This is a genomic window from Bradyrhizobium sp. 192, assembly GCF_023100965.1.
Lineage (GTDB): Bacteria > Pseudomonadota > Alphaproteobacteria > Rhizobiales > Xanthobacteraceae > Bradyrhizobium > Bradyrhizobium symbiodeficiens.
In genome coordinates, this window is sequence record NZ_CP064690.1 from 2,573,836 (window position 1) to 2,687,903 (window position 114,068).

The window sequence follows — 114,068 nt, forward strand, 5'->3', positions numbered from 1 at the left end:
ATCCGGGCGTGTTGAAGTATTTCCGCGAGATCGGGGTGGTGAAATAGCGAGTGGCGAGTTGCGAATAGCGAATGGACGCAATCCATTCGCTACTCCCTATTCGCCACTCGCCAATCTCACTTCTTCACCAGCGGGCACGCCTGGTCCGGCGGCCCGAACGCCTTGTCGCCGGAGATCGTGGTGAGGATCTTGTAATAGTCCCACGGATACTTGCTCTCCTCCGGCGTCTTCACCTGCACCAGCCAGAGGTCGTGCACCATCAGATTGTCCTCGCGAAGCTTACCGTTGCGGGCGAAGAAATCCTCGATCGGCTTCTCGCGCATCTTGGCGGCGACCTTGAGCGGATCGTCGGTGCCGGCGTCCTTGATGGCGTTGAGATAGTGCATCACGCTCGAATAGACGCCGGCCTGCCACATCGACGGCATCTTGTTCAGCTTTGCGAAATAGCGCTTCGACCATGCGCGGGTCTTGTCGTCCATGTCCCAGTAGAACGAGGTCGTCAGCAGCAGGCCTTGCGCGGCCTGCAGGCCGAGGCCGTGGATGTCGGTGATCAGTGCCAGCAGCGCCGCCATCTGCTGGCCGCCCTTGAACACGCCGAACTCCGAGCCGGTCTTGATCTCGTTCATGTTGTTGGGCGGACCTGCGGCAATGCCGATGATCTTGGCCTTGGAGGCCTGCGCCTGCAGCACGAAGGAGGAGAGGTCAGGCGTCGCCAGCGGCGGCCGCACCGAGCCCAGCACCTTGCCGCCATTGGCGTTGACGACCGCGGAAGCGTCGCGCTCCAGCGAATGGCCGAAGGCGTAATCGTCGGTGATGAAGAACCAGCTGTCGCCGCCGCGCTTGACCACCGCGTCCGCGGTGCCGACCGCGAGCGCGCGGGTGTCGAACACCCACTGGATCGCATAGGGCGAACAGAACTTGCCGTGGAAATCCGCGGTGCCGGTGGAGTGGGTGATGAACAGCCGCTTCTTCTCGTTGGCGATGTTCTGCACCGCGAGCCCGACCGCCGAGACCGGCACGTCGACGATCAGATCGACCTGCTCGACGTCGTACCAGCGCCGCGCGAGCGAGGCGCCGATGTCGGCCTTGAGCTGGTGGTCGCCGACCACGATGCTGATCGGCTTGCCGAGGACGGTGCCGCCGAAATCGTCGATCGCCATCTGCGCGGCCGTCACCGAGCCCTGGCCGGTCGGCGCGGAGGCCGGGCCGTTCATGTCGGTGAGCACGCCGATCTTGACGATGTCGTCGGAAAGCTGCGCCGACGCCGCGCCGGATAGCAGCGCCGCCGTCAAGGCGGCCGCGACCGGCAGTCCAAATCTGATTGGATTCACGCTTGTCCTCCCCTGATCCGGCGCGTTGGCCGGTGTTGCCCCGAGTGTGCCCCCGGCTGAATTGGTTTCTTTTGCAACTATTTTGGGGCGGGCGTCAATGTCAGGCTGCGAAGCGGATCTGTCCTGCGGGGGAGGGATCGTAGCCGGTCAGCTCCTCGGCGCGCTGGCGCAGCCGCCGTTCGTTCAGGAATCCGATCAAGGCCCGCATGGCGGGGCGGAAATAGCTGCGCTGCCGCATCGCGAGGTCGAAACTCTCCCAGACCAGCGGCACGAAATCGAGGCCGGCCGAACGCGCCGCGGCGCGCGTCGCGATGCCGCAATCGGCCTGGCCGGCGCGGACCAGTTCGGCGAGATCCGGTCCGGTCAGGGCCGGCGTCTCGACCCGGCGCAAATCCCGCGTCGAGGCGCCGGCGCGCTTCAGGAGCAGGTCGAGCAGCATCTGCGCGCCCGTGCCCTGCTGCCGCATCGCCATCCGGGCGCCGAGCGCGAGCACGTCCGTCAGGCCGTTCAGGTGCCTGGGATTGCCTTGCGGCAGCACGAGTCCCTGCTCGCGGCGCACGAATGCGACCAGCACCGCATCGTGCAAATCCGGAGCGGCGCGCAGCGCTTCGACACTGGCATCCCCGGTGAGATCGTCGGAAGCATCCAGGCTGTGAAAGTGTATCGCCGCTGCCATCACCTCGTTGCGCTGCAAGCGCTCGAGCCCGCGCACGCTGCCCTCGCTCATCGATCCCAGGCCCGAGCCGGATTCGCGCAAGGCCCAATCCAGCAGCTCGTCCTGGCTGCCGCCCACGACCGGCGGCGGCTCCGCGATCAGCATGCCGGCCGGACGCGCGAGACCCGAGAGTACCCAGAGGTCGAGTTCGTGCCGCGGGAAGAGCCACTTCCCGGTCACCTTGGTGCAGGGGATCGCGCCGGTGGTGACGAGTTCGTAGAGCTTGCGTTCGCCGAGCCGAAGATAGTCGGCGGCTTCGCTGGTCGTCAGGAATTCCATCCTGCATTCCTATGCAAATTCTTGCTTCTTTTTGACGTTCGACGCAGGTGGAATTCTGCATTTCAATTCCCGTCCGCGGGACCATGCCTGATCATCTCGCTGCTTTGCAACACATCCCGGCGCGCGATCTCCGCTTTGGTGAACGATCTTGAATCGCTTGCGCGGTGCGCAGGATGCCTCGCAACGTTGCCGCTATTTCCCGGGTGATGTGCGCAAAAAGCAGGCGCGTCACGAGTGCGGCGCAATCGGCCGTCATCATGATCGGGTCATAGATAGGAACCTGACCATGGGCCGCTTGTTCGTCGTATTCGCGCTCCTCTGCGGCCTCGCCGCCGGCGTCGCGGCCTCGTCTGCGGAGGACCGCAGCATCGTGCTCGCCACGACCACCGCGACACAGGAGTCGGGCCTGCTCGACTATCTGCTGCCGATCTTCCGCGACAAGACCGGCATCGAGGTGACCGTGATCGCACGGCGCGCCGACGCAGTGCTCGACGGGCCGCGAAGGGGCGAGGCCGACGTCGTGCTGATGCATGCGCGGCCTCAGGAGGAGAAATTCGTCGCCGACGGGTTTGGCGTGAAGCGTTTTGACGTCATGTACAACGACTATGTGCTGATCGGGCCGAAGAGCGATCCCGCCGGCGTCAAGGGCAAGGACATCGCGACGGCGCTGAAGGCGATCGAGGCCAAGGGCGCCCCGTTCGTGACGCGCGGCGATCGCTCGGGCACCCACGCCGCGGAGCTGGCGCTCTGGATCGTCGCCGGCATCGACATCGCGGCCGCCAAGGGCGCCTGGTACCGCGAGGTGGGGCAGGGCATAGCCTCGGCCCTCGACGCCGCGCGCGCCGCGAATGGCTATGTGCTGTCGGATCGCGGCAGCTGGATTGCCTTCAGGGATCGCGGCGATCTCGACATCGTCGTCGAAGGTGACCGGCGGCTGCTCAATCAGTACGGCGTGATGCTGGTGAACCCCGAGAAGTTTCCGGACGTGAAGAAGGATCTCGCGCAGACCTTCATCGACTGGCTGACCTCGCCGGAGGGGCAGACGGCGATCGCCGGCTACAAGGTCGACGGGCAGCAGCTGTTCTTTCCGAATTCGGACAGGTCGGGCGGTTGAGGCCAACATTGCCGGCGGTTGCCAAACCGGGCGATGCATGGTCCACCATGGCGCATGACCCAGCGCCTTCCGCCATCGCTGACATCGCTCGACACCGCGCTCGCCGCGTTGCTGAGCGGGCTTGAGCCGCTTGCACCGGTACAGTTGCCGCTGATCGAAGCGGCCGGCTGCATCGCTACGGGTACGCCGCTGCTGGCGGCCCATCCGCCGCACGACATTGCCGCCGCGGACGGCTGGGCGCTCCGTGCCAACGATCTCGTCGGCGCAACCTCTTATTCGCCGCTGCCTTTGACGAAAGCGCCCGCATGGGTCGAGTCCGGCGACGCGATGCCCGACGGCTGTGATTGTGTGCTCGATGCCGACGCGGTCGATGCATCCGGTCCGCTCGTGCAGGTGCTGGCGGAGGGCGTGCCGGGGCAGGGCGTCAGGCGTGGCGGCAGCGAAATCGTGGAGCGCATGCCGGCCGGCACCGAGGGCCTTCCGGTCGGCGCAGCCGATCTGCTGCTTGCGCGCATGAACGGTTTGGACAAGCTCTCCGTGCGCCGGCCCCGGCTGCGCATCGTCAACGTGCCCGGTGCAACGGCAACGATGCTCATGATCGCCGGGATCGCGCGCGCTGCGGGACTGGATGTGCAGACGTCCGAGGCCGCGGCGCGTGATGCGGTGTCGATTACCGGTGCGCTCGATATGTCCTCTTGCGATCTGATCCTGACGGTCGGCGGCAGCGGCGTTGGCCGCGCCGATGCGGCCGTCTCGGCGCTGGCCCAGCACGGTCATGTGATCGCGCACGGCGTTGCGCTTCAGCCCGGGCGGACTGCCGCCGTCGCGAAGCTCGGAAAGGTTCCCGTCGTCGCCTTGCCGGGCTCGCCGGATCATGCGCTGGCAGCGTGGCTGGCGCTCGTGCTTCCGCTGATCGACCGACTATCGGCGCGCCGGCCGCGCCGGCAGGTGAGCCTGCCGCTTGCGCGAAAGATCGCATCCAGTGTCGGCATCGCCGAGATCGCTTTGCTGGCGAGGGAACAACGTGCGTGGATGCCGCTCGCCGTGGGTGAATGGCCACTCCAGGCCATTGCCCGTGCCGATGCATGGCTGCTCATTCCCGCCAGCGACGAGGGATTTGCGGCGGGTGAGCCGGTCGATGCCTATCTGATGCGGGAATGGTAAGGGTTTTGATATGTCGATGAACCCGCAATCGCAAATCCGCAGCGCGCTCGAACAAGAGCAGTTCCTCAAGATCCTCTCGCGCGAGGAGGCCTTGGCGCGCTTCGAGGCCGCGTTGTTCCCGCGCGCCGCTCCGAGCGAAAAGCGCAAGCTCGCCGATGCGCTCGGCGTGGCGCTTGCCGAGGACATCACCGCGCCGATCGACGTTCCCCCGTTCGATCGCTCCAATGTCGACGGTTTTGCCGTGCGCTCGGCCGACCTTGCGGCGGCAGGCGAAGGCGCCCCTCGGCGCCTCACGCTGAACGGCGAGACCATCCACTGCGGCATTGCGCCGAGGATGCAAGTGGCGGCGGGAACCGCGACGCCGATCGCCACCGGCGGTCCCTTGCCGCGTGGGGCCGACGCGGTCGTCATGGTCGAGCACACCCAGCCCGCTGGATCCGATGCGATCGATGTGCGCCGTGCCGTCTCGCCCGGGCAATTCGTATCCTACGCCGGATCTGACATCGCGCGCGGCGAAGCGCTGCTGCGCGCCGGCACCATCATCGGCTCGCGCGAGATCGGCATGCTGGCCGCGTGCGGCATTGCCGAGGTGAACGTCGCGCGCAAGCCGCGGGTGGCGGTGATCTCCACTGGCGACGAACTGGTCCAGCCCGGCGAGGCGCTCGCGCCGGCCGAAATCTACGACACCAATGGCGCCATCGTCGCGGCTGCGATCGACGAGAACGGCGGCGAGGCAGTCTTTCTCGGCGCCATTCCAGACGATGAGGCGAAACTCGAATCCGCAATGCGCAGTGCGCTCGCCGAGGCCGACATGCTGGTGCTGTCCGGCGGTACCTCGAAAGGCGCCGGCGATCTGTCCCATCGCATCATCGGCCGGCTCGGCCAGCCCGGCATCGTCGCGCACGGCATCGCGCTCAAGCCCGGCAAGCCGCTGTGCCTTGCGGTGTGCGACGGCAAGCCGGTGGTGATCCTGCCGGGCTTTCCGACTTCGGCAATGTTCACCTTCCACGACATGATCGTGCCGGTGCTGCGCAAGCTGGCCGGCTTGCCGCCGCGCTCCGATGCAAAGGTGAGCGCGACCGTGCCGGTGCGCATTGCCTCCGAGCTCGGCCGCACCGAATTCGTCATGGTCTCGCTGGTCGAGGGCCGCGACGGTCTGATTGCCTATCCCTCCGGCAAGGGCTCTGGTGCGATCACGTCCTTTGCGCAGGCCGACGGCTTTTTGCGGATCGATGCGCTCGCCGACCAGATGCCGGCCGGGACCGAAGCCGAGGTGACGCTGTTCACGCCGCATGTGCGCGTGCCCGATCTCGTCATCGTCGGCAGTCACTGCACCGGCCTCGATCTCGTCACTGCACGGCTCGCGCATGCGGGCCTTAACGTGCGTTCGATCGCCGTTGGCAGCCTCGGCGGGTTGGCAGCCGCCAAGCGCGGTGAATGCGATCTCGCGCCGATCCACCTGTTCGACGACAAGAGCGAAACCTACAATTCGCCCTATCTCGTCGAAGGGCTCGAGCTCGTGCCCGGCTGGCGGCGGATGCAGGGCATCGTCTTCCGCAAGGGCGACAGGCGTTTCGAGGGCCTTGATGCGAAACAGGCCGTCGCGGCGGCGCTCGCTGATCCCGCCTGCATCATGGTCAACCGCAACCAGGGCGCCGGCACCCGCATCCTGATCGACCGCTTGCTCGGCGGCGCGCGCCCGGAAGGCTATTGGAACCAGCCGCGCTCGCACAACGCGGTCGCCGCCGCCGTCGCGCAGCACCGCGCCGACTGGGGCATGACCATTGCGCCCGTCGCCCATGCGGCCGGCCTTGGCTTCATTCCGCTCGCAGAGGAGCATTATGATTTCGCGCTGGTGACCGCGCGCAAAGTGCGGCCGGCGGTGCAGGACTTTCTCGACGCACTCGGCTCGAATGACGTGCGCGCGGCGCTCGAGCGAGCGGGTTTCCGGCCCGCGTAATGACGTTGCGGGAGACCTCGCGCGCCAACATCAGGACCGACACGGGCGGGGTCCGTGGATACGGGGCTCCTGGTGCCGCTGGCGGGCCTGAGCGGCGCGCTCCCGTGCCTGGTCCGGCTCAGGACGTCATGAACTTGGATGGCCGCCGTTACGACCAAGGAGTATGAGCCAAGTCATGACCGCGCCGACGCCCTTCAACTTTCGCAAGCTTGCTACACTCATCGCGTCGGCCGGAACGCTGTTCTGGCTCTACACCTTCTATCACATCTCGAATGTCCCGCAGGGAGACCGCAGCGGCTTTCAATGGCTTGCGGTGTTTCCGCTAGGCATGGTCTTCGGGGCGTTCTTCCTGCCGGCCTGGCTGCTGGTTGCGATCGGCCGTCTGCCGCGATTCACTACTGCCCTAGGCATATGCGGCTTGATCGCCTTCGCGATCATCTGGGCGCAGCTTCTCAACGAATTTCCCAAATCGTAAAGCCGCTAGGGCGCATCATCCAGCGCCGCCAGCCGCTCGGCCTCGGCAACGTCCTCGACCGTGTTGGCATTGAAGAACGGATCGAGCGGCTCGACCGGCCAATTCACCGTCGCGAGCGGATAGCGCGCGGTCCAGCGGTCGATCTTGCGAAGGTCTTCGACGACCAGCGCATGCCTGAGCTCGTCGCGCAAGGCAACGCGCCACAGGCCGATCACGGGATGCGACTGCTCGCCTGATGCGGCGACCGCGAGCTGCGCGTTCTCGCGTTCGCGTGCATCGTGCAGGCGCGCGGCGAGATCGCGCGGAAGAAACGGGCAGTCGCCTGCGGCGCTGAGCACCCACTCGATCTCCGGTCGGTTCGCCGCGGTCCAGTCGAGCGCGGCGAGGATGCCAGCGAGCGGGCCGGGAAAGCCGGGCACGTCGTCGGCGACAACCTGCAGGCCGAAGGATGCGAAGCGCGCGGGATCGCCATTGGCGTTGAGGATCAGCCCGCCGCATTGAGGTTTCAACCGCGCGATCACGCGTTCCAAAATGGTGCGGCCGCCGATGGTGCGCATCGGCTTGTCGCCGCCGCCCATGCGCCGCGCCAGGCCGCCGGCGAGTAGCACGCCTTGCGTCAGCGGAATTTCAGTCGTCACCAGCTTCACCCTTGCGCTTGTGCTTCGCCGACTCTTCCTCGACGTAAGCGAGGTCCTGGTCGTAGACGATGCGCTCCTCGCCCGCGAGCGCGATGAAGCGCTTGCCGCGGGTGCGCCCGACCAGCGTCAGCCCGACTTGTCTTGCGAGATCGACGCCCCAGGCGGTGAAGCCGGAGCGCGACACCAGGATCGGAATTCCCATGCGGACCGTTTTGATCACCATCTCCGAGGTGAGCCGCCCCGTGGTGTAGAGGATCTTGTCGGCGGGATCGACGCCGTGGCGGTACATCCAGCCGGCGATCTTGTCGACGGCGTTGTGGCGGCCGACGTCCTCGGTGTAGCAGAGCGGCGTGCCTTCCTTGCACAGCACGCAGCCGTGGATCGCGCCGGCCTCGAGATAGAGCGAGGGCATGGTGTTGATGGTCTGCGTCATCTGGTACAGCCAGGATGTGCGCAGCTCCGCCTTCGGCAGCGCGACACTCTCGACGGCCTCCAGCAGGTCCCCGAAGGCGGTGCCCTGCGCGCAGCCCGAGGTCTGCGTACGCTTCTTCAGCTTGGCTTCGAAATTGGTGTGATGTGTGGTGCGTACCACGACCACCTGGAGGTCGTCGTCGTATTCGACCTCGGTGACAGCGTCATTATATTTCAGCATGTTCTGGTTCAGCAGATAGCCGAGCGCCAGATATTCGGGGTAGTCGCCGATCGTCATCATGGTGACGATCTCCTGGGAATTCAAATAGAGCGTCAGCGGCCGCTCCATCGGCACCTTGATCTCGACCTTGGTGCCGGTCTGGTCGGTGCCGGTCACGCTCCGGGTCAGGCGCGGGTCATCCGGATTGGGGATGATTGGGGGCACCAGGGTTTTGTCGATTTTCATCATGGCCGCGAGGTTAGCATGACATTCGGGTCAAGCCGATATAAGCATGCTCACGACGTTGAGAAAGCGGTTCCGGCCGCGTGACGAGGCCGGCGGAGATCGTGTTACGATGAAAGTCATCGGCCTTGCAGGCTGGAGCGGAGCGGGCAAGACCACGCTGTTGACCCGGCTGATCCCGCACTTCAAAGCGCAGGGCCTGCGCGTCTCGGTCATCAAGCATGCGCATCATCAGTTCGACGTCGACGTGCCCGGCAAGGATTCCTGGCGCCATCGCGAGGCCGGCGCGGCCGAGGTGCTGGTGGCGTCGTCAAACCGCTGGGCTCTGATGCACGAATTGCGCGGGTCGGCGGAGCCGCGGCTGCCGGAACTCCTGGGCAAGCTGTCCGCGGTCGATCTCGTCGTGGTCGAGGGCTTCAAGCGCGAGCCGCATCGCAAGATCGAGGTGCATCGCGCGGCGAACGGCAAGCCGTTGCTGTTTCCCGACGATCCCGGGATCGCCGGGATCGCGGCCGACACCGCCATTGACACTGGGCTGCCGACTGTCCATCTCGATGATATCGCGGCGGCCGCGGCGCTGCTGCTGCGCGCGGCGATGCCGGTCGAGGAAGCGGTCGCGAAAAGCGCTGCGATGCGCTGACGAGGCACCATGGCGCAACTGTCGGACGATTGCTTTGCCTTCGGCGGCCCGATGATGTCGGTCGACGAGGCCGTTGGCCTGATCACGACGCGCGTCAACGCGATCGCCGATATCGAGACAGTGGCGCTGGTCGAGGCGGACGGGCGGGTGCTGGCGCGCGATGTCGCAGCGCCGCTGCCGCTGCCGCCCTTCACCAACTCGGCCGTCGACGGCTACGCCGTGCGCAACGCCGACATTCCGCAAGCTGCGGAGCGGGCATTCCCGCTCGATGGCCGCATCCAGGCCGGCGGCCTTGCACAGGCGCCGATCAAGCCTGGCCACACTGCGCGAATCTTCACGGGCGCGCCGATGCCGCCGGATGCCGAAGCCGTCTTCATGCAGGAGGACGTCCGCATCGATGATTCCGGAAAGATCGTGCTGCCGTCGGGGCTGAAGCCCGGCGCCAATGTCCGCCCTGCAGGCGAGGACATCCCGAATGGGCACGTCGCGTTGCGCGCCGGGCAGCGGCTGCGGCCGCAGCATGTCGCGCTTGCCGCTGCCTTCGGTCTTGTCGGCCTCGACGTCGTCAGACGGATCCGCGTTGCGGTGTTCTCGACCGGCGACGAGTTGGCCTCGCCGGGCGAGCCGCGCGCGGCCCCGCAACTGTTCGATTCCAACCGCTTCATGCTCATGACGATGCTGCGCCGGCTCGGCTGCGAGGTCAGCGATCTCGGCATCATGCGCGACGAGCGGACTTCGCTCGCGGATGGCTTGAAGCAGGTTGCCGGCTCTCATGACCTGATCCTCACGACCGGCGGCGTCTCGACCGGCGAGGAGGACCACGTCAAGGCGGCGGTCGAGAGCATCGGTTCGCTGGTGCTGTGGCGGATGGCGATCAAGCCCGGTCGGCCCGTGGCGATGGGGATCATCGACGGCACGCCGCTGATCGGATTGCCGGGCAATCCCGTCGCGAGCTTCGTCACCTTCGTCCATGTGGTGCGGCCGACGGTGCTTGCGCTGGCGGGTGGGCTGCCCGAGCCGTTGTTGCCGATCCCAGTGCGCGCCGCGTTTTCCTACACGAAGAAGAGCGGCCGCCGCGAATATGTGCGAGTCTCCCTGCGGCGCGCGCAGGACGGCCGGCTCGAGGCCGTCAAGTTTCCGCGCGAGGGGGCGGGGCTTCTGTCCTCGCTGGTCGAGACCGACGGCCTCGTCGAACTCGGAGAGAGCATCACGCATGTCGAGCCGGGGCAGGACGTAGGCTTTTTGTCCTACGCCGATCTGCTGTAGAGACTTGCGTTGACCCCACCGCCTCGTCCCGCCATGTTGCCTCCATGACCAGAACGACGCTCGACCTCACCGGACTGAAATGCCCGCTGCCCGCCCTGAAGACACGCAAGGCGCTCAAGCCGTTGCAGCCGGGCGATCAGCTTGAGGTCCATTGCACCGATCCCTTGTCGGTGATTGACATTCCGAACCTGATCCGCGAGACGGGCGACAAGGTCGAGATCACCGAGCGCAACGAAGCGCGAATCGTGTTCCTGGTCGAAAAGAGCGACGCCTCGTAGAAAGGCGAATGTTCACGGCGACGACGTTTGACTATGTTGCGCCTGCGGGGAAACGGCCGGAACTTCGCTGCAATGCGAAAAGCGCCGCTGAGTGCAGTGGAATGAGCTCAAACCTAGACTCTCAAACCTAAGACATCGGGCATGACTTTCTCAACATCGAGGGCAAGCGTTGCCGCAAGTCCTGCGGTGGGACGCGAGCCGGCCGTCAAGGCCGGCAAGACGGCTGCGGGGCCGGAGTTCGGGGCGCTGGCGCAGGCCTCGATCCTGATCGTCGACGACGAGCCGGGCATGCGCAATTTTCTGGTGCGCACGCTTGGACCGCGCTGCAAGCTGGTGGACGAGGCGGCCGATACCGACCAGGCCTCGCGCAAGCTCGATTCCAACCGCTATGACGTCGTCATTCTCGACAACATCATGCCCGGCAAGAACGGCGTCGATTGGCTCGCCGAGCAGCGCGCCGTCGGCTTTTTCGCCGACGCCATCCTAATCACCGCCTATGCCGACCTCGACACCGCGATCCAGGCCCTGCGCGCTGGCGCGGCCGATTTCGTGCTCAAGCCGTTCCGCTCCAACCAGATCCTCAACGCCGTGGCCCGGTGCCTCGACCGTGTCCGCCTCCAGCGCGAGAACTATGTCCTGCGCTACGCCCTGCGTGCCTCGTCCGACCGCACCTTCCTGCGCGACAATCTGATCGGGCAGTCGGCAGCGACCTTGCGCGTGCGCGAGACCATCGCCCGCGTCGCGCGCCTGCCGACCTCGGTTCTTCTCACCGGCGCATCCGGCACCGGCAAGGAAGTGGCAGCACGCTCGATCCACTCGCTGTCCGACCGCGCCGACAAGCCCTTTGTGCCCGTGAATTGCGCGGCGATTCCACCGGAGATGATCGAGGCCGAGCTGTTCGGACACATCAAGGGCGCCTTCACCGGCGCCGATTCGGGGCGTGAGGGCCTGTTCCTGTACGCGCATGGCGGCACGCTGTTCCTCGACGAGATCGGGGAGCTGCCGCTGCCGATGCAGAGCAAGCTGCTCCGCGTGCTCGAAGACCGCCGCGTCCGTCCGGTTGGCTCCGAGCGTGAAGTTCCGGTCGACCTGCGTTTCATCTTCGCAACCAATGCCGAGCTTCAGAAGGAGGTCGAGAAGGGGCGCTTCCGCGCCGATCTGTTCTACCGCCTCAACGTGATGCAGATTCACCTGCCGCTCCTGAAGGATCGCGGCGATGACGTGCAGGAGCTTGCCGCCATCTTCATGAGCAAGCTGTCGGCTCAGCTCGGCATGCCGCCGGTGCCGATCGACGCCTCGGTGCGGGCGGCGCTCGCAAGCTATGACTGGCCCGGCAACGTGCGCGAGCTGCGCAATTTGATCGAGCGCACGCTGATCCTCGGCGCCTTCCCCGACGACTTTGCCGGCCCCCGCAACGACGGTCAGTCGGCGCCTGCCGACAGTCTCGCGGAGCTCGAGCGCCGTCACATCCTCGGTGTGCTGAAGGAGGTCAATGGCAATCGCGAGGAGGCGGCCCGGCGCCTCGGTGTGTCGCGCAAGACCATCGATCGCAAATGCGCGCTATGGGATGTCTGATGGTGCCCGCCGCAACGACGAGCTCGTGCGGGGACGCTCCGTCCGCTTCCGGTTGCTCGCGATCGCCTTGCTGCCGATGCTGGTCATCCTGCCGCTCCTGCTCGGCGTTGCGATCTATCGCTGGAACGCGAAATTCGACGCGGCCCTGATCTCCAAGGTCAATGGCGATCTCACCATCGCCCACCAATATCTCGCCCGCATCCTGGAAAAGACCGGCGTCCAGGTCCGGGCGCTCGGCCTGTCGGCCCGCTTCCACGAGGTGCTGGGGCCGGATGCGCGCGGCTCGCTGCGGGAGCTGCTCGACGAGACCCGCAAGGAGATCGGGCTCGATTTCCTGTATCTGACCAACGATCGCGGCGACGTCCTGGCCTCATCGCCGCCGCTGCAGCGTCAACCGAGACATGACTGGCCGATCGTCATGTCGGCGCTGTCGGGCAAGGTCGCTGCGACGGGTGTCGACATTTTCGGCAATGACGAGCTCGCCGCAATTTCGCCGGCCCTGGCCGAGCGGGCGCGATTGGACCTGGTGCCGACCCCGAACGCGGTGCCGACCGACCGCAGCACGGAGACGCGCGGCATGGTCGTGCATGCGGCGAGCCGGGCGATGCTGCCCGACGGTGGCGCCGCCGCGCTGGTCGGCGGCACGCTGCTCAACCAGAATCTCGAATTCATCGACACGATCAACGATCTCGTCTACCGCGCGGCGAGCCTGCCGGAGGGCAGCCAGGGCACCGCGACGCTGTTCCTGGACGATGTGCGGATATCGACCAACGTCCGTCTGTTCGAGGGACGTCGCGCGCTCGGCACGCGCGTGTCGGCGGCGGTGCGCTCGGCCGTGCTGGGCGAGGGTCGCACCTGGCTCGACAGCGCTTTCGTCGTCAATGACTGGTACATCTCCGCCTACGAGCCGCTGGTCGACAGTTATGGCAAGCGGGTCGGCATGCTCTATGTCGGCTTCCTGGAGAAGCCGTTCAGCGAAGCGAAATACCAGACGTTGGCGATCATCATCGCGGCCTTCATCGCGATCACCGCTGCGACCGTACCGATCTTCCTGCGCTGGGCGACCTCCATCTTCATGCCGCTGGAGCGCGTCACGGCGACGATCGGCGAGGTGGAGCGCGGGAACCTCTCCGCCCGCACCAAGATGCCGGTGTTGGGCGACGAGATCGGCCGCGTCGCGGTTCATCTCGACAACCTGCTCGACCAGATCCAGGAACGCGACCGACAGCTCCGGGAATGGAACGAGGAGCTGAACGTTCGCGTGCTGGAGCGCACCCGCGACCTCGAGCACGCCAATCTCAAGCTCGAGGCAACCACCAAGCAGCTCATCATGTCCGAGAAGCTGGCCGCGATCGGCGAGATCACCGCTGGCGTCGCGCACGAGATCAACAATCCGATCGCGGTGATGCAGGGCAATCTCGACGTCGTCCGCAGCGTGTTCGGGGCCGACGCCGACAAGGCGAAGGTCGAGTTTCGCCTGCTCGACGAGCAGATTCACCGCATCAGCCAGATCGTGACCAAGCTGTTGCAGTTTGCAAGGCCGGAGGAGTATGCCGGCTATGTCGAGCGCCATGCGCCCGCGAGCGTCATCTCCGACTGTCTGCCGCTGGTGCAGCATCTTCTGAACAAGACGGAGATCGCCGTGGTCAGGGACAACCGCGCCAGCCGGCTCGTGCTGATGAACCGGAACGAGCTGCAGCAGGTGCTGGTCAATCTCATCGTCAACGCGATCCACGCCATGCCGGACGGCGGAACCCTGACGCTCCGCTCCTTCGATGCCGATCGCGACGGCCATCAAGGCGTCGCAATAGAGGTCACTGATACTGGCATTGGCATGAGTACTGAGGTGATCGAAAAGATATTCGATCCCTTCTACACCACGAAACGGCGGCAAGGTACCGGGCTGGGCCTCTCCATCAGCCAGACCCTGATCAAGCGCCAGGGCGGACAGATCACGGCGGAAAGCAGCGTGGGTTCCGGAAGCACCTTCACGATGTGGCTGCCGGAAGCGACCTGACTGGACATTCTGTCCCGGAATTCAGGACATTTTGTCCGACGCGGCACGTTGCGCTGCGGGAAGTCGTTGAATCATCACGACGCGACTTCTGGCACGCGCGTTGCTCATATCGAGACAGGGTGTTGAGGGGGGATGAGGCGCGATAGCCGTAACTGCAACGCTGTTGGCAGGCGAAGGGACATCGCCCGCGACCAGTTGCTTGCTCGGCGCACAAGAGGCGGTGCGCGCCACACGATTCCACTTCGGCATGAATGAAGACCGACCTGTCATGCGCGGCTGCCAAGCACGCGTATGAACGGTCTCAAACTGATGTGCCGGCAAGGCCGCGCTTGGGGAGGTAATGCTTATGACGACTGCCGATACCGTTCTTGCACCGGTTGGTGCCTCCGGCTTCCTCGATCGTGAACGAACGATCGCGAAGGCCGGGTTCAATCGCTGGCTGGTGCCGCCGGCGGCGCTGTGCATTCATCTCTGCATCGGCATGGCCTACGGCTTCTCGGTGTTCTGGCTGCCGCTGTCGCGCTCGATCGGCATCACGCAGAGCAAGGCCTGCCCCGACATCTCCCTGTGGCAGGAGCTGTTCACCACTACCTGCGACTGGAAGGTCGCAAGCCTCGGCTGGATGTACACGCTGTTCTTCGTCCTGCTCGGCGTCTCCGCCGCGATCTGGGGCGGCTGGCTCGAGCGTGCCGGCCCGCGCAAGGCAGGTTTCGTTGCCGCGCTTTGCTGGGGCGGCGGGCTCCTGATCGGCGCCTTCGGCGTCTACGTCCATCAACTCTGGATCATGTGGCTTGGCGCCGGCGTCATCGGCGGCGTCGGGCTCGGCCTCGGCTATATCTCGCCGGTGTCGACGCTGATCAAATGGTTCCCCGATCGCCGCGGCATGGCGACGGGCATGGCCATCATGGGCTTTGGCGGTGGTGCGATGATCGGTGCGCCGCTCGCCAATCTGCTGATCAACTACTTCAAGTCCGCAACGAACGTCGGCGTCTGGCAGACCTTCGTCGTGATGGGAGTGATCTATTTCATCTTCATGACGATCGGTGCCTTTTCCTATCGGGTGACGCCGCCCGGCTGGCAGCCCGATGGCTGGACGCCGCCCAGCGAGAAGAAGTCGATGATCACCGAGCACCATGTGCACCTCAACAACGCGCACAAGACGCCGCAATTCTGGCTGATCTGGTGGGTGCTCTGCTTGAATGTCTCGGCGGGTATCGGTGTGATCGGCATGGCCTCGCCCATGCTGCAGGAAATCTTCGCCGGCAAGTTGATCGGGCATCCGGAACTGACGTTCAGCCAGCTTTCGGTCGAACAGAAGGCATCGATCGCGGCGATCGCCGCCGGCTTCGCTGGCTTGCTGTCGCTGTTCAATATCGGCGGCCGGTTCTTCTGGGCGTCGATGTCGGACCTCATGGGGCGCAAGAACACCTACTACACGTTCTTCATCCTCGGCATCGCGCTCTACGCGCTCGCACCGACTTTCGCGGCGATGGGCTCGAAGCTGCTGTTCGTGCTCGGATTCGGCATCATCCTGTCGATGTACGGCGGAGGCTTCGCAACGGTGCCGGCCTATCTTGCCGACATGTTCGGAACCCAGTTCGTCGGCGCCATCCATGGCCGGTTGCTGACGGCATGGTCGACCGCCGGCATCATCGGTCCGGTCGTGGTCAATTACATCCGCGAGTTCCAGCTCGCGGCCGGCGTGCCGCGCGATCAGCTCTACAACACGACGATGTACATCCTGTGCGCCATGCTGATTGCCGGTTTGATCTGCAATTACATGATCAAGCCGGTCGATCCGAAGTGGAACATGAGCCACGAGGAGGTGGCGCGCCTGCAGGCGGCCAGTGCGAAGACTGAGGCGTCGGTCCAGCACGGTTCGTTCGGCATCGGCAAGGGCGGTCTGGACGCCAATGCGGCGCTGTTTTGGGCCTTCGTCGGCGTGCCGCTGGCTTGGGGCGTCTGGAAGACGCTGGAGAGCGCGGTCAAGATTTTCTGATCGCGCGTTCATCGCGGCGGGAGTGCACCATGTGCGCTCCCGCCGCCCATTTCGATTGTTTCAAAACTACCCTTGGGGGAATTCGATGGTTCGTAAGCTCGTTTGTGTCGCCGCCGTGCTGCTCGCCACCGGCGCCCTACAATCCGCGTCCGCGCAGACCGCCGCGGCACCGGCTGTAACGCCGCCCGCCGCGACCGAGGCCAAGCCCGGCAAGGTGAAGCTGACCGCGCAGAAGCTGAAAGACATGAAGGCCAAGTGGAGCGCCAACAAGTCGAAGCTCAAGGAGTGCCGCAAGGACGTGAAGTCCAAGGGCCTCGCGGGCGACGATCGCTGGTTCTATATTGAGGAGTGCATGGGCAAAAGCTGACCCGTCAGCACCAGGGCATCGAGGGTCACTGTCGCCTCCGAGCCGGAACTCGATGCGATTTCGCTATCGCAGCATAGGAAGCCTTTATTGATCTTCAGGCCAATTCAGGCTTCGTTCTATCAGTTGGACGCTGGACGAACGCAAAGCCGTATCCGGGGCGGCGGCCCAAGGGTGTCCTTGGGCCGCGCCTAACTGCTTCCTCAAGCATGATAATCTGCTTGGCATCTGGCATACCAGAAGTTAGAGTTGGAGGCGTTCTAAAGACGAGATCGAGACGAATCGATGAGCAACGACGTGCATAAGGTCCGCCCGTTCGAGCATCCCGGTGAGGGACGCAAGCGAGCCAAGGCTACGCCCAAGGGGCGGCAGGTCGATCCCACCGCCGCGCATGAGATCGAGCAATTGCTCGGCGACAAGCCCCGGCGGCGCGATCTCCTGATCGAATATCTGCACCTGATCCAGGACAAATATCACCAAATATCGGCCGCGCATCTGGCCGCGCTTGCCGATGAGATGAAACTCGCCTTTGCCGAGGTGTTCGAGACCGCGACTTTCTACGCGCATTTCGACATCGTGAAGGAAGGCGAGCCTGATATCGCCCCGCTCACGATCCGCGTCTGCGATTCTCTCACTTGTGCGATGCTCGGCGGTGAGAAGCTGCTCGAGGATCTGCAGAGCGCATCGGGTCCCGGCATCCGCGTGGTGCGCGCGCCCTGTGTCGGCCGCTGCGACACTGCGCCCGCCGCGGAAGTCGGCCACAACTTCGTCGATCATGCGACCGTCGCCAGCGTGATGACGGCGGCCAAGGCCGGCGACACCCACGCGCACCTGCCAAAATATGTCGACTACGACGCCTATGTCGCTGGCGGCGGCTACAAGCTCCTCAATCGCGTGCGCTCGGGCGAACTGTCGAAAGACGATCTCCTGAAGGGGCTCGACGACGCATCGCTGCGCGGCCTCGGCGGCGCCGGCTTCCCGACGGGGCGCAAATGGCGCGCCGTGCTCGGTGAGCCCGGCCCGCGGCTGATGGCGATCAACGGCGACGAGGGCGAGCCCGGCACCTTCAAGGACCGCGTCTATCTCGAAAGCGATCCGCATCGCTTCATCGAGGGCATGCTGATCGGCGCTTATGTGGTGCAGGCCTCCGATGTCTACATCTACCTGCGCGACGAATATCCGGCCTCGCGCGAGATCCTGGAGCTTGAGATCGCAAAGCTGCCGCCGGGCGGCCCGACGCTGCACATGCGCCGCGGCGCCGGCGCTTACATCTGCGGCGAGGAATCCTCGCTGCTCGAAAGCATCGAGGGCAAGCGCGGCCTGCCCCGGCACAAGCCGCCTTATCCGTTCCAGGTCGGCCTGTTCGGCCTGCCGACGCTGATCAACAACATCGAAACGCTGTGGTGGGTGCGCGACATCGTCGAGAAGGGTGCCGACTGGTGGAAAGGCAATGGCCGCCACGAGCGTCATGGCCTGCGCAGCTTCTCGGTCTCGGGTCGCGTGAAAAACCCCGGAATGAAGCTGGCGCCCGCGGGCATCACCGTGCGCGAGCTGATCGACGAATATTGCGGCGGCATGGCCGACGGCCATCAATTCTACGCCTACCTGCCGGGCGGCGCGTCCGGTGGTATCCTGCCGGCGTCGATGGACGACATCCCGCTCGATTTCGGCACGCTGGAAAAATACGGCTGCTTCATCGGTTCGGCCGCGATCGTGATCCTGTCCCAGAAGGACAGCGTGCGCGCAGCGGCCCTGAACCTGATGAAGTTCTTCGAGGACGAAAGCTGCGGCCAGTGCACGCCGTGCCGGGTCGGAACCCAGAAGGCGGCACAGCTGATGCAGCAGCCGGTCTGGAACCGCGCGCTTCTGGAAGAATTGAGCCAGGCGATGCGCGATGCTTCGATCTGCGGGCTCGGACAGGCGGCATCGAATCCGCTGGCCACCGTGATCAAATATTTCCCTGACGAGTTCAAGGAAGCGGCGGAATGACCAAGATTACGTTCGAGCTCGACGGCAAGCAGGTCGAGGCCAATCCCGGCGAGACGATCTGGCAAGTCGCAAAACGCGGGGGACGCGAGATTCCGCATCTCTGCTATTCACCCGCGCCGGATTATCGGCCCGACGGCAATTGCCGCGCCTGCATGGTCGAGATCGAGGGTGAGCGCGTGCTTGCCGCGTCCTGCAAGCGCACGCCCTCCGTCGGCATGAAGGTCAAGACCGAGAGCGCCCGCGCCGTCTCGGCGCAGAAGATGGTGATGGAGCTGCTGGTCGCCGATCAGCCGGCGCGCGAGACCAGCCACGATCCGGATTCCAAGTTCTGGCACTGGGCCGAGACCACAGGCGTTACCGAGAGCCGCTTTCCCGCTGCCGAGCGTTGGGCAACCGACGCCAGCCATCCGGCGATGCGCGTCAATCTCGATGCCTGCATCCAGTGCGGCCTGTGCGTGCGCGCCTGCCGCGAGGTCCAGGTCAACGACGTCATCGGCATGGCATATCGCAGCCATGGCTCGAAGATCGTGTTCGACTTCGACGATCCCATGGGCGAGTCCACCTGTGTCGCGTGCGGCGAATGCGTTCAGGCCTGCCCGACCGGCGCGTTGATGCCGGCCGTGATGCTCGACGACAAGCAGACCCGCGTCACCTATGCCGACAGGAAGGTGGATTCGCTCTGCCCGTTCTGCGGCGTCGGCTGTCAGGTCACCTACGAGGTCAAGGACGAGAAGGTGATCTACGCGGAGGGCCGTGACGGCCCCGCCAATCATAACCGTCTTTGCGTCAAGGGCCGCTTCGGCTTCGACTACATCCACCATCCGCATCGCCTCACAAAGCCGCTGGTGCGGCTGCCGAACGCGAAGAAGGATGCCAACGATCAGGTCGATCCCGCCAATCCCTTTACCCATTTCCGTGAAGCGAGCTGGGAAGAAGCGCTCGACATCGCGGCCAAGGGCCTCGTCAAGATTCGCGACGAGAAGGGCGTGAAGGCGCTGGCCGGATTCGGTTCGGCCAAGGGCTCGAACGAGGAGGCCTATCTGTTCCAGAAGCTGGTGCGTACCGGCTTCGGCTCCAACAACGTCGATCACTGCACCCGTCTGTGCCATGCCTCCTCGGTGGCGGCGCTGTTCGAAGGCTTGAGCTCGGGCGCGGTGTCGGCGCCGTTCTCGGCCGCAATGGACGCCGAGGTCATCATCGTGATCGGCGCCAACCCGACTGTGAACCATCCGGTCGCCGCGACCTTCATCAAGAACGCGGTGAAGCAGAACGGCGCCAAGCTGTTCGTGATGGATCCGCGCCGGCAGTCGCTGTCGCGTCACGCCACCAGGCATCTGCAGTTCAAGCCCGGCTCGGACGTCGCCATGCTGAACGCGATGATCCACACGATCATCACCGAAGGGCTGACCGACGACCAGTACATCGCCGGCTACACCGAGGGCTTCGAGGATCTCAAGGAGAAGATCAAGGAGTTCACGCCGGAGAAGATGGAGGCGATCTGCGGCATTCCGGCACAAACTCTCCGCGAAGTGGCGCGGACCTATGCGCGCGCGAAATCGTCGATCATCTTCTGGGGCATGGGCATCAGCCAGCATGTCCACGGCACCGACAATGCGCGCTGTCTGATTGCGCTGGCGCTGATCACCGGCCAGGTCGGCCGTCCCGGCACCGGCCTGCATCCGCTGCGCGGCCAGAACAACGTGCAAGGCGCCTCCGATGCCGGCCTGATTCCGATGTTCCTGCCGGATTACCAGCCGGTCGGCCGCGATGATCTGCGCGGCGCTTTCGAAAAGCTCTGGCAGCAGGATCTCGATCCCGTCCGCGGCCTGACCGTGGTCGAGATCATGAACGCGATCCACGCCGGCGAGATCACGGGCATGTATATCGAGGGCGAGAATCCCGCGATGTCCGACCCCGACCTGCAGCATGCGCGCCAGGCGCTCGCCATGCTCGATCATCTCGTGGTGCAGGATCTCTTCGTCACCGAGACCGCTTTCCACGCCGACGTGATCCTGCCGGCCTCGGCGTTCGCTGAGAAGGAAGGCTCCTTCACCAACACCGATCGCCGCGTGCAGCTCGCGCGCCAGGTGATCAAGCCGCCGGGCGATGCGCGGCAGGATCTCTGGATCATCCAGGAGATCGGCAAGCGCATGGGCCTGCCCTGGGACTATGCCGGTCCCGGCGACGTCTTCACCGAGATGGCGCAGTTGATGCCGTCGCTGAAGAACATTACCTGGGAGCGGCTGGTGCGCGAAGGCGCCGTCACATATCCAGTCGACGGCCCCGACGTGCCCGGCAACGAGATCATCTTCACCACGGGTTTTCCTACTGCGAGCGGCCGCGGCAAGATCGTGCCGGCTCACGTCATCCCGCCGGACGAGATTCCCGATGCCGAATATCCGATGGTGCTGTCGACCGGCCGCGTGCTGGAGCACTGGCACACCGGTTCGATGACGCGCCGCGCGCAGGTGCTCGACCAGATCGAGCCCGAGGCCGTCGCCTTCATGTCGCCGAAGGACATGCACAGGAAGAGGCTTGCGCCCGGCGATTTCATTCGCCTGGAGACCCGCCGCGGCGCGGTCGAGGTCAAGGTACGCTCCGACCGCGACGTGCCGGAGAACATGGTGTTCATGCCGTTCTGCTACGCGGAGGCTGCGGCGAACCTGCTGACCAACCCGGCACTCGATCCCTTCGGCAAGATCCCGGAATTCAAATTCTGCGCGGCCAGGGCCGAACGCGCGGAGATGCGGGACGCGGCGGAGTAGCACTCCTCTCGGCGGTTGGTGGCACACTGTCGCCGACCCACCGCAGTCGTCCCGGCGAAGGCTGAGTGTGTGGTGGGCATGGGGGCCTACATCGTCGTTGCTTGCGCTTCTCATAATGTCGGCGCAGAGATACGCGCATGTCCAAGGTCACCCCCGCCACCCGCGCGCTCACGGCTGCCGGTATTGCCTTCACCGTCCAAGCCTACGACTACGATCCTGACGCCGAGAGCATCGGCCTTCAGGCGGCCGCCGCGCTCGGCGAAGACCCGGCACGTGTTCTCAAGACGCTGATGGCGCAAGTCGACGGTAAGCCGGTCTGCGTCGTCGTGCCGTCCGACCAGGAAGTGTCGATGAAGAAGCTCGCCGCAGCCGTGAGCGGTAAGTCGGCGCAGATGATGAAGCCGCCGGAGGCGGAGCGCCTCACGGGCTACAAGGTCGGCGGCATCAGCCCGTTCGGGCAGCGCAAGCCGGTGCGCACCGTGATCGAGCAGAGTGCGCTTGCGCATGATCTGGTCTATCTCAATGGCGGCCAGCGGGGATTGCAGGTGCGCCTCAAGCCAGCCGATGTGCAGCGCGTGTTGAAGGCGATCGTGGCCGACGTGCTTGCCTGACGGCGATCGATAAAGATCCACGATTGCGCCTTTGTAGCTGCCTGGCCCAGGCAGGGGGGACTTGAGTTCACGTGCGAGGCCTGTATAGAACTATCATCAAAATAGAATGACGTTCTGCTAGATAGAACTATCGATCACGGGGATGAAGCGATGTCATCTGAGCGCGGCGGCCAAAGCACTGATGCGCCGATTGCCTGCTCGGGCCGAGCACGCAGCCGTTCCACGTCACAATCCGCGCCGGGCAGATCGTGGATATGGCGCGGGCACCTGTGTTGATGCGATCCTGGCGCTTCGCCTATCGCGCCACGCCTGCCGCGTTCGCCGCCTATTGGCAGCCACTCCCGCCAGCGGGGTGGCATGATCTGCTGGCGTTGACCAAGCGCGGAGAGGCGACGCTCGAAGGCGAGATCCATCCCTTCATGACCCATCTTCAGTATTTCAAGGATCTGCTCGCATTGCCGCGTCGTAACGGCTTCGGAGGCGTGTCATGACCGGTGGCTTCATCGAGCCCATCGTCGGCCGCTACGTGCATGTCGAGATCGAGGGGGAGATCAACCGGATCTATTTCGAGGAGAACGGCAGCGGCATGCCGCTGGTTTGCCTGCATACCGCTGGCGCCGATGCGCGGCAATGGCGTCATTTGCTTGTCGATGAGGAGTTCACCAGGAACTATCGCATCATCGCTTTCGACATGCCCTGGCACGGCAAGTCCAATCCGCCGGACAGTCAATATGATAGCGAATACCGGCTGACCACCGCGAGCTACACCACGACAATCCGCGCGTTCTGCAACGCGTTGGGATTGGATCGGCCTGTTGTGATGGGTTGTTCGATCGGCGGGCGCATCGTACTCAATCTCGCCATTGAACATGCGCGCGAATTCCGTGCCCTGATAGGTATCGAGGCCGCGGACTTTCAGCAGCCCTGGTACGACACGGCGTGGCTGAACCGGCCCGACGTTCATGGCGGAGAAGTCTGCGCTGCCTTGGTTTCGGGCTTGATCGCGCCAAACGGCCCGGAGGCCGGGCGCAATGAGACGCTGTGGGGCTACAAGCAGGGTGGCCCCGGCATCTTCAAGGGCGACCTGTATTTCTACAGGGTCGACGGCGATCTGCGCGGACGGACGGGTAGCATCGACGTCAACCAGTGTCCGCTCTATCTCCTCACCGGCGAATACGATTTCTCCTGCACGCCGGAGGATACGCTGCGTACCGCCGCCGGCATTCCTGGCGCAAGAGCAACCATCATGGAGCGGCTCGGCCATTTTCCGATGAGCGAAAACCCAGATCAGTTCCGTCGCTACATCGCGCCGGTGCTGCAAGACATTCTTGACGAGCAAAAGTTGTAAACGGGAGGCTTATGTTATGAAGTTGAGCTGGATGATGGCGGCCGTTCTGGCCGCGCAGACGGGTGCCGCTCTCGCGGCTGACAATACGATCAGGATCGGCGTGCTCAACGACCAGTCCGGCGTGTTCGCGGACAATGGCGGCCGCGGATCGGTAGCAGCGGCAAAGCTCGCTGCGGAGGACTTCGGCAACGAGCTGCTCGGCAAGAAGATCGAGATCATCTCGGCCGACCACCAGAACAAGCCGGATATCGCTTCGGCCACCGCGCGAAAATGGTTTGACAATGAAGGCGTCGATATGATCGCAGATGGTGCGGCGTCGTCGGCCGGCTTTGCCATCCTCGAAGTGGCCAAGCAGAAGAACAAGATCTTCGTCATCTCCGGCCCCGGCTCATCCGATTTCACCGGGAAATCCTGCTCCCCGGTTAGCTTCCATTTCAACTACGACACCTACGCGCTGTCGAAGCTGACCAGCGACGCCATCACGCGCGCCGGCGGAAAGTCCTGGTATTTTGTAACCGCCGACTACGCCTTCGGCCACGCGCTGCAGCGAGATGCCACCAAGTTCATTGAGGCCGCGGGCGGCAAGGTGATCGGATCGGCCGCGCATCCGCTCGGGACCGCCGACTTCGCCTCGTTCCTGCTGCAGGCGCAGGCCTCGAAGGCCGACGTCGTTGGTCTCGCGACATCAGGCGCGGACGTGCAGACCGCGATCAAGCAGGCGGGTGAATTCGGCGTCGTCGAGGGCGGGCAGAAGCTCGCCGGCCTGCTCGTCTTCATCACCGACGTGAATTCGCTTGGCCTGAAAGTCACTCAGGGTCTGCAGGTAACGACCTCGTTCTACTGGGACCTCGACGAGCAAACCCGGGCCTGGTCCAAGCGCTACGCTGGCTTGATGGACGGCAAGGTCGCCAGCATGGTGCAAGCCGGCGTCTATAGCGGCGTCCATCACTACCTCGCCGCAGTGAAGGCCGCCGGCACCACGGATGCGACGGCCGTCGCCGCCAAGATGCACGAGCTGAAGGTCAACGACATGTACAACAAGGATGTCGCGATCCGCCCGGACGGGCGCGTGCTGCACACCATGTACCTGGTCCAGGTGAAGAAGCCGGAGGAGTCCAAGTACAAGTTCGACTATTACCGGATCGTCAGCTCCAAGCCGGGCGAAGAGGTGTTTCGGCCGATGAGCGAAGGCGGCTGCCCGCTGGTCAAGTAACTGCGTCGGCCGGGCGGGATTGCACCCGCCCGGCTTGAGGATTTCCTCGGAGAGTACGGAATGTCTGATTCAATTGGATTCATCGGTCTCGGCGTCATGGGCGAGCCGATCTGTCGCAACCTGGTGCGCAAGAGCGGACGAACAGTGCTGGCCTTCGACCTTGCCAAGGAGCCCTTGGCGCGGATCGCGGCTGATGGTGCGACCGCGGCGCCGTCGATCGGGGATGTCGTTGGTGGTAGCGAGACTATCTTCTTGTGTCTGCCCAGCGCCAGGCACGTGATGTCCGTGTTCGAGAGCATCTTGCCGAAGATCAGGCGCGGTCAGGCCGTGATCGATCTCGGCACCTCCGATGTCGGCCAGACCCGGTCGTGCGCCAAGCAGCTCGCCGACAAGGGCGCGCTCTGGATCGATGCGCCGATCGCACGCACGCGTCAGGCGGCCCAGGACGGCACGCTCAGCGTCATGGTCGGCGCGACGCCCGAACAGTTCGCTCGGGTCGAGCCGCTGATCCGGCATTTCGCCACCGATGTCACGCTTTGTGGCGGGACCGGCGCAGGGCAGGTGACGAAGATCCTCAACAACATGGTGCTGTTCGAGACGGTCAACGCGCTGGCGGAGGCCGTCGCCCTCGCCAAACATAATGGTGTCGAGCCGAAGCTGCTGCTGGAGACGCTGTCCAAGGGTTCGGCGGACAGCTTCGCCCTGCGCAACCACGGCATGAAGGCGATCGTCGCCAAGGAATTTCCACTGCGGGCCTTCTCGACCGAGTATGCCATGAAGGATCTCTCCTACGCGCTGGAGCTGGGCGCGCAGGCCGGGCTGAACCTGCGCGGAGCGGCGCTGATGCGCGAGATCTTCCAGGAGACGATCGACAAGGGCATGGCGGATGCGTATTTTCCCGTCATCGCAAAGCTCATCGATCCCTCCGGATTTCCTCAATAGGAGACGACATGCCTTCGCCCGGCGTCGCAGCCGTCGATCGTGCTCTCAGCATTCTGGCCGCCTTCGAGGACGCGCCGGAGCCGATGACGCTGGCCGAGCTCGCCCGGCGCACCAAGATGTACAAGAGCACGTTGCTGCGGCTGATGACGTCGCTGCAGGAATTCGGCTATCTCGTCCAGCTCGCCGACGGTCGCTACCATCTTGGCCCGACCCCGTTCCGGCTGGGTGCGGTCTACCAGCGCAGCAACAATCTGCACGATCGGGTGATGCCGCTGCTGCGGCAGCTCGTGGCCGACGGGACCGAAAGCCCTTCGTTCCACGTGCGGCATGATGCCAGGCGCCGTCTGTGCGTCTTTCGCGTTGATTCCCGGCATTCGACGCTCGACCGGGTCGAGGCTGGCGCCCTGCTTCCGCTCGACCGGGGGGCGGCCGGTCGCATCATTCTGGCCTTCGACGGCGAGGAAGGCGAGGCCTATGACGAGATCCGCGAGGGATGCATCGCCGTGTCGTTCGGCGAGCGCGACCCGGATTGCGCCGGGCTTGCCTGTCCGGTGTTCGGTCCGGGCGGGAAATGTGTTGGTGCGCTGTCGCTCTCGGGGCCAAAGCCGCGCTTCACGCGGGACACTATCAAGGCGATGTCATCGCTGCTGTTGAAGACCGCTATCCGCCTGACGCGTACGCTGGGCGGTCCGACCGATCTGCTCGACGGTGCCGTTGCAGCCTCGGTCGATGATGCGCGTCCCGCGCGACGGGCGAGGCGATGAGCAGTTCTACTGCTTCTGCAACAGCTTCAGACGGCAGCGCAGCGCTTCGCGAATATGCGCGCGGGCGAGCTGCTCGGCCTTGTTGCCGTCGCGCGCGGCGATGGCCTCGATGATGGCCTCATGCTCGCGGTGGCTGGTCGACGGGCGCCCCGTCACGGTGAAGGTGGTGGGGCCGAGCAAGGCGATCCAGTCCTGCAATTCGCGAGAGGCGCTGTCGAGATAGCGGTTGCGCGCGGCGCGGCAGATGGCTTCGTGGAAGGCGCGGTTGAGCCGAGCCATCTCGGCCGTATCTGTCTTCGATGCCTCGACAAAAGCCTGCTCGATGTCGCGGAGCGCATCGATCTCCGTCGCCGAGGCGTGCTCGGCGGCCAAGCGTGCCGCGGCGCCTTCCATGATCTCGCGCATGGCGTAGAGCTCGAGCACCTCCGATATGTCGAGGTTGCGCACGATCACCCCGCGGCCGCCGGCGGGCTCGACGAAGCCGCGTGCCGCGAGCCGGCCCAGCGCTTCGCGGACCGGTGTGCGGCTGACGTTCAGCCGTTGCGCGACCTCTTCCTCGCGAAGGCGGTCGCCGGCGCGGTAGCTGCCGGCCTGAAGCGCCTCGCAGAGCGAGCGGAACACGGCTTCGCCGAGCGCGACGCCGCCGCCGCGCGCGATCGATCCGCGTGTCTTTGCCGGACGCCTCGCCATGATTCCTCGAAGCCAGGCGCATCCTGCCCATGCAGAGATGACGCTTGCAGGGCTCCTGTATATCTTTGTATACAAAAGTACGCAATGGCGGTGAGGTTGACCGGAGCCGCCGGCGGATAGAATGTCTCCACATCGTCGCATCGGGCAGACGGCATGAGCAGCAAATACGACGTGCTGGTGATCGGCGGCGGCAATGCGGCGCTGTGCGCAGCGATCGCGGCGCGGCGCGGCGGTGCCTCGGTGTTGGTGCTCGAGGGGGCGCCAAAGTTCTATCGTGGCGGCAATACCCGCCACACCCGCAACATGCGCTGCGCCCACGACGCTGCGACCGAAATCCTGACCGGTCCCTATACCGAGGAGGAGTTCTGGGAAGACCTTCTGCGCGTCACCGGCGGTCAGACCGACGAGGTGCTCGCGCGCCACATGATCCACGAATCCAAGGACATCCTGAACTGGATCGTGGAGCAGGGCGTTCGCTGGCAACCCTCGCTCGGCGGCACGCTGAGCCTCGGCCGAACCAATTCCTTCTTTCTCGGCGGTGGCCGCGCGATGCTGAACGCGCTGTATCTGACCGCCGAGCGGCTCGGCGTCGATGTCGAATACGATGCCGAGGTCACCGACCTCGTGATCGAGGACGGCATGTTCCTCGCCGCGCGCCTGAAACGGCCGATCAGGGGCGAGACCGAGATCCGCGCGACCTCCCTGGTCGCAGCCGCCGGCGGGTTCGAGGCCAACATCGAATGGCTCAAGCAATATTGGGGCGATGCGGCCGATAATTTCTTGATTCGCGGCACGCCCTATAATCGCGGTTCGATCCTGAAGATGCTGCTCGACAAGGGCGTGCAGGAGGTCGGCGATCCCACCCAGTGCCATGCGGTCGCGATCGACGCCCGCGCGCCGAAATTCGACGGCGGGATCATCACGCGCCACGACTCCGTCGTGTTCGGCATCGTCGTGAACAAGCACGCGCAGCGCTTCTATGATGAGGGCGAGGATATCTGGCCGAAGCGCTACGCGATCTGGGGCCGGCTGGTCGCGGCGCAGCCCGACCAGATCGCCTACATCATTTTCGATTCCACCGTCGTCACGAGCTTCATGCCGACGCTGTTCCCGCCGATTGCCGGGCAGACGATCGGGGAACTTGCCGGCAAGCTCGAGCTCGATCCGGCCGCGTTGGAGAAGACCCTCACCGAATTCAACGCGGCGGTGCGGCCCGGGACTTTCGACCACACCATCCTGGACGACTGCGTCACCGAGGGCATCACGCCGCCAAAAACGCACTGGGCGCGCAAAATCGAGACGCCGCCTTATCTCGCTTATCCGGTGCGGCCCGGCATCACCTTCACCTATCTCGGCACGCGCGTTAACAAAGAGGCCCGGATGCAGATGGCTGAAGGCAAGCCGTCGGCCAACATGTTCGCGGCCGGCGAGATCATGGCCGGCAACGTGCTCGGCAAGGGTTATGCCGCCGGCATGGGCATGACCATCGGCAGCGTGTTCGGGCGGATCGCAGGACGGGAAGCGGCGAAACATGCACGGAACTAAGATTTTGGACGAAGCCGATCGTCTGATGACGGTCTGCAATTCCTGCCGTTACTGCGAGGGGCTGTGCGCGGTATTTCCGGCGATGGAGATGCGCCGCGCCTTCTCGGACGGCGACCTCAACTATCTCGCCAATCTCTGCCATGGCTGCGGCGCCTGCTATGTCGACTGCCAGTTCTCGCCGCCACATGAGTTCAACGTCAATGTCCCCAAGACGCTCGCGATCGCGCGTTCCGAGTCCTATGCCGCCTATGCCTGGCCGGGTGCGCTGTCCGGCGCCTTCGCCCGCAATGGCCTCGTCATCAGCATCGTCGCCGCGCTCAGCATGGCCGCCTTCATCCTCGGCTTTGCCGCACTCAATGACCGCGGCGTGCTGTTCGGCGTTCACACCGGGCCCGGCGCCTTCTACAAGCTGATGCCGCACAACGCGATGGCGGCGTTGTTCAGTGCCGCTTTCCTTTATGCCGTCCTCGCGCTGGTCATGAGCGTGCGCGCCCTCTGGCGCGACATCGGTCCGCCCATCGATGGACGCGCCGATGGCGGCTCGATCTTCCAGGCCATCCGCGATGCGGGCGAGCTCCGCTATCTCCATGGCGGCGGCGTCGGCTGCTACAACGAGGACGACAAGCCGACCGACCGGCGCAAATTCTATCACCACCTGACCTTCTACGGATTCCTGCTGTGCTTTGCCGCGACCTCGGTGGCGACGCTGTATCACTATCTGCTTGCGCGCGAGGCGCCGTATCCGTGGTGGGACCTGCCGGTGGTGCTGGGCACACTCGGCGGAATCGGTCTGATCATCGGTCCGGTCGGCCTGTTCTTGGCTAAGATGAAACGTGATCCGGCGCTGCTCGACGAGAACCGCTACGGCATGGATGTCGGCTTCATCGCCATGCTGTTCCTGACCGGCCTCACCGGCATGGCGCTTCTGGTCTTGCGCGAGACCGCCGCGATGGGGCCGCTGCTGGCGCTGCATCTCGGCGCGGTGTTCGCGCTGTTCGTCACCATGCCCTACGGCAAGTTCGTGCATGGCATCTATCGCTTCGCTGCGCTCGTGCGCTATGCGCAGGAGCGAAGGACCGCGGCGTGACCCGTTAATTCCGTCGCCCGGAGCGCCCGCTCCAGCCTGGTCAGGGACGCCGAGGTCCGCGCGATGCCGTGAAGCAGAACCACTCCCGGGCATCGCGCGTCGCCTGATTGAGGCGCCTCGTGCATCTCGTTTACGCCACCTCGCGCTCGGGCCCTGACGCCTGCTCGCGGGCCATCGTCGTTGCCGTGACGTAGTCGGTCTTGCCGGTGCCGAGCAGCGGCACTTTGTCGACCACCATGATCGCCGCGGGAACGGTCAGCTCGGAGGCGCCGATCGTCTTGGCCTGGCCCTGCATTGCGCTGCGCTCGGCGTTCTTCTCCGTCGTCAGCAGCACGATGCGCTCGCCCTTGCGCGGATCGGGGATCGACACCGCGACCGATGCGGCTTGCGGCCACAGTGTGGTCGCGATGGCTTCGACCGCCGACAGTGACACCATTTCGCCCGCGATCTTGGCAAAGCGCTTGGCGCGGCCCTTGATGGTGATGAAGCCGGCGGGGTCGATCGCCACGATGTCGCCGGTGTCGTGCCAGCCCTCCGGGAGCACTTCGAGCACGCCGGGATTTTCCGCCCTGAGGTAGCCGAGCATCACGTTTGGTCCGCGTACCGAGAGCCGTCCACCCTCCTCGATGCCGGGGACCGCATCGAGGCGGCTTTCCATCAGCGGCGACAGGCGGCCGACGGTGCCGGGACGATTAGCCATCGGCGTGTTCATCGCCAGCACCGGCGCGGTCTCGGTGACGCCATAGCCTTCGAGGATGCGAATGCCGTAGCGTTCCATGAAGACCTGCCGCGTGCGGTCCTTGACCGCCTCGGCGCCGGCGATCACGAGGCGCAGGGTGCGGAAGTCGTAGGCATGCGCCGAGCGCGCATAGCCGGTGAGGAACGTGTCGGTGCCGAACAGGATCGTCGCGCCGGTCTGGTAGATCAGCTCGGGCACGATCCGGTAGTGCAGCGGCGAGGGATACATGTAGATCGGAATGCCCGCGAGCATCGGCATCATCATGCCGCCCGTGAGCCCGAACGAGTGGAACACCGGCAGCACGTTGAACACCTTGTCATTGGCGTTGGCATCGACCCGCGCCAAAGCCTGCGCCGCGTTGGCGAGGATGTTGCGGTGGGACAGCACCACGCCCTTGGGCGTTCCTTCCGAACCCGACGTGAACAGGACCACGGCCGGATCGCTGGCCTGGCGGACGACGCGCGGCGTCGTGCCGGCGAGCAGGCCCTTGATCTTGTCGGCGGTGCCGATCGAGGCACGGACGTCCTCGAGATAGACGACCCGGGCTTCTCCGGAGATCGCAGCGATCAGCTTGTCGAGCTTGCCCTTCTCGATGAAGGCCTTCGAGGTCAGCACGGTCTTGACCTGCGCAGCCTTCATGGCGGCGAGCACGTTGACGGGGCCGGCCGAGAAGTTGAGCATCGCCGGGACCCGGCCGATGTTCTGCAGCGCCATGAAGACCACGGCGACGCCCGCGGAATTCGGCAGCAGCACGCCGATATTCTCGCCGACGGTGGTGCCGGTCTCCAGCTTCCGACTCAGGACCCGCGCGCCGAGGATCAGCTTGCGATAGGTCAGCTTGGTGCCGAGCGCGTCCTCGATGATGACCTTGCCGGTGTCGCGATCGCGATAGGCGTGCCCGAGCGCCTCGAACAGCGAGTGATCGAGCATGGCGTTCTTGACGAGCGCGTCGATCATCACGTCCTGAAGTGCGGCCCCGGCGGCATTGCGGCGCGCCTTGCCCTTCAGCGCCTCGTCGACAGGAAGCTTGACCGGCGGAAGGATGGTGACCGTCACGCGCGGAAACCACGAGCGCTTGACCTGGCTGGCGTTGAGATAGCTGAGATGCGAGCGCTGCGCGCCCTCGATGCGGACCGGCACCACCACGGCATCGGCCTTGTCCGCGATCATCGCGGTGCCGTCATAGACCTTCATCAGCGAGCCCGAGACGGTGATGCGTCCCTCCGGGAAGATCACAACCGGCTCGCCGGCGGCGACCAGCTTGATCAGGTCGCGCGCGGCCAGCGGCTTGGTCGGGTCCATGGTGTAGTGCTTGACGACGCGCAGGAAAAGCTTCGCCCACCAGGCTTTGGCGATGCCGGTGTCGACTGCGAAGCTCGCGTCGATCGGCAGCACGGCGTGCAGCAGCGGGCCGTCGATCAGGCTGACATGGTTGGGCGCGATCAGCATCCGCGTGCCCGGAGGCGGCAGGTTTTCCAGCCCGCGAACCTCGGTCCGGAACAATGCGCGGAACAATAATCCGCCGAAGTCGCGGACGCCTTCCTTGCCCCACTTGGTCAGCACGAACCACACCGCGCCGAAGCTGGCGACGCCGAGGCCGAAGAAGATCCAGCCGATATGAAGGCCGGCCGCCTGCAGCAGCGCGACGAACAGCGAGCCGACAACCATGATGGCCGCCTGCAGCACGTTGCCGGCGGCGATGATGCGGGCGCGCTCGGATGGCGCCGACCAGGCCTGGACCGCGGCGAAGGAGGGAACGACGAACAGGCCGCCGCCGAACGCGAAGGCGACGAAGTCGACCAGCATGCGCAGGCCCGCGAACGAGGTCGCGAAGTCGGCCGCGGCGATGTCCTGGCCCTTGGCGGTGACGCCGATGGCCCAGGCGAGATCGAGGCCGGCGAACCCCATGATGATGGCACCGATCGGCACCAGCGCGAGGTTCGGGCGAACGTGGCTGAGGCTGGCCGCGAACAGCGAGCCGATGGCGATGCCGATCGCGAAGATCGCAAGGCACAGCGTCACCACGCCTTCGGTGCCGCCGATGACATCCTTGACCAGCGCCGGCAGCAGCGACAGCACGATCGCGCCGACCAGCCAGAACCAGGAGACGATCACGGTGCCGTCCCACAGCCGGTGGTCGGCGTGCAGGGTCTTGAGAAGGCTCACCGTCGAGGTCCAGGGATTGGCATCGACGGGCAGGTCGGGCGCGGACGGTGTCGTCTGCGGAATGCGGGAAGCGAACGCCCAGGACAGCAGGGCCAGCACGACCACGGTCGATGCGACCCAGCCCATATGCGCGGATCCCGCGACGAACTGGCCGCCGGCGACGGTGCCGAGCAGGATCGCCATGAAGGTCGCGCCTTCCACCAGCGCGTTGCCGGTCGCGAGCTCGCCGAGCTCGAGCTGATCCGGAAGCATGGAGTATTTCACGGGCCCGAACAGCGCGGCGATGACGCCGAACAGCGCGAGCGCTGCGAACAGCAACGGCACCGAGTGCAGGAAGAACCCGGCGGCCGCAAAAGCCGCGGCGAAGATCTCGGCGAATTTGAGTCGCCTTGCGACGACGGATTTGACGTATTTGTCGGCGAGTTGGCCGCCGAGCCCCGACAGGATAAAATAGGGGAAGATGAAGACCGCGCCTGCCACCGTCACCAGCGCGTCGCCGTGGCCGGTTGCAGCGCTGTAAAGCAGAATGATGACGAGCGCGTTCTTGAGCACGTTGTCATTGAGCGCCGAGAAGAATTGCGCCCAGAACAGCGGCGCAAAGCGGCGTGACGACATCAATTCCCTGATCATGATCAGTCCTGTTTTGGAAAGGCAGCCTGAAGTGCTTGCAGAGTGGGTGAAACGTCACGACCGGAAGGATGGGGATCGGACGATTGCAGGGTGACGATGGTCGGCGCCTGCTCTGTCCCCTCGGTCCCTCCGATCTTGTTGGTATCCAAGTGGCCTCGGTAGGTTCGCAAATATCTGGTCGCGACTGCAGTTCGGGCGGCGGAAAGGTGGCGTCTGTTGGGGTATCGCGTGGGGCGATGAGGAAAAGTTGAACCGCATCGCCGAAGGTGACGAAATCGGATGCCGATGTCGGGGCATGGTAAGTCCTTCCTTGCAACCCGATCTTGCATTCGAATCGACCGGAACGTGCCGGCTGCGCGCGCTTCAGGTGAGATGGGCGAGGTGGCGAAAGGGCGACAAGCGGCCAAGAACGCTGAGCTTGCGGCCTTCGAGACGTGCGCGGTCGCGGCTGGCCCGCCACGTCCGGAAGGTCGCGCGGCGTTCGGCAAGCACGCCGGCAATGTCGCAGGCATTTGCGATGCGATCGATCGGCCTCATGGCGAACCGCAGCAGGGCCCGGACAGGGCCGGTCACGAGAACGATGGCGTCATCGACGAAGGTGGCGGCGATATCAACAGCGAGGGTTTGCATTTTGCAGGTCTCCGGGTTAAATTGAACATTGTTCACATGAGTAGCTTGAAAATGAACAATGTTCAAGAAGAATCGCTGCGAGATCAGAAAAAAAATCGGAGGCGGCTCCAGATCTTGGAGATCGCGCGGGGTATTATTGCGTCTAAAGGATTGAGATCGTTGAAGGTTCGGGATGTCGCGGAGGCGGCCGGCTGTTCCGTCGGCAGCGTCTATAACGAGTTCGGCGACTTCGACGGGGTGATCCTGACCGTCAATCGGGAGACTGTTCAGGCCCTGACGGCCCGGCTTCGCGGGGTTCCGGCCGATGAGCCTGTGCGCCAGCTCTACGGGCTTGCCGAGACCTATCTCGAGTTCTTCGCGGAGCACGCCAATCTGCTGCGCTCGCTGTTCGAACACCGGATGGAGGACGACCGTCCTTATCCCGACGACATCCTGCAGATGGTGATGGATGCTTTCGCGCTGATGCATCCACCCCTGGTCCGGCTGCTACCGGATGCCGATGACGTCAAGATCGCGCTGTTGTCGCGCACCCTGTTTTCAGCCGTGCATGGAATCATCTCGCTCGGTCTGGAGGAGCGCATGGTGGCCGTGCCGCCCCAGATGCTGCGTCAGCAGGTTGAACAATTCCTCGACGCGCATCTGGTGGGTCTCGGGATCGTGCCGCCGCGGTGACGGCGGAGAGCGTCAGGCGCGCGCGATCTCGCGCGGCCGGGCTGCGACGACGACGACATCAGCTCTTCCGCCGTCGACCTGGACGCGGTTGCGCCCTTTCTCCTTGGCGCGATAGCAGGCGGCATCCGCGCGCCGCATCGTGCCTTCGAGCGTGGTGTTGGTGTCGGCGATGCAGGTGACGCCGATGCTGGCGGTCACTGCAAAACAGCGATCGTCCCAGGCGAAGTTGAACAGCTCCAGCGATCGCCGCAGCCGTTCGGCGATGTCGAGCGCGTTCGCAGGCGAGCACTGCGGGAGGATCAGGCCGAATTCGTCGCCGCCGAGCCGGGCCACCAGGTCGCGCGGATGCCGGTCCTGTAGCAGGAGGTGCGAGACCTGGCAGAGCAGGCGGTCGCCGGCGAGGTGCCCGCAGCTGTCGTTGACGTTCTTGAACTGGTCGAGGTCGAGCAGAATCAGGCCCAGCGAACCCGCCGCGGCAACGTCCAGTTCGCTTTGCAGGCGCGCCTCGAAGGCGCGGCGGTTGGACAGGCCGGTCAGCCAGTCGTGCGATGCCTGCCACACCAGGCGTTCCTTCTCGGCATCCAGGGCATCTTCGAAGGCTTGCCGCTGCAGCACCAATCGCCTGGTGTGCCAGATCAGGAGCAGGATCAGCGTCGCGGCGGTGACGATGTTGATGCCGGTCAGCGTCAGCTTGATGGCGCGGGAGCCTTCGCCAAGCACGGTGGAGAACCGGTTGGCATGGACCGTGAATTGGGTGTTGAGCTCGGAGAGCCGCGACGACAGGAACTGCAGCCGGTTTGCGTCTTGAACAGCACCATTCTCCAGCTCGGACCGTATGACCTCACCGAAGACGCTGAGCTCGAGCAGCATGGGATCGGTGGCAGCCCACTCGCGGATCGCATCCTGAAGGAAGCTGACGCCATTGAAGTAGCGAAACAGCCAGATCAATCCCGGGACGTCATCGGGATGGTTGCCGCCTTGCAGGAAGCCGATGCGGGCTGTCTCGACGTCGACCGGATCGCGCTCGAGCGCCCAGCGCGCGAACTCGTCGCCGATGGGAACGGCAAGCGAGGCCTGATATTGCGTGAACTGGCTGGCGTCGCCCGAATGCAGATAGAGATTGAGGAAATAGACGGCGTTCTTCTGCGAGCGCGACCACATCGCTTCGCCCGCGACATAGGCGCGAACCGACGACATCACCTCGAGGCTGAATCCCGCGATCGTCGCCTGGAGCACGACGACCGTCACGAACGGCGAGACGAGCTTGATGACGTGAAGGAAGCTGCTTCCCTTCATCGACGTCGCTGTTCTGCGAAACACCTGCATTCCCCAAATTCGCGCAACGACCCCAACGGAGCGCCGCGCCTGCAACGCGAAGTAGAGGGGATGGTTGCTTAACTCGGCCTGAAAGAGGTGGGGGACCGCATCGCAGGGTGAAGACGCCGTGAAGCGCATGCGCGCAGATCGTTGCAAATGCCGGCTAACCGGAACCTGCGAAACATTGACGAGCCAGTGCCTCGCATTCGTCCCGCGCGGTTCACTTGATTGATAGAGTTGGGGCTCGTGCTAGACCAGCACCGGCTTGCGGACGCGGCCGGCGTCGCCGAACACGCGCAGGTAACGCTCGATCTCCGAGGGCATGCCGGTCGCCTTCTCCGGATTGTCGGAAAGCTTGACGGCCGGATGGCCGTCCACCGACGACACCTTGCAGACCAGCGAGATCGGATCGAGATTGAACGAGCCATCCGGCGTGCAGCCGACGAAGTCGTTGGTGAGGTTGGTGCCCCAGCCGAACGAGAGCCGCACCCGGCCGGCGAAGTGGTGATAGGTCTCCTCGATCGAGCCGACATCCATGGCATCCGAAAAGACGAGCAGCTTGTCCCTCGGATTACGGCCGTTCTTCTCCCACCAGGCGATGATCTCCTCGCCGGCCTGGATCGGCGGCGCGCTGTCGGGGCGGAAGCCGGTCCAGTCCGCGACCCATTCCGGGGCATCGCGCAGGAAGGCCTTGGTGCCGAAGGCGTCGGGCAGCGCGATCAGCAGATTGCCGCCATAGGTCTGGCGCCACTGGTCGAGGACGCGGTAGGGCGCCCAACGCAATTCCTCGTCGTCCCTGGCGAGCGCGGCCGCGACCATCGGCAGCTCGTGCGCATTGGTGCCGATGGCTTCGAGATCATTGTCCATCGCGAGCAGCACGTTCGAGGTGCCGATGAAGGACGGACCCAGGCCCTCCTTCACCGCCTCCACGCACCAGCGCTGCCAGAGGAAGCCGTGACGGCGGCGGGTGCCGAAGTCGGACAGGCGCAGACTTTCCAGCTTGCGCAGCCGCTCCACCTTGGTCCACAGCTTGGCCTTGGCGCGGGCATAGAGCACGTCGAGCTCGAAGCGCCCGCGGCCCTTTATCGCCGCGCGCGAGCGCAACTCGTTGAGGATCGCGAGCGCCGGAATCTCCCACATCGTGGTGTGGGTCCACGGCCCGTGGAAATGCAGCTCGTACTGGCCTTCGACCTTGCGCAGCTCGTATTCGGGCAGGCGGAATTCGGCCAGCCAGCGGATGAAGTCCGCCGAGAACATGTGGGTCTTGCCGTAGAAGGTGTTACCCGCCAGCCAGATCAGCTCCTTTTTGGTGAAGCGGATGGTGCGGGCGTGGTCGAGCTGGGCGCGTAGCTCGCCCTCGTCGATGATCTCGGCGAGCCGCACATGGCGCGAGCGGTTGATGACCGAGAAGGTCACCTGCTGGTTCGGGTAGGTTTCCCGAATCATTTGCAACATCAATAGTTTGTAGAAATCGGTATCAAGCAGGCTGCGGATGATGGGATCCAGCCGCCAGCTGTGATTGTAGGTCCGGCTCGCAATATCGGTGACTGTCATGGGAGGATTTTAGCGCGGCTCAGCTTGCGCAACCAGTGGGTTTGGCGAGGGGCAGGCTTCCCAGAGGCGGAGGCTCAGCCGCCCGCGGCTGTCGCTGCAACAAATTCCAGCTGGCTCCTCACCCAACGATGAGCCGGATCCTTCTGATAGCGCTGGTGCCAGACCATAAACATCGGCAGCTCGGCCAGCGTTCGCGTGCGTGACGCCAGTGGAATCCGGGTCTGCGCGAAGCCGCGCATGACCCCGTCCGCAAGCAGGCTCGGCATGCTCGCCAGCATTTGCGAGCCGCGCAGAAAGGACGGCACGCCGGAAAAGCTCGGCACCGAGATCGCGATGTCGCGGTGAAGACCGTTGGCCGCCAGCCGGCGGTCGAAGTCGAGCCGCTCGTTGTCAGTATAGACGACGGTGATGTGGCGCGCGGCGAGATAGGCGCTGCGGCTGGCCGGCGCGGTACGCGCCTTGGCATCGAAGTAACAGACGTAATGATCCCTCAGCAGGCGCTTCTGCACGATGTCGATGCCGGACGGCGGCAGTGGCGTGATCAGAAGATCGCAGCGGTTCTCGCGCAGCATGGCGGGCGAGGGCGACTGCGAGGGGATCACGCGCAGGTTCAGGCTCTTCACCTGGCCGGCGACATGATCGAAGAACCGGGGCAGCAGCAGGTCGCGCTGGAAGTCATTGGCCGCGATCGTCAGCGAAAGCTGCGCGTTTGGCGGCTCGAAGCTGACGCCGCCGGCAAAGCTTCGCATCTCGTCGATCAGCGCGCGCGCCTTTGCGGCCAATGCTTGCGCATGCGCGGTTGCGACGATGCCGCGGCCTGATTTGGCGAACAGCGGATCGCCCGCGATCCGCCGCAGCTTGTTCAGGGCATGGCTGACGGCGGACTGCGTCAGGCCGAGCCGGGTGGCGGCCGCCGTGACCGAGCCTTCTTCCAGCACGGCGAGGAACAGTTCGAGAGCGTGGCCGTCGAGGGCCAAATGATCGATTTCTTTCATGAAATACATTATTACCGATCTATTTATCTGTGGAATAGACGGGCCCATTATCTCCCGATAAGCCGCGCGTCCGGACCCGGGCGCCCCAGGGAGAAACACGATGAATGCCCAGGCGCCAGCCTTGCGGGATCCCCGCCTCAACCGCCCCGAGCCCCTTGCGCCGCCGCTCGGCGACGGCGGCTTCTTCCAGCGGGATCGTTCGATTCATCCGCCGGCGCATGCGCCGGGCTACAAATCCTCGGTGCTGCGCTCGCCGCGCCAGTCGCTGCTGTCGCTGGAGGGGTCGGTCTCCGAAATCACGGGACCGGTGTTCGGCCACAACGATCTCGGCCCGCTCGACAATGATCTGATCCGCAACTACGCCAAGGACGGCGATCCCGTCGGCGAGCGCATCATCGTGCACGGCCGCGTGCTGGACGAAACCGGTCGCGGCGTGCCGAACACGTTGGTCGAGTTCTGGCAGGCCAATGCCGGCGGCCGCTACCGGCACAAGAAGGACACCTACCTGGCGCCGATCGACCCGAATTTCGGCGGCTGCGGCCGCGCGCTGACCGACGACACCGGCTATTATTATTTCCGTACCGTGAAGCCGGGGCCCTATCCCTGGCGCAACTATGTCAACAGCTGGCGTCCCGCCCATATCCACTTCTCGGTGTTCGGTTCGGGCTTTGCACAGCGGCTGATCACGCAGATGTATTTCGAGGGCGATCCCCTGATCCCGATCTGTCCGATCCTGACGACCATCCCGGACAAGGATGCACTCGACCGCCTCGTGGCGCCGCTCGACCTCAACGCGTCGGCGCCGTTCGACTCGCTGGCTTACCGCTTCGACATCGTGCTGCGCGGCCAGCGCTCCACTTATTTTGAAAATCGCACCGCGGGGAACTGAGCAAATGCCGCAACCGCTCAACTATCTCAAGGAAACCGCTTCGCAGACCGCCGGGCCCTATGTTCATATCGGTCTGATCCCGGCAATGGCCGGCTTCGACATCTTCGAGAAGAATTTCTCGAATGTCCTGACAACGCCGAGCACCGAAGGCGAGCGCATCACGCTGGAGGGCAAGATACTCGACGGTACCGGGACGCCGTTGCGCGACGTGCTGCTGGAGATCTGGCAGGCCAATGCGGCCGGCCGCTACAACCATCCGGCCGATCGCTCGGCCGGCGCGCTGGAGCAGGAGTTTCGCGGCTGGGGCCGCGCCGGCTCAGACTTCGAGAGCGGGCTCGTCACCTTCGAGACCATCAAGCCCGGTGCCATCACCGACAGAGCGGGCCGGACATGCGCGCCCCATATCAATGTCTGGATCGTCGCGCGCGGCATCAACATCGGCCTCAACACGCGGCTCTATTTCTCGGATGAAGGGGCCGCCAACGCCGCCGACCCCGTGCTCAATTTGATCGAACAGCCGGTCCGGCGCCAGACGCTGGTCGCCAAGCGCAGCGAGCGCGGCGGCAAGGTCGTGTATTCCTTCACGATCAATCTGCAGGGGCCGGAGGAGACGGTGTTCTTCGACGTGTGAGGCTTCACGTCTCGTCGCCATGGAGCTGCGCGCGAAAGGCGCGCGGTGAGACCCCCGTGGCTGCGGCGTAGACCCGGCTGAAATAGGCGGGGTCCTCGAAGCCGAGCGCGTAGGCGATCGTCGAGACCGGCAGATTGGTGTAGACGAGGTTGCGTCGCGCCTCGCGGATCAGCCGGTTGAGGATCAGATGCGAGGCGGTATCACCGGTCGCCGCCCGTGTGATCCGGTTGAGATGCGTCGGGGTCACCGCCAGCGCCTCGGCATAGTCCGCGACGCTCCAGCGTTCCAAATGATGCTGCTCCAGCAGCGCCTCGAAGCGGCGGAACAGGCTGGATTCGACGGTGCCGTTGCCGCCGCTCTCGCTCGTGAGCGCGCGCGCCACCAGCCCGATCATGGCCGACGACAACGCCCGCAGCACATGCGCGCGGCCGAAATCGCGCGCGGCATGTTCGGCGAAGATCTGCTTCATGGTGGTGCGGATCTGCGGCGTACCGCGCACCACGGCCGAGCGGGCCAGCGCGCCGCGCAGGCCCTCGGCGGAGAGCAGCGCCTCGTCCAGAATCTCCGCGGCGATGGTCAGCACCCAGCCTTGCGTATCGGGCACGAAGCGGAAGCCGTGCACGTGGCCGACAGGCACATTGACGATCTGCATCGGCTTCAACGGCACCACCCGCCCGTCGAGCGTCGCCTCGCCGCCGCCGCGCTCGATCAGCAGCACCTGGTGCAGCCTAGCATGACGGTGCACGGCGAGGGTCCAGTCGTGCAGCACCGAGCGCGACGCGATGGTCTCGCAATGCACGACGTCGGGCAAGTCGCCGGACTCGCCGAACAAATTGTAGATACGGATCGCCGGGGCTGCGCCTCTCATGTTCGAATAGTACAAGACAATGGCGAAACCCTCCATCGGTCCGTGGCGCCAAATCTGCAAAAAAGTGCCGACGGGAGGACGCATAAATGAAGGTTCAGGTCTGTATCATCGGCGGCGGGCCGTCGGGGCTGCTGTTGTCCCAGCTGTTGCACCTCAAGGGCATCGACACGGTCGTGCTGGAGAAATACAGCCGCGACCATGTGCTCGCCCGGATCCGCGCCGGCGTGCTCGAGCACGGCTTTGCCGAGTTGATGCGCGAAGCGCAGTGCGGCGAGCGGATGGACCGCGAGGGCGAGATCCACACCGGTTTCGAGATCGCCCATGACGGCGTGCTGTCCAAGATCGATCTGCACAAGCATTCCGGCGGCAGTTCGGTGCTGGTCTACGGCCAGACCGAGCTGACGCGTGATCTCTACGAGGCACGGGACCGCCTCGGCGGCAAGGTCGTGCACGATGCGCAGGACGTGACGCCGCATGATCTGACCTCGGACCGTCCCTACGTGACCTATCGATCGAACGGAGAGATTGTCCGCGTCGATTGCGACTACATCGTCGGCGCCGACGGTTTTCACGGCGTCAGTCGCAAGTCGATCCCGAAGGACGTGCTGCGCGAATATGAGAAGGTCTATCCGTTCGGCTGGCTGGGGGTGCTGTCGCGCACCAAGCCGGTGTCGCCGGAGCTGATTTATGTGAAGCACGAGCGCGGCTTTGCGCTCTGCTCGCTGCGCTCGCAGGTGCTCAGCCGCTACTACGTTCAGGTGCCGCTGACCGACAAGGTCGAGGATTGGAGCGACGACGCGTTCTGGGCCGAGCTGAAGCGCCGCCTGCCGGACGAGGTCGCCGGCCGTCTGATCACGGGGCCCTCAATCGAAAAGAGCATCGCGCCGCTGCGCAGCTTCGTTGCCGAGCCGATGAGCTATGGCCGGCTGTTCCTCGCCGGCGATGCGGCTCACATCGTGCCGCCGACCGGCGCGCGCGGGCTCAACAGCGCCGCGTCCGACATCTACTATCTCTACCACGCGATGCTCGCGCATTATCAGCGCGGTGACGATTCCGGCCTCGCTGGCTATTCCGCCAAGGCACTGGCGCGGATCTGGAAGGCGCAGCGTTTTTCCTGGTGGATGACGATGCTCCTGCACCGCTTCCCCGACCGGCTCGACTACGAAGACCGGCTTCAGCAGACCGAGCTGGACTATCTGCTCTCGTCCGAGACGGCGCAGCGGCTGCTCGCGGAGAATTACGTGGGGCTGCCGTTTTAGGTGCGCGCCGCCTCTGGCGCTGACGTCGCTACTTCCCTTCCAGCGTATTGACCGGGGTCCAATCCGGTGGCGGTGGATTCGCGGTGAATGCTGTAGCGCGCCTGGCGAACAGCGCTGACGCCGGATCGGCCTTTGCCACCTGCCCGAACGCATCGGCCGCCTTCGCGAAATCACGCGCGCGCCAGCAGGCGAGCCCTTCCGCATAGGCTGCGGTCACCTTCGCCTGTTCGGCACTCTCCGCGCTCTTCTCGGCCCGCGGCTCGAACACCTTGATGGCTTCACCGCGCCCGAGAACCCTGATCGCATCCAGCTCGCGCCAGGCAAAGGCGTCGCCGCTCTGCGTCATGGTCGTCTCCGAGGCCATGATCGCGGTGCCGTAATATTTGTTGGCGCCTTCGAGCCGCGAGGCGACGTTCACGGTGTCGCTCATCACGGTATAGTTGAAGCGGCGGCGCGAACCGATGTTGCCGACCACGGCCTCGCCGCTGTTCAGCCCGATGCGGTGCGACAGGCCGTGGCCGACGAATGCGGGATTGTCCGCATTGAGCTCCGCGAGCTTCTCGTGGCACTCCAGCGCGGCGCGAACCGCGTTGCAGGCGTGTGCGGGATCGTCGGCCGGCGCGCCGAACATCGCAACGATGGAATCGCCGATATATTTGTCGACATAGCCGCCATGAGCTTCGATGATGTCGGTCATGGCGGACAGATATTCGTTCATCAGCGTCACCAGCTCGCCCGGTGTCATGGTTTCGGCAATGGATGAGAAACCGCTGAGGTCGGAGAAAAACATGGTGACGTTGCGCATCTCGCCGCCGAGCACCGGCATCTTGCCGGAGGCGACCATGGTCTCGATCACCTCGGGCGCGAGGTAAAGGGCAAAGCTCTTGCGCAGGAAGCGCTCGTCGCGATCGGCCAGCACGAAGCGATAGCCGATCATGATCGCAAGCGCAGCAAGGCTGGCGAGTGCCGGCTCCGTCAACGGCAACGCCAAGGCATGGACGAACGCACTGACGGCTATGGCCGTGTAGGCGAGGGTGAGGCCGAACCAGGCCATCAGCGCGCCGCTCGGCGCGAGCAGGCAGGCCGCGCAGGCGATGATCGCCGCGAACGCGATCGTGAGAACGGCTCGCATCGGAAAGCCGAGTTCGGTTACGGCGTCATGCTCCATCAGGTTTCGGACTGCAGTGGCGTGGACGAACACGCCGGCGACGTCGCTGCGGGCTTTCTGCGGCGTGCTTGCCGGTGCCGGCAGTGCGCATCGTGCGGCCTGCGCTCCATCATAGCCGCCGGACAGGCGCATCGAGGTGAGCTTGCGATCCTCGAAATTCAGGGCCGTACCAAGCAGCACGACCTTGCCGTTGAAAGCGCGGCGAAAAAAGTCGCGATCACCCTTTTCGATGCAGGCGCGCAGATCGACGAAGGAGAAGGTCGGGATGTCGCGTCCCAGCCCTCGGAAGTTGAGCGTCATTGTATTCGGAACGGCACTCGGGATCGCATAGCCGGACAATTCGGTCGCGCCGGAGGGCGCAATCTCGGGCTTTGCGGCGGTCGCGCGTGCAGCGAGCTCGACCGCCATCGCGGGCACCGGCCGCCTCTCGATGGCAAAGCTCAGGGGCATTCGTCGGATGACGTCGTCGGGGTCGGTGTGGACATTGAGCGCCCGCACGGTGTTGCGCACGGCCACTTGCTGGGCGCGATAGGGCACTTCCGGATGGTCGTTGCTCAGGATTTCGCCGAGCACCAATTTGCCGCTGTCGGAGATTTGCCGCAGCGCGATCAGATAGTCCCGGTCGAAGCCTTTCATGCGGCTGCCGAGCGCGGCGTCGCCGAAGGGGATCTCCGATTGCTCGATCGAGCTCGGAAAGATGACGTCGAAGCCGATCACCTTGGCGCCGCCTTCGGTGATGCTGCCGAGCACCCGGCCGATCTCGCGCGTCCAGGTCTGCGTCGGTGATCCCTTGAATGGTGGTGTGTCGTAGGTTTCACTGTCGATCGCCACGACGACGACCGGCGATGTCGCGGGATCGCGGCTGTCGCCGAGAAACTTCCAGCGCATCGCCGTGAGGATGTCGAGCGAAAGGCCTTGCAGGGTCTGCAGCGGCGGCGACGTGAAGATCGCGCCGGTGAGGAGCGCAATCAGGATCGCCGCAACGATGTCCCGTCCCCCAATCCGCCGCATCGCTCCGTCGCAGACCGCTATTCGAGCCGCAGCAGGCGGCCGATGATCGGGGTCGGCGAGGCGGTGGCGCTGGCGTCGACCTGGAAGGTGTAACGCTTGGTTCCGAGGCTTGCGAGATAGCTGCCGCCAGGGGTCAGCGACTTCCCGGCCTTGGCAAAGTCATAGAACTTGCCGCGGATCATGATGTCGTTCTTGAGCGGCACGCTGATCGTGGGTTCCTTGCCGTCCGTGCGCTCGATCACCAGCGTGCTGCCGCTCTTGGCCTGGATTAGGGGCGCGACGCCGTAGATCGTCGGCAGCTTGGACGGAGCGGCCTTGGCGTCGGACCGCATGGTCCGGAACGTGGTCGCCGCACTCTGGTTCGCCTCGCGTTCGGAAAGCTGCGCCGCCTTGGCGTCACAGGGCACCTTGGCGCGTTGCACGTCGCCGAGCTGCACCGTGCTCTGCTCGGCGCCGACCAGCACGACGCCCTCGCTGATGGTCTCGCGCAGGCAGGATTTGAGATAGCTGAGCGTAATGCTGGCCTTGGGCCCGAGCTTGATGATCTTGCCCGCAGCAACATAATCCATGAACTCGACGCCATCGACCTTGCCTTGCACATCCTCGACGATGGCGGCGGGCGTCTCTGCCAAGGCAGGGGCCGCAGTACAGAACGCGCCGACAACAGCGCCGATCAGGCTTCTCATTGGTATTCTCATTCAATTCGACCGATACTTTGCTGGTCCCCGTCCCGGTGCGATTTTTAGCATCGGGGCGCCCAGGCAAGTGTGACCAGAATCACTCTTTGAGTATTGGTGTACTCTAGCAGGAAGTGGTTCAAACCGCCCATCGCCGACAGAGGAGGGTGCCAAGCTGTTGGCCGGACGACGAAATCAGCTGGCCGTGACAGCCTCGGGCGAGCGGCCCTCGACCAGAGACTCCCGGATCGGAGCGAGCGGAGCCTCGGCCCTTTGAAATGGCGTCGCCCGCTCGCCGGCGGCGATCCCGACCACCTCGTCCCAGCGCGACAAGAAGGCCTCGACGCAGGCCGGATCGAACTGCCTGCCCTTGTTCTCGACCAGATAGCTGCGAGCCACCTCGATCGGCATCGGCTCTTTATATGGTCGTCGCGTCGTCAGCGCGTCGAAGACGTCGGCGACCGCGACCACGCGCGCGGCGACCGGAATCTCGTCCGCCTTCAGACCGTTTGGATAGCCCGCACCGTCCCAGCGTTCGTGATGGCCTGCAGCAATTTGCGCACCGAGCTGGATCAGCTCGCAACCGGAGTCCGCCAGGATCCGTTCGCCGATCGTTGCATGGGTGCGGATCACCGCCATCTCGTCGTCGGTCAGCCTGCCGGGCTTGAGCAGAATGTTGTCGGGAATGGCGACCTTGCCGACGTCATGCAGGGGCGCGGCCAGATAAATGTCGCGGCAAAGCCGGGCTGGCAGGCCGAGCTGCTCGGCGATGACGCGGCTATACCTGGCAACCCGCAGCGTGTGCTCGCCGGTGTCGTTGTCACGGTATTCCACCGCGAGCGCGAGCCGCAGGATGATCTCCTCCTCGCGTTCGCCGAGCTTTCGCGTCGCAGCTGCGACTTCACTGGCCAAATGCGCCGCACGATCGTTGAGCTTGCGCACGGCTGCACCGAGTTGAATCAAATTCCGCAGGCGCACCGTCATCTCGAGGCTCTGCGGCTGCTTGGGCAGGAAATCGGTTGCACCGGCCTGCAGCGCTTCCATCTTGACGTCATCCGTCTGCTGTGAGGTGACCATCGCGATTGGAATGTCCGCGCAGCCCGGCAGGGACCGGAAAACACGGATGAAGCTGATGCCGTCCATATGCGGCATTTCATAATCGACCAGCACGAGGTCGAACACGCGCTCCCGCGCGCAAGCCAGCGCTTCCACGGGATCGAGGAAGGCGGTGGCCTCGACCAGGCCTTCTGCCTCGATATGACGTTTCAGGTAGTTGAGGACGGACCGGCTGTCGTCAACCAGAAGCGCTTGGGTCAGCATCGGCGGCCGGGGCTCTCTTCGCTGGCAAAGACACGAACCCAAGCCATAACCCGAGCAAATTTAACGCGAAGCAAATGCGCCTGACGGGGCCGGACGCACCGCGGATATGCGCTCCGCGCATGAAAGCCGTTAGCAGGCTGTGCACGCTTGCACGCGGCCGCGCGAATTCCGCAAGAATGTGACCCGTAGTTGTACGGATGCCCGCGTTAGGGGTTTGCTCACCCGATTCGCGTCAAACGGGTAGTGGAATTTTAGCAAAGGCGGGTCAGCGATGGCGCTCAATCCCACGGAGCCGAAGTGGTCGTTGCGGCTGCCCGCCGATTGCAGCATCGCGGCCATTCGCAATGTCTATGAGCTCATTCGCGAGGCGTTCGGCCGCCAGGAGCGGCTCGAGATCGACTGTTCGAGCGTCGACAAGGCCGACGTGACCTCGATCCAGCTTCTGCTGTCGACGGCCAAGACGGGGCAGGCCCAGGGCCGCCCGGTGGTGCTGACCTCTTTCTCACAGTCTCTTCGCAACACCCTGCGCCGAGCCGGCTTCACCAGCGAGGCGATGATCGATCAGCATTTCCCGCAAAAGAAAGATGGCGTCTAATGGCCACGATTCTGACTGTCGACGATTCGCCTAGCATCCGGCAGATGATCAAGGTCGTGCTCGAGCCGGCCGGTCACAATGTGATCGAGGCCGGTGACGGGGCGCAAGGGCTCGCCAAGGCCCAGGCCGGTAAACTCGACCTCGTCATCACCGATCTCAACATGCCCGTCATGAACGGGCTGGAACTGATCCGGGCACTGCGCAAGCTACCGAGCGCGGTCGGCATGCCCATCGTGTTCCTGACGACCGAATCCAATGACACGGTGAAGCAGGAAGCCAAGAGCGCCGGCGCGACCGGCTGGATCACCAAACCGTTCAAGCCTGAGCAACTGCTTGCCGTGGTCGGCAAATTGGTGCGCGCATGAGCGCGATGGACCCGACCGAGATCTTTCGTCAGGAAGCCAGCGAGCTCTTCGAAGTTCTTGAAGGGGCCTTGCTCGACCTCGGCCAGCGTCCCGACGACCGCGAACTGGTCGATTCCGCCTTCCGCGCCCTGCATACGATCAAGGGGTCGGGCGCCATGTTCGGCTTCGACAAGGTCGCCTCCTTCACCCACGAATTCGAGACTGCCTTCGACCGCGTCCGCAAGGGCGAGATCAAGCCGACGCACGAGCTGATCTCGGTCGCGCTCGCCGCCAAGGACTACATCCGCGCGTTGATTGAAGATCCCCAGTCGACCGACGACATCATCGGCGAGGCCATCCTCGACGACCTCAAGCGATTCGTGTTCCCCGACCAGGCCGCAGCACTCGTCGCCGAGATCGTGGTGGCGCCGCCGCTCGCCCCGGCTGAGAGCAAGCAGGCCGGCTGGCACCTTTATTTGGAATTCGAATCCCATATCCTGCGCAACGGCTCGAACCCGCTCGACCTGCTGGAAGATCTCTGCAAGCTCGGGCCCTGCTTCGTCGTGCCTGTCACAGACGGCATCCCGTTCCTCGACGAGATGGAGCCGGAAGACTGCTATCTGAAATGGGACGTCAAGCTGCACGCCGCTTGCGACAAGGATGCGATCGACGACGTCTTCATGTTCGTGTCGGACGAGATGAAGCTGACGCTCTCGCCGCTGGAGCAAGTCGAAGCGCCCGCGCCCGCACCGCTGTTCCAGTTGCTCGACGAGGAACTGGCCCCGGTGGCCGACATGCCCGCGCCGCTGGTCGCGGCCGCCGTCGCGCGCGTCGCCGAGCAGCCCGTCACAAGGGCTGAGCCGAAATCCGAACCAAAGCCTGAACCGAAGCTCGAGGCCAAGCGCGACGATCGCGGCATCGCCACCGTCCGCGTCCAGGCAGAGCGCCTCGACGAGCTGATGGACCGCGTCGGCGAGCTCGTCATCGCGCAAGCGCGTCTGACCCAGCTCGCATCCTCCGGCTCCGATCTCTCGATCAAGATGATCGCCGAGGAAATCGAGCGCCTTGCCTCCTCTCTGCGTGACACCACGATGGGCGCGCGCATGGTGCCGATCGGCTCGCTGTTCGGGCGCTTCCGCCGCCTGATCCACGATCTGTCGCGTGATCTGTCGAAGCCGGTCGAATTCGTCACCACCGGCGAGGATACCGAGCTCGACAAGACCATGATCGAGTGCCTGGCCGATCCGCTGGTGCATCTGATCCGCAACGCCATCGATCACGGCATCGAGGATACCGCGACCCGTTCGGCCAACGGCAAGATCGAGCAGGGCCGGATCGAGCTCGCCGCCGTCCATTCCGGCGCGCAGGTGCTCGTCACGGTGAAGGACAATGGCGGCGGCCTCAACACCGCCCGCATTCGTGCGAAAGCGGAAGAGCAGGGGCTGATCGCGGCGGGCGCCGTGCTGACCGATCATGAGATCCATCAGTTCCTGTTCCATCCCGGCTTCTCGACCGCGCAGACCATCTCGGCGCTGTCAGGCCGCGGCGTCGGCATGGACGTGGTCAAGCGCACCATCGAGAACATGCGTGGCTCGATCGACCTCTCGACGAAGTCCGGCCAAGGCACCACAGTGACGCTGCGCCTGCCGCTGACGCTGGCGATCATCGAAGGTCTTTTGATCCGCGTCGGCGAAGGCCGCTACATCATTCCGCTGTCCGCAGTCGAGGAATGCATCGAGCTGACCGCCGAGGACGAGTGTTCCCGTGGCCGCAATTTCCTCAACGTGCGCGGCAATCTCGTGCCATTCCTCCGGCTGCGCGAGATCATGAGCGCATCGGGCACGCCCGACCGGCACCAGAAGACGATCATCATCTCGACCGGCGACACCCACGTCGGTCTCGTCGCCGATCAGATCATCGGCAACCACCAGACCGTGATCAAGTCGCTCTCCAAGCTGCATTCGGACGTCACGATGTTCTCCGGCGCGACCATCCTGGGTGATGGCACGGCGGCATTGATCCTCGACGTCGCGCAGCTCGTCGCGTTGGCGCAGTCGAAGGTCGAGAAGCAGCATATCAGCGAGGCTGCGTGATGAACGATGGTTTGGCTGGCGAACGGCAAGCCGATCCGATGCAGGTCGTGATGATCGGCCTCGGCGAGGAGAAATTTGCTCTCGATGCAGGTCTGGTGCGCGAGATCATTGATCCTGTTCCCGTGACGAAGGTGGCGGGCGCGCGGGCCTTCGTTCCCAGCGTGATCAACGTGCGCGGCAACGTCATTCCGCTCGCCGACCTGCGCATCCGCTTCGGCATGCCGCAGCTCGATGACACGGCCGAGACGCGCATCGTCGTGATCGAGCTCGATCTCGACGGCGAGCCGGTCCTGGTCGGCGTCACCGCCGACAAGGTCTACGAGGTCACCGAGATCTCGCAGACTGACGTGCAGCAGACGCCGCGCGTCGGCATGCACTGGAAGCCGGAGTTCATTCGCTTCATCGCGAAGTGGCGTGAAGAGTTCGTCATCGTTCCCAACATGGAACGCATCCTGAATTGAAACGAGGGTCTCGGGCGGGACCTGGTCTTTAGGGGCTGAAGATGAGATTTACGGTCAAGGCAAAGCTAGCCGTCGCGTTCGGCGTGGTCCTGCTGCTCTCGATGGCGGCGGGCGGCCTCGCCTATGTGAAGCTCAGCGAGATGATCGACACCGCCGACAATCTGGTGTCCCGCGCCGGCCGAATGGAGCATGCGGCGGAGATCGAGAAGGGAATCCTGATCCAGGTTCGGTCCGAGAAGAATCTGCTTCTGGCGCCCGATAGCGAAGCGGATGGCTTCGTCGCCGAGATCGCAAAGCAGCGTGAGGCGCTTCTCAAGCTGAAAGAGGAGATTCACGCAGCAGCCTCCCCGGAAGGCAAGAAGCTGATCGAGAATTTCGGGGCCGCCTACGCCCGGATGAATGCCGTTCAGGATGACGCGCTCAAGATCGCCCGGACGAACAGGCCGAAAGCCGTCGAGCAGTCTGCAATCGAGGTTCGCAAAGCGGTCCGCGAGGCGATGGACGCCGCCAACGTCTATGTCAACAACGTCAAAAAGAACATGGCTGACCGGGCCGCCTTGGCGCATGAGGACGGCAATCGCGCCCACGTCATGCTGGTCTCGGCGGTGGTCGCATCGCTCGTCATCGGCCTGATCGCTGCGATCTGGATCTCCCTCAGCATCTCCCGCGGGCTCGGCCGTGCGGTCGGCCTCGCCGGCGCCGTGGCGGCCGGTGATCTTACCCAAACAATCAAGATCTCCAGCAATGACGAGATCGGCGATCTCGTCAAATCGCTGAACACGATGGTGGGGAAAGTTCGCCAGGTCGTTGAGGAGGCTCTCACCGCGGCGAGCAACGTTTCCGCCGGCAGCCAGGAACTCTCGGCCAGCGCCGAGCAGCTTTCGCAAGGCGCGACCGAGCAGGCCTCGTCCGCCGAGGAAGCCTCGTCCTCGATGGAGGAGATGGCTTCAAACGTGAAGCAGAACGCGGACAACGCCAACCAAACCGAGAAGATCGCCGCGCGATCGGCCCAGGACGCCGAAGCCAGCGGCGTCGCCGTCGGTCGCGCCGTCCAGGCAATGCAAACCATTGCCGAGAAGATCACCATCGTCCAGGAGATCGCCCGTCAGACCGACCTGCTGGCCCTCAACGCGGCGGTCGAGGCCGCCCGTGCCGGCGAGCATGGCAAGGGTTTCGCAGTAGTCGCCTCCGAAGTGCGCAAGCTCGCCGAACGAAGCCAGGCCGCGGCCGCCGACATCGGCACGCTGTCGACGGAAACGGTGAAGGTCGCTCAGGAAGCCGGCGACATGCTGTCCAAGCTCGTGCCGGACATCAAGAAGACGGCGGAGCTGGTGCAGGAGATCACTGCGGCCTGCCGCGAGCAGGACGTCGGCTCGGCCCAGATCAACCAGGCGATCCAGCAGCTCGACAAGGTCGGACAGCAGAACGCCAGCGCGTCCGAACAGGTGTCCTCGACGTCGGAGGAACTCGCCTCGCAGGCTGAGCAGCTGCAGTCCACCATCTCGTTCTTCCGGATCGAGGATGCGCGCAAGGAGAAGGCGGCGGCCGAGCCGATCGACCGCGCCGTCGGTCAACTCCGGGCCAAGGCTGCGCACATGGCGGCCGCCGATCGCGGCACCAAGAAGCCGGCGCCTGCCCGCAAGCCGGCTCGTGCGATGAAGGTCGCCGGTGGCGGCGGCTTCGCCTTCGACATGAATGACGGCGAAGACGATCGCGACGCCGAGTTCCAGCGCTGATCAACCGGTCCGGCCTCGTGCCGGACCGCACTCATTTCCAAATCATCGGAATCCGGACTGCATCATGGCCGCAACTTCGCAATATCTGACGCTCGGGCTTGCCGGCGAGACGTTCGGAATCAGCATTAGAAACGTCCGCGAAATTCTCGACATGCGGCCGATCTCCCGGCTTCCACACGCACCGGACTTCCTGCTCGGCATGATCGACGTGCGCGGCAGCGGTTATCCGATCGTCGATCTCAGGAAGAAGCTCGGCCTGCCGAGCGTGGCCGCCACGGAAGCCACCCGCATCATCATCCTCGACGTGCCGATGAAAGACCGCCTGGTTGGCGTCGGCTTCGTCGCCGACTGCGTCTTCGAGGTCACCGACATCGACGAGCAGGCCATTGAGCCGATCCCCGAGGTCGGTGGCAGATGGCAATCGGACTATGCCGCCGGCATCGGCCGCAAGGGCGATAAGTTCGTCGTGATCTTCGATCTCGCCAAGCTGATGGCGAACGACGAGATTCCGGAAGAGCGCGGTGCGCCCCGCGCCGCCTGAGTTTGTCTGAGTAATGCGTGGTCAAGCCCAAGCACTCCAATTCGAACCAACGAGACTGAAAATGAGATTCACCGTAAAAGCCAAGCTTGCCAGCGCGTTCGGCGCAGTCATTGTTCTCTCGATGATTACCGGAGGGGTCGCCTACAACAGCCTCTCCACGCTGGCTGAGCAGCAGGAGCGCATCGTCGGTCAGGCCTATCGCACCAAGCTGGCCGCCGACGTCATGAGTGCTATCCAAGCGCAACAACGCGCCGAAAGCCGGATGATCCAGGCGGTCACGGACAAGGACACCCAAGCCAATTACAACGCGATGCTGTCGCGTCGCGAGAAGATGCTCAAGCTCAATAGCGAGCTCTACGGCAAAGCGAGCGAGAACGGCCGGCGCATGCTTGATCAGGCGGCCGGTCCGATCAAGCGCATGAACGAATCGGAGGATCAAGCCGGCAAGTTTGCTTTGCTGAACTCCAACAACAGGGCTGCGCAGCTGTGGAAGTCCGAAGGGCAGGCTGCGGTCAAGGATATCGATGTGATTTTGGATGCCGCCCCCGCGGAGTCGGGCGGCAACGGTTCCGAGAGCCAGCGTACAGCCACTGCATTGCTGACGGCCCGCAGTGAGATCGCGCGGCTCGCGCGTTCGATCGTTTTGACCTATTCGGCGACGACCACGCAAGAAGCCGACGCTGACGTGAAGGAGACCACGCAGCGGCTGGCGGGTCTCAAAGCGGCCGTGGCCCAAGCAAATCTTCCAAGCATAGCCAGCGCCATTAGCGCTCAACTGGATCGCCTGACGAAGGTCGTGGACAACGTTACACGTCTGGCTCTCGAGGCCGGCAACATGAAGGCGGCGGCCGTCGCCGGCGGTGAAGGCCGCAAGGCCTTCAACGAGGCTCTCGAGGCCATCGAGCAATACGTTCAGCGGAACGAGAAGCAGATGGCCGAGGTCGCGGAGGAGGGCGCCAAGAACGCTGCCTTTGCGAAGATGTTGTTGATCAGCATGATTTGCATCGCGCTTTTGATCGCGGTCGCCTCTGCGACCTGGATTGCGCTCAATATCAGCCGTGGACTTGCCCGTGCGGTTGGTCTCGCCAACGCAGTGGCCGTCGGTGACCTCAGCCAGAACATTGACGTGTCGAGCAATGACGAGGTCGGCGATCTCGTGAAATCTCTCAACGCGATGACTGCAAATCTGAACGCTACGGCTGCTGTCGCCAACGAGATTGCACATGGCAACCTTATGGTCGAAGCCAAGCCGCTGTCGGACAAGGACACGCTCGGTCTCGCGCTCGAACGCATGGTGGAGAAGCTTCGCCAGATCGTGTCGGAAGCCCTGACCGCGGCGCAGAACGTCTCCGCCGGCAGCCAGGAACTCTCGGCGAGCGCCGAGCAGCTTTCGCAGGGTGCGACCGAACAGGCTTCGTCGGCCGAGGAGGCCTCTTCCTCGATGGAGGAGATGGCTTCTAACGTGAAGCAGAATGCCGACAACGCCAATCAGACCGAGAAGATCGCCGCGCAGTCGGCGAAGGATGCGGAAGCCTCCGGCGCAGCCGTGGGTCGCGCCGTCAACGCGATGCAGACCATCGCCGAGAAGATCACGATCGTGCAGGAGATCGCGCGCCAGACCGATCTGCTCGCGCTCAACGCCGCGGTCGAGGCCGCCCGCGCCGGCGAGCACGGCAAGGGCTTTGCGGTGGTCGCCTCCGAAGTGCGCAAGCTCGCCGAGCGCAGCCAGGCCGCCGCGGCCGAGATCGGCACGCTCTCGATCGACACCGTCAAGGTGGCGCAGGAGGCTGGCGCGATGCTCTCCAAGCTCGTCCCTGACATCAAGAGGACCGCCGAGCTGGTCGAGGAGATCACCGCGGCCTGCCGCGAGCAGGACGTCGGCTCGGCCCAGATCAACCAGGCGATCCAGCAGCTCGACAAGGTCGGCCAGCAGAACGCCAGCGCCTCCGAGCAGGTGTCCTCGACCTCGGAGGAGCTCGCCTCGCAGGCCGAGCAGCTCCAGTCCACCATCGCCTATTTCCGCATCGAGCAGGGCGGAAAGGGACAGGCCGCCCCGATCGACCGGGCGGTGAACCAGTTGCGGGCCAAGGCGGCGACCATGGCGGCCGTCGAGCGGCCGGCCAAGAAGCCGGCGGCCAAGCCTGCCCGTGCCGTGAAGGTTGCCGGTGGCGGCGGCTTCGCCTTCGACATGAACGACGGCGAGGACGACCGCGACGCTGATTTCCAGCGCTAAACGGGTTCGACGGATCGGCCCCGTCGAGGGGCCGGTCCGCTTCAGGTTGCGTGTGTGATTGCAGGATTTTCAGCATGGCCAGGATGGCCCGACCTTCAGTGCGGACGGCCCTTTTCGAACGGAGCGTGCAGTCATGATGCCCGCGCTGCAGGATTCGGCCGTGCATCTGTCGGACCGTCACTTCCGGACCATCGCCGAATTGATCGAGGGGCAAGTCGGCATCAAGCTGCCGCAGGGCAAGCGGCTGATGCTGGAGGGGCGGCTGCACAAGCGCGTGCGCGCGCTGAATTTCTCCGATCTCAACGAGTATGTCGATAACCTGTTCGAGGCGGATCATTTCGACAACGAACTCACCCATCTCATCGATGTGGTGACGACCAACAAGACCGATTTTTTCCGCGAGCCGCAGCACTTCGCCTTCATGCGCGACGTCGCGATTCCCGGCCTGCTGAAATCACATGGACGGAAGAACGCGAACCTGAAGATCTGGAGCTCGGCGAGCTCCACCGGCATGGAGGCCTACACCACCGCGATGGTGCTTGACGACATGACGCGGAACGGCTCGCGCTTCCAGTACCGCATTCTCGGGACCGACATCTCGACTGCGGTGCTGCGCCTCGCCAAGACCGCGATCTACACCCGCGATGTTTTGGGCCCCGTGCCCGAGAATTTCGTGAATCGATATTTCCTGTCGTCGCGGGACAAGTCGCGCGGAGAGGTGCGGGTCGTACCCGAGTTGCGGCGCGCGACACATTTCATGAGGATGAACCTCATGGACAAGTCCTACCCGGTCGACCGCGACGTCGACATCATTTTCTGCCGCAATGTCTTGATTTATTTCGAACGGGAGACGCAGCGCAAGGTGGTCGAGCAATTGTGCGGCCATTTGCGGCCCGGCGGTTACCTGCTGGTCGGGCATTCGGAATCGATGATCCACAGTGCAGTACCGGGTCTGAAGCAAGTTCAGCCAACCATTTTCCAGGTCTAGCCGGAGCGCCGCCTAAAATGCCGAAGCAGAAAGTTCGCGTGCTGATCGTGGACGATTCGGCGTCGGTGCGCCAAATCCTTCTGACGATCCTGTCCGAAGACCCAGATATCGAGGTGATGGGAACGGCCTCGGATCCGTTCGTGGCAGCGCGCCGTCTGCAGGACGAGATTCCCGACGTCATGATCCTCGACCTCGAAATGCCGCGCATGGACGGCATGACGTTCCTGCGCAAGATCATGGCGCAGCGGCCGATCCCGGTGATAATCTGCTCCTCGCTGACCGAGGAGGGCTCGAACGTGATGTTCGAGGCGTTCGAGGCCGGCGCGGTCGACATCGTGCCCAAGCCGAAGATCGACACACGTCAGGCGCTGCTCGAATGCTCGGCGCGGCTGCGCGAGGCAGTGAAGTCGGCTGCGCGCGCGCGGGTGCGGCCGCGTGCGGAACGTCGGGCCATCGAGAAGAAGCTGACGGCCGATGCCATCATCCCGCCGCCGGTGCAGGGCAAGGTCCGGCCGACCACGGAGCGCATCGTTTGCATCGGTGCGTCGACCGGCGGGACCGAAGCGCTCAACGACGTCCTCGAGATGTTGCCGGCGCATTGTCCGCCGATCGTCATCGTCCAGCACATGCCGGCAGGCTTCACCGCGGCCTTTGCCAGGCGTCTCGACGGCGTCTGCCAGATCAGGGTCAAGGAAGCCGAGGACGGCGAGCCGGTGCTGCCGGGCTGCGCCTATATCGCGCCCGGCGCCCGCCACATGCTGCTCCAGCGCATCGGTCTGCGCTACCAGATCGCGATCAAGGACGGCCCGCCGGTGTCGCGGCATCGCCCCTCCGTCGACGTGTTGTTCCGCTCCGCGGCCCAGCATGCCGGCGCCAACGCGCTCGGCGTCATCATGACGGGCATGGGCGACGACGGCGCGCGCGGGATGCTGGAAATGCGCAAGCTCGGCGCATCGACGCGGGCGCAGGACGAAGAGAGCTGTGTGGTGTTCGGCATGCCCAAGGAAGCCATCGCCCATGGCGGTGTCGAAAAGGTGGTTTCGCTGCATCACATTCCGCGAGAGATCATGCTCTGGTATCAGGCCGGGCACGCCGCGGTGGCAGGCTGATGGCCATGTCGCCCGTTTCGGCCAACACGCTCACCGAGGCGACCGCCGCGATCGAGGACGTCTCCTCGCGCATCGAGGACGTCTTCGCGCGCGTCGGCCACGAACTCGGACGCGGCCATCTCATCTTCAAGGAGCTGAACCAGGGCCTCGCGACGCTTTCCGGTGAGCTCTCCGGCGCCGAGATCGAGGGCGCAGCAACGGCGCTGCAAGAGATCGCCGCGCGGCTGAGCGAGCTGGCGCAGGCGTTGCCGGCGGAGAGCGCGCTGCTGGAGACGATCGGAAAGAGCACGGCAGAGGCGTCCTCGCTGCTCAAGCCGCTGTTCAAGCATATCGGGATGATCACCATCATCGCGCGGAGCGCGCGGATCGAGGCGGCCTCGCTCGACGGCGACCGCGAGGGCTTTCTCGCCTTCACCCAGGAAGCTTATGATCTCGGCAGGGCCGTGCAGCGCTCGATCGAAGGCTGCGCGCGGGACCAGCAGCGCCTGTCCGAGGCGGTTGCCACCGCGTCCGGCCGGCAGAAGGAATTCGAGAGCCGGTACCGGGCCCAACTGGTGTCGGAGAGCGCCGAACTTGGCGCGGCCTATTCAAGATTACGCGACCAGCGCAGCAACAGCAGCCATCTGGCCGACCGTGCCAGTTCCAGCACCAGGAAGATCGCCGACGCGGTCGGCAGCGCCATCATCTCGCTGCAGGCGGGCGACAGCACGCGTCAGCGTCTCGAGCACGTGTCCCACGGTCTCGGCCTTGCGTCGGAATCTGCGCCCAGCCTCGTTCCCGCGCCTGCGACGAGCGACGACGGCGTGCGTGCGATCTGCCGGTTGCAGGCGGCCCAGCTCAGGGATGCCCAGCGCGAGTTCGGCGGCGACGTCGGCCAGATCGTCGGCGCGCTAACGGCCATCCTGCACGATGCGGGCAGCGTCGTCGGCCACGGCCGCACGCTGTTCGGCGGCGAGGATGGCGGCTCGTCGTCGTTCCTGACGCGGATCAAGCAGACGCTGGCGCACGCATCGACCCTGATCGCGACCTGCGAGAGCGCGGGCCGCTCGGTCGACGAGGCTCTCGCGATCGTCGAGGACACGCTGGCGAAATTTCGCCAGGCGATTGCCGGGCTTGCCGAGGCGACCGTCGACATCACGCTGATCGGAATGAATGCCGGCCTCAAGGCGAGCCATCTCGGCAGCCGCGGCAGCGCCTTCGTCGTCATCGCCAACGAGCTCAAGGCGACCGCGGACCAGGTCTCCGCGGGCGCCGGGCGCCTGCGGCCCGTGCTCGACGCTATCGAGGGCTCGGCCAATGAGCTGAGGGAGCTGCGCGTGCAGGGTGACCCCACGCAGCTTGCCAAGCTCGAGCCGCAAATCCTGCAGGCGCTGCGCGAGGTCGAGGCGGGCAATGAACGGCTCGGCAAGCTGATGAGCCGGCTCGTGGACGAAGGCGCGGAATTCGAGCGGCTGATGAATTCGGCCCAGGGTCAGATGACCAGCCTCGGCGAAAGCTCCGCAGCCTTGCCTGCGGTCGCCACGCGGCTCGAGACTGCGAGCGCGGGCGCGCAGCGGCTACAGCCGGAACTGCAGGATCAGGCGATCCTCGACGATCTCTTCGCGCGCTACACGATGGAGCGTGAGCGGGACGTTCATCGCGAATTTCTGCAAGCGCTCGGACTGGCATCGATCGCGGCCACGCGCCGGGTCGAGGCGGTCGAGACCGCGGATGACGGCATAGAATTGTTTTGACGGCGCCGCCGTGTGCTGCGGTGGCAATTTGAAGGGTTGGCTTTGCAGGGCGCTAACCGTGGCGGCATGCTCGCCGCGTCGGTCATTGTCGCGCCCCAGAGTTGGTTGCAAATACCATTGAATATCACGACGGGTGTTTCCATGATGCGAGACGGCAAATACGCGGCCTGGTTCAGGACCTCGCGCGGCCAGGGCACAGGTATCGTGCATCTTGCGGACGGACGGATTTCGGGCAGCGACAGCTTCTTCACCTATGGCGGCTCCTATCAGTTCGACGACGACCAGCGCTTCACCGCCGTCCTGACCACGCGGCGCTATGCGGAGGGGCCGCCGACCGTGTTCGGGCTGGACGAGGTCGAAGTCAGCCTCTCGGGCGTGTGCAGCGGTGCGATGGCGACCTGCTCCGGAACCGCGAGTCAAGCGCCCGACGTAATGTTCGAGGTGACGCTGATCTACAGCCAGGAAGAAGCGCCGGCGACGGAGGCTCGATGCGCCGTCGTGAAGCTCAATGACAAATTGCCCAAGGGCCTCGACAGCCGTTCGCGGCCGCGCCAGTTTCCTGCGCCTTCCAGGCCTCCCGCATCTTAGTCTTGCGTTGACGCTACCGCAGCGAAGCGCGCTGCGACCGCGTCGCGGCAACGGTGCATTCAGGTGCGGAACGTTATGATGAGGCTGCAATAAAGGACGGACGAGACATGCCTCAGATCTGGATGACATACGACGAACTCGGTGCGCTCTGCGGATGCAGCGCATTGGAAGCCAGGGAGAGGGCGGTTCATTCGTCGCTCGATCGCCGCAAGAGCCGCGACGGCGCAACGCGCGTCAAGCTCGATCAGCCGCTGACGGCCAGGTTCTTTGCGTCCGTCCGTGATGCGGATGTCGATCTCGATGGCGCCATCGCCGCGCTCCAGAGCACGCACAGGCAAATGGCCGAACTCCTGACACCGACTGGGTTCCGCGAGCGCGGGGCAGCCTGAGCGCTGCGCCTTATATGGCCGGGCTCGCCGCCGCGCGGCGCCCGTCGATCTCCGCTGTCTTTTCGGATCAGGCATAGTCCAGCCTCCGGCTTTCAAGCCGGGGGCCGGGGTTTCAACCGTAACAGGCCATAGAGCCATACGGCCGCAAACCCGGTCGGCGAATTGCGCGGGCAGATGATGAAGTAGGGGGAGGTCGCCGGAGGCGCTGAAGAAGTTGTCAGCGCCGTGAGTCTCAGGCTGGCGGCCGAGGCAAGAAGGCGAGGATCGTCTGGGCGAGGATGACGCCGAATGTTCCTCCCGCCGCCTTTTGCAGCACGTCCAGGAAGCCCGGATCACGATCGGGGGTCAGCGCTTGCAGAACTTCGAGCCCCATTGCGACGGCCACGACCAGCGAGCAGGCCAGAGCGAGTCGGCCGGGCAACAGGAAGGCCAGCAGGAAGCCCAACAGGCCGTAGGCGCTGAATCGCTCGATGACGACGATCCAGTAGGCCTCGCTATGTCCCATTAGCGCGGGCCTTCCCGCCAGCCTTGCCAAGGTGGCATAGGCGATGAGGGCGAGGCAGATTCCCGCGGCTGCGATGAGGTGATTTCGACGCATGGCCCACCGTAGCCGTTTGAGGGCCATTCCGCTTCGAAAGACGAGAACATCGTTAAAAACGCCTCGCCGTTCTTCCGCGGGATCGGACTGCCAGGAACCAGGCGCCATCGCCGGCCGGAAAGCCGTCCAGCGAAGGCGGTCAGGCCACCAGCACGTCGCCGGCCAGCGCTGCGGATGCGGAGTGGCGGCGTGAATCGACCAGCTCGCTGAATTTCGCAAACGGCAGCGGTGCGGCGGCGAGATAGCCCTGTCCTTCTTCGACGCCGGACGCGATCAGGGCGCGCCGCTGCTCCTCCGTCTCGATGCCTTCGGCAACGACCGTCATCCGGAAGTCCTTGGCGAGCGCGACCAACATTTCGACGATCGTCGTGGTCGATGCATCGACGGTGATGGTGTCGACGAAGAACTTGTCGATCTTGATCGTGTTGGCGCCGAGCCCCTTCAGCCGTGATAACCCGCTATGGCCAACGCCGACGTCGTCGATCGCGACGCGGAAGCCGCGGTCACGCAGCTCGGCAACGACGGCCGCGGCGTGCGCGAGATCGTCGAGCTCGTCGCGTTCGGTGACCTCGACCACGATCTGGCGTGCCGACACACGAGCCGCCAGAACCGTGCGACGCAGCGTCTCGACGAAGCCGGCACTCAGCAGGTGCTTGGGCACGACATTCACGGACATCTTGAAGGTCTTGTCCGCCTTCAGCACGCCCTCAAGGTCGGCGAGCGCCGATTTCAGGATCTGCCAGGTCATCACCTGGATGCGCCCGCTGGATTCGGCCAGCGGAATGAAGTTCATCGGCGGCACCACCGAGCCGTCCCGACGAACCCAGCGCGCCAGAACCTCGCAGCCCGTGATCCGGCCCGTCCCGAGGTCGAAGATGGGTTGATAGTATGGCTTGAATTCGCCGGCTGCGAGGCCGCGATCGAGATCGGCGACCGGCCCTTCCATCCGGCGGCTGCGTGCCAGCAGGATGCCGAACATTGCACCAAGTGCCAGGGCGACTGCGAGTGCTGGCCAATACGCCTCGCTGTTCCAGCTCGAAAGCACCGCGTGCTCGAGCCGGATCGTGGCGTGCAGCGGGAGGCGCGTGGAATGCCTGTCGAAGCTCATTGGTTCGACCAGGGGCCTGTCGGCATCGAGCCGGAATTCGCAGAGCTTCTCGCCATTGCTCAAGGCGAGGATCACTTCGCTGTGCGCGCGCAGCTCGGCGGGCATGAGATCGAACAGGCCCGCGTTGACGCCGACGCTGGCGACCAGCGCGGAGTTGCGATTGACGTCCCTGAGCACGCCCAATGCGTCGCCGCCGAACTGCTCCACACGGAATAGCGAGAGCTTCCTGTCGTGCGAGGGCAGCATGTCGCGACGATCCGCCCAGCCCTTGTCGAACTCGAGCGTCTCGGAATAGGCAGAACAGATCACCGATCCGTCCGGGTTGGCGAGACGGACGTCCTTGATCGCCGAGCGTTGGTAGACGTGGAGCCGGATGGCTTGCAGCGCTGCCGGCGCGCAGCTGGCAAGATCGCGCTTGGCGAGCTCGTCCAGGCTGGCCGCGGCAAATCGACCGCAAATTCGGATCGGCGCAGAACGACCTCGGTCAGCTCGCTCAGCTGGTGCGCCTGCTGGTGGCGAATGACGCCGTGCCTCTCCTGTCGTTGGTCGTCGGAGGCTCCGCGGCCTTTGCGCAGGGGACCAAAGACCAGCCAGCGGGCAGTCAGCCCACCACCCGCAGCGGCACGGCGACGAATTCCGGTTCGGGCAGCATGGGTGGAGCTTTCAAGAGGACGGGGACACCCAACTACGGAACGAGCCCCGGGATGGGGTCCCAGAAGAAGACGCGCAACTAGGTCTGAACGGCCGGGCGGACTGAAGGCAGGACGCTTGGCCGCGTTCACCGGGGGCCGGCCGAGACGGCCTCTGGAATAGGTGTCCTGGATCTTTCGGTGCGGGGCGCGGCGGGCTCGCGGGTGGCCCGCAGCCGGAGCACCACGATAGCAATGTTGATCGCCAGCCAAATCAACATTGCGGAAATGGCAAAATGGACCATTGCCAGACCTCACTGCGCAGTCTGTATAGCATCCAAGGGTTTCTTTGGTTCCGTCCTACTATGCGAAGAGCTGCACAGGGTTCGGGATGAAGTGTTGCCGCGATGGCGGACATAGCTGCCCTCCGCGACGAACTGTTCCAGGACTAGCCCTTCTTTCCCGTCTTCGGCTTCAGCGAAAGACCAAGCCGCAATGCCATGCGCTTGATCGCATCAGGCGAGCGTCCGAGAACTTTCGCCGCCTCTTCCAACGAAGCCGAAGACTTGGCCAGCTCCATGAGTCGGCGGTCTTCTTTGAACGACCAGGGCTTGCGCGCCATAACCGAAATGATCCTCTTGTCGACACAACGACAAAGCCGCCAAGCGACCCATGTTCGCTCGACGGCTTTGCTTGGGTAGGGCCGGGCTTGGGGGAGCCCGGTGTGAGGATGGATATGCGATCGGTGAGACTTCGCAACAAACAACGCGGATTAAGCTAACTCCTCAACCTTACCGCGATGAAATCGCCGCGCGACGCTCCGTATAACCACGGTGTTTCGTCGGCGAATCCGTGCGCGCACCCTGACGGCCGTTCTCGGCCGCGCGGTCAACGTTGAAGCGCCAAATGAACGAGGATTCATGGTGTCGGCCTGTTGCGTTCGGCTAAAAAGAACTGGAGCATCTTCCACGCGCTCTGTGCCCTCGCGTGCCGACCAATCTTAAAGCACCACGTTGCACGAACTTCATCTTCGTCTGACGGAACTTTCGGCGGCACCGCTCTTGAAGTCGAGCGAAAAGATGAACTGAGCGCGGGAGGAGCGTTCCGGCAGACGTCGGAACATTCAAATGTTAGCTGCCTGGTTTTGATTTCGATTTTCTCAGCGGGCTTCTACTGCGGCTATGGTGCGCGGGCGTGGCGCTCGCGGAAGCGATCGGCACGATATCGTCTTTATGCACCCTATACCCCGCATCGATGGAAGCCGGTCGAACCCAGCGGCCGTCCTAGTCGCAGGACTGCGCGCGTACAGCCCCAGCCGAATGGCGGTCGCGGCGAAGTCGAGATATCCATGTGCGGTTGGGTTAGCTTGTCGCCGGCCTTGCACAGGGGCATCGTGTTCTGATCGGTCTTTCGCTGGAAGAGATGGCGGAATTCGAGGCGCTGAATCTTGCACCGAAGGAGACGGTGCAAATCGTCGCCGAAACCCGCGCAGGCAGGGGAGCGGCCGCGGTTGACGACGTTCGGTGGCTCGAGCTCTATTCCAGGCACGAAGAAGCCTGGCGAGTCTGGATCGTCCAAAGCCAGTCGGGGCGGACGCAGGATTTAGGCGTTGTTAACTATGCCTGACCGATGGTAGCGGCTTAGATCTCGAATGTTGGGATGGCCCAAATGTTTCAGCTGTTCCTGAGAGCGCGTGCACACAGTCTTCTCGGCTCCCGCCGCGAGGACAAGGGTTTCAAGGCCCGCTCCGTCGAGCGCGATGCGGAGACCGACCGTGCCCGGATCGGTACGGTCCTGGCGGCGATCGAAACGGCATTGCAGGAAGCGGAGAGGGAGCAGGCCGGGCTTAACCGGCGTGTCGATGACGCGCTTGCACGTGCATCCGTCACCTTCGGAAACGGCACCGACGAGTATCTCGAGCGGGAGGCGCTCGACAATCATCACCAGGATCTCTTCGCGGCCGACATCTCCAACGGCCAGCGCCGGCTCAAGGAACTGGCGAGCAGCATTGCCCACTTGAAGTTCGTCAAGACCGCAATGCTGACGCGTTTTCCGGATTTCAAGCCGCCCCAGCTCAACAGCTGATATTGGGGATCTTGGTCCGCGCTCTGCCTGCTTCGGGACGCCCGCAATTGGCGAGTCCTCAGGATGAGGACCGGGTGCGTTGCGTCAATTTCAACAAGCACACAAATGCCGCTTAGCCTCATCCTGAGAAGGCGCGTAAGCGCCGTCTCGAAGGACGAGGCGTGCGCTCAGCCCGCACTCAAAAGTCATATGCGATTGCCCTGCCGCGCATAGGCGGACCACGCGACAATTCGGCGCCGCTTTGCCGTTTGGCCCCTCGATCCTTTTTGCTATGGTTTCGGCAAGCGTTCATGTTTGAAGGAGCAACGACGTGCCGGTCAGGAAGATGCGAAGATTGGTTGGATTGGCATGCGTGTTGACACTGGCTGCGCCGGCGACGGCGTCCGCCATCACCGTCGAAGTGGCGCGTGCATGCGACGCGGCGGTGGCCAAGGCCTTTCCGCCCAGGCAGATCGGCAACCCCGCGGCCGGGAGCGCCAAGGGAACGGCCAAGGATAAGCGCGAATATCTCCAAAAATGCGTCGCGAACAACGGCAAGGTCGACGACGCTCCGGCGGAGGCGTCCAAGGACAGCAAGCCCAGCAAGTAGCCGTCGGCCGTCGATCTAGCGCGGGGGCGGGCAGGGAGAATAGAACGCGCCGTTTGCTGCGTTGATGCGTTCGACGCATTGGTTCGGATCGGTGATCGTCCCGGCCACGGTGAAATCGTAGCCCATGCCTTTGACGACAACGACGTAGCGGCCGGGCGACAGCGTGAAGCCGTCCTGCTCCGGCTGCAGCAGCAGCATCCTTGGCTGATCCTCGACCGGCCCGACCTTGTACGGGTAGGACATGCTGCGAATGACCCAGGAATCGCCCGCGCTGACCATGGCCGCCTTGCCGGAGGCATCAACGCCCATTGACCGCGACACCTTGGCGACGACGCGCACTTCGGTCACGCTTGCATCTATGCTTCCGTCGGGTCTGAACACGACGAATCTGACATCTCCGCTTGTCAGGGTCGCTGCGCTCGGCGTGTTGATGGCTGCCGAGATTGCGACGCGGCGGTCCGGAATCTTTCCGGGGACCGGCTTCAGCTCCTGAAGCTGCCCCTCGTTCAGTGCGTAAACGCCGAAGGTCGTCGGCAACGGCATCGAGGGTTGCTGCGCGGCTGGCGCCGGCTCCTTTGCGCTGTGGGGCAACCGTTCAACTGTCCCGGTCTCCAACGGGGGCGCCGTGGCGGCCGGCCGTGGCTCGGGGTTGGTCGGCACTCGCTCGGATGGTTGCGCCAATTGTGACAGGGCGGCCATTTGTGTCTTCACGCGCGGCCAAAAGGTCACTGCGGCGCCGGCGCTGGCAATCAGCGAGAGAATGACGGCCAGTCGAACCAGAAAGGTGAAGGTACCGCTCCGTTTGGGCTGATCGAGCGATTGCGGCGGGGCCACGGGACGGCGCGATGCTCCCGCATCTTTTGCAGGCGGCTGTGCAGCCGAAACCGGTGACGACGGAATGGGCGGGGGAGTGGGACTTTCGACCGGCGGAGGCGGCGAAGCGGCGATTGCTGCGGCGGCCTTTGGTGGCTCCGGCGCGGCGGTACGCGCGAAGGAACGTTCGACCGCCTTGATGGCGCGTTCGAGGACTTGCTGAAGCTCGCGCGATTCCCGTTCGTCCGCGTGCGTGAATTGCTCCATGAGCTTGACGCGCGCCAGCTCATAGACGATCTCCCGCATCTGCTGGGGATCGTCGGATACGGCGCGAATTCGGCTCGACAGGAGACGGATAAACCCGGCTTTGATCTGTTGCGTCGAGGGGGCGTTGGCCGCAGTTTCACCGGAGTCGGTCATCAAGGCCGATCAAGTAGCCCGGATAAGGCCATTTCGCTAGGTTTTTCCGCTTGAGACCTCGCGACCGAAGCTGCTTTCCTGGTCTGGCGGCGAGGCAGCTCGTGTCTTTCGAAGATGCTTGCTTTTAGGGGAAAACCTGTGACATTCCGCGGAGCTTCTCTTCTCTGGTGTTCGACCATGCGCGGCGCTCTGACAGTCCTCTCGGTTTTGACCTTCCTGACTTCGCCTGCCGTTGCGCAGGGGGTCAAGGATCGGGCCAACACCACGAGCTCCAGCATCATCACGACGCCGACCAAGAAGGCGCAGACCAATCAGACGGCCTCGCGGCCCACCGCCGTTCGGAACCTCTCAGGCAGCCTGCCCGCAGGAAAGTCGGCGCAGGGCGTATGGCGAAATGGCAAGCTGGTTGCCGTCCCCCGCTAAGCTTCACCCAACGAACCGTGAAGGAACGGTGATCGCCTCCCTGACGTTCATGCTCGGGAGATATCGCATGAAACGACCAGTTCTGATCGCATTTGCGTTGCTCGTGCCCGCCGCCGCCTGGGCCCAGGGCGTCAACGACCCTTCGACGCCCAACCGCAACGTGACCATTGTCAATCCGTCGCAGCCTGCGCCACCCAATGCGACGCGCAACATCCCGAGCCGGATCGAGCCGCCCGTGACGACCGGCGGCGGACGCGCCCGACCCTATTACGGGAACAGAACCCGCGGCAGCGGGTCGAGCCGCCGCTAGCGCGCAATCGGCGCTTCGCTTCAGCTATTGCGGGTTGACCTCGACCTCCAGGGTCGACGTCCCTGCATCATGCCGGTTCTTGCCCGAGATCAGCAGCGTGAACTTGTCGACGCTGCGCGTCTGGTTCTCGGACGAATAGCGGAAGCCGGAGCCGACCACGGCCAATTGTCCTCGTGACGGGCCGCTCACGACCGAGACGTTGAAAATCTGCATGTAGGACCACCGCAGCCCCTGGATGCACTCTGCGCCGGGCGCGATCGACATCGTCCATTTCACCGTGTCGTGCGACAGAGCGAACGGCGTCCGCTCCTTGATGCAGAGCGGGCTGGCATGCGCCGCGAGGGCAGAGGCAGCGAAAGCCGCGAGGGCAGCACCCAACAGCAATAATGGTCTTGCAAGCATGCGCGGCAGCTCCAGATTGCCGGACGATAGCAACAATGATCTAACGAGGTCTTAGAACGCTCGTCGTCCGTAGCCGATCGTCCGACGTGGAACTCAGGTTCACCGATCATCCGTGGGCCGACTCGGAACTAGGCCGTTAAGACTTGCTCGACGCAGCAGGTTGAAATTTGGAAAGCCGTAAGTCATTGATTTTGTTGGGGTTGCCTACTGTGCATGGGATTGTTTTTCGATTCTTGAGGGTTGCCCCTGAGGTTCGCGATGCAGGTGTTTGATCATGGCCCGCTGGGTATCATCCCGCCGCCGCTGGAAAGTTGCTGGACCTGAGCGTCATTCCGTTGACGCGAAAGCGGACATTCCCGGCCAGATAAAGGTAATCCGAGGTGCTGCTGCCGGCCGTCCGGATCTCGACATAGGTCAGCGTGATCGAGCCGATCGCTCGGGGTCACCTGGGTGATGTTGACCGAACGAGCTCCAGGGAAGAGCTGCTGGTCGAGCCCGTAAAAGATCTTTTCCCGCTCGGACCACAGCACGAAGTGACCGCCGGTCTTCTGATCGACTGCCTCGTATTGAGTATGGATGACTTGCGGATATTCGATCTGGCCGGCTTTTGCCGAGCCGAAGCAGATGATCGAAATCAGCAAAGCAATGATGCGAACCACAGATCAAATCCTCAAGCCAAAGAGAGAATCTTGCCCGCGAATTCGCTTCCTTGCGATTGGCAAAGATATAGACTGAAAGCTGCGACCTGCGTTTCCGGCCGATCGTCGCTCCGTGATGTGTCCTTGGAGTTATCAGCGTGCGAGCCGCTCGACGTGACCATTTGAGGGATGGCGGATGGCGGCTGGGGTCGCGGGCTGGAGCCATCGTGACCATTGCCGGTGCGCTCGGTCTCGGTTTCGCCAATCCGTCCTCTTGTCTCGCTCAGAGCGAACCCGAGCCTTCGCTCCGCGACTATCTTCCGCCAAGCGAGCCGGAGGTGTCGCGCGACGAATGGCGGCGGCGGATCGAGGACGCGCGGCGCCGGGCCAAGGACGCCTCGCGCGAGCGGCGGGAGCATCCCGAGCTCTACAAGCCGATTCCCGAGGATCCGGACCTCGTCGCGACCGAACGCCTTCTCCGCGACGACAGCCTGCAGCGGGGCGACATCGTCACGACCAAGAAGGGCATGTTCGTCTACCAGGGGCGATCCGATCAGCCGCGTCGCGATCAGGACTTCGTGCCGGTCAACCCGAAATCGGTGCGCTGAAGCTCAGTACCGCCGCAGGATCTCGTTGAATTTGGGATCGGTGATCTTCGTGGCCTCGAGCAGCAGCGACTTGCCTTGCGGCGTTGCCTCCACATATGCCGCGATCAGCAGCGGCTCGTAACGGGAGCGATTGGCCAGCGCCGACCGGATATCGGATTGCGCCAGCAGCTTGATCTCCTCGTCCGATGCTGCCGCGCTCGAGGTCACGGTCCGGACGCGCGAGAAGGCGACGTCGATCGGCACCGATCCGGTCAGATAGGACATCTTCACGGCGGGCGTTGCCGTTTCGCCGGCCTGGGCCTGCAGCGTGCCGAGCGTGAGCCAAAGTGCCGGTCTGATCGGCGAGACCTTCAAGGCAGAGGCGATGGCGGCTTGCGCCGCCGTGTTCTCGCTGGCTCCGCCGGGCGCATCGGCCGAAGGACGGTGCAGCACATCGGCGGCCCGCGCTGCCGCGTAGTTCGCCAGCAGCTCGCCATCCAGCGAAAACGACGCCAAGACGCCGCCGGCCGCCAGTTTGGCCTTTTCAGGCGGTCTCTCGCCCGAGAACAAATCGCTCGCGCGAAAGTTCGGTCGGATGAGATCGCCGTAGAACGCCATGCCGGCATGAAGCGCCAGCACGATCGCGGTGCAGATGCCGATGGCGCGAAGCAGGAACATGCGGTTCATGGTGAAATCGACGAGGCCTGTGAGGGCGAAAGCGAAGGCGGGATCGACGTTCGGCAAGGGCCCTTAGATTGCCATCAGACTATCGCCTTGGATCGTCAGCAGCGTCAAGTTTCCGGTCGCATAGGCGCCAGTGTCGATGTTGATGCGGTTCGGGCGAATATCGGGCACGCTGACCGGCGTGTGACCGTGGACGATATATTTGCCAAAGCGCTCCTCGGACGCGAGGAATTCCTCGCGGATCCAGAGCAGGTCCTCATCCTTCTGGCGCTCGAGCGGGACGCCCGGCTTGACGCCGGCATGGACGAAGAAGAAGTCGCCGCAGCTAAAGGACGAGGGCAATTGCTGGAGAAAGGCGAGGTGCTCGGGCGGAAGCGCGCGCTTCAGTCCTTCGATCAGCTCGACCTGTTGCTCCGCGGACGGATTCATGGTCGGCGTGATGCCGTAGGAGACCAGCGTCAGCAGGCCGCCATAGTGGCGCCACTCCTGCAGGCGGGCGGGGTCCTTGAGGACCTCGAGCAGGAAGATCTCGTGGTTGCCCTTCAGACAAACCGTCTCGTGTGTTTTCGAGCGTTCGATCAACAGATCGAGAACGGCGCGCGAGTCCGGGCCGCGGTCGACATAGTCGCCGAGAAAGACCTGGATGGCCCGTTCGGGGGCCGAGCGGGCCAGATCGACGTCGATGACGGTTAACAGCGATTGAAGCAGATCGGCGCGCCCGTGCACGTCGCCGATGGCATAGACGCGAACGCCGTCGGGAAGCCGAGGCTTGGTCTTCTTTCGAAAGCGTGAGGAAAGGCCCATCAGGTCGGTCGAATCGCTTCCAGCGTCACGAGCGGAACGTCGTGTCCGCTCTTAGCAGAACAAGTCCCGCATCGGTATTCTTAATTGTTTCCGACCAACTCGCCCGCATTTTGATTAAAGGATCGCGCGGCCTTTGAGCCGTATTTCAAGACGTCTCGCGTAGCGTCTCCCCAACAAGAACGGGGAGCGCGACATGCGCAAAGTTGTTAAGTTCCTTGCGGCCGTGGCCGCCATCGTCGTTGCTGCAGGGGTGCAGCAGCGCGCAGAAGCCGCTTTCGTGGGGGCGCCCTTGGGGCTGCGCGGCGCCATCCAGTACATCAAGTTCGACCAGCCGACGCTGGCGCCGATGGCGTTCACGCTGTTTTGCCTGAAGTACAAGGACGAGTGCAGACCGCGGCCGCAGCAGATCGTCTTCCGTGGCGGACGCCTGAAGCTCACGGCCCAACGCCTGGCGCAGATGCAAGAGGTCAACCAGCGGGTCAACAGCGCGATCCGTCCCGAACCCAACTTGGAAGGGCTGCGCGGCGAAAAGTGGCTACTGCATCCCGCGAGCGGCGACTGCAACGACTACGCCGTGACAAAGCGCCACGATCTGATCGCCAAGGGCTTCCCGGCGCGTTCGGTGCTGCTCAGCGAAGTCGTGACCTCCTGGGGCGAGCATCATCTCGTGGTCGTGGTGCGGACCTTCTCAGGCGATCTCGTGCTGGACAATCTCTCCGGCCACATCATGCCCTGGTCGAAGAAGCCCTATCGCTGGGTCCGCATTCAATCGCCCAAGAATCCGAACTACTGGGCCTCGCTCGGCGACCGCTCGGTCTGATGGATGACCCGGGCTCTATCGCGATGAGGATTGGCTGATGCTCTGCGACAGCCCCAATCCCACGATCACTGAAAGACACAGGATTGCTGCGGGCCGCAGCAGTCCTGGCCCTGCGAAGCTCTGAACCAGCGCAAAGAGAAGGCAGGCCGCGGCTGCCGCGGGAAAGAACGAGTCGCGTCCACGCTGCAGAGCGCCGAAGAACAGGCGGACCAAAGCGATCAGGCTCACGGCTATCATGGCAGCCAAGCCAATCCATCCCATCCCCGCAAAGACGGCCATGGCCGCCGAGGGCGCGGTCAAGACAGCTCCAGCATCGCTCTGATAGATCCTGCCCACCGCAGCAAAGGTCCCGGCACCAGCGCCGAACCATCGCGTGTCGGCCAACATGCGCTCGAGGGCCGCCTTGGTCTCGGCTCCCGTTTCCGGGACGAGCCGCATCAGGAACGGTCCGGAGCTCTTCTCGAAGAGGAAGGTGAGCACGATCGCCGCGCCGATCAGAGCTGCCACGGACAATGCGCACGCGGCCAATGGTGACAGGTCCAATCTGCGGATGACGAGGATCAGCAGCATCAGCACAACGCCAAAAGCCGCCGCGATTGCGCTGTTCGTTCCGGAAAACCCTAAGATCGCGGCGGCGCTGACCAAAGCTCCGACCAGGCCGCAAAGGCCGATCCCGACCGAGCAAAGCACCGAATGATGCGTTTCGGCCCGTTCAGCGGCGAGCTGCATGACGGCCAGATTGAGCATGAGGCCAAGGCCCGCCAAGGTCGTCGTGAGGTCATGGGGAACGTCTGCAGCAAGCGCCGGCAATATCCGATGTAAGTCGAGAATCAAGGCTGAGACCGCGGCTACGCCGCTCAGCACAAGGAGGATCAGCTGGGCATGGCTGCGGTTGCGCACGACTAGGATGGTGACGCCGAGCAACGAGATCGCCGCAAGCGCCAGCAGCAGCGCGTTCACGGTCAAGCCGATATCGGCTGTGATCGGCCCGAGCGGCAGACCGCCGAGGACGTCGTGAGCGCTCGTCCAGATCGGATGCGCCCAGTTGAGTGGAAGAGGGACGAGTTGGGCGGCGATACACAGCGGAATGGCGGTCTGGATCCACCGGCCCCACGCGGTCGCTCGAACATAGTGATCGTAGCCGGCCTTGCGCGTGCTCGAGGCGGCCGCCAGCAAGCTCAGTGCTGCGGCCATCGTCGAGAGCTGTGCCCCGAACTTGACCCCGGCGATTTCGAGAGCGGAAGCGGAAACGATGGAAACGATGAGGGCAAAATAAGCGAAGGACAAACGGCGCTCGAAGGGAATCCTGAAACGATCTGGTCACCATACAAGCGAACGGCGGGTTTTCAAGCAGAGGACCTCGCAGGCAACCAGCCTGGCTTTCGCGCAGCCCCACGAGGGGGCTGGTGGCAGCAGCCCGGCGTCATCAGCGCACAGACTTGACCGGGCGGGCGAATACGCGCCCGGCACGCGCGGCAGCAAGGCCAAAGCGGGCCCCTGACCCGAAGAGATAGCCGCTCTGCAAGGCAATGGCTGCGAACACCATGCCTTTCAGGCTCTCGACCACCGAGAGATCGACCATCAGGCCGACCGGGACGGCGGCGAGCAACATCACGAAGATCAACGGCAGGAGCACCAGGACGCGAAAGCGCTGTCCCAGCACGGCACCGACGAGAAAGCTGAAAATCAAAAGCGCGGTCATCCGAAACACCTCTCCGTGCTCCGGACGCTAGGTTCCCCTCCCTAAAAGGACCCTTAAGTCGTATGGCTAAATTTGGCCTATTGTCCGCAATTTGCCAGCAGCGAATGATAGGCCTCCCGCAGCCCGCTCAGGGCGACCAGGCCCTTGATCTCGCTGTCGCTTTCCCTGACCACCACCGACAGCGAGGCCGTTGTCTGCCACCTGCCGGCGGCAAAGGCCGAGACTTCGTCCGGCAGCAGCACCGCGGCGCCTGCGGCCGCCATGCTGGAATCAAAGGTCAAGCTGCCGCCCCCGCTTGCGGCGATGGTGACCTTGGGATGGCTCCGTGGCGGAAAGGGCCGGATCAAGGCCACCAGCACGTCAATCTTGCCCTCTGGCGAACAGCGGACGATCAGGCCGGCAAAATCGGGGTCGGATTGGGTGGTGTCCGCGGTCTTCGTGATGGCCGCGAAGCTTTCGCCGTCCTTGGCCCCCGGGGTCCGGGTGAATTTCCAGACGGAGGAGGGGGCCGGTTGGGCGACCGCGACACGCGGCGCTTCGCGACACGAGGATTCTGCGCTGCTAGGGCAGCTGGCGGCAGGGCTCCACGGCCGACTAGCGGCGCCGAGGAGGGAACCTGCCAACAGCGGGATCAGAAGGAGGCCGGGCACGGGGGAGTCCTATCCTGAATGGACCAGCTCTAGCAAAGGCGGCGACGCGCCGCCCGACATGCTGAGGCCTCAAGTTGCGCATTTGCCCGCCCGCCGGGCACAGGAAATACAACAAATGGTCACAAAGGGTTAAACCAAGCCCCCAAGAGTGGCTTGTAAGCAACAGTAGCCGACGGATCGCTCCGTTAACCTCCCGGAACGCTTGTCGCCCCACCCCCTAGGCCGTACCAACTTACGTGAATTGGGACTATCGGGCGCGATTCATGTCAGCTATTGCCAAGACCTATATCTTGAAGCCTGCGTTTCTGGCGGTCGCTTTGGCGCTCGGGGCCTGTTCGACCAATCCCGGCTCGGGTCCACTGACGGACGACGTCAACAACAAGATCCAGACTGAGAACGCGCCGGCCTACGAGCTGGTGCCGCTCAATCCGGCTACGGTGAACATCCTGCACACCCATGAGCCCAAGGGGCTCGCCGGCGTGTTCACCGATCGCCGTCCGCCCGCCAGCATCGTGTTCGGCATCGGCGACGTGGTCAGCGTTACCATCTTCGAAGCCGCGGCAGGCGGTCTGTTCATCCCGGCGGAAGCCGGCGTCCGTCCGGGTAACTTCGTGACCATCCCGGATCAGGCGGTCGACAATGACGGCTTCATCACCGTTCCCTATGCCGGCCAGATCAAAGCCGCAGGCCTTACAGCGGTCCAGATCCAGCGCTCGATCATCGAGAAGATCGGCAACCGCGCCATCGAGCCGCAGGCGGTCGTTGCGATGTCCTCGCAGCGTACCCAGCTCATCAGCGTGCTCGGCGAAGTCAATTCGCCGGCGCGTTATCCCGCGAGCGCTGCGGGTGCAAAGGACAAAGTGCTCGACGCGATCACCCGCGCCGGCGGCATCAAGGGCCAGGGCTTCGAGACCTGGGTCATGCTGGAGCGTGGCGGCAAGCGAGCCACCGTGCCGTTCGAAAATCTCGTGATGGCGCCCGAGAACAACGTCTATGTTCGTCCCGACGACAGCATCTACGTCTACCGCGAGCAGCAGAAGTTCATGGCGTTCGGCGGCAGCGGACAGAGCGGCGAGTTCAACTTCGATGCCTGGCGCATCAACCTCGGCGAAGCGGTCGGCAAGGCCGGCGGTCTATTGGATGGCCAGGCCGATCCGGCTGCGGTGTATCTCTATCGCCGCGAGCCGCGCGAGGTCGCTGCCCAGCTCGGCATCGACGTGAGCAAGTACACGTCAGAGACGGTCCCGGTCATCTTCAACGTGAACTTCCGCGATCCGGGCGGCTTCTTCCTCGCCACCAAGGTCATGATGAAGAACCAGGACATCATCTACGTCTCGAACTCGCGCAACGTCGAAGTCGCCAAGTTCCTGAACTACCTGCGTGTGGTCATGGCGACCGGCAGCGATGCCGTTAACCTCTCCAACGATGCCCTGATCTTCCGCAACAACATCAAGCTGGCGCCGTAAGACGCCAACTTGATCGACCAAAACCGATGGCACCGGGCCTTTGTCCCGGTGCCATTTTCGTTTAGCAATCGAAGCGGCTCTGCAGGGGCTACGAGTTCGGGATTTGGATCAAGGCGCCGACGAACAAGGCGTGCCGGTCATCGGTCCACCCCGCAGTGTTGCAAGGGGCTTCATGCGGTTTCGAACATTCTGGCGTCTTCTGGCGCTCGTTCCTCTCGCCTTCGGGCTTGCACCGATCGGAAAGGCTCTCGGCGCTGCCGCGGAGCTGGGCGTCCGCCATCGGATCGACGTGGTGGTCTCTGCCGAGCCTGATGCTCCGATCCTGTCGCGCCTGAGGGGAGCCAAGGGCGAGCTGTCCTTGACCGTTCGTCTTTCGGCGAACTCCAAGGAGAGCAAGTTCTTCGGCATGCTGCGCCCGTCTTTTCCTGATATCGTCGTTCCCGCTGCCGCCGGCAAACCGCTGGTGCAACAGACCAAGCTCTGGGAGGAGGATGTCTGCCATCAGCGCCGCGGCCTGCCGAAGGTCACCGTGACCCAGCTTGGCGGGCACTTTGCGGACGGCGAGGGGCGGATCGAGATCTCCGCCCTCAACCGGCACATCGGCCTTATGGTCCCCCCCGACGAACTAACCCCCGGAATAAAACTCGATCCCGGGAGCGATAGCCTCGGGGCATTCTATGCCTTCCGGGCGCAGACCCGGAACAGCCGCCTGAATGTGGATCTTAGGATCTACTCGATCGATTGCCCTCTTTAGTTCAGGCAAGGAGCGATCGGCCTCGGCAAGTGGGCTGGTGCTTCCCGATCTGATCTGCACCCGATGCGCTATCGCGCTGCGTGCGTGTCGTACCAACCCGCTGGAGGAAAGTCCGGGAAGCGGTAATCCTTTCGCCCGGCCGCGCGCACCAGCGCGGCCTGAATCCCGCCGAGCATGCGGAATACGCTCTTTCGCCCCTGGAAGATGCCTGCGTCTCCCGCCAGCGCATAGCCGCGGAAGATCCCCTTGTAGACCTCGAGCGCTTCGAACATGTCCATCCACCGCCCGGGCAATTCGTTGCCGAACAGCCCACTGCTGCCTTGTTCGAATTTGTGCGGCTGGTAACAGCCTTCGGTCGCCGGCTGAGGCGGCTCCTGCAGGGAGACGAGGCTCTGATCCACGATCTTGTATTTGGAATAACCCAAGTTCCTGAGCAGTTCGAACTCCCTCACGAGATCACTCCAATTCTTCTTCTCGGACTCGATCGACACAAATCGCGGGGGGGCGGAAATGTTCTCGAGTGATGACAATGCGTCGAGATCGTTCCCTTCGATATCGATTTTGCAATATCTGGGAATGCCGTGGTCGCGCATGATATCGGCCAGCCGCTCGGCTTTAACCGTTATCTTTTGCACGCTCGTTGCGCCCAGCATCTGGTTTCGCTTGACCCACTCGAGATTTGCCGTTCCCCAGACCGAGTGCTCGGTGTTGACGTAGAAGTCGATATTCCCCGGCGTCTTGGCGACGGCCAGGTTGAGGATCTTCAGTTGCCCTGTGGCAACCTGCTGGGAAAACTGCTGGCCAAGTGCGGTACAGAATTCTGGTACAGCTTCGATGGCAACGACCTTGAATCCCTTTTTGAGATAGAACCCGGTGTCTTCACCCTTATGGGCGCCGAGATCGTAAATGAGGTTTTCGTCAATCATGGTCTTCGTACTCGTGTCCAGGGCGTGATGTGCGTCGCGCGCAATGCGTTTCTAGCGGTGGAAAGACAAGATGTTGGTTGGTTGAATTGATCCGGCAATCAAATCCGTCACTGCAGCCATGTTTCCGGCAAGCCTGCCTCGATAATCGATCATCGGGTGCTCGCGAAGCGAACGAAGCGCGTTGGACGCGAGCGCTCGCGTCCAAAAATATGCGCATTTCCCGAGGGTAATTGTTCCTTTGCGCGCAAGGTAGACCGGATTAGCGAGCTGCGAGTAGCCATATTTGTAGCCACTGACCCGTCCAGACTTCGACCCGAGATGCACACCGATCAAGTTTGAAGCTCGATAGATGTCCGAGAATTTCCTGATCTGTCCGGAAAAATCCGTATCCTCCAGCCAGCCATAGAGCGGAAGCTTCTCGTCGAATGCACATTGGTCGAAGACGGTCGCCCTGAAGGCCATATTGCATCCGTACAGGCCTTCCTTCCACTTGCTGTGTCCGATCTGATCGCTCGCCCGAGGCAGCGACAGCGCATCCGAAGCCTGCTCTTCGGTGATTGCGATGCTCCCTCTTGCCCCGTCCATGATCACCGCTCCCGTAACGGCGAGGACCTGTGGACTTGCCGCAAACAGCGCTTCGCATTTCTGCAGCCAATCGGTTGCGGGCCTGAAGTCATCGTCGAAGAAGACAATGATCTTCGCAAGCCAGGCCTCGGGAGTGCTTATCCTCTTGGCCGTCTGCACGCCGTGGTTTCTCTGCGACGTCAGTCCCGGCCGAGGAGAAACCAGTCGGTGCACGCCAGGATCGTTGGGTACGGCGGCAGCACCGGGCAAATCCTTGGGTTCAGCGCCCACAAGCATGACGTTATCGGGCGCGCGTTCTTGAAGTCGAAGATGGTCTAGAAGAACTTGAACGTCTGCCGGTCTGCCGCGTGTCGCTAAGATGACGTCGATATTCAATTTACCCTCGCAGAGCGACGGCCAGCAACGCTGGTCGTCTGACATAAGAACTTCGTGGAAACGTTCGATCGGAAGCAGAAATTCTCCCGGAAACAGTCCGCCGGCAATTGGCGACGCGGGCTTTTCGCAAGCCCGGAGATGCAGTGCGGGCGAAGCACTACCGGACCACGTTGCGAAAATCCAGCGTAGATGATTGAAATTGCGACCGTCCAGCCCTTCATCGGATGAGATCCGCGCTTGGAGGCGAATCGCCCTGTTAACCAACTCGAGGCTGCCAGGATCGGGACGCATTGCGGAGCAGGGCCGGTAGAACGTTTTCTCTCTCTCTCTCTCTTCACTGAGTTGACGCCGGAAATTAACCTCTGTAGGCGGGTACGGTTCAGAATGGATCATCCACCGCCGTTTCTTCCGCGTGCGGCACTTGCTGGACGCCTACGAGATCATCCGCTCTAATGTATTCTCCACTGGGGGGCGTCAGACGAAAGCGATGGGCCGTGTTTCGATGAGCATTCGCTGGTCGGCTGATCTCGTAGCCAGCTGTTTGCTGTTCTTTGCTGTAGGGAGCGCGCCGCTCCCGTTTGGGTCGACCAACAATCTGGCCATTGCCTTCTGGTGCGCTTGTCTGGGAATTGCCTTGGTATTTGCACCGGTGAGGGCCTTGCGTCGTCCCCATCTCTGGATCATCGCCGGCATCTTCATCGTTGTCGCGGCTTACGGGATCGCGCTGCACGAACAAATGTCTGACAGACCGTGGATTGCGCGATATCATCCGATCTGGAAGCAGATCGGCTCGCTGGTCGATTCAGCCGTTGCCCCATCGGCCTCGATTGTCAGGCACGAAGCCTTCTTTGCTCTGGGGGCGCCACTTGCAAACATTCTGGCTATTCTTGTGGGGCTCGTCATTGGCGCCGACGCGAGGCGTGCACGCCAGATAATGCTGGTGATTGCGCTATCAGGCAGCTTCTACGCTGCATATGGCGTCCTCTCGTTCATCATCGAACCGACCATGATTCTGTGGCGCGACAAGACCGCCTATCTCAGTAGCGTCACCGGCACGTTCATCAACCGCAATACCGCCGCTGCCTATTTCGGCTCATGTGCCGTCATCTGGATACTGCTGCTTCTTACGGACGTGCGCCGCCACCTTCCCGGGGGCCGCTTCAGGTGGAGCAATCTCTCCCGCGATCTGACTAAAATTCCGCAGGCTTTGATAGCTCTGAAATTCGCCGCACTCCTAATCTGCGTCATGGCGATGTTCATGACTGGCTCGCGGGCGGGCGTGGCTGTTTCACTTCTCTCCATGATCTTCGTCTTTGTCGTTTTCCTCCGGAAGGACCTTCCGCCGCGCACCGGCGTCTGGATGGCCTTGGCGGCCGCCGCCTTGGTCGCTCTCGTTCTCTTGGAATTGCTCGGTGGTCGTGTCGTGGGTCGCTTCGATAGCCAGGGGCTGACCGATAGTGGTCGGCTGGAGGGGTGGAAGTCCTCGCTGCTCATTATCGCCGATAATCCCTGGTTCGGCACTGGGATGGGGACTTTCCAGTCGGCGTTTCCAGCCTTCCGCAGCCCGAATATCTCTATGCGCGGCACCTGGAATGCAGCCCATTCGACCCCTCTGGAGGTCGCTTTGGAGGCCGGAATTCCGATGACGCTGCTCCTGGCGGCCGGTTGGGCGGTCATGCTCACAGTGCTTGCGCGTGGGGTGTTCACCCGCAAGCGTGACGCTTCGATTCCCCTGGCGGCCATCGGCATTGCACTGCTGGCGTTGCTCCATTCCGGCCTCGATTTCACGTTGCAGATACCGGGTTACAGCATCCCCTTCTTTGCGCTTTTCGGAGTCGGCCTGGCGCAATCCTTTCACTCCGGCGAGGGGAGCATCGAGCCGAAAGGGGCTGCGGCAAATGCGCTGTCGAGCGTTGATCGCACTTCGGGATCGCCAAAACAGTCCTCTTTCCAGGTACTTGGGCCTTAACTATTCCTTTAGAATTGGTGGACAGGACTGCCTCTTTCGACTAATTTCCAATCGTTTCGTTCGGGCCATAAAGGCAAACTAGTTGTTGAGGAAATTATGAACCTTATCAGGTTTACGGTTCGAGCCGCTGTGGTGATTGCGCTCGCAAGCTCGATATCCTCGGCCGCCAGCGCGGCTGTTTATCCGCCCAGCCGGCAACTGCAGGCTCAGATCATCTCCGATTTCAAGGGATCTCCTGCAACGCTTTTGCAGCAATATCCTGATGGCGGTCCGCAGTTGATTTCGCGCGTCCGAGACCTTGGAGCGTCGGATCCGACGACAGTGCCGGGTCTGATCGAATTGTTGAAGAACCCGGCGACGACGAAGGATCAGTTGCGCGCCATCGTCGCTGGACTTGCCCAGGTCGCCCGCATGGCGGCACAGACCGATCAGGCGTTTGCCAATGAAATTCAGGCCGCCGTCGCCGGAACGAACAATCCGGACGTGATTGCTGCCTATCAGGCCGCAACTGGTGATGTTGCAATCGCCGCGGCGGGCGGTGCCGGGGGTGGCGGCTCCGGTGGCGGCGGTCCGACGACCGGCTTCGGATTTGCCTTTGGTGGCAGCGGCTCCGGTGCCCAGAACTTTGGTGGCCTGCACTACCCGAACAGTGCGACGACTTATACGGGTTCAGTGACTCCCTCGACCGCCTATCCCGCGGTCAGTCCGACGCAATAACGTCCGGGCCTCTTGCGCCGGCATCCCTTAGACAAAATAAACCAAGGCAGCGTGTTATGCGCTGCCTTTGATCTTCCGCGATGACTCGCACGATATACTGCCCGTGAAGCACGTGGTGCGTCCATGCTTCGATGGCTATTCGTGATTTGCAGCTACGTGAAATCACGTTGCCGCGCGCTTGTCGGCCCAAGTACGGGCATCGATTGATTTCAGGAATTACCGGATGTTGCAGCTGAACAAGTCCACCTCAGAGATCAATCGCGAATTCGCCGAGACTCAAGGCTCCCCGTTTCAATCGCTGACTTTGCATCTGGATGTCATCCGGCATCAATTCCCGACAATCGTCGCCATCATATCCGCCTCCGTGATCCTGGCGCTCCTCTATCTCTTTACTGAAGCTCCCCAATTCACCTCCACGGCGTCAATCGTCATCGACACTCGAAAAGTACAATTGTTCCAGCAGCAATCGATGCTCGGCGACGTGGCGCCTGACTCCGCGTCGGTGGAAACGCAGGTCGAAATTCTCAAGTCCGAGAATATCAGCTTGGCGGTCATTCGTGACCTGCACCTGACGGAAGATCCGGAGTTCCTCGGCAACGGCGGAAGCTTGATCGGGTCGATCGGCAATTTCTTCTCCGATCTGTTTTCCAGCGGCCGTGCCGGTTCCGAGTTCAGATTGCAGCGCAAGGCTCTACAACGCTTTGAGAGCAGTCGTACCATCAAGCGTCTCGGTCTCACCTACGTCATGGAGATCGGCTTCACATCGCGTGATTCAGCGAAAGCGGCGCAGATCGCCAATGCGATCGCTGACGCCTACATCGTTGACCAGTTGGAAGCCAAATACCAATCGACGCGCCGCGCCAGCGTCTGGTTGCAGGATCGCATCAAGGAGTTACGCGCTCAAGCATCCGCGGCACAGAAGGCGGTTGTCGATTTCAAGACGGCCAACAACATTGTCGATACCGGCGGGCGCTTGATGAACGAGCAACAACTTGCCGAAGTTAACAGCCAGCTGATTGGGGCGCATGCCTCGACGGCCGAAGCAAGGGCGCGGCTGGACCGCATCAACGATATTCTGAGGCGCGAAATCCCGGATGCGGCAGTGGCGGATGCTCTTCGGAACGAGACCATCGTCAAGCTGCGAGGCCAGTATGTCGACATGGCTGCCAAGGAAGCGATCTGGGCCGCCAAGTATGGCCACGATCATCTTGCCGCGGTGAACCTGCGTCGCCAAATGGACGAGATCAAGCGGAATATGATCGACGAGCTCAAGCGCATTCAGGAGTCTTACAAGAGCGACTACGATATCGCCGTCACGCGCGAGGAGAGCATCAAGACTAGTTTGGCCACTGCGATCTCGGAGTCCCAGCTGACCAATCAGGCGCAGGTTCGGCTACGCGAGCTCGATAGCAATGCGCAGTCGTATCAGGCGATGTACGACAATTTCCTGCAGCGCTACATGGAATCGGTCCAGCAGCAATCGTTCCCGATCAGTGAGGCGCGCGTGATCAGTGCAGCAACGACACCGCTGGTCAAGAGCTATCCAAAAACTCTTATCGTGCTGGGCGTGGCTCTTTTTGGCGGGTTGGTGCTGAGCTTCGTCTTGGCGATCGTGCGTGAAATGATGGATCGGGTGTTCAGGACGACTCAGCAGGTCGAAGAGGTGCTCGGTGCGAGTTGTATAGCGCTGCTGCCGACGGTGAACGCAGCCGCGACCAAGGACACAAAGTCGAGATTGCTGCGTTATGTCGTTGATCATCCTCTGTCGCGCTTCTCCGAGGCGGTGCGCTCGACGAAGGTGGCAGTCGATCTAAACTCGATTGTTCGAGAGAACCGCGTGCTGGCGGTTACGTCGACTCTTCCGAATGAAGGCAAGAGCACGCTTTCGGCCAACCTCGCGCAATTGATGGCCCATGGCGGCGCGCGCGTCCTCCTGATCGATTGCGATCTCCGCAACCCCTCGCTCTCTCGCGCGCTGACGCCCGGCGCGGAGTCTGGTTTGGTCGAAATCCTCGCGCAAAAGGCGAAATTGGAGCAAGCGTTGACGGTTGATGCCCAAACGGGGCTCTCGATCCTGGCTGCAGGTACGACCTCGAAGCTTCTTCATACAAACGAGATATTGGCATCCAAGATGATGCATAGCCTGATTGGCGAGCTGAGGGACAAGTTCGACTACATCGTGCTCGACATGCCGCCCATGGCGCCAGTAGTGGACGTGCGCGTGACGTCGACTTTCGTTGACTCCTACATATTCGTCGTCGAGTGGGGCAAGACCCTGATGGATGTCGTCAGGCACAATCTGCGTGGTTCTCAGGAAATCCAGGACAAGCTGCTTGGCGTCGTTCTCAACAAGGCAGATACGAAGCGCCTTGCTCGCTACGAGTCGTATCACAGCCGATACTATTACAAGAAGAACTATGCCCGTTACGGCTACGTCGACTAGCGTGGACGAGATCTGGCGGAAATGTTGTCGGGGCGTATTGCTCCTGACGGGTATCGCTGGAGTAGCCTGGTCACTGGTCGTGTTGCCATCGTTCTGGACCGATCTGCAGGTCAGCTCCGTTGCCACGCACATTCTGGTCGGTGAACAGCTCAAGCCGGGGACCGTGGGGTCGATCGCGGTGCGTACGGATGCCGACTCGCCGTCGAGCCTTCCTTACCCCAGTCTGGTGCGAGCCCGAGCGCTGATTGCACTTCGCTCTGCCGAGGAGGACTTGCTGGGAAAGGGTTCCCGGGACCTCGAGCGCAAATTGTCGATCGCGGAGAACAAGCTGAAGTCGTCATTGATGCTCGATCCGGCCGACGCGTTTCTTTGGCTGTTACTGTATTGGGTGAAGAACGAACGAGACGGTTTCGACGCGGGAAATATTCGCTACCTTGAACAGTCGTACGCGGCTGGCCCATACGAAGGCTGGATCGCGCTCCGCCGTAACAGGTTGGCGCTTGCGATATTTCCGTCGCTCGGCGAACAGCTGCAGCAACGAGTCGTTGCCGAGTTCGCTGGCATGGTCGAAAGCGAGTTCACCGATGATGCGGCACGCATTCTGATGGGAGTCGGTTGGCCTCAGAAGGATAGATTGCTGGCGAGCCTCGGGGGCGTTCGCCTGGTCGCCCGTGAAGCCTTTGCGAAGCGGCTGGCGTATGAAGGGGTGAAGGCTACCGTGCCGGGAGTCGATTTGCCTGAAAGGATGTGGCGGTAATGGTTCGATCGCTCTTTCGGCTTGCCTTGCTGATCTGCATGGTTCCTGCCTGGACATTGATCCAGAACATTCCGTCGGCTCACGCACAAAGCACTAAATCAAAATTCACGATGCAAGGCGCCGCCGACACATCGGAATCGAACATCATCCGTGACGGCGCCAATCGGCCCTGCCTTAATGTTGAGGCGGCTGCCAAAGGGCATGTCCAGAACGCAGAGCTGATGGATCATATCGTGAGCGTCAAGAACAATTGCTCTCGAATGATCAGGGTCAAGATTTGCTATTACCATAGTGATCACTGCAAGGATGCGACCGTCTACGGCTATCAGCGCGTTGATACGATTCTGGGAACGATGAAGATGTCGACGTTTCGATATTCACTATCTCAGAAATGAACTCTCCGCGCGCCTTGCTCATCGCGTCGCAGGTGCCTCGAAAAGGTCTATGAACTTTCTTGCGTCATCTTCGCGCTGAACGAGCAGCGCTGCGCGATTACGCTTGGCCTCGTTCAGAACGGTATGAAAGTCAGCGACCGACTTCTCCCACACGAGGATCTGTTCCGCGATCCCGTCGAGATCCGACGCGCTCGGATCGAGCAGCAATTCTTCCGGCACCATGTTGGCGATGCATCCGCGACTGGAGGCAGCGACGATGATGCCTGCCATCTGCGCCTCATAGATCACCACAGGCTGCGCCTCGTTGACGTATCTCGTCGGAAACACGAGAACGTCGATCGAGGAGAGAAAGTGGACCTTGGCGTCGTCATATACGGGCCCCACATACTCAATTCCACCGATCTCGTTCGCGCGGCGCTTAATGTAGTGCTCGATCTCGAGATCGGCGCAGGGACCAGCGATTCGCGCCGTCAGGCCGGATCCGCTCTCTCGCAGTCGAGCCATCAGGTCGAGAAAGCGGCCGATGCCTTTTTCGAGCGAGATGTTCGATAGATAGCCAATCGCGCTGAATGTCCGCTCACAGCTCCGCAGTTCGACCGTGGGCAAATCGATAAACGCCAGGTTGGAAATGACGGCCGTCCTTAGATGCTTGCCATACAGCTCCGAAAGTGTCGTCGCCATCCTGGGACAGAGCGCAATATGAAACTGGTTGGCGCCGGCCATGCGAACAATGGACGCCAGGATAGCGCTACGCTTTGTCAGATACGCAAAGCTGTGATGATGGAACGCGATCGTCTTTCCCAGCCACCGCGTGAGAACGACCACCAAGAGGTCATAGAGCAGCCCATATCCGCCGGACAGGGAGAGGTAGAGGATCGAGGCCTCCGGGTGGCGAAGGATAGTTCGTCCGCATTGGGCGTATGCCCGTGCGCGATTGAAATGATGCCGCCACCGATCGGGAGCGTCGCCTGGTGAGGTATCGCCGAACGCCAGTTGAAATCCAGCAGCCCGCAGAGTGTCGGCTGCTCGCCTAGTGATGAGAGCTGCGCCATGTACGGGCGGAGGAAGGGGGCCCGCCACAACGATCATCTTACTGGGCACGAGGTCGTCGGTCCTTCAGCATGTTAACAAAAGAATAGTCGATGGCGAGTGCGTTTCGGCAGAACAACGCCGCGGATCCGCAGTGTCGTCCGGCGGACTGAGTGGCCGTTTCACTGTGTGGGCACACTCGCCATGCCCAGGATGAAGCCGCGAATTGTCACATGACTGTGAAGGCGGTTCGGTGGAAGATCTTTGCGCTCTTGGGGATGTCTCGCTGGTGAACCGCAGGATTGCCGCCGATCATCGAGTATTCCTGGGGCGCGACGTGGGTTACGACGGCACCCGAAGCCACAACGCAATAGTCCGGTATGGTGACGCCCTGCAGGATGATCACGCCGGTGCCGATCATCGTATAGGCTCCGATGGTGATTGGAGAGCATGTCTGCCGTGCAGACATTGGATTGACCCCGTGGGTCAACAGCTGGCTACGGAATCCGGCCAGACCGCAGAACTGGCGGAACTCGATCCGGTCTGTGCAATCTATGTAATGTTGGCTCATCACCAGACTCGCCTTGCGCATAATAAGATCCGAACGTCGCTTGGTTTTGGTTCGGAAGGCCGGCGAGTTCAGGCGAGTTGACAGTCCACCGATCCAGTTCAGATTGCCGATGACCGCATCTTCATCCATCTGCAACCGATCGAGCCGACCGATGTAGTTGAGATGACCGATGTAGGTCTTCGCTTCCAGGACGCATTCGTCGGCGAGGATCAAGGACAGACCGATCCGCGCGTCGCGATGGATGGAAAAACCAGGAATCGCGTTGAGGGCCAGCCGACGGACTCGCCAAGGGAAAAGAATGAATAGAACTTGAATAACAATCTTCAGCATAGTGGTTCCTCGCGCCCACCCAAAATAACCTGAAAGTGCTGCGGTTTGGTCAAGATCTCGGCTTTAAGGTTTATTTCGATAGTGTCTCGCCTCAAGGACGCGAACTCACCGACGCACCAGCTAGGCGGCTTCCGCCGGGCAGTCGAGCTTCTTCCGGATGAAGACCATCAAGACCGTCTTGAAGGCGTGAGGCGTGAGCGACTGAACGAGCTGGAAGGCACGGTAAATGCCGCGGTTGTTGGCGTGGTAGGCCGGCTCCGCATCCCATGCATATACAAAATGGTCAAACCGCGTGGGTGAGAAATACTTCCGTAGCGTAGCCGGCGTATTCAAACGATAGACCGCTGGAAAGATGTCCTCATCCTTGCGCTCGGGTTGTGCCGAGCTGAGTATGGTGCGACTAATTCCGCTCGGGATCAGGCGGTTGGCCAATGCGATGTAGCCGTACCTGTTTGGGGTTCGCGCGCAGATCCAGCCGCCGGGCTTCAAAAGCCTGTCCATCTCGGCGGTGCTTTGCGCCGGATCCGGAATGTGCTCGAATGTGCAATCCGACAGGATGATGTCGGCGCAATTGGCAGGCAGCGGCGCACGTCCCGTCGGATCCAAGAGCATCGCCTCGTCGAGCGACGGATTGGTGAAGACGGCTTCGTCGACGTCCAGTCCGATGACTTGGGTAACGCGTCCCTTGAAATTGCAGAGATTGCGCCGGTACTCCGAACTGGCGTCTTCGTGGATCGCGCCGCGGCCTGCGCCGAAATCGATCATTCTGGTGCTCGGCGTCACGAGGGCATTCACGCGTTGGTAAAACGCAATCGTGCCGTCGATTCTGGAAAATCCGCCAGCAGCTAATTCCGGGAAGAAAGTTGAATGCATGGGACTCACTGACGCTGGTGCGCTCAAGAGAAATGACGGCCAAATACCCAGATAGTCCTCGTCTGAACCACGACCGGAAATTTCTAGACCGGTGGACGGGACGACGATCCACCGTGATACAGCAAATCCTGATAGGCCGAGGTCTCACGAATTTCGAATGCGCTCGGCAGGTCTATGACGCTGGCGTCCCCGCGGCTGAGCCGAAAACTCACTTTGCCCGGCACCAGCGGAATTCGAAACGACGTGATTCCAGCTTTCGCCTTCAGGCTCTTCGAGCCCTTCGCGGTCGCTATCGTGAGTTCGCCCGGCTCCTTCAAGAACGCAAGCAGCTCAATGTCATTCTGAGGCGGATCGGCAAAGCGGCTGACCAAATTTGTCGCGAACCTAAACGGTTGAGCAGAGCCGGTCCCAGCCGCCTCGGTGGACTCGATTCGGTGAAAATAGTAGAGCACGTCTTCGGTGATCGGCGGCATCGTGCCGTTTTTGAACCAGGCGATATAGAACGCAGCGAGATCATAAAAAGCATATTGAATGCTGGTGGACGGTCGAATTTCGGATCCTTCGGAATAGTCGTTCCAGGTGGCGATGTTGACCGCGTCAGAGCCGAGTTCCATTGCCGCGGCCCATGAAGCCCGGAACAATTCACTGTTGTGGCATTCCGAGAACCAGCGATTGTGCGGCCGGAAGTCCTGGGGCCACACCACGGATGCCCAGACCTTCCCGGCCTGTTTGGCCAACTTTCCTACTTTCTTGAGAAGAGGGACGTCGCTCAGTTTGTCGACCCCCCACATCGATGCGCCATCGATCAGATCCATGAAATCGATCGTTCTGCGCACATCGAGAAATGTAGGATAGAAGAAAACCTTCTCTCCGCTGGCCGTCAGTCGTTGCAACAGTCCCTTCCATCGGCCAACGTCCCACTGCTCGGGAGAAAACGCCCCCAGGATCAGTCGGCCGTCGGAGTGGCGCGCCACGTGGGAGTTGCGCGCCAGTTTGAGTACGGCGTCGACAATCGCATCGACCGGTGTCTTCACCAGAATTACGGTATCGATCGACAGTATGACTTCAAATCCCGGTGGGCCCTGTTTGGCGGCCTCGAGCATGTTACGTAGATGGATCATGTACGGGGAGCCGTCGTCTATACCTCCCATGTTGAAAAGGAAGCCATCCAGCCCGATATGATGCGCGGCTTTGATCTCATCAAGCATGTCAAGCACAGCCCAGTTTGCCTCTGGGCGTGGAGGTCGAGGCAGGGGCCGTTCGCGAACGAAGCCGCCTTCGGCCCGAAGTTTACCTTGGGTCCCGTCTGGCGACAGATAGTCGGCATACTGATCTTTGTCCGCCGGCCAGTTATCAAACGAGGTCGGAAACCAATGCCAATGAGCGTAAACCTTCTTCGCTTTCGCTCCACTCGTCGCCGCGGCCACCGAGGCCGGCATTGAAGATGCTCCCGCGAGGAGAATTCCGGCGGAAAGAAGCCGACGCCGGTCCATACGTGCGTGCAGCTTGAGGTCGTCGTCAATCCGGGCCGAGGAAAAGGACATTCAAGTAAGTATTCCGTTGATATCTTCTATATATTACAAGGATATCTCACCTGAGATTTAACCGCAAGGTGAGCGAGTTCGAAGCGTTAACGCGACCGGGATATGTATTGTACGATCTGCACCGAGGCTGAACTGCGGTGGGATGTGTTCTTTCCAGAGCCAGCGCCGCAACGTGGAGCTTGGCGAAATCCAATGTCTTAAGTCATGAACCAGTTCTCGCGTAGTGCAGCCGCTTCCCAATTGTATGTGACGCCGAAGAGTGTCTTCGACTATGTCGTGATCGGCTCAGCCGGAGCCTACTTGCTCCTCTCGTTCACCCAAGCCTGGTCCAGCCCGCGTGCATCGCTGATCGCTGCCATGATACTCGGGTTGAACGGGATCGTTTCCTTGTTCGGACTGAAGATCGCTCTGGCCAGATCTTACCTGCTGTTCGTTGTCTTCTTCATCTTCAACCTCCTGTTTCTGGCCGTGGCGCCTCTTCAGCAGATCGGAAACGACTTCGATCCCATTCTGGCCGATGGAAGTCTCGTTGTGCCGGCCAGCGCCCTTTGCGCATTCATGACGATCGTGGGCCTCTGCTTCGTCATCTATCGTCCCTTTCGAACTCCAGAACCTCGCCATAACCGGTTTCTGGACAGAAGCCTCGCCGCCGAGCCAAACCCGAACTACACCCTTCTGGCAGCTGCCTCGATGGTCGTATCGCTGGGATTGGTTGGCTATCTTGGCTCGTCATTGCTTCAGGTGAATCGCGAGGCCTTTGGTTCGGTGGTCGGCGAAAGCAAGATGATCAACATTCTGGTCACGGCGTTCTTCCGGCCATTCACCCTGGTTGCTCCTGTTATCGGTGCGAGTATCGCTTTAGCTCGCCGGAACACGGGCTGGGTGACGTGCTTTGCAATTCTGCTTCTGGCGGGTCTCTTCATCAACAACCCGCTCATTTCCGCACGTTTTCGCTCATCGACATTGATCGTATTCTGCGTGCTTGCGATATTTGGCCCAAGAAGCATTCGTCTGTTTCTTGTCACCTATTTCGCCGGATTGCTGGCGTCGCCCATATTCGGATCCATTTTCCGGTACGCAAATGTCTCTCTCGATCAGCGGCCATTCTCACAGTTCTTTGTTCATCCTGATTTCTCAGGCCTTGATCTGTTCTGCTATGCCATCATGTGGGTCGAAATGAAAGGCTTGGAATGGGGATCGAACATCATGGGAGCACTGCTGTTCTTCGTTCCCCGAGACCTTTGGGCAGAGAAGGGAAGAACGGTCGGCGAGATCATGCATGACTACATCTTCATCCTGAAAGGCTTCGGCACCGATAACGTTTCGGCTCCGCCGCCGATCGAGGGCTATTTCAGCTTCGGGATTGTTGGGGCGATGCTGATGTCTGTCGCGATCGTCTATGTTCTCGATCGGGTAGAACGTCGCGGCTTTGCTGCCCAAAGGCTGTCGCCGCTGTACTTCATTCTCTGTCTTTCGCCGATGCTTTGCATGATCTTGCTTCGCGGCCCGTTTCAAGTGGGGTGGTCGGAATGGGCAATCCATAGCTCTACCGTCGTGGCTTCGGCGGTCCTGCTCCTCCTCACGAAACGGACCGTCTACATTCCTGCACGCCCCTCAATTCGCCGCATGTCAATGCCGGAGACGTCGCAGAAGTGAGCGCTACCCGGGCTGCGTTCGGATACGGCCCGAGGCTCCCTTGACTACTACCCAAAGCGCCGCGGCACCATTGGCAATCGCCAGCGACACGAACGCACCGGTAACTCCAAGAGCCAAGCAACTGGGAATCGCGATGACGGCGGTTATCGCCGCCGAGATCAAGCTGCCGGCCTGCATCAGGCCCAGCCGGCGATTGGCCCTCAACCACATGCTCACAGTAGCGAGTGCGAGGGCGAAGCTCGTCGAGATCAATGCAACGGGGATGGATCCGCCGAGCGCGACATACTTAGTTCCAAAGATGAGAGAGGCCGCATCGCTGCCGAACCAAATTGCCATGACGGCCAACGGAAGCGGAGCGAAGACGATCAGAGCCAGGATGAGCAGGTGGGGCGTTTCAATCTGGCTGATCCTGGCGACTGCAATGCGCGGCGTGATGAATCCTGAGAGCCCGCCAAGCAACTGGGCGAATGGGGCTATCACGGCGAACATCAGCCGATAGCTCGCAACGGCTTCAGGCGAGTTCAGAAATACGAACACGAACGGATAGATATTTGTCGTCGCCAGGCCGAGGAGGTTGTTGATAAGGAACGAGTATCCCGCCCGGAAATGAGACTTCAGGGAGATGTTCTGGTCGTCGTTGAGCTTGCGTGGGATGTTTCGCCACGCTGAGACAAGGAAGACCAGATTGCCGAGGATGAAGGGTACGGTATATGCAAAATGCGATTCCAGATTGACGTGGGGCAGCATCCAGGCTGACACGATCAGGACCGTTGCGTAGGCCGCCGCTGCGACGGCGGATGCTTGCACGTGTCCCTTAATGTGCATAATTCGCCGAACGAACTGGACCGGACCGGCAAAGCTGAAGAACAGGCAGGCTAGAGCTACAACTGTGAGCGTCTGCATCTCGTGAGTGCCGCTGTTCAAGACGAGTAAACATCCTGCGGCCAGCGCCAGGCAGCAAAAGGATACATTGATCGTCCACAGGCGCTTTAACAATGATCGTTGACTGTCCTGTGCGCTGATTCCGGTCGCGATGATGGGGTCGCAGATGACCGCATGATGAGCGCCGATGAGAATGAGATAGCAGGTATATCCAAGGCTCAGCTCGGCGAATTCGGCCAGCGGTAGCCGGCGCGCGACTACCGCCAGGTAGAAGAAATTGGAGAAGCTGAAGATGACCTGCTCGCTGCCCAGAACGAAATATTTGATGAGGTAGGTTTTCATCTTCCTGAAATTGGATTGCTGCTAGCGGGCGCGAGTGCCTTAGCGGTGGTTCCGTTTGCGCAATGTTATAGGATGAGGCGGAGCCCCGATGCGAGCTTGTTTGAGGACAAAGTTAATTGCCTGATTCTCTTTCTGGGCGAGCGAATCCACAATCAGGCGCGTGCCCATACGATTGGCGGCATAGCTGAAGTGAATGGACCGCCTCTACTGGAGGGGGCGGGGCAAGACATCAGTACGCCACGGGATCGCGGGTCACTTGTACCACCGTGCGCAAGATGATCTTCGCGTCGAGCCAGATGCTCCAGTTGTTGATGTACCACAAGTCCAGGTCGACCCTGGATTTCATCATGCTGACGGTCAGCGTTTCGCCGCGGTAGCCGTTGACCTGGGCCCAGCCAGTGATGCCAGGTTTGACGTGTTGGCGAAACGCGTAGTTGCTGATGACTTGCTCATACTCCGAGTTGTGCGCAGCCGCGTGGGGGCGGGGGCCGACCAGCGACATGTCGCCACGCAGGACATTGAGCAGCTGCGGCAGTTCGTCGATCGAGGTCTTACGTAGCCATCTGCCGACCGGGGTTACGCGAGGGTCGTTCCTGCGCGCCTGCAGAATGATCGGTCCATCTTCCAGTACGCGCATCGTCCGAAATTTGTAGATCTTGAAGGCGCGACCGTTGAAGCCGTTCCGGGTTTGCCGAAAGAGCACCGGGCCGGTCGATGTGCATTTGATCAGTATCGCGGTCATCAGCATGACCGGTGCGAACACCAGCAGGCCGAGGCTGGCGCCGATCAGGTCGAACGCCCGTTTGAGAACCTGTTCTTGTCGCGAAATTGGTGCACGCCGTATCTCCGCAATCAGGCTGCTTCCGGCCGTCGTGACCGGGTAGCGCAAAAACCGCGAGACATCCGGATCGGAGACGAGATTTACCGGTATCGGAAGGATTCTCAGCGCGTCCGCGATCATGTCGATCGCGTGCCAATGGTCCCACCTGAACAGCAGGAACACCTGTTCGATCTGGTTCTCTCGCGCGTAAGCGATGAAGTCGTCGAGGCGCGGTCCGATCGACGGAATCAGCGACGGCGAAGTCAGGCATTCCGGGTGGATATCCATGATCCGCGTGATCCGGTAGCCATGCTGTGTGAGCTCTGCCATTGCTTCTGATGACACCAACCCGCGCTCGGCGATCGCCACGGCGCGGCGCCTGGCGAAGGCGCCACCGTTCCGCAACGCCGTCGTCACAAATCGCGCAATGGCGGCCTTTGCTAGCAGAAGCGGAACGGGAGCGACCAGGTAGAACGAGATTATCGTGCCGCGCGAGATTTGATTGCTGGCCTTCATGGCGAAGGTGATAACGATTAGCGCGCCGAACAAGACGGTCCACATTGCCAGTGTCTTTTTGAATAGCCGCGGCAGGTGAGCGAAGTTTTTGAGAGCGTAGCCGTGCTGAACCTTGATCAGAAGTATAAAGTTGAGCGCAACGAGGAGGCTGAGCGCGGTGTAGACGTCGAGTTGGTCGTGCTCCGGCCGTACATAGATCTGATATCCGGCAGCACAGCCAACGCCGCTTGCCACGATGATGATAGCGTCGGCCACAAGAGCCAGCAGTTCAACAATGTTAGGTCGCCACCATTTCACGACTAAACTTGCGCGTGCCGAATTCGCCTCATCGAGAACGTGAATCTCTACCGGGCGGTCCGCGGTGGAGGTCGGGCGAGCCGATGCAATTGTCATAATATCAACTCACGAGAAGGAAAATCGCGTTGAGTGCTATCAGGAAAGGTCGTAGCCGAAACAAGACGAATGAAAAAATAACCTTACTTCTTGTGATCTCATTATCCTAATTCTGCCATTTGGAACACAAAATTCGAAGGTCGGAAGGGGATAGGTTCATGCGTCACCGACGGCGGCGATCGGGACCTGCGGTGACGCGCCGGGTGGCGATCAGTCTCGCGGCGCTGTCCGCAACCGGCCTTGTTATCTTCGCCTTGGTTCCTGATACTACGCCCGTCCACACGCCTGCCGATTCCTCGTTTCACGCCAGCTTTTTCCTGGATGGGCCCTACTCCGCTCGCTTCGCCGGGGAGATGATTGCGGCAAGGGAGGGCTATTTCAAGCGAGGCGTCGCACTTAGAGCCCTTCCAGACGATCCCAGTTTCGTCGAAACGGTTGCGAGGGAGAATGCCATCGGGGTGACGACGGGCCAGAAGTTCTTGCTTGCCGTTTGGCGAGGGGCTCCTGTCACCGCCTTTGCAGCCAGCTTCCTTGACACCTCGGTGGCTATTTTCGCACTGGAGCGGTCGGGCTTGCATCGCCCGGACGACCTCATCGGAAAGCGCATCGGCTGCCGCGAGGGGAGTGAGGCAGAGGTTGTCTTCGACGCCATGATGGCCAGACTTCGATTGCCACGTAGCCAGATCGTCAAAGTTTCCGACCGGGCCAACTTCCAGGCACTAAGATCAGGGGTTGTCGACGCGATTGTTGTCCCGATCGATCAGCAGCCTAGCCAGACAAGCGCGGACTACGTCCCATTGAGCGTTATGAAACCTCAGGACTATGCAATCCACGTGCCCGGGCAGGTTTATTTCGCCAGCAACGATCTGATTCGAGGGCGGCCGTCCGCAATTGCCGACCTGTTGCACGGCTTGGTTCGGGGGTGGCAATTTGCCTATGCCGATTACAGCGGGGCGATTCCGATCATTGTCGACTTTGACCGGTCCGGCCTCGCACCTGAGCGCGTCAAGTTCGAATTGGAGCAGCAGCGGTCGCTGGTGCTGCCTGTCGGCGCCCGAATAGGCGAATATGACGAAAGTCGGTGGCGAACCCTCCGCGACATCCTGGTCTTCGCGGGTCTTGGCAGGGAGAACGGCTCGCTGTTTCAGGCTGTCAGCACACAATTCATCAGGGGCGAGTACCGGCGAGCGCCGGAAAAGGAGGGAGCCGGCGCCTTCTAGCAGTCCCAATTCGACATTCCGGGCTGGTGGATGGGCATGCTATGGTCCGTTGCCTTTTTCCGATCCCGTTGATAAATAATCTACTCGATATCCGGCTGAATTTTGAAATATTCTGATTTGGCGCATTTCGTCGCCGGTTGGGCGAGCGCAGGGGAACGTGATGGCAAAGCAGACTATCCGGCGTTTGGGGTTGTTGGTATCGGCAATGGTCTTGTTGGCCGGGCCGCAGGCGATCGCTGCCATGCAGTTGCCGGCATCCGTCGTCTCGACGCCGGCCGAACACGTACTCCCGGTTACCTTTTGGGCTCAATCATATCCTTACCGCTATGTGCCGCGGCGGCGTTGCCCTCAAGTCCGTGTGGAAACTCCCTATGGCTGGTATTGGGATCGGGTCTGTATAGCGGAGACCAGCCCGATTCTTCGACGGGCTTACTAGGCGGGACGTTGCTCGGAAAGCTCCGGTTGCTTGTCGCGCCTGACGGCTCTTGATGGTACGCGTTCATCATTAAAATGATCCTTTCTTTACTCCGTTAATGAGAGCTGCCACCACCTCGCAAGCGAAAGTGCGAGGAGCGACAGACTGGTGCCTTGCGCAAGCGCACGTACTGGCCCGGAGGTTCACGGACTGCGGGGGCTGAGTTCGGTCAGGCTGCCAACATCGACAGAAGCGCGGCGTGTCGATGCAGAGCGAAGTTTTTATTCCCGATGATTGGCGGGCCTGTACCGAGCGTAGTCCCCTTGATTTTCGCACCGGAGTTCAAGCGGCGGATTGGCCGACGCGGCAGCGATCGTTCAGCGGAGGCTGTGGAGCCGATGCGGTGATCCTTGGCTGTCTCGAGTTTTGGATACGAGTTATCGTTCAGGATCTTATTTAATGCGCATTCTGTTGATCGGCATCAATTACGCTCCCGATCTGATCGGCGTGGCCAAGTACAATACAGAGCTTTGCGAAAGCCTTGTTGCCGAAGGCCATGAGGTGAGGGTCGTTACGGCGCCGCCCTACTATCCGGCCTGGAGCATTCCCGCCGGTTTGAATTCCTCCTATTTCAGGCGCTCGATGATGGGGGGCGTGGGCGTCATGCGAGCGCCGATCTACGTTCCCAAGCAGCCGACTGGTGCAAAGCGTCTGATTCATCACCTGTCCTTTGCACTGACGAGCCTGGTGCCGGTGCTGATCGATGCATATTCCTGGCGGCCCGACATCGTAATTTCCGTCGCGCCGTCGTTGATGTCGGCCCGATTTGCTTCCTTCGTTGCTCGTCGCATCGGTGCCAAGTCGTGGCTTCATGTGCAAGACTTCGAAATTGATGCCGCCTACGGTCTAGGACTGCTCCGGAATGCTTCACTGCGGAAGGTGATGCTCAAGGCGGAGGCGGCGGTCCTCAGATCGTTTGATCGCGTTTCCAGCATCTGTCCGCAAATGGTGGAGCGTTTGTGGGACAAGGACGTCGATCCGCAAAGAGCGACCGAGATACGAAACTGGATCGACACGGACGTGATATTTCCCCGTCCGAAGCAGACCAAATATCGGACATCCCTGAATATCGGCGAAGATGACGTCGTTGCTCTCTACTCCGGGACCATGTCGGCCAAGCAGGGACTCGATCTGCTCGTCGAAGCCGCCGCTCTTCTTCGGCGCAATCCGCGACTGCATTTCATTCTGGCTGGTGAAGGGCCGCACAAGGCAAGACTGGTGGACATGGCCTCCGAGAATCCGCGAGTTCATTTCCTGGAACTCCAGCCGAACGAAAGTTTCAACGAATTGTTGGCGACGGCTGACCTTCACGTAGTCCCGCAGAGGGCGGAGGCGGCCGATCTTGTATTGCCATCCAAGTTGGGGGCGATGTTTGCGTCCGCGCGTCCCGTCGTCGCGATGGCAGAACGGGGCACGGGGCTTGCTGCCGAAGTGCAGGGTGCCGGTTTGCTCGTTCGGGCGGGAGACGTTCGATCGCTTGCAGAGGCCATTCTTCAGTTAAGCGAGGATCCTTCTCTTCGCGAGAGGCTCGGCGCAGAGGGACGGAAGCGTTCCATCGAGCGTTGGGACCGCCGTACCATCGTGCGTCGCTGGATCGAGAGCATGAGTTCGATTTGCGGTCTGCCGGGCAGATCTGAACGCGGGAAGGGTGTGGTTTCCGAGAAGGCGGCGACATCGATCAACGACGCTCTTCGTCTGTCCTGACGTGACACGGTCAGAATTTCTCCGGCGTTAATGATCAGTCCCTGCTACGATTGACCTGCATGAAAGGTCGCTTCTACATGACTTCGGTGGTTGAGCCATTCTATCGTCATCGCGTTTGTTTCCAATCCCGGCGGTCAACGGCAGGTTTTCGCATATGAGTGGGCGTGTTGCGCTAATTACGGGCGTTACTGGACAAGACGGTGCGTATCTCGCCGAGTACCTCTTATCGCTTGGCTATGTCGTTCATGGCATCAAACGGCGTTCATCTTCCTTCAACACCGCTCGTGTCGATCATCTATACAGGGATCCGCACGTTGGTGAGGTGCCGTTCCTGATGCACTACGGGGACATGACCGATTCCACCAATCTGATCAGGCTCGTGCAGCAAATCAAGCCGACGGAAATCTACAATCTGGCGGCGCAGAGTCATGTCGGCGTCAGTTTCGAGAGTCCCGAATACACCGCGAACGCCGACGCGATCGGGGTACTGAGGCTTTTGGAGGCAATCCGCATTCTGGGCATGGAGAAGGAGGCGCGGTTCTACCAGGCATCCACGTCCGAACTGTATGGGCTGGTGCAGGAGATTCCGCAGAAGGAGACGACGCCGTTCTATCCGCGCTCTCCCTATGGTGTCGCGAAGCTCTACGGATACTGGATCACGGTGAACTACCGCGAGGCCTACGGGATGTTTGCCAGCAACGGCATCCTGTTCAACCACGAGAGCCCCATCCGCGGTGAAACTTTCGTGACGCGCAAGATCACACGCGCGGTGGCCCGCATTGAAGTCGGGATCGAGGATACGCTCTACCTGGGCAATCTCGAGGCGAAACGAGACTGGGGGCATGCCAAGGATTACGTCGAAGGGATGCACTTGATCATGCAGGCGGATAAGCCGGACGATTTCGTGCTTGCCACTGGCGAGACCCGCTCGGTGCGCGAGATGGTTGAACTCTCTTTCAGGGAGGTGGGGCGCGAGATCGAATGGCGCGGCAAGGGCGTTGATGAGATTGGTATCGACAGACGCACCGGCAAGACAGTGGTTCGAATCGACCCGACCTATTTCCGGCCGACCGAGGTGGACATTCTGGTTGGCGATGCCAGCAAGGCGAACAGGATGCTGGGTTGGAAGCCAAAGCGGACGTTCAGCCAGCTCGTGCACGAGATGGTGGCAAGCGATCTGAAGGATGCAAGGCGGGAGCGATCGAGTGCGAGCCACAGAGTTTGATTTGAAAGGCAAGAGCGTCTACGTCGCCGGGCATCGGGGGATGGTCGGTGCTGCGCTAGTGCAGAGGCTCGCTCAGGACGACGTGCGGTTGCTCACCGCTGAGCGAACCGAAATCGACCTGATCAACCAGGCTCAGGTGTTCGATTGGTTCGCAAGGATGCGGCCGCAGGTGGTGTTCGTCGCAGCAGCCAAGGTGGGAGGAATTTCCGCGAACGATAAGCTTCGCGCCGAGTTCATCTACGAGAACATTGCAATCGCGGCTAACGTCATCCATGCTGCTCATACTAACGGTGCTGAGAAGCTGATGTTTCTCGGTTCATCCTGCATCTATCCAAAATTTGCGCCTCAGCCGTTGCGCGAGGAGTTGATCTTGACTGGCCTGCTTGAGCCGACCAACGAGCCTTATGCGGTCGCCAAAATCGCCGGCATCAAGATGGCAGAGGCCTATCGGCGCCAATATGGCTCTGACTTCATTAGCGTGATGCCGAGCAATCTCTATGGCCCCGGGGACAACTATCACCCGGAATATAGTCATGTCGCAGCGGCCCTCATCCGACGCTTTCACGAAGCCAAAGCCGGCGGAAGCAAGAGCGTCGTCGTCTGGGGGACCGGCTCGCCGCGTCGCGAGTTTCTCTTCGTTGACGACATGGCGGACGCTTGCATTCACCTAATGAAGAACTATTCCGATGAGAAGCCGATCAACATCGGTACTGGCAGCGACATCACCATCACTGAACTCACCCATATGGTTGCCAGCATAGTCGACTATCAAGGCGATATCGTGTTTGACCCGACACGTCCTGACGGAACGCCGCGCAAGTTGCTTGATGTCAGTCGTCTCTCAGCACTCGGATGGCAGGCCAGGACTCCGTTGGAAGCAGGGTTACGGCAGGCCTATGAGGCCTATCTGACGACCCAGGCATCCGCCGTAGACGACCGGTGAAACATAGTCCTCCTCCCTCCGTCGGGCGAACTTACCAGAATGCGCGAGTTCCAGAAGCTGGATCAGTTTCGTGTACCGCCAGGGTTTCGTGGACGGGGAGCGGTCGTGGTGGTGCTTTGGCAGGTTGTTCAATCGACACTCTTTGCACTTTCGCCTCAGCCCTTTTTTGCGTGGCGGCGCTTTCTGTTGCGCCTGTTCGGTGCAAAGATCGGCCGTAAGGTGCTGCTGCGCCCTACTGTGCGCGTGACCTACCCCTGGAAGACTAAGATAGGGGACTTTTCCTGGGTTGGTGATCACGTCGAGCTGTACAGCCTGGATTGCATTTCAATCGGCTCCCATTCGGTAATTTCGCAGCGATCTTATCTCTGCACGGGATCGCATGACATGGACGATGTCGCGTTCAGCTACATCACCGCCCCGATCACGGTTGGCGATCAAGTTTGGATCGCCAGCGACGTGTTTGTTGCGCCGGGTGTGAAGGTGGGCAGAGGCGCCGTCGTCGGCGCGCGAAGCACCGTACTGAGGGACGTTCCTCCCGAGGTCGTGGCTATTGGCGAGCCCGCGCGGGTCCTGCGCGATCGCGTCGCGTCCGGTGGGGGATAAGTCCTGCTATGCACTCTCGGAGCAATCCGGCTCGTTCCGCCAATTGGGTTCGACGGCTATCGGACCGAATTCGCGGAACGCTTTCAATTCCAGTGCGTTTAGTTTGGAAATCTCCAGCAATTTTGTCGCCTCTCACGGTCGGAACTTGTAGCCCGGATCTGGCGACCTACACTCTCAGCCGTTCCAGCTCAAAAGTTGCGTCGGAGCCGTCCTCGTTTGACCTCAATCGGGAAATAAGGAGATCTAGACCTAGAAATGCAACTCTGAGCTGATGTTTGAGCGACGATAGCCGAGGCGAGTGAATGCCTATTGATCGCTGCGCCGAATACTTGAAGAATCGAAATGGGCTAGAATCAGAGCCGAAGGAACGGCTGACGCCAAGTGCTCTTGAGGAACGGCTCGACCGAGTTGAGCGCGACATCAAACTACTCACGGAATTTGACAAGGTAGAGAAGGCTCGGTTCGATAGCGAGTCTTACCTGTGGACTGCCGAGGACCGCATCGAGTGGCAGGAGACGCAATCCGACGATGCACGACAAATGCGAGAACTAATCGAGGAACGGGAGGCCTTGCGCAGTCAGCTGGCCTCCTACGAGTGATAAGTCGGTGGGTGCTACAAGTTTCAAGTGACACCTCTCCTTAGTTGAGTAGTGGTTCCGGGGGAGGAGCCAAGTGATTTTACCGGCAATCTCAACCGGTCGGACGATACCGTCACGCTTCTGAACACCGTGTCCGGCGGCTCGGTCAACCTCGGCGAAGGGATTGATCCTGAATCTCGCCGCGGGCAGCAATTCGTTCGACAATCTGTGGAACGTGAATTTGCTCAACGGGAGCTCGTCGGACGACATTCTGACGTTGCAGGGCAGCCCCGCGAACGTGATCAATCTCGGCGATGGCAACGACACCCTGAACTTCAACGCGAACGTCTATGACATTACGGTGACTAACGTCGAAACCGTCAATGCCGCCGCGAACTTCGACAGGATCACGATCGGCAACACGTCAGGTAACATGACGATCACTGCCGGCGCGGGTGCGGATGAGATCTTCGCCAGCACGGGTGACAACTTCCGCTTCGTCAGCACCGCAGATTCAGCCGCCGGTGCCGCCGATACCATTCGCAATTTCGACGCCGACAATGACAGCTTTACGTTCTCGGGCATTAGCGTTGCTGGCGGTCACATCGAGTACGTAGAGAACGCGGCCTTGCTCGGTGCCAACCAGGCTTCGGCCCATCTGCAGAACTTCGGGCCGGGCAACGACTATCTTCAGATCGATATCGACGGCGACGGAACGAGCGATATGGATGTGAGCCTGCAAAATGCGACGGGCACGCTGCACAACGGCAACCTCCTGTCGAGCTGAGAGGGAACCGGCTTCAGAGCAAGCGTCGGCGGCCCCGCCGTTTGTCTCCGGAGCCGTCGTCCCGGCAATCGCCGCGGGGCTTTACGAGTAGCGCATTGGCGGCTGGATCGCGTCGCTGGCTGGCTTCCAATCCGCGTGAAAACGTCGAAGCAATCTGCGTGCGAACCCAAGTAAAAAACCGCCGCCACCGGCTATCCGGCGGATCGGCGGTCTGCGGGAGGTGGCTGGCTTCTCAGGAGGCTGCTAGCCAGCGCCAACACGCTGCGCGCCATCAACGACCCTGCCGGCGGCGCTCGAGGCGTACCGCTCGCAGCCCTATTCGTGGGAGCGGCTGTGCGAGGACGAACTCAACGGCATCGAGGCCGCCGAGCAGAAGCCGACCAGGACCATCACGCTGCGCCCGCACGGCTCGACACCGTGCTGCGCACCGTCAACCAACCGGAAAGTGGTCGAGCGCGAAGGCGCGGTCGTCGAGCGGCCGGCGTGCGGGGGCGGACGAGTTTTCCACATTTCCACCGTTGATTAACCCTGTATCGCTGCTCGAACAGCGCAGGCTGATCCACAGTTCGGAAGATAGCTGCTTCAGGAACGCCCGCTCGATCTCGGTCAACCTAACCCGCCGGCTCCAAGACAGCAGATCCGCTTTTTTCGCCCCAAACGGGCTTTGAGCTAGCGCTGAAGGTAGGATTATTTTATGATTTAAAGGTTTGATATTTGGCATACTGGCTTTTCGAGAGTCAGGGCATCTTTTCGGGAGCAACTCCCATATCAACTGTTTTTGGGAAGGCCGGCTTGACCATCGGATAGTGCGGGTTCCCATTCAAATCCTAGTTCCAGATGTGTCGGGGTTTGCCGTGAGTATTTACTTGCTCTCACTTGCGGCGTGCGTTGTCGGGATTCTTCTGTTAATGGCATTCCGTCGATAGGGCCGACATCGGACGCAACCGTTATCCTAAATCCTCAGATCCGCAACATCGCTTACCAGCCCAGCCGGCATAAGAGTTTCCGCATCGGCCTCACGATCGGCGACGTTGTCGAACGGGACGGTGATCTTCTCGGCGATGGTGTCAACCTTGCCCCGCGGCTGGAAGGCCTCGCGGGAGTAGGCGGCATCTCGGTCTCGCGTGTGGTCCACGAGCAGGTGGCGAATCGACTGTCGGTCAAGTTCGCCGACAATCGGCACGCAGGAGGTTAAAAACATTCCGACGCCTGCGCACGCCTACAGGATCGCGATCCCTGGTGAAGGCGGCACCGGCGGCAAGCGCTGAAGCGTTACGGCCGATTCCTTCGATGATCTTGCCTGAGATCGACTTCGACGGCCTCGGCGGCAGCCGGCATCGGCGTACCCATTCGATGTACCGCATCGGCGGCGCGATCTATCTAGCGAAACCCGTAGTCCCGCTGCATCTAGCCCAATGCGAAAAACTGGGAAGTAGTCCTCTGCAAAGCTTAGCGCCCGAACTAGGCTAACTCAAGTACGCATAGAAGCGACTCGCTGCTGACCGCTGTCCTGACCTTCCACGGCGTCGCCTTGGCATTTCTCTCAGCAGAAGTCGCCGAGCGAGCGTTGCACATTTGCAACCCAGTCGACCGTAAGGACTAGTAAGCTGTCCGATGGGAATGACCAAAATATACTTCGTTTCTACATCAAACGATCTGCGGGACGACAAAAATGTATGATGTTTATCGTCATGGGGAGGCTGACTTGCTCGTTCTAAGCACTGGCTCCGCGATACCCGCGGGATACTCCGCAAAGAAGTGGCGCAAGAGCAGAAAAAGAATTCGCAAAGTTAGCGACGATCAGATCAACTGTTCATCGCCAAGGATATTATATTCGTCTCTTGCAGGTGACGAAGAAGGGGCCAACTTAGTTCCGGCGCATCGGGCTAGATAACCGAGGCGATTCTAGCCCCGTTGTTCAACGCCTAGCTGCGCAGAAGTCTCTCGATTGAGCAACCCAAGCCGCCGCTCCAGATTCGCCACAACTCTTCGAACGACATGCTCTCAACGGCGTCCGCTCCATGAATCCACCCGACCCACGCGTTTTCCATAGCTTGGGCTACAAGCGGAGCCGCCAACACTTTCTAGGTTGAGCACGGAAGATTGCTTGCGCTGGCGGCGTGTGCTCGATTTGTCCCAAGCTAGCTCCTCGACTCTGGCTCGTGCCGGCGCGGCTCAGCTTGCACCAGTCGATTCCGCAAGAGGCCCAACTCCGCAATCTGGCCCTCCAGAAATGGTCGGCAAAAGTATTGCGCATCGTCCCGACAAGCGTGTTGCAGTCAATGGTCTAAGTTGGGGACCCATTCCTCCGCCGCTGTATCCCAATGATGCGTATCGTCGAATTGTTTCCAGGCCGGCTGCCTCTGCTTGGTTCCGCCGTCCTGCGGATTGGCGTTTGTGCGGATGATCTGCGCCAAGGCTGTTACCCATTCGTAACCGCTGTGTCGTTTGTTGCATTTGATCGCTTCGAGCATTGGAGGCCTCCGTCGATTCAGAGCGTTCTTCACCCTAGCCCGCGCCAAGGGCCTCGAGATGTAACCCACTTCACAGGGGGAAACATTTTCGACGTGGGGAGGACGATTACGGCGCGGTCAGCGGCCGTAAGCCGTAACTTAAACTTTTTGCTTTTCTTCCTCGATGGCTGCGGTGCGCTTCCCAGGCGAGGAGTCCTCAAGCGAACGGCATAGGCTCGTAACCGACAGATCTTCCATCGCAAATGAGCGTATGAAGCCGGCAACCTGCGGCACCGGAGCGGGCAACCTGCACAGCGAGTTCAGCTATAGGTCAACGGCACCAGTTTCCCTATCCGAGCTCAGTTTCGGACTCCGCGCATGAGCTGCTGCCGGTTTGATGGACACCAGGTTAAGCTAATCCCACCTTACGCTCGAACTCAACGGGGCTGAGATAGCCGATGGTCGAATGACGCCGGACGGCGTTATAGAACCGCTCGATGTAGTCGAACACATCTGCTCTTGCCTCGTTCCTGGTGCGATAGGTCTTGCGCTCGGTGCGCTCGGTCTTCAACGACGAGAAGAAGCTCTCCATCGCCGCGTTGTCCCACACATTGCCGGATCGGCTCATGCTGCAAACGATCCCGCTGTCGGCCATCAGGCGCTGGAACTGTTCGCTGACGTATTGGCTGCCGCGATCGGAATGATGCATCAAAGCATCCGGGTTGCCGCGGCGCCAGACTGCCATCAACAGGGCATCGGCAACCAATTGCGCTGTCATACTAGAGCTCATCGACCAGCCGACCACACGGCGCGAGAACAGGTCGATCACGGCCGACACGTAGAGCCAGCCCTCGGCGGTCCAGATGTAGGTGAAGTCGGCGATCCACTTCTGGTTCGGCCGCTCAGCCACAAACTGACGATCCAGAAGGTTCGCCGGCACGTTCGCTATCTGCCGGTCGCCTTCGTCCTTCGGCAGGCGCCGGCGCCTTGGTCTCGCCCGCAAGGCCTGCAGGCGCATCAGCCGCTCGAGGCGAACCGCTCCGCCTTTCGACCCTTACTCGAAGATCCTCTAATTCTGAGAGCTGAGAAGTGAGTTCGTTCAATCGTTGAATAAAATCAATTCCGCGAAAGCTTCGCATAAATGTCCTCCCCAGGCACAGAAGGCACAATCAACGACAAGCAAAAACAATATCATGCAAAAAGGAAACAAGATACTAAGAGGGGTGTCGCCTTGCGATATGTCAACGTTGCTGGCCCAAGCAAGGCCAGTCGCTTAAGGTTGCTACGGTACATTGATAGCAGGGTGAGCAGCCCGCCGCAGCCTTGCCCAGACCAGTATATGCGCTTTATGCGGCATCGCACGCCAGGCCGCTCGGATGTAATATCATAGGTGACACCGCACCTCTCGCGCGCCTTTTGACTAGATTAGGCGCTGTCCGTCCTCCTCATCGGGCACACGGCCTCTCAGGTCCAGCAACAGCGAAGGTCGACCGGGGTTCAAGGTCGTCTTGTTCCGCCCGCACCGCTCTATTCACATGGCACGTTCAGAGGGGGGCCTCCCAGCGCTCTGACTCCAGGTCGAGCCACGAGCCATGTCCAGAAGCAACCAACTCCGATGCGCATCATCGCGTCGATCTGGAAGCTCATGCGAGGAGCCCAAGGGAGCCGGTTCATTACTCACGTACTGCGCGGTTCGACGATCTGGCCGGTTTCCGCTGTCTCACGAATGCGGGGCGCGATGTTGACGCCGCCGCCTTGCGGCTATGTGCGCTTGCTCGAAACGACTCTAACCGAGGTTGAACGGCAATACATCGAGAGGCGTCTGGCCGAAGAACGATCAGCCACGGAGCTTCTGTCGACCTCGTCGGTCGAATTGGCCGTTGATGCAAAAGATGCCGATCCGGCGGGCATCCGTCCACCGAATTCCAACGACCAGCCTTGCCCGTCCGGCATCCCATGCGTCATGGCCCCGCCCTGGAGGATGCACGGCGATCTGCTGCGGTGAATGCGGAGCATCGAACTCACATCACGATGACTGAACAGAAAGCGAAGTTCTTCAATCTTACCATTGCCGCGTCGGTTTAAATTCACTTGTAAGGATGAGGTGCTGGGTGCGTCAGATTTGCTGTGCAGTATGGGCAGAATATCGCTTGCGGCCGTCACCGATCGCATTGTTTGGCTCGCACCCAGGCTTATCTCACTATCGGGTTGCGAGGGATCGAGGGACACGCCTTAGGAAGTGGCAGCGCTCCCGGGCATCAGGCACAACTCCAGACACTTGAGTGAGGTAAGTGTCCAAGCCGGGAGCACCCGGCCCGGCGACTTTTTCCTTCAAGCCATTTTTTCTGAGGCATGTGATGTCGCGTACGCGTCAGATTTATACTTGTGCTGTTCTGAGCGAACGGCTGCAAGTGCTTGTGGCGGGGCTTAGAGAGGTGGAGAAGCTTCGAAGTAAGCTCCGAAGCAGAAGCGAGAACAATGGGTCGAAGACGGCGTACCGGAGCTGACGGCAGAGCGAGAGCCGTTTAGACTGGAGATCCGACGGGGTCGAAAGCGTGACCTTCGTCGGCTCGCTGGCGCGATTTTGCGCACGGGGTGCCCGCGATCCTCGTAGCTGGGGAAGGCCAACGCCATCATCGCGCGGAGTAGCGACCTGGGTAAGCATGTTCCTGCGACGTGCCGGCAACCGTCAGGCTGGCGTGGCTCACGACTTCGAACTAACTCGGCGACGAGACCGAGCGTTTACCCAGGATCGCGCGCTCGCCCAAGATCTTCATTCGATGCACGACGGAACACCGCAACAAGTCGATTGCCGTCCCAAAGCTCAACGTCGTGCTCGCCATGCATCTGCTCGGCTCGACGTCTCGCCGCTTGCTCGTCAATGCAATCGAGCTTTGCAGCGCAGATCACCCGTCGACCGCTGCCCACCACGAACACTTTGTACCGCACGATGGCAGTCCCAAACACACGGGAGGACTGCATCATAATCGAATGTTGGCCCGAGGCAGTATCAGATGGAGCGCAGACGCGCGGAACATAATAAGTGTTGCAGTATCAGCGCGCGAGGAGCTCACCGAGACCTTTAGGTTACGTGCCAGCATGCCTTCATTGGCGTAATCTCACCGCGTGCCGAAGTGCGCGGCCCGCGCTTAAGATCGAGAAGCTCCCCAGCATCATCAGCGCCACACCAAGCCAAGTTAACGTCCGGCTGCGCGCCTCGCCGAGCACCTGTTCATCGCGCGCGCTCATCGGCATAGCTGGAGATAAGTCGGCTCGCGCGGCAGAGGAAGGCTTCTCCGCGTCGACTTGGGGCGGCACGGATTGCTCGGGCGTAAGTTGGCTGTTGGGAACACCCGCGACGGATGCAGCCGGAATCAAGATTGGCGCGCCCGCATCGAAAACAGAAGCAACATCAGCCACCTTCACTTCGCGTGCCGGCGGCGTCGCTTGAGGCTCGCCAGCCGCCGCAGAGCTTGATAACTCCGCGCGCGCATCGCTTACAGGGCTCCGCCTTTGCCGCATGGTCTCGTCCTCGTAGGGCCTGACGGTGCGGTTGGCAATGCGACGCTGACCTGGTTCTCGCGCCGTCGCGACCCCCTCGGCCAAGAACCAGCATTTGCTGCGGCCTTCCCGCCGATAAACCCAGCGCTGGCCGGCGCCGGGCGGGTTGCCGGGCTGTGCCGAGCATTCCGGTCGCGCCGAAGAGCTTGGCTCGCGAGGAGCGGGATTGAACAAGTCAGTAAATGGGCTGGAGAGCGCAGGTGTCGCCGCAAGCCCTCCAAGAAGAACCAAACTGGCGAAATAACATTTGCAAATGACCGGACATCGAAAACTCCCGGTGATCGCCCCCACCCGAGACTTCGCGGCAACATGGGCCCCGATACGACTTAAATCTGGCAGCGCAATGAATTAAATGTGTCGCTGGTCAGTCGAATTAATACGCCAGCCCAGCGCGCCGGGTTGCAGGGCGGCCATGCGCCCAGTTAAGCGGGCAAAGGGCGGCTGACTGGCGGCAAGTCTCTCGATCCTTGTTGCCATCTCGGCGGGCGCTACCTCCTCCTGGCAGAACGCCCCGCCACGATATTACCGCCCTCATGCCATTCTCCCCGCCACCTACACGTTTAAATGTGGACTGTGCGATCTCATTGGTCTGGCGGTTTGCCAGCTTCTTCATCCCGGACTTTTGTGCTGAGTCTTTCGCCTTTAACCTCGGATCTAGCCATGGACGCTGCGCATTTCAATTCGCTCTCCCTTGATGAGCTCTGGATGCTTCGCCAGCAGGTCACTGCCAGCCTTACTCAGAAAATCTTGGTGCAAAAGGCACATTTGGAGGAACGACTTCACAGGATTGGACTAGCCGGAAAGACCGCACGGTTCGATCGTAAACGCCGTCCATACCCGCCCGTTCGTCCTAAATACCGCAACCCCAAGAACCCAGCGGAGACATGGTCCGGTCGCGGTAGGCTGCCGCGGTGGCTGCAGCCGCAGCTCCGAGCCGGTCGGAAGTTGGACGATTTCCTCATCGGGCGGGCTTCGGTTCAAAAGCGCCAGGCGAATTGAACGGCGATTGCGGCATTGTGGAATGAGAATGCCGACGACGGCAGTGACCCCATCCTGCGGCTGGGAGTATTACTTCACAGCATCTTCGAGATCCGGCCTACAACCCTGCTTGGAGCGATTGGCCAGATCTTTCATGTCGCGGCAAAGCTCTAGGAGAGCTGGCGGCGTTAAAAGAGGACGCGGGTAGAACTTCTGCGGAATTTCTTGCCAACGTCGCGGGCTCCGTGGGTGGCCTTGGGGCCGCAGTTTCTACTGGGCGAGCGGATCGCTCGCATCAGACGGCGCACCCAAATTGTTTACTCGCCGGTTTCAACCGATGCCGATATGATTTGAATTGGCGAGTTCTCAAAGAGCTCGTTCCGGTTAGGGCGGCCGCATCGGATCTGCTTGGGCTGTCTCAAGACCGGGCCCGGCGCAGTGGTATGGTGTGACGGAAGCACCGCATGCTCAGGGGACTGGGCTCGCTACCCACTCGTGCGCGTGGTGCTAATCTCGGCAGGATCGGCTGCCTCTAGCTGCATCTAGTGGGCGGCTTCAACCGAATGGGTATCCGCCAATTACCCAGTCGAGAAAGCGCGTGAGTCGGCGATGATCGTGTCTTGCAGCAGCAGAAACCGAGTTGCTTCGTCGTAGTTAATGCGAGTTTGGCGAAGAAGATCGTCAGATGCCCCGTGCCAGCGTCTATTAATTGCGGCCATGGTCGCAAGCTCATTTCTGGTGGTCGTCGGGCAAGAAGACATTGCTAATGCCGCGTCCGGGAGCGCAGGCACCGGGACGGGCGCGAGTAACGCCAGCGCTGGCCCGTCGGCACCCTCCGGAATGGGGACGGGTGCGGGTAACGCTGGTTCGTCAGCAACCCCAGGAATGGGGGCGAAAGATACGGCCACCGGCGGAAATTCAGGCATCAACGCCGCGCCGAGCAATCCGAACGTTCAGCGCGACACGCCGGCGAGGTCGCGGGCGGCAGCCCAGGCTGCACGAAATGCAGGGGCTGGCCACGCGCAAGATGGCCTGCCGATCGGCGCCATCGGGAGCGGCACGAGCAAGGAGGATCAAATGGCCATTGGTCTCGCGTCATCCCGAAACAGATCCGGGTCGGCAACGCAGCCCAAGGAAACACCAACGTTGGTTCAGAAGGTCTGTCGGGGAGAGGCACGAGCCTTTCGGACCAGATCAGCCTGCCCCAGGCTGCAGGAGCTGGAGACAAGGTGCTAGACGCTAACGCGCAGGTCGCGCCGCAGACGACCGTCTCCCCCAGGCGCGTTCCGGGTCGGGCAAGATTAGGCTTTTAGGGTAGGCAAGCCCCTTTGGCGGTGCTTACGAGATGCAAGCAGGGCGCGAGACGAAAGCTTGGCTGTCATTAGGCGCGGGGGTTGATTCTTCGGTATCGAAGCATGACCCTGCCAGAACTGACTTAAAGGCTTTGGACCGCCGTCTGACGTTGATCAATTGAGGAGTCGGTATTGGGAGTGGAGGACAAAGGCAAAGTTCAGCGCTTATTAACGGTTGGCGAATGCGTCTGATCCGGGTTCTGTGGGGCGATCCAGCGACGTGTGCGCAAGTAACACACCGTCAATGGCCTGGCGCTACGATAGACTCTATCGGGGATTAGTGACGAGTACCGCGATACGCATGGCCATTGATAATCCATCGGCTCCCAGGCCGGCGCGTTTTTCTTTGTCTAGTGTGGCGCAACCAACGCTACGATGCTTGAAGCGACCACGCACGCAGCTGCCAAAGAGCAGAGAGCGATCACGATCGGTTTGGGCAGGGTGGCTTCCGGACCACAGCTGCCTCTGGTCTCACTGGCGTAGGAGCTTAGATCTCATGCCCAGCAGCATTGTGTAGGCAAGTCGGCGCCAAACCAGGTTCATCAAGATTAGCATGGTGGCATCCCCGGTGTCCGATTCACTCAACCTACAACATTGCCTGTTTCCGGACGACTTCGCCGATGGCGTTAATTGGTTTCGTGCACCGCCCGGTGGCCGTTCCAGCCGCCGCAACGCTAACGGTCTGGCCTCGCCAGGCGGCCTTTTCCGCTGGCCGGCTGCCGACGATCAAGCACCAGTCCGCACAGGTGCTCTTTTCTCAAGCCAGGAGTCGAGTGCTGCCCAAGAATTCGTCTTGCAATTGTGTCCATCTATCGTCGTAATGCTGTGATTGCCCAGATATTTTCAGTTCAGTTGTGTTGAGGTCGTGATGAGTATTTCCGATCGAACTTTCGATACCGCTGTTGCTCTGCACCAACGGATCGTATTTCTCGAAAGTCAAATTGCTGAATTAGGTGTCCTGCGAAACCGATTGGCGCAAGCTCAGTTGCGCCGTTCGCGTTCAAGGTCCAGTCGTTCAGCCTCCAATAAACTAGGTCGGCGCCGTAGGTGTAGGTAACTTTCCGCGCAACAACCCCATGTTGCCATCCGCCCCTCGTGGCCCCAAGCTATGGGCAATCGTGAGTCGGGGGGATTCATGGAACGGAAGCGGTTTGAGAGCATGTCGCTTGATGAGCTGTGGCGACTCCATACGGTCGTCAATGACATTCTCGCCGCTAGACTCGTGGCCAAAAAGGAAGAGCTAGAACGACGGTTGGGATTGCTCAATCGGGAAGATAAGCGCCCTAATTAGCAAGTTCGCCCGGATTGTCGGGGCAGCCACCATTCACCCTGAAAGTCTCTGCTGCGCCGAGCGTGCGGAACGTCGCGGCGCCGGTCGCAGGAGCTGGCTTTACGGCAATCCTGCCACCTTCACCTCGTGGGTCCGGCGCTAAGATCCGCAAATGAATCGGCAGCCGGGACCATCGGTGGCTGTAAAACACAGTGGCTGCGGATTAACGCGCGTGAAGTCGGGCCGCACGTCGGTTCCGCGATTTCCACACCCTGACGGACAAACCGTCGCTCGATATCAGACAGCCGCACGTCATCGCTTCCCCAGTCAACGTCCACAGCAGCGTGCTGCCGCTGAGGCAAGAGACCAGCCCGCCGCGAAACCCCTGTCGCACATTTCGCCGGACGTGATTTTCAGCGGCCGACCGTTTGCATGCGTTGGCGTGTGGCGTTTGCTCATGTGTGGATGGCAGGCCCGCTCTGGGAGCTTGATGACTAAGTCTCAGCCTGGTGTATAATTTTGCCTAGGCGGAGCTTGATTCGTCATGCTGGAAGCCATTCTCCTAATGCTGGGAATTGGGGCCGCAGCTCTTCTGCTGATCGCCTTCTGGGGACTTCATCACCACGTATGACTGCCTCGGGGGGGCCTGGCGTCTCGAGGGCCGCCCGTCACGCAGCGGGCTTGCTGCACGCGACTGTGATGACTGTTGAGAAGCACGTGTGAAGTAGTTCACAAGCGGCAGGTATCCCTGAGCGTAGCGTGCGCGCTTCCACTGGAGGGAAGCGCAATGAAGTGGAACGTGGCAACCTATCGAATGCTCGCGCTGGCCGCCGCTGTTCTAGTGGCGGCTGTACTACCACGGCCATCGGTACTCCTCGTGGAGTCCATGAACCAATCTTGGGATCCGATTGGCATTGCAGCCGGACCATGCTGCTCGTGACCACGTGCGCGCACTGAAGCAGCGATCGGTCGCACTGAACAAGTTCCGTTCGTTGATGATTCGATCGTGAGCGAAGCTCAAGGTTTGACGTAGCTCCAGCCCTGCTCTTGCAGCTCCATGACGCGGACGACGCCGGAGGCAACAACCGTCGCCTGCGGAATCAGCTGGATGTCCCTATTTTCCGACTTGCGCATATTCTCCTGGGTGTTGCCGCAGGCTCTGAAGGAAATTTCGGGATGGCTCATGGCGAGTACCTCGATGCGAGGCTTCACTGGGGACGTGTCATCGCGCAACATGTGAAGGCCGGGGCCGAAGGTGACAATCTCGATCGACACAGGCTCACCACGCTCGCCGTAGTATTGCGCGACGTTGCTTGCATTGTTGAGCACCAGGTTCATTATTGCAGGTTCATTGGAATTTACCTGCAGGATCAGCCGATGCGACTTCTTGGCGATCTCGGTTTTTGTCGCTTGGGCCAGCATTGGCTCAGACCGACCCGTCCGGTGACTTGTTTGGTGCTGCCTCTGCTTGCTTGCCGATGTCGGTCTGCTCAGACGTTCCTGATCGTTCGCTACGCTTCCCGTCGGTTGGGAGATCACATGGTTGTCCGATTCGGCCTGAACGTTTGACCCGACCAAGAGTGTCACCGCGAGGCCGCTGATGATAGCCATCGCTGCCGACTTCAGATTGCTCATCTCGCCTCTCCCCGCTTCATGACCATTACCCGCCTGGTCTGGCGCCGCTATGTGGCCATTTGCATGCAGTCGCCAATTTTTCACGAACGTTCTTCAATCCATCGAGCCGGAAATGTCCCTCATGTACCGCGCCGGTGCGAGGCGAAAGACGCACAACAATGTCACCGCCGTCGGGCAAGGCCTTCAGCAATTGAATGGCATCGCCCCCGACAGAGACGCCGGATCCGAACGACGGCGTGGCGGCCGCGAGTTGAACTGGCGGATCGGCGTTGAGGCGATAAGTAAGCGTATATGCGTTGGGGCTGCGTAAGAGCGTCGGTCCCGCGACCGTGATTTCCGTGCGCCCCTTCCGGCAGTGGATCGAGAGTTGCATCGCGGCGCCCCCTGCGCCGCCGACAGTAGAGGTGGTAGCTTCGATGATCGGCGAATAGTCGATTGGCGATGTGGTTTCGCTGACAAGCCAACTATTGGCCGGCGCCGGCATGTCAGGCGGTGGAATTTTATGTGAGGGATCTTGCAGACAATCTGGCTGCCTTGATCCCTCCATCGCCGAACAAGCTCGAGCTGTTCCCATGGGATTGTTGGTACTTTGCGCGTGCGCGATTTGGCAGGCCACACCGAAGGCTATGACCAGCCGAGCAGCAGCGTTCCTCATGGCGGCGCCTGTGCTCTGCGCACATTGCGATCTAGCCATTCCTGCGCCGCTGGGAAGCGAGTGAGTCCCGGGACGGTTGCTGCCAGATTGATTGACCCCCACTTCGTGTCGAAGCCCGGAGCCTGAAGGCGATCAATGCGCGAGAACAGATACTCGACAAGACGCGCCACGCGTTGATAGCGGTTCGAGCGTGTCGGCCAATTGAACGCAACTAGCGCTGTGGAGACTGCGATTGTCGAAACCCGCTCGCCCTGTTTGATCAGATTGGGATACTCGCTTGCCTCCAAGGTCGCGGGCAGATAATAGTCCTCAAACTTTCTGTCATAACTTACTGGGAGAAACTTGAAGCCCGTCTCCCAGCGACCGCGCACAAAGGCATCAACAGGCTTCGATGTTATGAACACGACGGCCGACATTTCGCCTTTGCGCATCTGTTCCAAGGCAACCTGATGCGGAATGAACGTTTTGTCGACCTCGATGCCGAGCCGGCTGAAGATTAGCGGTCCTGAATAGGCCGCTGCCGTGCCCAAGGTGTTGAAGTTCACTTTCTTTCCGGCAAGATCTTGGAGAGATGTGATCTCAGGTCGCACAAAGATGTGCAGCTCGGACGGGAAGAGATTGAGCAGGTAGGTGATACGGCTTCGGACTTGAGGCGCCTGGATTTTGTACTCTTCAAACGCATCGGAGTTGATGATCGCGGTATCGACGCCCCGTAAATAGAGCAGCGCATTCAGATTGTCCGTGGCACCGCGCGTGACGATTGGCAGAAGATGGAGATCTGCTCCGTCGTCAACGACGCGGGCCATTTCCGCGGCGAGGCGGATCGGTGCGCCCTCAAGCAGGCCCCCGGCGAGCCCGACGGTCCAGGCATTGATGCGGTCTTTCTCGTTCTCCTGCGGGAGCGACCTTCGAACCTTCGGGGCAGCAGCTTTGTCGCTCTTCGCGGTTTGGGCCTCCAGGCAGGCCGTCTGCAGCATCATCGCGAACGGAAGCAATCCGGCGAGCAGGAGCAACGAGATTGACTTTGGCAGCTTGTTCATGTCGATCCCTCTCAACTCAGCTAGCGGAGCCTGCCGTCCCGCAGGACTTCATACAATTGCCTGTCAGCGAAGCAGAGCATCAAGCCGTTCCTTGGCGCCGAGAATGCCGCCCTTTTGGGCCTTGGCATACAGCTCGCGCGCCCTTGCCACCTCGCCGCGCGTTCCGTAGGTACCCCAGGCGGATAGCACCGCTGGATCGTAGGTCTCGGCGAGCATGAAACTAGCCTTTGCAATGTCCTTCTGAGCCGCGAGCTCAAGAACAATCCGCGCTGCCCCTATATCTCCCTGATCGAGCAAGGCCCTGGCCCGCGGGATCAATCGGGCCTCCGTCTCGTTTGCGGCTGCTGGCCTCTCCACCGCCATCGCGCTTCCGTTCTGCGACTTGGGCAAAGCAGAATCCACTTCGGGTGGCTCGGCCGGAATATGCATATCGGCGAGGCTCGATCCCGGGGCACGGTCTCCTGTCCGAGCTTCCGTCCTACTCGGCTCCCGTCCCAGCGACTGCCGCAAATCGGCAATCTCTCGGTCCGCTGCCTGTTTCTGTTGTGCAGCAGCCTCGCGCATCTGCACGCTCCGGGTTTCCATCTCACGATGCGCTTCCGCAAGTTCCGACGTCAGCGCCGCCGCATGCGCTTGGGCATCTTCGAGTGCACGACCTTGTTGTTCGGCATTGGCCATTGCGGCCTGGCTAGCTTTGGCCTTCGCGATGAGGTCGGCGTTCTTCCGCCGCTCATCCTGCAAAGCTTCCCGCAGTCCCGCGATCTCCCGGACTGTCGCTTCGCTTTGCTCCAACGCCGCGCCTTTCGGCGCGAGCGGCTCGCGGGATATTCCGGCGAGTTCGCTCGCGAGTGCCGCTGCGCGCGATTGGGCATCGTGATACTCTTGCGCAGCGGCTGCGGTCGCTGCCTGCGCGGCGTTCACCTGTCGCTCGAGTAAGGCGCTCCTGTGCTGCTCCTGGAGGAGGGACTGCTGGAGTCCTGCCACCTCTTGAGCCGCCGCTTCCCTCTGCTGCTCGACGATATCGGCGGCTTTGCGGGATTGTTCGTCACGTTTTTCGCTTTGGCGGCGGGTTCCGGCAAGTTCGTTCACCAGCGCGTCCCTTCGCCCTAGCTCCTGTTGAAGCGACTGCCGCAGTTGCTCCGTGGCCGCTTCCGCCGCTTGCGCGCGCTGCTTCGCGACGCCCAGCTCCTTGCGCGCCTCGGCTAGCTCACCGCCGAGGGCTTCACTGCGTGGAGTGTCTTCGATTAGCCGCCGTCGCCCTATGCCTTGCTCCGCCGCCAACATCGAGTCCCTGGTCGTTTCCTGCTGAAGTGCCGTCTGAGAGTCGGTCTTGATTTCCGCGTATCGATCGAGGCTAAGGATACTACCGACATCGATGTGGACCGCGTCCTCACCTACCCGCGAATTGAATGGATCGAACGAGCCGAGCAGGGCTGCTCCGATGAAAATTATCGGAACCAGGAATACAGCGGCTGCGACTGAACTGCCGGGTTCATTCTCTGGATCGCCATCCTCGGTTTCTGGATACGAATGGATCGGCGCAATGTCGGTTGGAGTGCCGTGCTTCCAGGCCCATTTCCCCACATCGGACGACCATCGGGCGGCCTCAACAGCCCCCGCCGTAATTTCAACCGAGATGTCTTCACCGTCTCTCGGCGCAGTATCGATTGGACGGCGCATATATGACGCCTCTCGTAAGATCACTGACCAGTCAAATTAAATAATTAAATAAGCGCAATTATATAAATTTAACCTAACGCTGAGTCAAATTAATCTTTCCGCGAGAAGGTGGTCTGTGGTTGCAGACTTCGATAACGAGAGCGCGTTCATGACGACGACGTTCCATGAGCACAGAAGATCAAGGTAACGCGGTCACGTCCCTACAAAAAGAAAGAGTAGGCGTTCGTGGGCAGAAGAACGGCGGTAGTCCGGCGGTTCGTCGGATCCGGGCGCTTCGACGGGCTCGAGACGGCCCGCGTGATGGCACGTTTCTACGCCGTGGCGC

At 62.1% G+C, this 114,068-nt stretch carries 103 protein-coding genes and 3 pseudogenes (1 of these 106 running past the window's edge); 63 read left to right on the forward strand and 43 right to left on the reverse strand.

Features of this window, described 5'->3' with window-relative positions; all coding sequences use genetic code 11:
* Positions 1-47: the final stretch of a TAXI family TRAP transporter solute-binding subunit gene (locus IVB24_RS11705; protein WP_247772932.1), read on the forward strand. The gene continues 916 nt to the left of window position 1, outside the view; only the last 47 of its 963 coding nucleotides appear in the window; the start codon falls outside the window, past its left edge; it ends in the stop codon at positions 45-47.
* A 69-nt stretch (positions 48-116) separates the two neighbouring features.
* Here IVB24_RS11705 and IVB24_RS11710 read toward each other — a convergent pair whose 3' ends face one another.
* Positions 117-1,331: an ABC transporter substrate-binding protein gene (locus IVB24_RS11710; RefSeq protein WP_247772933.1), complete on the reverse strand. Its 1,215-nt coding sequence runs from the start codon at positions 1,329-1,331 to the stop codon at positions 117-119.
* A 100-nt stretch (positions 1,332-1,431) separates the two neighbouring features.
* Entirely contained in the window at positions 1,432-2,325 is an 894-nt protein-coding gene (locus tag IVB24_RS11715) for a helix-turn-helix transcriptional regulator (RefSeq protein ID WP_247772934.1), read from the reverse strand.
* 286 nt (positions 2,326-2,611) lie between these two features.
* On the opposite strand from IVB24_RS11715, the gene IVB24_RS11720 reads away from it, so the two are divergent.
* The 4 genes from IVB24_RS11720 to IVB24_RS11735 all read left to right on the forward strand — a co-directional run bounded on the left by IVB24_RS11720 (position 2,612) and on the right by IVB24_RS11735 (position 7,038).
* Positions 2,612-3,439 carry a substrate-binding domain-containing protein gene (locus IVB24_RS11720; protein WP_140477438.1) on the forward strand — a complete coding sequence of 276 codons (828 nt, stop codon included), beginning with the start codon at positions 2,612-2,614 and terminating at the stop codon, positions 3,437-3,439.
* Positions 3,440-3,493: 54 nt separating this feature from the next.
* Entirely contained in the window at positions 3,494-4,603 is a 1,110-nt protein-coding gene (locus tag IVB24_RS11725) for a molybdopterin-binding protein (protein WP_247772935.1), read from the forward strand.
* A gap of 10 nt (positions 4,604-4,613) precedes the next feature.
* A complete protein-coding gene (locus tag IVB24_RS11730; RefSeq protein ID WP_247772936.1) occupies positions 4,614-6,563 on the forward strand; it encodes a molybdopterin biosynthesis protein in 1,950 nt (649 codons plus the stop codon).
* 175 nt (positions 6,564-6,738) lie between these two features.
* Complete coding sequence (locus IVB24_RS11735; RefSeq protein WP_247772937.1) at positions 6,739-7,038, forward strand: hypothetical protein; 300 nt, start codon at positions 6,739-6,741, stop codon at positions 7,036-7,038.
* A gap of 5 nt (positions 7,039-7,043) precedes the next feature.
* On the opposite strand, the gene mobA is transcribed toward IVB24_RS11735, so the two are convergent.
* Positions 7,044-7,679, reverse strand: a complete 636-nt coding sequence (mobA, locus tag IVB24_RS11740) for a molybdenum cofactor guanylyltransferase MobA (RefSeq protein ID WP_247774075.1) — start codon at positions 7,677-7,679, stop codon at positions 7,044-7,046.
* On the reverse strand, positions 7,666-8,556 hold the full coding sequence (locus IVB24_RS11745; RefSeq protein ID WP_247772938.1) for a formate dehydrogenase accessory sulfurtransferase FdhD: 891 nt from the start codon (positions 8,554-8,556) through the stop codon (positions 7,666-7,668). The genes mobA and IVB24_RS11745 overlap by 14 nt, the downstream gene beginning before the upstream one ends.
* A 106-nt stretch (positions 8,557-8,662) precedes the next feature.
* Between IVB24_RS11745 and mobB the strand changes: the two genes are divergently transcribed.
* The 15 genes from mobB (at position 8,663) to IVB24_RS11820 (ending at position 26,321) form a co-directional block, all read left to right on the forward strand.
* A complete protein-coding gene (gene mobB / locus IVB24_RS11750) occupies positions 8,663-9,190 on the forward strand; it encodes a molybdopterin-guanine dinucleotide biosynthesis protein B (protein WP_094895264.1) in 528 nt (175 codons plus the stop codon).
* Between the two features lie 9 nt (positions 9,191-9,199).
* A complete protein-coding gene (gene glp, locus IVB24_RS11755) occupies positions 9,200-10,456 on the forward strand; it encodes a gephyrin-like molybdotransferase Glp (protein ID WP_247772939.1) in 1,257 nt (418 codons plus the stop codon).
* A 44-nt stretch (positions 10,457-10,500) separates the two neighbouring features.
* Positions 10,501-10,734, forward strand: a complete 234-nt coding sequence (locus IVB24_RS11760; protein WP_094973742.1) for a sulfurtransferase TusA family protein — start codon at positions 10,501-10,503, stop codon at positions 10,732-10,734.
* A 141-nt stretch (positions 10,735-10,875) separates the two neighbouring features.
* Positions 10,876-12,309 carry a sigma-54 dependent transcriptional regulator gene (locus IVB24_RS11765; protein ID WP_166466921.1) on the forward strand — a complete coding sequence of 478 codons (1,434 nt, stop codon included), beginning with the start codon at positions 10,876-10,878 and terminating at the stop codon, positions 12,307-12,309.
* Positions 12,302-14,326 (forward strand): cache domain-containing protein, encoded by a 2,025-nt coding sequence (locus tag IVB24_RS11770; protein WP_247772940.1) that lies wholly within the window; start codon positions 12,302-12,304, stop codon positions 14,324-14,326. Before IVB24_RS11765 ends, IVB24_RS11770 begins: the two co-directional genes overlap by 8 nt.
* A 346-nt stretch (positions 14,327-14,672) precedes the next feature.
* Entirely contained in the window at positions 14,673-16,325 is a 1,653-nt protein-coding gene (locus IVB24_RS11775; protein WP_247772941.1) for an OFA family MFS transporter, read from the forward strand.
* 85 nt (positions 16,326-16,410) lie between these two features.
* A complete protein-coding gene (locus tag IVB24_RS11780) occupies positions 16,411-16,692 on the forward strand; it encodes a hypothetical protein (RefSeq protein ID WP_247772942.1) in 282 nt (93 codons plus the stop codon).
* 282 nt (positions 16,693-16,974) lie between these two features.
* Positions 16,975-18,678, forward strand: coding sequence for an NADH-ubiquinone oxidoreductase-F iron-sulfur binding region domain-containing protein (locus IVB24_RS11785; protein ID WP_247772943.1), 1,704 nt, complete (start codon positions 16,975-16,977; stop codon positions 18,676-18,678).
* The gene (gene fdhF, locus IVB24_RS11790; RefSeq protein WP_247772944.1) at positions 18,675-21,443 is read left to right on the forward strand and encodes a formate dehydrogenase subunit alpha; all 2,769 of its coding nucleotides are present in this window, start codon (positions 18,675-18,677) and stop codon (positions 21,441-21,443) included. Before IVB24_RS11785 ends, fdhF begins: the two co-directional genes overlap by 4 nt.
* A 137-nt stretch (positions 21,444-21,580) precedes the next feature.
* Entirely contained in the window at positions 21,581-22,054 is a 474-nt protein-coding gene (gene ybaK / locus IVB24_RS11795) for a Cys-tRNA(Pro) deacylase (protein ID WP_247772945.1), read from the forward strand.
* Positions 22,055-22,308: 254 nt separating this feature from the next.
* Positions 22,309-22,545, forward strand: coding sequence for a hypothetical protein (locus IVB24_RS11800; RefSeq protein WP_247772946.1), 237 nt, complete (start codon positions 22,309-22,311; stop codon positions 22,543-22,545).
* Positions 22,542-23,402: an alpha/beta hydrolase gene (locus IVB24_RS11805; protein WP_247772947.1), complete on the forward strand. Its 861-nt coding sequence runs from the start codon at positions 22,542-22,544 to the stop codon at positions 23,400-23,402. The genes IVB24_RS11800 and IVB24_RS11805 overlap by 4 nt, the downstream gene beginning before the upstream one ends.
* 16 nt (positions 23,403-23,418) lie before the next feature.
* Complete coding sequence (locus IVB24_RS11810; protein WP_140477449.1) at positions 23,419-24,615, forward strand: ABC transporter substrate-binding protein; 1,197 nt, start codon at positions 23,419-23,421, stop codon at positions 24,613-24,615.
* A 60-nt stretch (positions 24,616-24,675) separates the two neighbouring features.
* Positions 24,676-25,557, forward strand: coding sequence for an NAD(P)-dependent oxidoreductase (locus IVB24_RS11815; protein ID WP_247772948.1), 882 nt, complete (start codon positions 24,676-24,678; stop codon positions 25,555-25,557).
* Between the two features lie 8 nt (positions 25,558-25,565).
* A complete protein-coding gene (locus IVB24_RS11820) occupies positions 25,566-26,321 on the forward strand; it encodes an IclR family transcriptional regulator (RefSeq protein ID WP_247772949.1) in 756 nt (251 codons plus the stop codon).
* Between the two features lie 6 nt (positions 26,322-26,327).
* On the opposite strand, the gene IVB24_RS11825 is transcribed toward IVB24_RS11820, so the two are convergent.
* On the reverse strand, positions 26,328-27,011 hold the full coding sequence (locus IVB24_RS11825; protein ID WP_094973755.1) for a GntR family transcriptional regulator: 684 nt from the start codon (positions 27,009-27,011) through the stop codon (positions 26,328-26,330).
* Between the two features lie 153 nt (positions 27,012-27,164).
* Between IVB24_RS11825 and tcuA the strand changes: the two genes are divergently transcribed.
* Positions 27,165-28,556: an FAD-dependent tricarballylate dehydrogenase TcuA gene (gene tcuA / locus IVB24_RS11830; RefSeq protein ID WP_247772950.1), complete on the forward strand. Its 1,392-nt coding sequence runs from the start codon at positions 27,165-27,167 to the stop codon at positions 28,554-28,556.
* Positions 28,543-29,643, forward strand: a complete 1,101-nt coding sequence (gene tcuB, locus IVB24_RS11835) for a tricarballylate utilization 4Fe-4S protein TcuB (RefSeq protein ID WP_247772951.1) — start codon at positions 28,543-28,545, stop codon at positions 29,641-29,643. Before tcuA ends, tcuB begins: the two co-directional genes overlap by 14 nt.
* A gap of 130 nt (positions 29,644-29,773) precedes the next feature.
* On the opposite strand, the gene IVB24_RS11840 is transcribed toward tcuB, so the two are convergent.
* Positions 29,774-33,178 (reverse strand): acyl-[ACP]--phospholipid O-acyltransferase, encoded by a 3,405-nt coding sequence (locus tag IVB24_RS11840; RefSeq protein ID WP_247772952.1) that lies wholly within the window; start codon positions 33,176-33,178, stop codon positions 29,774-29,776.
* A gap of 363 nt (positions 33,179-33,541) precedes the next feature.
* Positions 33,542-33,808, reverse strand: coding sequence for a hypothetical protein (locus IVB24_RS11845; RefSeq protein WP_162406253.1), 267 nt, complete (start codon positions 33,806-33,808; stop codon positions 33,542-33,544).
* Positions 33,809-33,859: 51 nt separating this feature from the next.
* Between IVB24_RS11845 and IVB24_RS11850 the strand changes: the two genes are divergently transcribed.
* The gene (locus IVB24_RS11850; protein WP_162407053.1) at positions 33,860-34,480 is read left to right on the forward strand and encodes a TetR/AcrR family transcriptional regulator; all 621 of its coding nucleotides are present in this window, start codon (positions 33,860-33,862) and stop codon (positions 34,478-34,480) included.
* Between the two features lie 12 nt (positions 34,481-34,492).
* Here IVB24_RS11850 and IVB24_RS11855 read toward each other — a convergent pair whose 3' ends face one another.
* The 3 genes from IVB24_RS11855 to IVB24_RS11865 all read right to left on the reverse strand — a co-directional run bounded on the left by IVB24_RS11855 (position 34,493) and on the right by IVB24_RS11865 (position 38,355).
* Positions 34,493-35,800, reverse strand: coding sequence for a GGDEF domain-containing protein (locus IVB24_RS11855; RefSeq protein WP_247772953.1), 1,308 nt, complete (start codon positions 35,798-35,800; stop codon positions 34,493-34,495).
* Positions 35,801-36,046: 246 nt separating this feature from the next.
* A complete protein-coding gene (pncB, locus tag IVB24_RS11860) occupies positions 36,047-37,351 on the reverse strand; it encodes a nicotinate phosphoribosyltransferase (RefSeq protein ID WP_166474118.1) in 1,305 nt (434 codons plus the stop codon).
* 74 nt (positions 37,352-37,425) lie between these two features.
* The gene (locus IVB24_RS11865) at positions 37,426-38,355 is read right to left on the reverse strand and encodes a LysR family transcriptional regulator (protein ID WP_162308874.1); all 930 of its coding nucleotides are present in this window, start codon (positions 38,353-38,355) and stop codon (positions 37,426-37,428) included.
* A 91-nt stretch (positions 38,356-38,446) separates the two neighbouring features.
* On the opposite strand from IVB24_RS11865, the gene pcaH reads away from it, so the two are divergent.
* Complete coding sequence (gene pcaH, locus IVB24_RS11870; RefSeq protein ID WP_094895285.1) at positions 38,447-39,235, forward strand: protocatechuate 3,4-dioxygenase subunit beta; 789 nt, start codon at positions 38,447-38,449, stop codon at positions 39,233-39,235.
* Between the two features lie 4 nt (positions 39,236-39,239).
* Positions 39,240-39,866, forward strand: coding sequence for a protocatechuate 3,4-dioxygenase subunit alpha (gene pcaG / locus IVB24_RS11875; RefSeq protein ID WP_247772954.1), 627 nt, complete (start codon positions 39,240-39,242; stop codon positions 39,864-39,866).
* A 4-nt stretch (positions 39,867-39,870) separates the two neighbouring features.
* On the opposite strand, the gene IVB24_RS11880 is transcribed toward pcaG, so the two are convergent.
* Positions 39,871-40,770: a helix-turn-helix domain-containing protein gene (locus IVB24_RS11880; RefSeq protein WP_094973764.1), complete on the reverse strand. Its 900-nt coding sequence runs from the start codon at positions 40,768-40,770 to the stop codon at positions 39,871-39,873.
* 50 nt (positions 40,771-40,820) lie between these two features.
* On the opposite strand from IVB24_RS11880, the gene pobA reads away from it, so the two are divergent.
* Entirely contained in the window at positions 40,821-41,993 is a 1,173-nt protein-coding gene (gene pobA / locus IVB24_RS11885) for a 4-hydroxybenzoate 3-monooxygenase (protein ID WP_094973765.1), read from the forward strand.
* 28 nt (positions 41,994-42,021) lie between these two features.
* On the opposite strand, the gene IVB24_RS11890 is transcribed toward pobA, so the two are convergent.
* The 3 genes from IVB24_RS11890 to IVB24_RS11900 form a co-directional block, all read right to left on the reverse strand.
* Positions 42,022-44,172: an adenylate/guanylate cyclase domain-containing protein gene (locus IVB24_RS11890; protein WP_247772955.1), complete on the reverse strand. Its 2,151-nt coding sequence runs from the start codon at positions 44,170-44,172 to the stop codon at positions 42,022-42,024.
* A 17-nt stretch (positions 44,173-44,189) separates the two neighbouring features.
* The gene (locus tag IVB24_RS11895) at positions 44,190-44,858 is read right to left on the reverse strand and encodes a hypothetical protein (protein ID WP_247772956.1); all 669 of its coding nucleotides are present in this window, start codon (positions 44,856-44,858) and stop codon (positions 44,190-44,192) included.
* A gap of 186 nt (positions 44,859-45,044) precedes the next feature.
* Positions 45,045-46,169: an HD domain-containing phosphohydrolase gene (locus IVB24_RS11900; protein WP_247772957.1), complete on the reverse strand. Its 1,125-nt coding sequence runs from the start codon at positions 46,167-46,169 to the stop codon at positions 45,045-45,047.
* A gap of 271 nt (positions 46,170-46,440) precedes the next feature.
* On the opposite strand from IVB24_RS11900, the gene IVB24_RS11905 reads away from it, so the two are divergent.
* The 12 genes from IVB24_RS11905 to IVB24_RS11960 all read left to right on the forward strand — a co-directional run bounded on the left by IVB24_RS11905 (position 46,441) and on the right by IVB24_RS11960 (position 58,979).
* Positions 46,441-46,764, forward strand: a complete 324-nt coding sequence (locus tag IVB24_RS11905) for an STAS domain-containing protein (protein WP_094973769.1) — start codon at positions 46,441-46,443, stop codon at positions 46,762-46,764.
* Complete coding sequence (locus IVB24_RS11910) at positions 46,764-47,129, forward strand: response regulator (protein ID WP_008142319.1); 366 nt, start codon at positions 46,764-46,766, stop codon at positions 47,127-47,129. The genes IVB24_RS11905 and IVB24_RS11910 overlap by 1 nt, the downstream gene beginning before the upstream one ends.
* Positions 47,126-49,201: a chemotaxis protein CheA gene (locus tag IVB24_RS11915; protein ID WP_247772958.1), complete on the forward strand. Its 2,076-nt coding sequence runs from the start codon at positions 47,126-47,128 to the stop codon at positions 49,199-49,201. The genes IVB24_RS11910 and IVB24_RS11915 overlap by 4 nt, the downstream gene beginning before the upstream one ends.
* Positions 49,201-49,662: a chemotaxis protein CheW gene (locus IVB24_RS11920; RefSeq protein ID WP_162308393.1), complete on the forward strand. Its 462-nt coding sequence runs from the start codon at positions 49,201-49,203 to the stop codon at positions 49,660-49,662. Before IVB24_RS11915 ends, IVB24_RS11920 begins: the two co-directional genes overlap by 1 nt.
* Positions 49,663-49,703: 41 nt before the next feature.
* Positions 49,704-51,398, forward strand: a complete 1,695-nt coding sequence (locus tag IVB24_RS11925) for a methyl-accepting chemotaxis protein (RefSeq protein WP_094973773.1) — start codon at positions 49,704-49,706, stop codon at positions 51,396-51,398.
* Positions 51,399-51,462: 64 nt separating this feature from the next.
* Positions 51,463-51,939, forward strand: a complete 477-nt coding sequence (locus IVB24_RS11930; protein WP_247772959.1) for a chemotaxis protein CheW — start codon at positions 51,463-51,465, stop codon at positions 51,937-51,939.
* Between the two features lie 61 nt (positions 51,940-52,000).
* Complete coding sequence (locus IVB24_RS11935) at positions 52,001-54,172, forward strand: methyl-accepting chemotaxis protein (RefSeq protein WP_247772960.1); 2,172 nt, start codon at positions 52,001-52,003, stop codon at positions 54,170-54,172.
* 133 nt (positions 54,173-54,305) lie between these two features.
* Complete coding sequence (locus IVB24_RS11940) at positions 54,306-55,160, forward strand: CheR family methyltransferase (protein ID WP_247772961.1); 855 nt, start codon at positions 54,306-54,308, stop codon at positions 55,158-55,160.
* A gap of 17 nt (positions 55,161-55,177) precedes the next feature.
* A complete protein-coding gene (locus IVB24_RS11945; RefSeq protein WP_247772962.1) occupies positions 55,178-56,269 on the forward strand; it encodes a chemotaxis response regulator protein-glutamate methylesterase in 1,092 nt (363 codons plus the stop codon).
* Positions 56,270-56,274: 5 nt separating this feature from the next.
* Positions 56,275-58,002: a chemotaxis protein gene (locus tag IVB24_RS11950; RefSeq protein WP_247772963.1), complete on the forward strand. Its 1,728-nt coding sequence runs from the start codon at positions 56,275-56,277 to the stop codon at positions 58,000-58,002.
* A gap of 141 nt (positions 58,003-58,143) precedes the next feature.
* Positions 58,144-58,590, forward strand: coding sequence for a hypothetical protein (locus IVB24_RS11955; RefSeq protein ID WP_166466901.1), 447 nt, complete (start codon positions 58,144-58,146; stop codon positions 58,588-58,590).
* Between the two features lie 107 nt (positions 58,591-58,697).
* A complete protein-coding gene (locus IVB24_RS11960) occupies positions 58,698-58,979 on the forward strand; it encodes a hypothetical protein (protein WP_247772964.1) in 282 nt (93 codons plus the stop codon).
* A gap of 232 nt (positions 58,980-59,211) precedes the next feature.
* On the opposite strand, the gene IVB24_RS11965 is transcribed toward IVB24_RS11960, so the two are convergent.
* From IVB24_RS11965 to IVB24_RS11975, 4 genes and pseudogenes are all read right to left on the reverse strand, one after another.
* The gene (locus IVB24_RS11965) at positions 59,212-59,577 is read right to left on the reverse strand and encodes a VanZ family protein (protein ID WP_247774076.1); all 366 of its coding nucleotides are present in this window, start codon (positions 59,575-59,577) and stop codon (positions 59,212-59,214) included.
* Between the two features lie 139 nt (positions 59,578-59,716).
* Complete coding sequence (locus IVB24_RS11970) at positions 59,717-60,994, reverse strand: EAL domain-containing protein (RefSeq protein ID WP_346771369.1); 1,278 nt, start codon at positions 60,992-60,994, stop codon at positions 59,717-59,719.
* 18 nt (positions 60,995-61,012) lie between these two features.
* Positions 61,013-61,279 (reverse strand): annotated as a pseudogene (locus IVB24_RS40190) (hypothetical protein); the annotation flags it as partial.
* A gap of 483 nt (positions 61,280-61,762) precedes the next feature.
* Positions 61,763-61,936, reverse strand: coding sequence for a hypothetical protein (locus IVB24_RS11975; protein ID WP_162832246.1), 174 nt, complete (start codon positions 61,934-61,936; stop codon positions 61,763-61,765).
* A gap of 800 nt (positions 61,937-62,736) precedes the next feature.
* Between IVB24_RS11975 and IVB24_RS11980 the strand changes: the two genes are divergently transcribed.
* The 3 genes from IVB24_RS11980 (at position 62,737) to IVB24_RS11990 (ending at position 63,988) form a co-directional block, all read left to right on the forward strand.
* On the forward strand, positions 62,737-62,940 hold the full coding sequence (locus IVB24_RS11980; RefSeq protein ID WP_247772965.1) for a hypothetical protein: 204 nt from the start codon (positions 62,737-62,739) through the stop codon (positions 62,938-62,940).
* Between the two features lie 42 nt (positions 62,941-62,982).
* A complete protein-coding gene (locus tag IVB24_RS11985) occupies positions 62,983-63,399 on the forward strand; it encodes a hypothetical protein (protein WP_247772966.1) in 417 nt (138 codons plus the stop codon).
* Between the two features lie 310 nt (positions 63,400-63,709).
* Positions 63,710-63,988 (forward strand): hypothetical protein, encoded by a 279-nt coding sequence (locus IVB24_RS11990; protein ID WP_247772967.1) that lies wholly within the window; start codon positions 63,710-63,712, stop codon positions 63,986-63,988.
* Between the two features lie 15 nt (positions 63,989-64,003).
* On the opposite strand, the gene IVB24_RS11995 is transcribed toward IVB24_RS11990, so the two are convergent.
* Positions 64,004-65,221: a hypothetical protein gene (locus IVB24_RS11995; protein ID WP_247772968.1), complete on the reverse strand. Its 1,218-nt coding sequence runs from the start codon at positions 65,219-65,221 to the stop codon at positions 64,004-64,006.
* Between the two features lie 177 nt (positions 65,222-65,398).
* On the opposite strand from IVB24_RS11995, the gene IVB24_RS12000 reads away from it, so the two are divergent.
* On the forward strand, positions 65,399-65,644 hold the full coding sequence (locus tag IVB24_RS12000) for a hypothetical protein (protein WP_247772969.1): 246 nt from the start codon (positions 65,399-65,401) through the stop codon (positions 65,642-65,644).
* A gap of 67 nt (positions 65,645-65,711) precedes the next feature.
* Positions 65,712-65,954: a hypothetical protein gene (locus tag IVB24_RS12005; RefSeq protein WP_247772970.1), complete on the forward strand. Its 243-nt coding sequence runs from the start codon at positions 65,712-65,714 to the stop codon at positions 65,952-65,954.
* Positions 65,955-65,978: 24 nt separating this feature from the next.
* Here the strand turns inward: IVB24_RS12005 and IVB24_RS12010 are convergent, their stop codons facing one another.
* Entirely contained in the window at positions 65,979-66,356 is a 378-nt protein-coding gene (locus IVB24_RS12010; protein WP_247772971.1) for a hypothetical protein, read from the reverse strand.
* A gap of 272 nt (positions 66,357-66,628) precedes the next feature.
* Entirely contained in the window at positions 66,629-67,015 is a 387-nt protein-coding gene (locus IVB24_RS12015) for a hypothetical protein (protein ID WP_247772972.1), read from the reverse strand.
* A 206-nt stretch (positions 67,016-67,221) separates the two neighbouring features.
* Here IVB24_RS12015 and IVB24_RS12020 point away from each other — a divergent pair, with 206 nt between their 5' ends.
* Positions 67,222-67,602: a hypothetical protein gene (locus IVB24_RS12020; RefSeq protein WP_247772973.1), complete on the forward strand. Its 381-nt coding sequence runs from the start codon at positions 67,222-67,224 to the stop codon at positions 67,600-67,602.
* A gap of 3 nt (positions 67,603-67,605) precedes the next feature.
* Here IVB24_RS12020 and IVB24_RS12025 read toward each other — a convergent pair whose 3' ends face one another.
* Both IVB24_RS12025 and IVB24_RS12030 read right to left on the reverse strand, forming a co-directional pair.
* Entirely contained in the window at positions 67,606-68,325 is a 720-nt protein-coding gene (locus IVB24_RS12025) for a hypothetical protein (protein ID WP_247772974.1), read from the reverse strand.
* Between the two features lie 6 nt (positions 68,326-68,331).
* On the reverse strand, positions 68,332-69,069 hold the full coding sequence (locus IVB24_RS12030) for a metallophosphoesterase family protein (RefSeq protein WP_247772975.1): 738 nt from the start codon (positions 69,067-69,069) through the stop codon (positions 68,332-68,334).
* A gap of 193 nt (positions 69,070-69,262) precedes the next feature.
* Between IVB24_RS12030 and IVB24_RS12035 the strand changes: the two genes are divergently transcribed.
* On the forward strand, positions 69,263-69,889 hold the full coding sequence (locus IVB24_RS12035) for a transglutaminase-like cysteine peptidase (protein WP_247772976.1): 627 nt from the start codon (positions 69,263-69,265) through the stop codon (positions 69,887-69,889).
* A gap of 15 nt (positions 69,890-69,904) precedes the next feature.
* Here IVB24_RS12035 and IVB24_RS12040 read toward each other — a convergent pair whose 3' ends face one another.
* The 3 genes from IVB24_RS12040 to IVB24_RS12050 all read right to left on the reverse strand — a co-directional run bounded on the left by IVB24_RS12040 (position 69,905) and on the right by IVB24_RS12050 (position 72,241).
* Complete coding sequence (locus IVB24_RS12040) at positions 69,905-71,176, reverse strand: hypothetical protein (protein WP_247772977.1); 1,272 nt, start codon at positions 71,174-71,176, stop codon at positions 69,905-69,907.
* Between the two features lie 139 nt (positions 71,177-71,315).
* The gene (locus tag IVB24_RS12045) at positions 71,316-71,591 is read right to left on the reverse strand and encodes a hypothetical protein (RefSeq protein WP_247772978.1); all 276 of its coding nucleotides are present in this window, start codon (positions 71,589-71,591) and stop codon (positions 71,316-71,318) included.
* 77 nt (positions 71,592-71,668) lie between these two features.
* A complete protein-coding gene (locus tag IVB24_RS12050; RefSeq protein ID WP_247772979.1) occupies positions 71,669-72,241 on the reverse strand; it encodes a hypothetical protein in 573 nt (190 codons plus the stop codon).
* A gap of 263 nt (positions 72,242-72,504) precedes the next feature.
* Here IVB24_RS12050 and IVB24_RS12055 point away from each other — a divergent pair, with 263 nt between their 5' ends.
* Both IVB24_RS12055 and IVB24_RS12060 read left to right on the forward strand, forming a co-directional pair.
* Complete coding sequence (locus tag IVB24_RS12055; protein WP_247772980.1) at positions 72,505-73,707, forward strand: polysaccharide biosynthesis/export family protein; 1,203 nt, start codon at positions 72,505-72,507, stop codon at positions 73,705-73,707.
* 130 nt (positions 73,708-73,837) lie between these two features.
* The gene (locus IVB24_RS12060) at positions 73,838-74,461 is read left to right on the forward strand and encodes a hypothetical protein (RefSeq protein WP_247772981.1); all 624 of its coding nucleotides are present in this window, start codon (positions 73,838-73,840) and stop codon (positions 74,459-74,461) included.
* A gap of 68 nt (positions 74,462-74,529) precedes the next feature.
* Here the strand turns inward: IVB24_RS12060 and IVB24_RS12065 are convergent, their stop codons facing one another.
* Both IVB24_RS12065 and IVB24_RS12070 read right to left on the reverse strand, forming a co-directional pair.
* On the reverse strand, positions 74,530-75,387 hold the full coding sequence (locus tag IVB24_RS12065) for an FkbM family methyltransferase (protein WP_247772982.1): 858 nt from the start codon (positions 75,385-75,387) through the stop codon (positions 74,530-74,532).
* A gap of 51 nt (positions 75,388-75,438) precedes the next feature.
* Positions 75,439-76,740 carry a glycosyltransferase gene (locus IVB24_RS12070; protein WP_247772983.1) on the reverse strand — a complete coding sequence of 434 codons (1,302 nt, stop codon included), beginning with the start codon at positions 76,738-76,740 and terminating at the stop codon, positions 75,439-75,441.
* A 28-nt stretch (positions 76,741-76,768) separates the two neighbouring features.
* On the opposite strand from IVB24_RS12070, the gene IVB24_RS12075 reads away from it, so the two are divergent.
* The 5 genes from IVB24_RS12075 to IVB24_RS12095 all read left to right on the forward strand — a co-directional run bounded on the left by IVB24_RS12075 (position 76,769) and on the right by IVB24_RS12095 (position 82,628).
* Entirely contained in the window at positions 76,769-78,316 is a 1,548-nt protein-coding gene (locus tag IVB24_RS12075; protein WP_247772984.1) for an O-antigen ligase family protein, read from the forward strand.
* Positions 78,317-78,412: 96 nt separating this feature from the next.
* Positions 78,413-79,033 carry a hypothetical protein gene (locus tag IVB24_RS12080; protein WP_247772985.1) on the forward strand — a complete coding sequence of 207 codons (621 nt, stop codon included), beginning with the start codon at positions 78,413-78,415 and terminating at the stop codon, positions 79,031-79,033.
* Between the two features lie 223 nt (positions 79,034-79,256).
* The gene (locus tag IVB24_RS12085) at positions 79,257-81,476 is read left to right on the forward strand and encodes a polysaccharide biosynthesis tyrosine autokinase (protein ID WP_247772986.1); all 2,220 of its coding nucleotides are present in this window, start codon (positions 79,257-79,259) and stop codon (positions 81,474-81,476) included.
* A 1-nt stretch (position 81,477) separates the two neighbouring features.
* Positions 81,478-82,233, forward strand: a complete 756-nt coding sequence (locus IVB24_RS12090; protein WP_247772987.1) for a hypothetical protein — start codon at positions 81,478-81,480, stop codon at positions 82,231-82,233.
* The gene (locus tag IVB24_RS12095; protein WP_247772988.1) at positions 82,233-82,628 is read left to right on the forward strand and encodes a hypothetical protein; all 396 of its coding nucleotides are present in this window, start codon (positions 82,233-82,235) and stop codon (positions 82,626-82,628) included. The genes IVB24_RS12090 and IVB24_RS12095 overlap by 1 nt, the downstream gene beginning before the upstream one ends.
* An 18-nt stretch (positions 82,629-82,646) precedes the next feature.
* Here the strand turns inward: IVB24_RS12095 and IVB24_RS12100 are convergent, their stop codons facing one another.
* The 4 genes from IVB24_RS12100 to IVB24_RS12115 all read right to left on the reverse strand — a co-directional run bounded on the left by IVB24_RS12100 (position 82,647) and on the right by IVB24_RS12115 (position 86,975).
* Entirely contained in the window at positions 82,647-83,729 is a 1,083-nt protein-coding gene (locus tag IVB24_RS12100; RefSeq protein ID WP_247772989.1) for a glycosyltransferase family 4 protein, read from the reverse strand.
* Positions 83,730-83,886: 157 nt separating this feature from the next.
* The gene (locus tag IVB24_RS12105; protein WP_247772990.1) at positions 83,887-84,558 is read right to left on the reverse strand and encodes a DapH/DapD/GlmU-related protein; all 672 of its coding nucleotides are present in this window, start codon (positions 84,556-84,558) and stop codon (positions 83,887-83,889) included.
* 120 nt (positions 84,559-84,678) lie between these two features.
* On the reverse strand, positions 84,679-85,431 hold the full coding sequence (locus IVB24_RS12110; RefSeq protein ID WP_247772991.1) for a methyltransferase domain-containing protein: 753 nt from the start codon (positions 85,429-85,431) through the stop codon (positions 84,679-84,681).
* Between the two features lie 83 nt (positions 85,432-85,514).
* Positions 85,515-86,975, reverse strand: a complete 1,461-nt coding sequence (locus IVB24_RS12115; protein ID WP_247772992.1) for an endo-1,3-alpha-glucanase family glycosylhydrolase — start codon at positions 86,973-86,975, stop codon at positions 85,515-85,517.
* A gap of 204 nt (positions 86,976-87,179) precedes the next feature.
* Between IVB24_RS12115 and IVB24_RS12120 the strand changes: the two genes are divergently transcribed.
* A complete protein-coding gene (locus tag IVB24_RS12120) occupies positions 87,180-88,631 on the forward strand; it encodes a hypothetical protein (RefSeq protein WP_247772993.1) in 1,452 nt (483 codons plus the stop codon).
* 3 nt (positions 88,632-88,634) lie between these two features.
* Here IVB24_RS12120 and IVB24_RS12125 read toward each other — a convergent pair whose 3' ends face one another.
* Both IVB24_RS12125 and IVB24_RS12130 read right to left on the reverse strand, forming a co-directional pair.
* Complete coding sequence (locus tag IVB24_RS12125) at positions 88,635-89,855, reverse strand: hypothetical protein (protein WP_247772994.1); 1,221 nt, start codon at positions 89,853-89,855, stop codon at positions 88,635-88,637.
* 229 nt (positions 89,856-90,084) lie between these two features.
* On the reverse strand, positions 90,085-91,584 hold the full coding sequence (locus IVB24_RS12130; protein ID WP_247772995.1) for an undecaprenyl-phosphate glucose phosphotransferase: 1,500 nt from the start codon (positions 91,582-91,584) through the stop codon (positions 90,085-90,087).
* A 203-nt stretch (positions 91,585-91,787) separates the two neighbouring features.
* Between IVB24_RS12130 and IVB24_RS12135 the strand changes: the two genes are divergently transcribed.
* Positions 91,788-92,804, forward strand: a complete 1,017-nt coding sequence (locus IVB24_RS12135) for an ABC transporter substrate-binding protein (RefSeq protein WP_247772996.1) — start codon at positions 91,788-91,790, stop codon at positions 92,802-92,804.
* A 39-nt stretch (positions 92,805-92,843) separates the two neighbouring features.
* Here the strand turns inward: IVB24_RS12135 and IVB24_RS12140 are convergent, their stop codons facing one another.
* On the reverse strand, positions 92,844-93,047 hold the full coding sequence (locus IVB24_RS12140; protein WP_247772997.1) for a hypothetical protein: 204 nt from the start codon (positions 93,045-93,047) through the stop codon (positions 92,844-92,846).
* Between the two features lie 631 nt (positions 93,048-93,678).
* Here IVB24_RS12140 and IVB24_RS12145 point away from each other — a divergent pair.
* The 6 genes from IVB24_RS12145 to IVB24_RS12170 all read left to right on the forward strand — a co-directional run bounded on the left by IVB24_RS12145 (position 93,679) and on the right by IVB24_RS12170 (position 99,119).
* Entirely contained in the window at positions 93,679-94,983 is a 1,305-nt protein-coding gene (locus IVB24_RS12145) for a WcaI family glycosyltransferase (RefSeq protein WP_247772998.1), read from the forward strand.
* 154 nt (positions 94,984-95,137) lie between these two features.
* Positions 95,138-96,208 (forward strand): GDP-mannose 4,6-dehydratase, encoded by a 1,071-nt coding sequence (gene gmd, locus IVB24_RS12150; RefSeq protein WP_247772999.1) that lies wholly within the window; start codon positions 95,138-95,140, stop codon positions 96,206-96,208.
* Between the two features lie 40 nt (positions 96,209-96,248).
* Positions 96,249-97,151, forward strand: a complete 903-nt coding sequence (locus tag IVB24_RS12155; RefSeq protein ID WP_276578288.1) for a GDP-L-fucose synthase — start codon at positions 96,249-96,251, stop codon at positions 97,149-97,151.
* Positions 97,152-97,190: 39 nt separating this feature from the next.
* Positions 97,191-97,754, forward strand: coding sequence for a WcaF family extracellular polysaccharide biosynthesis acetyltransferase (locus IVB24_RS12160; RefSeq protein WP_247773000.1), 564 nt, complete (start codon positions 97,191-97,193; stop codon positions 97,752-97,754).
* Between the two features lie 302 nt (positions 97,755-98,056).
* Positions 98,057-98,353: a hypothetical protein gene (locus IVB24_RS12165; protein WP_247773001.1), complete on the forward strand. Its 297-nt coding sequence runs from the start codon at positions 98,057-98,059 to the stop codon at positions 98,351-98,353.
* A 163-nt stretch (positions 98,354-98,516) separates the two neighbouring features.
* The gene (locus tag IVB24_RS12170; RefSeq protein WP_247773002.1) at positions 98,517-99,119 is read left to right on the forward strand and encodes a M10 family metallopeptidase C-terminal domain-containing protein; all 603 of its coding nucleotides are present in this window, start codon (positions 98,517-98,519) and stop codon (positions 99,117-99,119) included.
* Positions 99,120-99,549: 430 nt separating this feature from the next.
* Here the strand turns inward: IVB24_RS12170 and IVB24_RS12175 are convergent, their stop codons facing one another.
* A complete protein-coding gene (locus tag IVB24_RS12175) occupies positions 99,550-99,729 on the reverse strand; it encodes a hypothetical protein (RefSeq protein WP_247773003.1) in 180 nt (59 codons plus the stop codon).
* A gap of 351 nt (positions 99,730-100,080) precedes the next feature.
* Between IVB24_RS12175 and IVB24_RS12180 the strand changes: the two are divergent.
* A pseudogene (locus tag IVB24_RS12180) lies at positions 100,081-100,372 on the forward strand (adenylate/guanylate cyclase domain-containing protein); the annotation flags it as partial.
* 1,026 nt (positions 100,373-101,398) lie between these two features.
* Here the strand turns inward: IVB24_RS12180 and IVB24_RS12190 are convergent.
* On the reverse strand, positions 101,399-101,593 hold the full coding sequence (locus tag IVB24_RS12190) for a hypothetical protein (RefSeq protein WP_247773004.1): 195 nt from the start codon (positions 101,591-101,593) through the stop codon (positions 101,399-101,401).
* A 388-nt stretch (positions 101,594-101,981) separates the two neighbouring features.
* Positions 101,982-102,605: pseudogene (locus IVB24_RS12195) on the reverse strand (IS3 family transposase); the annotation flags it as partial.
* Between the two features lie 582 nt (positions 102,606-103,187).
* Between IVB24_RS12195 and IVB24_RS12200 the strand changes: the two are divergent.
* Positions 103,188-103,577 carry a hypothetical protein gene (locus IVB24_RS12200; RefSeq protein WP_247774293.1) on the forward strand — a complete coding sequence of 130 codons (390 nt, stop codon included), beginning with the start codon at positions 103,188-103,190 and terminating at the stop codon, positions 103,575-103,577.
* A gap of 1,100 nt (positions 103,578-104,677) precedes the next feature.
* Here the strand turns inward: IVB24_RS12200 and IVB24_RS12205 are convergent.
* Complete coding sequence (locus tag IVB24_RS12205; protein ID WP_247773005.1) at positions 104,678-104,998, reverse strand: hypothetical protein; 321 nt, start codon at positions 104,996-104,998, stop codon at positions 104,678-104,680.
* 840 nt (positions 104,999-105,838) lie between these two features.
* Here IVB24_RS12205 and IVB24_RS12210 point away from each other — a divergent pair.
* Positions 105,839-106,132: an H-NS histone family protein gene (locus IVB24_RS12210; protein ID WP_346771378.1), complete on the forward strand. Its 294-nt coding sequence runs from the start codon at positions 105,839-105,841 to the stop codon at positions 106,130-106,132.
* A 3,618-nt stretch (positions 106,133-109,750) separates the two neighbouring features.
* On the opposite strand, the gene IVB24_RS12215 is transcribed toward IVB24_RS12210, so the two are convergent.
* The 4 genes from IVB24_RS12215 to IVB24_RS12230 all read right to left on the reverse strand — a co-directional run bounded on the left by IVB24_RS12215 (position 109,751) and on the right by IVB24_RS12230 (position 113,743).
* Positions 109,751-110,368: a hypothetical protein gene (locus tag IVB24_RS12215; RefSeq protein ID WP_247773007.1), complete on the reverse strand. Its 618-nt coding sequence runs from the start codon at positions 110,366-110,368 to the stop codon at positions 109,751-109,753.
* Between the two features lie 25 nt (positions 110,369-110,393).
* Complete coding sequence (locus tag IVB24_RS12220) at positions 110,394-111,023, reverse strand: hypothetical protein (RefSeq protein WP_247773008.1); 630 nt, start codon at positions 111,021-111,023, stop codon at positions 110,394-110,396.
* Positions 111,020-112,063 carry a TAXI family TRAP transporter solute-binding subunit gene (locus IVB24_RS12225; protein WP_247773009.1) on the reverse strand — a complete coding sequence of 348 codons (1,044 nt, stop codon included), beginning with the start codon at positions 112,061-112,063 and terminating at the stop codon, positions 111,020-111,022. The genes IVB24_RS12220 and IVB24_RS12225 overlap by 4 nt, the downstream gene beginning before the upstream one ends.
* 63 nt (positions 112,064-112,126) lie before the next feature.
* The gene (locus IVB24_RS12230; protein ID WP_247773010.1) at positions 112,127-113,743 is read right to left on the reverse strand and encodes a hypothetical protein; all 1,617 of its coding nucleotides are present in this window, start codon (positions 113,741-113,743) and stop codon (positions 112,127-112,129) included.
* Positions 113,744-114,068 lie beyond the last annotated feature (325 nt).

What these genes read in the sequence shown, in the direction of transcription:
- IVB24_RS11715 (WP_247772934.1), bottom strand. Translation starts at nt 2,325, where the DNA reads ATGGAATTCCTGACGACCAGCGAAGCCGCCGACTATCTTCGGCTCGGC.
- IVB24_RS11720 (WP_140477438.1), top strand. Translation starts at nt 2,612, where the DNA reads ATGGGCCGCTTGTTCGTCGTATTCGCGCTCCTCTGCGGCCTCGCCGCC.
- IVB24_RS11725 (WP_247772935.1), top strand. Translation starts at nt 3,494, where the DNA reads ATGACCCAGCGCCTTCCGCCATCGCTGACATCGCTCGACACCGCGCTC.
- IVB24_RS11730 (WP_247772936.1), top strand. Translation starts at nt 4,614, where the DNA reads ATGTCGATGAACCCGCAATCGCAAATCCGCAGCGCGCTCGAACAAGAG.
- IVB24_RS11735 (WP_247772937.1), top strand. Translation starts at nt 6,739, where the DNA reads ATGACCGCGCCGACGCCCTTCAACTTTCGCAAGCTTGCTACACTCATC.
- IVB24_RS11745 (WP_247772938.1), bottom strand. Translation starts at nt 8,556, where the DNA reads ATGATGAAAATCGACAAAACCCTGGTGCCCCCAATCATCCCCAATCCG.
- mobB (WP_094895264.1), top strand. Translation starts at nt 8,663, where the DNA reads ATGAAAGTCATCGGCCTTGCAGGCTGGAGCGGAGCGGGCAAGACCACG.
- glp (WP_247772939.1), top strand. Translation starts at nt 9,200, where the DNA reads ATGGCGCAACTGTCGGACGATTGCTTTGCCTTCGGCGGCCCGATGATG.
- IVB24_RS11760 (WP_094973742.1), top strand. Translation starts at nt 10,501, where the DNA reads ATGACCAGAACGACGCTCGACCTCACCGGACTGAAATGCCCGCTGCCC.
- IVB24_RS11765 (WP_166466921.1), top strand. Translation starts at nt 10,876, where the DNA reads ATGACTTTCTCAACATCGAGGGCAAGCGTTGCCGCAAGTCCTGCGGTG.
- IVB24_RS11770 (WP_247772940.1), top strand. Translation starts at nt 12,302, where the DNA reads ATGTCTGATGGTGCCCGCCGCAACGACGAGCTCGTGCGGGGACGCTCC.
- IVB24_RS11775 (WP_247772941.1), top strand. Translation starts at nt 14,673, where the DNA reads ATGACGACTGCCGATACCGTTCTTGCACCGGTTGGTGCCTCCGGCTTC.
- IVB24_RS11780 (WP_247772942.1), top strand. Translation starts at nt 16,411, where the DNA reads ATGGTTCGTAAGCTCGTTTGTGTCGCCGCCGTGCTGCTCGCCACCGGC.
- IVB24_RS11785 (WP_247772943.1), top strand. Translation starts at nt 16,975, where the DNA reads ATGAGCAACGACGTGCATAAGGTCCGCCCGTTCGAGCATCCCGGTGAG.
- fdhF (WP_247772944.1), top strand. Translation starts at nt 18,675, where the DNA reads ATGACCAAGATTACGTTCGAGCTCGACGGCAAGCAGGTCGAGGCCAAT.
- ybaK (WP_247772945.1), top strand. Translation starts at nt 21,581, where the DNA reads ATGTCCAAGGTCACCCCCGCCACCCGCGCGCTCACGGCTGCCGGTATT.
- IVB24_RS11800 (WP_247772946.1), top strand. Translation starts at nt 22,309, where the DNA reads ATGGCGCGGGCACCTGTGTTGATGCGATCCTGGCGCTTCGCCTATCGC.
- IVB24_RS11805 (WP_247772947.1), top strand. Translation starts at nt 22,542, where the DNA reads ATGACCGGTGGCTTCATCGAGCCCATCGTCGGCCGCTACGTGCATGTC.
- IVB24_RS11810 (WP_140477449.1), top strand. Translation starts at nt 23,419, where the DNA reads ATGAAGTTGAGCTGGATGATGGCGGCCGTTCTGGCCGCGCAGACGGGT.
- IVB24_RS11815 (WP_247772948.1), top strand. Translation starts at nt 24,676, where the DNA reads ATGTCTGATTCAATTGGATTCATCGGTCTCGGCGTCATGGGCGAGCCG.
- IVB24_RS11820 (WP_247772949.1), top strand. Translation starts at nt 25,566, where the DNA reads ATGCCTTCGCCCGGCGTCGCAGCCGTCGATCGTGCTCTCAGCATTCTG.
- IVB24_RS11825 (WP_094973755.1), bottom strand. Translation starts at nt 27,011, where the DNA reads ATGGCGAGGCGTCCGGCAAAGACACGCGGATCGATCGCGCGCGGCGGC.
- tcuA (WP_247772950.1), top strand. Translation starts at nt 27,165, where the DNA reads ATGAGCAGCAAATACGACGTGCTGGTGATCGGCGGCGGCAATGCGGCG.
- tcuB (WP_247772951.1), top strand. Translation starts at nt 28,543, where the DNA reads ATGCACGGAACTAAGATTTTGGACGAAGCCGATCGTCTGATGACGGTC.
- IVB24_RS11840 (WP_247772952.1), bottom strand. Translation starts at nt 33,178, where the DNA reads ATGATCAGGGAATTGATGTCGTCACGCCGCTTTGCGCCGCTGTTCTGG.
- IVB24_RS11845 (WP_162406253.1), bottom strand. Translation starts at nt 33,808, where the DNA reads ATGCAAACCCTCGCTGTTGATATCGCCGCCACCTTCGTCGATGACGCC.
- IVB24_RS11850 (WP_162407053.1), top strand. Translation starts at nt 33,860, where the DNA reads ATGAACAATGTTCAAGAAGAATCGCTGCGAGATCAGAAAAAAAATCGG.
- pncB (WP_166474118.1), bottom strand. Translation starts at nt 37,351, where the DNA reads ATGACAGTCACCGATATTGCGAGCCGGACCTACAATCACAGCTGGCGG.
- IVB24_RS11865 (WP_162308874.1), bottom strand. Translation starts at nt 38,355, where the DNA reads ATGTATTTCATGAAAGAAATCGATCATTTGGCCCTCGACGGCCACGCT.
- pcaH (WP_094895285.1), top strand. Translation starts at nt 38,447, where the DNA reads ATGAATGCCCAGGCGCCAGCCTTGCGGGATCCCCGCCTCAACCGCCCC.
- pcaG (WP_247772954.1), top strand. Translation starts at nt 39,240, where the DNA reads ATGCCGCAACCGCTCAACTATCTCAAGGAAACCGCTTCGCAGACCGCC.
- IVB24_RS11880 (WP_094973764.1), bottom strand. Translation starts at nt 40,770, where the DNA reads ATGGAGGGTTTCGCCATTGTCTTGTACTATTCGAACATGAGAGGCGCA.
- pobA (WP_094973765.1), top strand. Translation starts at nt 40,821, where the DNA reads ATGAAGGTTCAGGTCTGTATCATCGGCGGCGGGCCGTCGGGGCTGCTG.
- IVB24_RS11890 (WP_247772955.1), bottom strand. Translation starts at nt 44,172, where the DNA reads ATGCGGCGGATTGGGGGACGGGACATCGTTGCGGCGATCCTGATTGCG.
- IVB24_RS11895 (WP_247772956.1), bottom strand. Translation starts at nt 44,858, where the DNA reads ATGAGAAGCCTGATCGGCGCTGTTGTCGGCGCGTTCTGTACTGCGGCC.
- IVB24_RS11900 (WP_247772957.1), bottom strand. Translation starts at nt 46,169, where the DNA reads ATGCTGACCCAAGCGCTTCTGGTTGACGACAGCCGGTCCGTCCTCAAC.
- IVB24_RS11905 (WP_094973769.1), top strand. Translation starts at nt 46,441, where the DNA reads ATGGCGCTCAATCCCACGGAGCCGAAGTGGTCGTTGCGGCTGCCCGCC.
- IVB24_RS11910 (WP_008142319.1), top strand. Translation starts at nt 46,764, where the DNA reads ATGGCCACGATTCTGACTGTCGACGATTCGCCTAGCATCCGGCAGATG.
- IVB24_RS11915 (WP_247772958.1), top strand. Translation starts at nt 47,126, where the DNA reads ATGAGCGCGATGGACCCGACCGAGATCTTTCGTCAGGAAGCCAGCGAG.
- IVB24_RS11920 (WP_162308393.1), top strand. Translation starts at nt 49,201, where the DNA reads ATGAACGATGGTTTGGCTGGCGAACGGCAAGCCGATCCGATGCAGGTC.
- IVB24_RS11925 (WP_094973773.1), top strand. Translation starts at nt 49,704, where the DNA reads ATGAGATTTACGGTCAAGGCAAAGCTAGCCGTCGCGTTCGGCGTGGTC.
- IVB24_RS11930 (WP_247772959.1), top strand. Translation starts at nt 51,463, where the DNA reads ATGGCCGCAACTTCGCAATATCTGACGCTCGGGCTTGCCGGCGAGACG.
- IVB24_RS11935 (WP_247772960.1), top strand. Translation starts at nt 52,001, where the DNA reads ATGAGATTCACCGTAAAAGCCAAGCTTGCCAGCGCGTTCGGCGCAGTC.
- IVB24_RS11940 (WP_247772961.1), top strand. Translation starts at nt 54,306, where the DNA reads ATGATGCCCGCGCTGCAGGATTCGGCCGTGCATCTGTCGGACCGTCAC.
- IVB24_RS11945 (WP_247772962.1), top strand. Translation starts at nt 55,178, where the DNA reads ATGCCGAAGCAGAAAGTTCGCGTGCTGATCGTGGACGATTCGGCGTCG.
- IVB24_RS11950 (WP_247772963.1), top strand. Translation starts at nt 56,275, where the DNA reads ATGTCGCCCGTTTCGGCCAACACGCTCACCGAGGCGACCGCCGCGATC.
- IVB24_RS11955 (WP_166466901.1), top strand. Translation starts at nt 58,144, where the DNA reads ATGATGCGAGACGGCAAATACGCGGCCTGGTTCAGGACCTCGCGCGGC.
- IVB24_RS11960 (WP_247772964.1), top strand. Translation starts at nt 58,698, where the DNA reads ATGCCTCAGATCTGGATGACATACGACGAACTCGGTGCGCTCTGCGGA.
- IVB24_RS11965 (WP_247774076.1), bottom strand. Translation starts at nt 59,577, where the DNA reads ATGCGTCGAAATCACCTCATCGCAGCCGCGGGAATCTGCCTCGCCCTC.
- IVB24_RS11975 (WP_162832246.1), bottom strand. Translation starts at nt 61,936, where the DNA reads ATGGCGCGCAAGCCCTGGTCGTTCAAAGAAGACCGCCGACTCATGGAG.
- IVB24_RS11980 (WP_247772965.1), top strand. Translation starts at nt 62,737, where the DNA reads ATGGCGGAATTCGAGGCGCTGAATCTTGCACCGAAGGAGACGGTGCAA.
- IVB24_RS11985 (WP_247772966.1), top strand. Translation starts at nt 62,983, where the DNA reads ATGTTTCAGCTGTTCCTGAGAGCGCGTGCACACAGTCTTCTCGGCTCC.
- IVB24_RS11995 (WP_247772968.1), bottom strand. Translation starts at nt 65,221, where the DNA reads ATGACCGACTCCGGTGAAACTGCGGCCAACGCCCCCTCGACGCAACAG.
- IVB24_RS12000 (WP_247772969.1), top strand. Translation starts at nt 65,399, where the DNA reads ATGCGCGGCGCTCTGACAGTCCTCTCGGTTTTGACCTTCCTGACTTCG.
- IVB24_RS12005 (WP_247772970.1), top strand. Translation starts at nt 65,712, where the DNA reads ATGAAACGACCAGTTCTGATCGCATTTGCGTTGCTCGTGCCCGCCGCC.
- IVB24_RS12010 (WP_247772971.1), bottom strand. Translation starts at nt 66,356, where the DNA reads ATGCTTGCAAGACCATTATTGCTGTTGGGTGCTGCCCTCGCGGCTTTC.
- IVB24_RS12030 (WP_247772975.1), bottom strand. Translation starts at nt 69,069, where the DNA reads ATGGGCCTTTCCTCACGCTTTCGAAAGAAGACCAAGCCTCGGCTTCCC.
- IVB24_RS12035 (WP_247772976.1), top strand. Translation starts at nt 69,263, where the DNA reads ATGCGCAAAGTTGTTAAGTTCCTTGCGGCCGTGGCCGCCATCGTCGTT.
- IVB24_RS12045 (WP_247772978.1), bottom strand. Translation starts at nt 71,591, where the DNA reads ATGACCGCGCTTTTGATTTTCAGCTTTCTCGTCGGTGCCGTGCTGGGA.
- IVB24_RS12055 (WP_247772980.1), top strand. Translation starts at nt 72,505, where the DNA reads ATGTCAGCTATTGCCAAGACCTATATCTTGAAGCCTGCGTTTCTGGCG.
- IVB24_RS12065 (WP_247772982.1), bottom strand. Translation starts at nt 75,387, where the DNA reads ATGATTGACGAAAACCTCATTTACGATCTCGGCGCCCATAAGGGTGAA.
- IVB24_RS12070 (WP_247772983.1), bottom strand. Translation starts at nt 76,740, where the DNA reads ATGATCCATTCTGAACCGTACCCGCCTACAGAGGTTAATTTCCGGCGT.
- IVB24_RS12080 (WP_247772985.1), top strand. Translation starts at nt 78,413, where the DNA reads ATGAACCTTATCAGGTTTACGGTTCGAGCCGCTGTGGTGATTGCGCTC.
- IVB24_RS12085 (WP_247772986.1), top strand. Translation starts at nt 79,257, where the DNA reads ATGTTGCAGCTGAACAAGTCCACCTCAGAGATCAATCGCGAATTCGCC.
- IVB24_RS12095 (WP_247772988.1), top strand. Translation starts at nt 82,233, where the DNA reads ATGGTTCGATCGCTCTTTCGGCTTGCCTTGCTGATCTGCATGGTTCCT.
- IVB24_RS12105 (WP_247772990.1), bottom strand. Translation starts at nt 84,558, where the DNA reads ATGCTGAAGATTGTTATTCAAGTTCTATTCATTCTTTTCCCTTGGCGA.
- IVB24_RS12110 (WP_247772991.1), bottom strand. Translation starts at nt 85,431, where the DNA reads ATGCATTCAACTTTCTTCCCGGAATTAGCTGCTGGCGGATTTTCCAGA.
- IVB24_RS12115 (WP_247772992.1), bottom strand. Translation starts at nt 86,975, where the DNA reads ATGTCCTTTTCCTCGGCCCGGATTGACGACGACCTCAAGCTGCACGCA.
- IVB24_RS12120 (WP_247772993.1), top strand. Translation starts at nt 87,180, where the DNA reads ATGAACCAGTTCTCGCGTAGTGCAGCCGCTTCCCAATTGTATGTGACG.
- IVB24_RS12125 (WP_247772994.1), bottom strand. Translation starts at nt 89,855, where the DNA reads ATGAAAACCTACCTCATCAAATATTTCGTTCTGGGCAGCGAGCAGGTC.
- IVB24_RS12130 (WP_247772995.1), bottom strand. Translation starts at nt 91,584, where the DNA reads ATGACAATTGCATCGGCTCGCCCGACCTCCACCGCGGACCGCCCGGTA.
- IVB24_RS12140 (WP_247772997.1), bottom strand. Translation starts at nt 93,047, where the DNA reads ATGGCAGCGATCGCCTGCGGCCCGGCCAACAAGACCATTGCCGATACC.
- IVB24_RS12145 (WP_247772998.1), top strand. Translation starts at nt 93,679, where the DNA reads ATGCGCATTCTGTTGATCGGCATCAATTACGCTCCCGATCTGATCGGC.
- gmd (WP_247772999.1), top strand. Translation starts at nt 95,138, where the DNA reads ATGAGTGGGCGTGTTGCGCTAATTACGGGCGTTACTGGACAAGACGGT.
- IVB24_RS12155 (WP_276578288.1), top strand. Translation starts at nt 96,249, where the DNA reads ATGGTCGGTGCTGCGCTAGTGCAGAGGCTCGCTCAGGACGACGTGCGG.
- IVB24_RS12160 (WP_247773000.1), top strand. Translation starts at nt 97,191, where the DNA reads ATGCGCGAGTTCCAGAAGCTGGATCAGTTTCGTGTACCGCCAGGGTTT.
- IVB24_RS12165 (WP_247773001.1), top strand. Translation starts at nt 98,057, where the DNA reads ATGCCTATTGATCGCTGCGCCGAATACTTGAAGAATCGAAATGGGCTA.
- IVB24_RS12190 (WP_247773004.1), bottom strand. Translation starts at nt 101,593, where the DNA reads ATGCTCGAAGCGATCAAATGCAACAAACGACACAGCGGTTACGAATGG.
- IVB24_RS12200 (WP_247774293.1), top strand. Translation starts at nt 103,188, where the DNA reads ATGCGCATCATCGCGTCGATCTGGAAGCTCATGCGAGGAGCCCAAGGG.
- IVB24_RS12210 (WP_346771378.1), top strand. Translation starts at nt 105,839, where the DNA reads ATGCTTCGCCAGCAGGTCACTGCCAGCCTTACTCAGAAAATCTTGGTG.
- IVB24_RS12215 (WP_247773007.1), bottom strand. Translation starts at nt 110,368, where the DNA reads ATGAGCAATCTGAAGTCGGCAGCGATGGCTATCATCAGCGGCCTCGCG.
- IVB24_RS12220 (WP_247773008.1), bottom strand. Translation starts at nt 111,023, where the DNA reads ATGAGGAACGCTGCTGCTCGGCTGGTCATAGCCTTCGGTGTGGCCTGC.
- IVB24_RS12225 (WP_247773009.1), bottom strand. Translation starts at nt 112,063, where the DNA reads ATGAACAAGCTGCCAAAGTCAATCTCGTTGCTCCTGCTCGCCGGATTG.
- IVB24_RS12230 (WP_247773010.1), bottom strand. Translation starts at nt 113,743, where the DNA reads ATGCGCCGTCCAATCGATACTGCGCCGAGAGACGGTGAAGACATCTCG.